Here is a 115343-nt window from a genome sequence, read left to right on the forward strand (position 1 = left end):
TGCGTATCGATGCGCTCGCCGGCCTCGGCCACGAACGAACCAATGTCGCGGCCACGCACGTTGGCGCTGACCACCACCAGGCGCTTGCCGTCTTCGCGGCTCACCTGGTTGGGCCCCTGCACCAGCGCCAGGCTGGCCACCTCGGCCAGGCTGATGAAGCCGATACCGCCGTCGCTGCCCGCACTAGCCGGTACCGGAATCAGCAGCTGCGACAAGCCTTCGATATCGGTACGCACGTCGTCCGAGAGGCGCACCACCATGTCGAAACGCCGGTCGCCCTCGTACAGCGTGCCGGCCTGGCGGCCGCCCACGGCCACGGCGATGGTGTCCTGCACATCGCCGACGTTGAGCCCGTAGCGTGCAGCCTTGTCGCGGTCGACCTCGATGGTCAGCACCGGCAGGCCCGAGGTCTGCTCGACCTTGACCTCCGATGCCCCCGGCACCGCCTGCAAGGTTGCGGCAATCTGTGCTGCCGTGCGGTTGAGCACCGTCATGTCGTCGCCGAAGACCTTGACCGCCACATCGCTGCGCACCCCGGAAATCAGCTCGTTGAAGCGCAGTTGAATCGGCTGCGACAGCTCGTAGTTGCTACCCGGCACCCGCGCCGCCGCGCGCTGGATATCGGCGATCAGTTGCTCGCGCGACTTGCCGGGGTCGGGCCACTGCGCCTGCGGCTTGAGCATCACGTAACTGTCGGAGATGTTCGGCGGCATCGGGTCGGCGGCGATCTCGGCGGTGCCGGTGCGCGCAAATACGCGCTGCACCTCCGGCACCTGGCTGACCACACTCTCCTCCAGGCGCTGCTGCAATTGCACCGACTGGCTCAGGCTGGTGCCCGGCACCCGCAGCGCCTGCAGGGCGAAATCGCCTTCGCTGAGGCTGGGCACGAACTCGCTGCCCATGCGCCCGGCCAGCACCGCGCACAGCAGCACCGACGCCCCGGCCAGGGAAAACGCCAGCCCACGGTGCCCCATCACCCAGCGCAATAGCGGCGCATAGCCGGCCTTGGCGCTGCGCATCAGCAGGTTTTCCTCTTCCTTGACCTTGCCGGTGACGAACAGCGCGATGGCCGCCGGCACGAAGGTCACCGAGAGCAGCATCGCTCCCAGCAGGGCGATCACCACGGTGAAGGCCATGGGGTGGAACATCTTGCCCTCCACCCCGCTCAGGGCAAAGATCGGCAGGTACACCACCATGATGATCAACTGGCCGAAGATCAGCGGGCGGCGCGCCTCGCGGGCGGCATTGAACACTTCGTGCAGGCGCTCGGAGCGGGTCAGCAGGCGGCCATGGTGCTGCTGGGCGTGGGCCAGGCGGCGGATCGCGTTCTCCACGATCACCACCGCGCCATCGACGATGATGCCGAAGTCCAGCGCACCCAGGCTCATCAGGTTGGCACTGACCTTGTTGCCGAACATGCCGGTGAAGGTGAACAGCATCGACAGCGGAATCACCATGGCGGTGATCAGCGCGGCGCGGATGTTGCCCAGAAACAGGAACAGCACCGCGATCACCAGGATCGCACCTTCCACCAGGTTCTTCTTCACCGTGGCGATGGCCTTGTCGACCAGGTCGGTGCGGTCGTACACCGTGACCGCGCTGACACCTGCCGGCAGCGTGCGGTTGATCTGCGCCAGCTTGTCGGCCACTGCCCGCGACACGGTGCGGCTGTTCTCGCCGACCAGCATGAACACGGTGCCCAGCACCACCTCACGGCCATTTTCGGTAGCCGCGCCGCTGCGCAGTTCGCGGCCGATGCCCACCTGGGCGACATCGCGTACGCGAATCGAGGTGCCGTCGACAGTGGCCAGCACGATGTTGGCAATGTCGTCGATGCCTGCCAGTTGCCCCGGCGCACGAATCAGCAGTTGCTCGCCACGGCGCTCGATGTAGCCGGCACCGACGTTGGCGTTGTTGCGCTCCAGGGCCGTCAGCAGGTCGCCCAGGGTCAGCTTGTAGGCGGCCAGGCGCCTGAGGTCGGGGGCAATCTGGTACTCCTTGGCGTAGCCGCCGATGCTGTTGATCTCGGCCACGCCGCGCACGTTGCGCAACTGCGGCTTGATGATCCAGTCCTGGATCTCGCGCAGGTCGGTGGGCGTGTAATCGCTGCCGTCGGCCTTGCGCGCATCCGGCGCGGCTTCCACGGTCCACAGGAAGATCTCGCCCAGGCCGGTGGAGATCGGCCCCATGGCCGCCTCGACGCCGTCGGGCAACTGCCCGCGCGCCTGTTGCAGGCGCTCGTTGACCAGTTGCCGGGCGAAGAACAGGTCGGTGCCCTCGTCGAAGATCACCGTCACCTGCGACAGCCCCGAGCGCGACAGCGAACGGGTCTGCTCCAGGCCCGGCAGGCCGGCCATGGCGGTCTCGATGGCGAAAGTGATGCGCTGCTCGGTTTCCAGCGGTGAAAAGCCCGCCGCCGAGGTGTTGATCTGCACCTGCACGTTGGTGATGTCGGGCACCGCATCGATCGGCAGCTTCTGGTAGCTGGCCAGCCCCAGCCCGGCCATCAGCAGCACCGCGAGCATCACGATCAGGCGCTGCTCGATGGCAAATTGAATGATCCGTTCGAACATGAGGAGTACTCGTGGGGGCTCAGTGGGAATGCTCGGCGCTGGCTTTGCCCAGCTCCGACTTGAGGATGAAGCTGCCCTGTGCCGCCACCTGCTGGCCGGCCTGCAGGCCCGCCTTGATCTGCACGAAGCCGTCGGCCACCACACCCGGGGTCACCGCCTGGGCGGTGAAGCCCTCTGCACTGCGCACGAACACGGTGGGCTGCTCTTCGAGGGTCTGCAGCGCGGCCTCCGGTACCGCCAGCGCCTCGTCCAGGCGTTCGGTAGCCACCCGCACTGCCACGAACAGGCCGGGGCGCCAGGCGCCGCGAGGGTTGTCCAGGGTGACCCGCACGGTGGCGGTGCGGGTCTGCTCGCCGAGCAGGCTGCCCACATGGCTGACCGTGCCGCTGGCCTGCTCGCCCAGTTCACTGGCCAGCACCGTCACCGGCATGCCGACGCGCAGCCTGGCCAGGTCACGCGGGGCCACGCCAAAGGTTGCCCACACCCGCGACAGGTCGGACAAGGTGAAGGCCGCACTGCTCTCGCTGACCACTTCGCCCGGCACCAGGTGCTTTTCCACCACCTGCCCGTCAAACGGTGCACGCAGCTCATAGCGGTTGCCGCCGGCCAGCACCACGCTGCCACTCAGCGCGCTGATCTTCTGCCGGGCATTGGTGGCGGCGATCTCGGCTTCCTGCAGGGCCTGGCGCGCCTGCAGGTAGTCCTGTTCGGCAGAGATGCCCTCCTGCCACAGGTCTTTCTCGCGGGCGAAGGTGCCGCGCGCCAGTTCCAGTCGCCGCTGGCTGGCCGCCAGCTCGCTGCGCTGCTCGGAGATCTGCGGGCTGGCGATCACCGCCAGCAGTTGCCCGGCCTTGACCTGCTGGCCGAGCACCACGGCCACCGATTCCACCACCCCGGCCGCACGCGGCACCAGGTGCGCGGTACGGTCCTCGTCGAAGCGGATCTCGCCCGGCAGGCCGAGGCTGCGGCTCAAGGTGCGCGGGGCCACGGTGGCCAGCTCGATACCGGCCACCTGGATCTGCTCGTCGCTCAGGGTCAGGTGGCCCTCCTGCTGTTCTTCGCCATGGCCTTCCTCGCCATGGGCGTCGTCGCCATGGCCCTTTTCCTGATCGCCATGGCCCGCCTCGGCATGCGCCGCGTGGGAGGCCTGCGGCGCATTCATCTGGTGACCCAGCACAACCCCCAGGCCAACGCCCAGGGTCAGGGTGACGGCCACCAGCGTGATGGTTTTGCTGTTCATGCACATTCCTCGGCAAATCGTCGGGGGTCAGCGGCTGGCGGTGGCCAGGTCGCCGAAAAGTCGTTCCAGGCGGACTCGCGCATCGCTGCCCTGGGCCTGCGCCGCCAGGTATTGGGTGCGCGCCGCCACCAGCGTGCGCTGGGCGTCGAGCACCTCGAGAAAGCTGAACTTGCCGCGCTCGAAACCCCGCGTGGCGGCGTCCACCGCCTGCTGCGCCGCCGGCAGTATCGAGCGGTCGAAGGCCTGTACCTCGCCCGCAGCCACCTGCCACTGCGCCAGCGCCTGCACCACTTCGCTGCGCACCCGCAGTTCGGCGCCGTTGCGCAGGTCGCGGGCCTGATCGGCACGCCGCGCCGCCGCCAGCACATTGCCCTGGTTGCGATCGAACAAGGGCAGCGGTATCGACACCCCGACCACATTGATGCGCTCGCGGTCGGCCTCGCTGTACTGGCTACCCAGGCTGACGGTGAGGTCGGGGATGCGCTGGCTGCGAGCCAGCCCCAGGTCAGCCTCGCGCTGCTCGATCTGCAGGCGGGCCAGGCGCAGCTCGGCCGTGCGCTCGAGGCGGGCAAGCAGCGTGTCGCCCTCGGCTGGGGTCAGGGCGTCGGACGGCATGCCTGCCACCCGCTCGAACCCCGCCTGCGGCGCCCCCGTCACGCTGGCCAGTTGCTGATAGGCCACGGCCACGGCCTGCTGGGCACGGCCTCGTTCCAGGCGCATCTCGGACACCTGCACCTGCGCGCGGGTGGTTTCGATGGGGGAAGCGCTGCCGGCCCGCACCCGCCCCTGCACCACCTGCAGGCCACGCTCAGTCAGGCGCAGCGACTGCTCGGCCAGTTGCAGCCGTTCCTGGGCCTGCACGGCGGCATGAAACGCAGCCAGCACCTCGGCGCGCAAGGCATTGCCCTGGCGTTCCAGTTCCAGCGCCGCCAGGGCCTGCTCGCGCTGGGCCACCTCCACCCGCGCACCGCGCTTGCCGCCCAGTTCCAGGCGCTGGCTGAGGCTGACGGTGGTGGTCTGCGAGCCGCGGCGGGTATCTTCCTGCTCCCAGCTCAACTCCGGGTTGGGCAGCAGGCCGGCCTGGTTGCGTTCGCCCAGGGCGATCTCGGTGCCCCAGCGCGCCGCGGCAAGCTCGGGGTTGTTGTCCTGCGCGGTGCGCAAGGCGGCATCAAGCGTCAGCACGCTCGCCTGCAGCGCTGTCGAAAGCCCCAGCAGCACCCCGGCCAGCGCCGCCAGCCGCGCCACGCGCTGTGGATGAAGCCTGTGCCTGCACGTCATGCGTGAATCCCCCGCGCCCATTTCGAAGCGGGCACTTTAGGGAGCGGGCTTTATCGTCAACATGACCCCAGGATTACAAATCTGTTATCCAGCGCCGCTCAGGACCGGCTTGGCTTACCATGCGCGACACGCCTTGACCCTGAAGTGACTCAAGGGTTGAGAATTGCCGTTTTGCACGCCGCGAGTACCCCATGCGCCTATTGATCATCGAAGACGAAGTCCGTACCGCCGAGTACCTGCAGCAGGGCCTGAGCGAGAACGGCTACATCGTCGACTGCGCCGCCACCGGCATTGACGGCCTGCACCTGGCCCGCCAGCACGCCTACGACCTGGTCATCCTCGACGTCAACCTGCCGCAGCTCGACGGCTGGAGCGTGCTGCAACGCCTGCGAGCGGAGTCCTCGACCCGCATCATGATGCTGACCGCCCACGGCCGGCTCTCGGATCGGGTCAAGGGCCTGGACCTGGGCGCCGACGACTACCTGCTCAAGCCGTTCGAATTTCCCGAACTGCTGGCACGCATTCGCAGCCTGTTGCGGCGCAGCGAGCAGAACCTGGCGCCGGCCACGCTCAGGGTCGCCGACCTTGAGCTGGACCCCAGCCGCCACCGCGCCTACCGGCGCAACCAGCGTATCGACCTGACGGCCAAGGAGTTCGCCCTGCTGCACCTGCTGATGCGCCAGAGCGGCGAGGTGCTGTCGCGCACGCAGATCATCTCGCTGGTGTGGGACATGAACTTCGATTGCGACACCAACGTGGTGGAGGTGTCGATCCGGCGCCTGCGGGCCAAGATCGACGACCCCTTCGAAGACAAGCTGATCCACACCCTGCGCGGCGTGGGCTATGTGCTGGAAGCGCGCGAATGAAACCGGCACGACTGTCGTTGCGCCTGGGCCTGAGCGTCAGCCTGATGGGCGCGGCGCTGGTGCTGCTGCTGGCGAGCCTGGCGGTACTGGCGCTGGACCACGAACTGGACAACCGCGCCCGCAAGGTGCTGGCACGCAAGATGGAGCAGATCGAGCACAGCCTGGGAGTGGACCTGAAGGCCAGCGACCTGGGCTCGCGCGCCCACCCCCTGCTCGACCTGGTGATGGGCCACGACGACCTGAGCCTGAACATCATCGCCCAGACCGGACGCCACCCGGCCCTGTTGAGCCTGGGGCCTGCAGTGGAGGCCGAGCCGCTGCGGCGTATCGCGGCCGGGACAGCGCTGGGCTACAGCGAATGGCAGGACAGCGCCGAGGCCCGCCTGATGACCGCCGCGCGCCTGATGACCCTGCGTGACGGCACCCCGGTGCGGGTACTGCTGACGCTGAACCGGGCCGACGACCTCGGCCTGCTGCAGGCCTACCTGCGTTCGACGTTGCTGGCGTTGCCACTGCTGTTGCTGCTGATCGGCATTGCCGCCTGGAAGCTGGTGCAGCGTGGTCTGCTGCCGCTGCGCAGGTTCCGGCGGATTGCCGCCCAGGTGTCGGCGCAGGAGCTGAGCCACCGCCTGCCCGAGGACAAGCTGCCCCAGGAACTGAGTGCCCTGGCGCGCGGCATCAACGTGATGCTCGACCGGCTGGATGGCGGCGTGCAGCGTCTGTCGCAGTTTTCCGATGACCTGGCGCACGAACTGCGCACGCCGATCAGCAACCTGATGGGCAGGGCCCAGGTGACCTTGTCACGGGTGCGCTCGGCGCAGGATTACCGGGTGGCGCTGGAGGACAGCATCGAGGAGCTGACGCGCCTGAACCGGATCATCACCGACATGCTGTTCCTGGCCCAGGTGGACGCGCCGCGTCAGCAACTGGCGTTGAAGCCGGTGGCGCTGGCCGACGAGGCGCAACGGGTGGTGGAGCTGTTCGCGCTGAGCGCCGAATGCAAGGCGATCACCCTGAAGGTCAGCGGCTGGGGCACGGTGCAGGGCGACCGGCTGATGCTGCAGCGGGCGCTGTCGAACCTGTTGAGCAATGCAATTCGCCACAGCCCCGAGGGCCGCCTGGTGGAAATCGGCATCGAGCAGAGCGCACGGGGCGTGCAATGCTGGGTGCGCAACGAGGGGCCGGGGATCGAGGCGGTGCACTGGCCGCACCTGTTCGAGCGGTTCTACCGGGTGGGCTGCGGGCGCTCGCGGGTAGAGGGCGGCACGGGGCTGGGGCTGGCCATCGTGCAGTCGATCATGCAGGTACATGGTGGGCAGGTGGAGGTGACCAGCGCGGCGCAGGGGCCTACGCGCTTCAGTCTGATATTTGGCTAGGCGGCTTCGCCGGCAAGGCCGGCTCCTACAGGAATCGCAGCGCCTGTTGGAGCCGGCCTTGCCGGCGAAGGTCACGACGCATTCAGCGGTTGCTGGCTGCCAGAATCAGCTGTTTCATCTCGCTGACCGCACCCTTGAAGCCCACGAACAACGCATGGGCCACCAGTGCATGGCCGATGTTCAGTTCGTTGATGCCCTTGATCGCCGCCACCGGCTCGACGTTGTGGTAGTGCAGGCCATGCCCGGCATTCACGATCAGCCCCTGGGCCAGGCCGAAGGCCACGCCATCGGCCACGCGCTGGAGCTCTTCGGCCACCTCGGCCGGGGTCTGCGCATCGGCGTAACGCCCGGTGTGCAGTTCGATCGCCGGCGCGCCGACGCGGCGCGAGGCCTCGATCTGGCGCTCGTCGGCATCGATGAACAACGACACCTCCGACCCCAGGCGCGACAGGCGCTCCACCGCCGCCTTGATCCGCGCCTCCTGCCCCGCCACGTCCAGGCCACCTTCGGTGGTCAGTTCCTGGCGTGTCTCGGGCACCAGGCAGATGTGCGCCGGGCGAATGCGCTCGGCAAACTGCATCATCTCTTCGGTGACGCCCATCTCGAAGTTCATGCGCGTCTGCAGCACCTCGCTCAGTACCAGCACGTCACGGTCCTGGATATGCCGGCGGTCTTCGCGCAAGTGCACGGTGATGCCGTCGGCACCCGCCTCTTCGGCGTCCAGCGCGGCCTTGACCGGGTCCGGATATCGCGTGCCACGGGCCTGGCGCAGGGTCGCCACGTGGTCGATGTTCACGCCAAGGAGGATGCGGTTGCTGGTGGTCACGAAGAGACTCTCCTGAAAATTGAGCCTCACAGCATACGTCGTGATCAAGGCTTGCGAAACAGTTCCCGGCTGACCAGCGGGCGCCCGCCCAGGTGCACCGCCAGCGCCTGGCGCATCAGGCGCTTGGCCGCGCCCAGCGCGCCCGGCATCGACCACTCGGCCTCGGCCATGGCCAGCAGGTGCGCGCCACTGAACAAGCCTGGCTGCACCAGGTACACCCGCTCCAGGCCCGCGTCCACCTGCAGGCGGTACAGGCCATCGGCCACCAGCGGATCGCCATTGATGTCGTGCTCAAGCGCAAAGCCATACCCCAGCTCGTCCAGCAGGCGCCATTCGAAGGCACGCAGCAACGGCTCCAGCGGGCGCCCCGCGCCCAGTGCCTGCAAGGTGGCAGCGTATTGCTCGAACATCACCGGGTGCGGGTCTTCGGCCTGAAGCAGGCGAATCAGCAGCTCATTGAGGTACAGCCCGCTGAACAGCGCGTCGCCGTTGAGCCAGACCGCCACGCCTGCGCTGTCCATGCGACCGACATTCTTGAGCTCGCCGCGCCCATGGAACTGCACCTCCAGCGGCACGAACGGACGCGCCAGGCTGCCGGCCTTGCCGCGCGCACGACGCAGCACGGCGCGCAGGCGCCCCTGGGGGGTAAGGAAGTCGACCAGCGCACTGGTTTCACGGTACGCCCGGCTGTGCAGCACGAAGGCCGGTTGGCCGTCTGGCATGTCCATGATTCAGCGCTTCACGAAGAGGTGGGCCCGACACCGGCCGGTGTCGGGCCAGGGCAATCAGAGGTCGCCGTAGCCCAGCGAACGCAGGGCGCGCTCGTCGTCGGACCAGCCACCCTTGACCTTGACCCACAGGTTCAGCATGACCTTGGCGTCGAACAGCAGCTCCATGTCCTTGCGCGCCTCGGTGCCGATGCGCTTGATGCGCTCGCCCTTGTCGCCAATGATGATCTTCTTCTGGCCGTCACGCTCGACCAGGATCAGTGCATGGATATGCAGCACGTTGCCCTGCTGCTTGAATTCCTCGATCTCGACGGTGATCTGGTACGGCAGCTCGGCGCCGAGCTGGCGCATGATCTTCTCGCGTACCAGTTCGGCAGCCAGGAAGCGGCTGCTGCGGTCGGTGATCTGGTCTTCGGGGAAGAAGTGCTCGTTTTCCGGCAGGTGCTTGGCAATCAGTGCTTCGAGGGCATCGAGGTTGTGCCCGTGCTGCGCCGAGACCGGCACGATCTCGGCGTTGGGCAGTTGCTCCTGCAGCCATTGCAGGTGCGGCATCAGCTCGGCCTTGTCCTCGATGCGGTCGGTCTTGTTGATGGCCAGGATCACCGGGCCCTGCACGTACTGCACGCGCTCGAGCACCAGTTGGTCCTCGTCGGTCCACTTGGTGCGATCGACCACGAAGATCACCACGTCGACGTCTTTCAACGCCGCCGAGGCGGTACGGTTCATGTAACGGTTGAGCGCCTTCTCGTTGCCCTTGTGCATGCCGGGGGTATCGACGTACACCGCCTGCACATCACCTTCGGTCTTGATACCGAGCATGTTGTGGCGGGTGGTCTGCGGCTTGCGCGAGGTGATCGCGAGCTTCTGCCCGAGGATGTGGTTGAGCAGCGTCGACTTGCCCACGTTGGGGCGGCCGACGATGGCCACGTAGCCGCAACGGGTAGTGTTCTGTTCAGTCATTGCCATTCTCCACGCCCAGGGCGATCAGTGCTGCGGCGGCCGCGACCTGCTCGGCGATACGCCGGCTCACGCCCTGCCCTCGGCTTTTTTCAGTCAACAGGGTCACTTCGCATTCGACGAAAAACGTCCGGCAATGGGGTTCACCCTGGATATCCACCACTTCGTAGCGGGGCAGTTCGCAGGCCCGCGACTGCAGAAACTCCTGCAGGCGGGTTTTCGGGTCCTTGTTGGTGTCGACCAGGGTCAGGCTCTCGAACTCACCGGCCAGCCATGCCAGCACGCGATCGCGTGCGGTGTGCATGTCCGAGTCCAGGTAGATCGCACCGATCAGCGCCTCGAGGGCATCGGCCAGGATCGACTCGCGCCGGAACCCGCCGCTTTTCAGCTCGCCCGAGCCCAGGCGCAGGTACTCGCCCAGGTCGAAACCGCGGGCCAGCACGGCCAGGGTTTCACCCTTGACCAGGCGGGCGCGCAGGCGCGACAGCTGGCCCTCGCGGGCCTGGGGGAAGCGCTCGAACAGGGCCTCGCCGGCGACGAAGTTGAGGATCGCATCACCAAGGAACTCCAGCCGTTCGTTGTTGCGGCCGGCAAAGCTGCGATGCGTGAGGGCCAGCAGCATCAGCTCCTGGTTCTTGAAGGTGTAGCCGAGCTGGCGCTCGAGGCGGCTCAAGGAAACGCTCACAGTGTACCCACGCGCTGTTCGTGGTCGATTTTCAGCAGCGGCGCCAGGGCGCCGGGCTCACACAGTTCTGTCCGGCTCGAAGCCGACGGGGTTAACGCGTTGTTCAAATGCAAATCCTGAAAGACGGTTTTGTTCATGCCTGACGTCCGGCCGGGGCGCGTCTTGTGGACGCCCTTGTACAGCCTATGCCAGAAAAGCATTCGGCGCTGTCGAAGGACAGCGCCGTTAGGGTGTTACTTGATCAGGCCAACCCGCGAAAGGCTCGGGAAGTGGCTGAGCTTGGGCTCTGGCCAGCTCATCCAGATGGCGAAGGCCTTGCCGACGATGTTCTTGTCGGGAACCATGCCCAGCAGTTCCTTGGGAATGTTGGGGTCATCCCAGTAGCGACTGTCGTTGGAGTTGTCGCGGTTGTCGCCCATCATGAAGTAGTGCCCGGCAGGCACCACCCACTGCTGGTCCGGCGGCATGCGATAGCGGCTCATCTCCTTGCGGATCAGGTGCTCGGCCTCGCCCAGCTTCTCCTTGTACAGCTCGGCGCTGCCCAGGGTGCCCGGCTCGCTGCCGACCAGTTGCTCGGCAATCGGCTGGCCGTTGACGAACAGACGCTTGTCGCTGGTGTAGCGCACCTGGTCGCCCGGCAGGCCGACCACTCGCTTGATGTAGTTGACGTTCGGGTCGCTCGGGTAGCGGAACACCATCACATCGCCACGCTGCGGGTCACCGACCTCGATGACCTTCTTGTCGATCACCGGCAGGCGGATGCCGTAGGAGAACTTGTTCACCAGGATGAAGTCGCCCACTTCCAGGGTCGGCTTCATCGACCCCGAAGGGATCTGGAACGGCTCGACCAGAAACGAGCGCAGCACCAGCACGATGAACAGCACCGGGAAGAACGATTTGCCGTACTCGACCAGCAACGGCTCCTTGTTCAACTGCTCGACCACCGCCATCTCGGGCTGGCTGACGCTGCCCTGATAGGTGTTGATCGCCGTGCGCCGGCGCGGGGCCAGGAACAGCAGATCGATCAGGGCCAGCAGTCCACACACGGCAACGGCGATGACTAGCAACAGCGGGAAATTTAGTGACATAGGACCTAGCTATCCAACCTGAGCACGGCGAGGAAGGCTTCCTGTGGAATTTCCACGTTGCCCACCTGTTTCATGCGTTTCTTACCGGCTTTCTGCTTTTCCAACAGCTTGCGCTTACGGCTAACGTCGCCACCGTAGCATTTGGCCAGTACGTTCTTTCTGAGCGCCTTGACAGTGGTACGCGCCACAATCTGCCCGCCAATGGCGGCCTGGATTGCCACATCGAACATCTGCCGCGGGATCAGTTCCTTCATCTTCTCGGTCAACGCGCGGCCTTTGTAGTGCGCATTGTCACGGTGCACGATCAATGCCAGGGCATCGACCTTGTCGCCGTTGATCAGTACATCGAGCTTGACCAGGTTGGCCGACTGATACCGGTCGAAATGGTAGTCCAGCGAAGCATAGCCGCGGCTGGTGGATTTGAGGCGGTCGAAGAAGTCCAGTACCACTTCGTTCATCGGCAGGTCGTAGCGCACCTGCACCTGGGAACCGAGGAACTGCATGTCGCGCTGTACGCCACGCTTCTCGATGCACAGGGTGATGACGTTGCCCAGGTGCTCCTGCGGCACGAGGATGGTGGCGGCCACGATCGGCTCGCGGAAGTCTTCCACCGACGACACGTCCGGCAGCTTGGACGGGTTGTCGACGTAGATGGTTTCACCGGTCTTGAGCTTGACCTCGAAGATCACGCTCGGCGCGGTGGTGATCAGGTCCAGGTCGTACTCGCGCTCCAGGCGCTCCTGGATGATCTCCATGTGCAGCATGCCGAGGAAGCCGCAACGGAAGCCGAAGCCCAGTGCGTCGGAGCTCTCAGGCAGGTACTGCAGCGACGAGTCGTTCAGGGTCAGCTTTTGCAGCGCGTCACGAAAATCTTCGAAATCTTCGGAACTGACCGGGAACAGGCCGGCATATACCTGGGGCTGGATACGTTTGAAGCCTGGCAGCACTTCCACGTCGGGCGTGGAGCTGAGGGTCAGGGTGTCACCGACCGGTGCACCGTGAATGTCCTTGATGCTGGCGATGATGAAGCCCACTTCGCCGGCCTTGAGGTCGGCGGTGGCGGTGTGCTTGGGGTTGAACACGCCCACGCTGTCGACCAGGTGCACCTTGCCGGTGGACTTGACCAGAATCTTGTCGCCCTTCTTGACCCGGCCATGGCGCACGCGCACCAGGGACACGACGCCCAGGTAGTTGTCGAACCAGGAGTCGATGATCAGCGCCTGCAGCGGTGCATCGATGTCGCCGGTAGGGGCCGGAATGGTCTGCACCAGGCGCTCGAGCACCTCGTCCACGCCCATGCCGCTCTTGGCACTGCAGGCCACGGCGTCGGTGGCGTCGATGCCGATGATCTTCTCGATCTCGTCCTTGACGCGGTCCGGATCGGCCTGGGGCAGGTCCATCTTGTTCAGTACCGGCATGACCTCCAGGCCCTGCTCGATGGCGGTGTAGCAGTTGGCGACCGACTGGGCCTCCACGCCCTGGCCGGCATCGACCACCAGCAGCGCGCCTTCGCAGGCGGCCAGCGAACGGCTGACTTCATAGGTGAAGTCGACGTGGCCGGGGGTGTCGATGAAGTTCAGCTGGTAGGTGATGCCGTCGTTCGCCTTGTAATACAGGGTAACGCTATGGGCTTTGATGGTGATCCCGCGCTCGCGCTCGAGGTCCATGGAGTCAAGTACCTGCGCTTCCATCTCGCGCGCGGTGAGGCCACCGCACATCTGGATGAAACGGTCGGCCAGGGTCGACTTGCCATGGTCAATGTGGGCGATGATGGAGAAATTGCGGATATGACTCAAATCACTCACGGGTCAACACTCAAAAAGGCTGCGGGGCGAACGCCCGCCGAAAAATAGCCGGGAATTGTACCTTATGAAGGGGCCAGCCGCCACGCCCGCCCCTCCAGTTTCATGGTGCCTGATATTTCTGTCAGTAGATGGCCGCTCGCGCAGACCCGAATATAGGGCACCAGACGGAGAAATGGCCATGGCACATGTTCAACCAGCAGTCCCCGGAAGCCCCGATACGAGCTTTGGTGACAACGGCGAGCGCTCCCTACCGCAAATTGCGGACACCGATCGTTTCATCACTGATGTGGCAATACACGATGACACAATCACCGTGTGTGGCCTGACCGGGGACCACGAGCAGTCCCGCTATACCTTGCTTCGCTTCGATGATAAAGGTGATCTGGACCCGACGTTCGGCAACAAAGGGATAGTGTTCGGAACATTCGACCCGGTGGCCGAATCGGGCGCGGAAGCCATCGTCGTCGATGCCAACGCGAAGATATGGATGCTGGGATGGGTGAACAGCGCCGGCAAGCCCCACAGACTGGTGGTGGCACGTTTCGACGCGCAGGGCGCGCTGGACACCAGCTATGCCTCCCCCCACGGTTACCTTGCCCTGGATCAGGACAACAGCCTTCATCTGAAGCTGCATTCCACGTCACTCCAGCTGCGGGCCGGACACCTGCTCGCCAGTGCTACGCTGGAGTCGGATTGGCTGGCTACCCATGCTTGCGTCTATCGACTGGATCTTGCCGGCAATGCCGGTTTCCCGAGCGGTCAGTTCATCGAGATCACGCATCCTTCCGGGACGGTGCAGATCGCCAATGTCATTGCGCAGGAAAGTACATTTCTCGTTGCCGGAACCTTGCGCAACGGGCCTGAGACCCGAGGCTTCATCGCACGCTTCAGAAACGACGGCACACCCGACCCGTCCTTTGGCGACCGATACGGTTTCAAGCTGTATGAATCCCCGCTGTCGCGCTGGCTGCGCTGGTTGCCGCGCTGGCTCCGCTGGCTTGCTCCGCGTCGAAACGCCAACATCCGCTTCAACACGCTGATTCAACGCCCCGATGGCCACCTGATCGTCGCGGGGAACCTGCCCGGCGAGCGCCCCGAAGACACCAACGCCATGACTTGGCAATTCGATGCCGAAGGTGTGAGGGACGCGACCTATAACCACGGCAACCCGACGGTGCTGACCTTCAACACGCACACCGAAGACGAATGGGAAGCCGCAGCGCTGCACCAGGACGGCAAGCTGGTGGTGTTTGGCCTGGGCGGTCAGCGCATCTACCGTGCCCGCTATACAGTCCATGGCCGACTGGATACTGCCTTTGGCAACCAAGGTATCGCCTTCCAGGACTACCCCAAGGACAGAAAGATGATCGCCGTCGCAATGACGCCCGCCGCCACACTGATTGGCTTGAACAGCCAGCACGCATGGGGTTTCTCCGGTCTTCTGGCACGCTTTCGCAATTGACTGCGCGCCCATGAAAAAGCCCGACGCATCGGCGTCGGGCTTTTTCTTACCGCGACCTTCTCGGTCAGGCCTTACTCGGCCAGCTTGAAGGTGATGAAACTGGCACGGCCCTGACGCAGCACGCGCATCGACACCGAACGGTTCTTCGGCAGTTCCTTGGCGATTTCGGTGAAGTTCTTCGCCGAAAGGATGGCCTGGTTGTTCAAGTGGCTGATGACGTCACCGGGACGCAGGCCGATCATCGCGGCCGGACCATCCTGCACTTCCTTGATGACCACGCCGCCCTTGAGCTCCAGAGTCTTTTTCTGCTCTGCGGTCAGGTCGGCTACCGATACGCCCAGGCGGTTGCTGCTGCGCTCGACGCCGCCATTGGCACCGGTGGTCACGTCCTGATCTTCATCGGGCAGTGCACCGATGGTCACGTCCAGGTTCTGGCGCTTGCCGTTGCGGATGATCTCCAGCTTGGCCTTGGCGCCATCTTTCAGGCCACCGACCAGGTGCGGCAGGTCAGCCGACATGACGATCGGCTGACCGTTCATGCTCAGGATCACGTCGCCCACCTGCAGGCCGCCCTTGGCTGCCGGACCATCTTCCAGCACCTGGGCCACCAGCGCGCCGGCCGGTTTGTCCAGGCCGAAGGATTCGGCCAGGTCCTTGTTGACCTCCTGGATCACCACGCCCAGCCAGCCACGGCTGACCTTGCCGTCCTTTTTCAGCTGGTTGGAAACATCCAGTGCAACATCGATCGGGATAGCGAACGACAGGCCCATGAAGCCACCCGAGCGGGTGAAGATCTGCGAGTTGATGCCGACCACTTCGCCATTCATGTTGAACAGCGGGCCACCGGAGTTACCCGGGTTGATCGCAACGTCGGTCTGGATGAACGGCACGTAGGTGTCGTTGGGCAGGGTGCGGCCCTTGGCGCTGACGATACCTTTGGTCACCGAGTGATCGAAGCCGAACGGCGAACCGATGGCCAGTACCCACTCACCCACCTTGAGCTTTTCGGAGTCGCCCAGCTTGACCGTGGGCAGGTTCTTGCCATCGACCTTCAGCAATGCCACGTCGGTACGCGGGTCGGTGCCGACCAGCTTGGCCTGCAGTTCGCTGCGGTCGGACAGGCGCACGATGATTTCATCGGCATCGGCCACCACGTGGTTGTTGGTGAGGATGTAGCCGTCGGCCGAAATGATGAAGCCCGAACCCAGCGACTGGGCCTCGCGCTGACGATCGCCACGGGGTGAGCGCGGGGCTTGCGGCATGTTGCGCTCGAAGAACTCGCGGAACATCGGCGGCAGGCCTTCGAGGTCTGGCATCTGACCCGCAGCATACTTGCGATCAGGCAGCTTCTGCTTGGTACTGATGTTGACCACCGCCGGCGAGGCCTGCTCGACCAGGGTGGTGAAATCAGGCAGGGCTTCGGCCTGGGCGTTGAGCACCTGCCCGAGCATGAGCACGGCGGCGAACAGCGACAGATAGGATTTCAAGCGAGGTATTGACATACGGCTCCCGTCACAACGAGCGTGGTTAAGCAGTAGGGACCAGCCAACGCACAAAGCCCGGCAACATCCTCGAAAGGCTGCGACCAGGCTCGGTGGATCGGCATTGTTGATGCTGCAACAGCAGTAAAGGCCAGCCCCCGAAAGAACTGACCTATAGATAAATCTGGAGAATTTTGCAAATTCGAAGGCTTACGAATCATGTCAACGCCTTGGCGGCCCATCGATCATCAACGCATTACCTGTGGCTCGTCATTGGCTGGCGTGGGCGTCTTGGGCACGCATCGACAAGGCGACCCGCTCGGCAGTACCGATGGGGATCTCACCTACCACAGTGACCACCACATCCCCCTTGGGCGTGGTCAGCCGGCGCGAAACCGCGACCGTCGGGCCAAGCTGGGTACGGGCGTCGATGCCCGAATTGCCTGCAACCGGCTCCAGGAACACCGAGAAGCGTGCCAGGCCATCATCGTACATCAGGCTGCTGACGGTGCTCTTGTGCTCCGGATCCTTGCGTACCGCGCTGTTGACCAGCTCGAAGCCGGGTGGCAACCAGTCGGAACGCCATCCCGATGCGGCCTCGGCAACCTGCTGAGTGGCCTGGGCCACCGCCTTGCAGTTGCTGCTGGGCTGCAGTTGGGCATCGTCCGGCGCCTTGTCGGTCTCCAACCGGGTGAACTGGAAGCGCTCCAGCAGTTGCTCCTTGTCGTTGAGCAGCAACGACTTGAGGGGCAAACCCGACTGTCGATCCAGGTGCAGCTCGAAGGCATAACGATGCTGATCGCGCGGCCTGAGGGTGATGATCTCGACCTCGCGACCGGCCACCCGGGAGCGCCCTGCCACACTCAGGTCGTACCAGTTCATCAGCTTCAAGGGGTCCAGTACACGGGGCGAAGACTGCGCCGCATTGCCCACTCCGCGGGCCAGGGCGCCGCTCACGCACTGGGTACGTCCATCTACCCGCACAACCTCAAGGGCTGGGCCATCGAGTTGCAACAAGCGTTCACGAACCTTGCCCTCCTGCACCCGATGCCAGATGTCATGGGTGGAAAAGCTGCCGTTACGCTCGTAGACGAAAGTACCCTGATAACTCTGCTGCTGCTCGGCCTTGGCCAGACGGTTGAGCCAGTCTGCGGCATCAGTGGAGGAGTTGGCGGCCAGGGCCGGCACCGACAGACATCCTCCGAGCAAGAGCGGTAGTAGAGTTGGCGCGCGCATGATCCTCCTTACTCAGCGATTTTCCAGGCTGGCCGCACGGGCATAAGGCAGAGCACTTTCAGTCCCTTCCACGGCGGCTTCCTGAGCATGCTGGCGCAGGTAGCCCGGCAGACGTTCGTCCTGCCAGCCGCTTTGACCTTGCAGCACGCCATTTGCCATTGGGCCGGTCGGCTGTTCGGCACTCTCGGTGTAGCCTGCCAGTACTGCCGGGCCTTGCACCTGAGGTACAGTCACGCCTTGCTGCACAGGCTGCTGGGCAGCCAGTTGGGCACCGCTGATGTCGTCCTGGTTGTACAGGCGCACACCTGCCAGTACTGCAACGGTCACCGAAGCTGCAACAGCCAGACGACCCAGGCTGCGCCATGGACCACGGGCAACCTTGAACGGCGTGGCTTCGTAAGCCAGTGCGGCACTGACCGCGGCGGCGATATCCAGTTTTGGCAGCAGCAGTTCCTTGTGCATCGCTGCTCGGGCAACCTGGTAACGCGACCAGGTGGCACGGGTTTCATTGTCGTCGACGGCATTCAATACCCGACGCAACTCCAGTTCGTCCGCTTCGTTATCCATCACCGCGGACAGCGATTCCTGCAAAGCTTCACGACTCATGGCGGTTCCTCTCTTGGCTGTCGCCGCTGTCTCAGGTTTCCTGCAACAACGGCTGCAGGGCTTTATCTATGGCCTCCCGAGCGCGGAAAATTCGAGAGCGCACGGTACCCACCGGACACTGCATGACGCTCGCAATGTCCTCGTAACTCAGACCATCGAATTCACGTAAAGTTAACGCCGTACGCAAATCTTCTGGCAGCTGCTGGATGGTTCGGTGGACGGTGCCCTCGATTTCATCTCGTAACAGCGCGCGCTCTGGTGACTCGAGATCCTTGAGGCCATGATCGCCATCGTAAAATTCCGCATCCTCGGAACTGACATCACTGTCTGGCGGCCGTCGACCGCGGGATACCAGATAGTTTTTCGCCGTGTTGATCGCAATGCGGTACAGCCAGGTATAAAACGCACTGTCGCCACGGAAATTGCCAAGCGCACGGTAAGCCTTGATGAACGCTTCCTGTGCCACATCCTGGGCTTCATGGGTGTCGTGCACAAAACGCACGATCAACCCGAGAATCTTGTGCTGATACTTCAGCACCAACAGATCAAACGCTCGCCTGTCGCCACGCTGCACGCGCTCGACAAGCTGCTGATCCTCTTCCTGGGTTAGCATGAACACTCCTCGGTGGACCTGGAGGAGTGCTGCAGCGGCCATCGTTCAGGCTTGCAACCATAGACTCGGGCTTTTCGCAAAAGTTCTCCCCTCCAAGCAAGTTTCCTGCGGCCCTTGAACGGCTCGCACGAAAAACGCAGCACGGTCACGGCCGGCTGCGTCAATATTCTGGTCTCGTGTACGCAGGCAGAGCCGATATCAGCCCCAGGCCTCCCGTCGCCGCCGCGTCCTGGCATGCAGGCAACCTTCTATGGATAGGCAGGGTTCCAGGAAAGTTCCCACATGCAAGCATCAGGTCGCACCGCACGTCATGGAAATCAGGCCCTCGAGGCTGTTATAAAGGCAACCCAGCCCGTTTCACGATAGTTTCACAATGCCATAAACACCTGACTATTGTGCCGATACCCCCGTCCTTATACTAGTGGTCGCCTCGCTCGGATATCCCTGACATGAGCCAACAATTCCAACATGACGTTCTGGTGATCGGCAGCGGTGCCGCCGGCCTGAGCCTGGCCCTGAACCTGCCGGCGCACCTGCGCATCGCCGTACTGAGCAAAGGCGAGCTGGCCAACGGCTCGACCTTCTGGGCACAGGGCGGTGTTGCCGCCGTGCTCGACGACACCGACACGGTACAGTCCCACGTGGAGGATACGCTCAATGCCGGCGGCGGGCTGTGTCATGAAGACGCGGTGCGCTATACGGTCGAGCACAGTCGCGAGGCGATCCAGTGGCTGATCGACCAGGGCGTGCCGTTTACCCGTGACGAACAGGCCGGCGTCGATGAACGCGGCTTCGAGTTCCACCTGACCCGCGAGGGCGGCCACAGCCACCGGCGCATCATCCACGCGGCCGACGCCACTGGCGCGGCGATTTTCACCACGTTGCTGGAGCAGGCCCGCCAGCGCCCGAACATCGAGCTTCTGGAACAGCGCGTGGCGGTCGACCTGATCACCGAACGGCGCCTGGGCCAGGCCGGCGAGCGCTGCCTGGGAGCCTATGTGCTCAACCGTGCCAGCGGCGAGGTCGACACCTTTGGCGCCCGCTTCACCGCGCTGGCCACCGGCGGGGCGGCCAAGGTCTACCTCTATACCAGCAACCCGGACGGCGCCTGCGGCGACGGGATCGCCATGGCCTGGCGCGCCGGCTGCCGGGTGGCGAACCTGGAGTTCAACCAGTTCCACCCCACCTGCCTGTACCACCCGCAGGCCAAGAGCTTCCTGATCACAGAAGCACTGCGCGGTGAAGGCGCCCTGCTCAAGCTGCCCAACGGCGAGCGCTTCATGCCGCGCTTCGACCCGCGCGCCGAACTCGCCCCGCGCGACATCGTGGCCCGCGCCATCGACCATGAGATGAAGCGCCTGGGCGTCGACTGCGTGTACCTGGACATCAGCCACAAGCCTGCGGAGTTCGTCAAAAGCCACTTCCCGACCGTGTACGAACGCTGCCTCACCTTCGGTATCGACATCACCACCCAGCCGATCCCGGTGGTACCGGCGGCGCACTACACCTGTGGCGGCGTGATGGTCGACGACCACGGCCAGACCGACGTACCGGGGCTCTATGCCATTGGCGAAACCAGCTTCACCGGCCTGCACGGTGCCAACCGCATGGCCAGCAACTCGCTGCTCGAATGTTTCGTCTACGGCCGCTCGGCGGCAGCCGACATCCTCGCCAGGCTCGACAGCGTGGCCATGCCCCAGGCCCTGCCCTGCTGGGATGCCAGCCAGGTCACCGATTCGGACGAAGATGTGATCATTGCGCACAACTGGGACGAGCTGCGCCGGTTCATGTGGGACTACGTCGGCATCGTGCGCACCAGCAAGCGCCTGCAGCGCGCCCAGCACCGGGTACGTCTGCTGCTGGACGAAATCGACGAGTTCTACAGCAACTACAAGGTCAGCCGCGACCTGATCGAGCTGAGGAACCTTGCCCAGGTAGCGGAGCTGATGATCCGCTCGGCCATGCAGCGCAAGGAAAGCCGGGGCCTGCACTACACCCTGGACTACCCGGACATGCTGCCCGAAGCTCTGGACACTATTCTACGGCCGCCCACCTACGCCGACTGAACTTCAACCGCAAGCGCAGGCGCCGGTGCAGCACCGGTTCCAGCGCATCGGGGGCGATGCACTGGCTCTGGCTGAACAGCCGCCCCGGCCGGCGATAACGCAGCACTACCAGGGCGGGCAAGGCGAGGCTGTCGCGGCGCAGTTGCACCTGCTGCCAGCCCGTGGCCGCGCTGAACAGGTGCCAGCCAGAAGGATCACGGCGCAGGCCGGTGACGGCACGCGGGTGGGTAAGCAGGATATGCCGGGGCACGACCCAGGCTGCGTGTGCCAGGCAAAGCGCCAGGCCAAGCAGGGTCATGTATAGCGAAATGGCCAGCAGGCACAGCGCGATCAGCGCCAGCAACTGGCATGCGAGGTAGGCCGCCAGCAGGACCCGCGAGCCCTGCCAGCGACACTCGAAGCGGTCACTTGGGCTGGACACGGTCCAGGATCATGCGCACCATGCGCTGCAGCTCAGGGTCGTCGGACTCGCTGCGTTCCATGAACCAGCCGAACATGTCCTGGTCTTCACAGGTCAGCAGCCGGACATAGAGCGCGCGGTCGACGTCGTTCAAGGTGCTGTAGACCTCCTGGGTAAACGGCACCAGCAGCACGTCCAGCTCCAGCATGCCGCGGCGGCTATGCCAGAAGAGCCGGTTGAGTTCAGATTGTTCGACGACCATGGAGCCCTCCTCAAATTGGCCGCCAGTATACAGGCCGAGCCTGTGAACGGCACAAGGCGTTGGTCTAGGTCGGCTACCTATTTTGCCGACAGCACTCTATGATGACCCCCAGTCCTGATTACCTGCGAAGACCCATGGCCGACTCCGCTTTTTTCTGCCCCCTGTCCCACGAGGGCGTCCTCGCCGTCCGCGGCTCTGACGCCGGCAAGTTTCTGCAAGGTCAACTGACCTGCAACATCAATTACCTCGACGAGCACACCTCCAGCCTCGGCGCGCGCTGCATGGTCAAGGGGCGCATGCAGTCGAGCTTTCGCATCGTGCCCCACGCCGACGGCTTCGTGCTGGCAATGACCCACGAACTGCTCGAGCCGCAACTGGCCGACCTGAAGAAGTACGCCGTGTTCTCCAAGGCCAGGCTCACCGACGAGAGCAGTGCCTGGGCGCGCTTCGGCCTGCAGCATGGCGACAAGGCGTTGCAGGCGCTGGGCATCGAGCCGCCGACGCAAGATGGCGCCATCAGCCGGCACGACCCCCTGTTCGCAATTGCCGTATCGCCGGGCCGCACCGAACTGTGGGTACCGGCCGAACAGGCCGCAGCCGTACGCGAGCAACTGGCCGAGCACCTCGACGAAGGCCCGCTGGACGCCTGGCTGCTGGGGCAGATCCGCGCCGGTATCGGCCAGGTGATGGCCCAGACCCGCGAACTGTTCATCCCGCAGATGATCAACCTGCAGGCCGTGGGTGGCGTCAGCTTCAAGAAGGGTTGCTATACCGGGCAGGAAATCGTCGCGCGCATGCAGTACCTGGGCAAACTCAAGCGTCGCCTGTATCGCCTGGCCCTGGCCGAGGGTACTGCTCCGCCCCCTGGCACCGAGGTGTTCTCCCCTACCCATGCCTCATCGGTGGGTGAGGTGGTGCTGGCCGCCACGAGCGCGCAGGGCAGCGAGCTGCTGGCGGTGCTGACTGCCGATGCGGTAGCAGACGACAACCTGCACCTGGGCAGCCCCGAGGGCCCGCGCCTGGAACTGCTGAGCCTGCCTTACGAACTGGACCGCGATCGCGAAATCCAGCGCTGAGCCCACCTGCCCCGCCGCGTGTGGCGGTGGGGCCCCTGAATGCGCTAGAGAATCCACGATGAACACGCTGGCCCAGATCGTTGAAGCACAATTGCTCAGCGCCATCGACAACGATGACCTGGTGCTGCCGACCTTGCCGGAAGTGGCCCTGAGCATCCGCGAAGCGGCTGAAGACAGCGAGATCAGCGTCAGCACCCTGAGCAAGGTGATCGGCCGCGACGCCGCGTTGTCGGCACGCCTGATCAAGGTGGTCAACAGCCCCTTGCTGCGTGCGGCCACCGAAGTCACCGACCTGCAGACCGCCATCACCCGCATGGGTATCAACTACAGCTGCAACCTGGCCATCGGCCTGGTGATCGAGCAGATCTTCCATGCGCGCTCACCGGTGGTCGAACAGAAAATGCGTGAAATATGGGCCAAGAGCCTGGAAGTGGCCGGCATCAGCTATGAGCTGTGCCTGCGCTTCACCCAGCTCAAGCCCGACCAGGGCGCCCTCGCCGGGCTGGTCCACCAGATCGGCGCATTGCCGATCCTGACCTATGCCGAAGAACACAACGAACTGCTCTCCGACCCGGTCTGCCTGAACCATGTGATCGACCTGATCCACCCGGTACTGGGCGACAAGATCCTCAGCGTGTGGGAATTTCCCGAGCAACTGGCCGGGCTGCCGAGCCTGTCGCAGAACCTGGAGCGCAGCACCGACAAGCTCGACTATGTCGACATCGTGCAGATCGCGCGCACCCTCAGCGATGGCAACGAACATGCCCTGGCGCGCCTGCCGGCGATGCGTCACCTGAAGCTGCCACCCAACAGCCACCTGCAGGTCAGCGAGCTGATCGGCGCCAAGCACATGTTTCGCGCCTGATCAGTCGCCCGGGTTGAAGCTGACCCGAACCTTGAGCCCGCCGCGCTCGCCATCGTGCAGGCTGATCTGCGCCAGGTGTGCGCGGCAGATCTCACCGACGATGGCCAGCCCCAGGCCGGTGCCCTGCGCACTGCGCCGATAGAAGCGTTCGAATACCCGCTCGCGCTCCTGCGGGGGAATCCCCGGCCCGTCGTCCTCCACCTCCAGCACCGCCGGGGCCGTCACCCGCAGAATCACGTTGCCATTGGCCGGGGTGTGCGCCAGGGCGTTGTCCACCAGGTTGCTCAGCAATTCGTTGAGCAGCGTCGGCTCGCCGCGTATCCACACCGGCGCCTGTGCTTCCAGTGCCAATGCCACACCCCGTGCATGCGCCAGCGGCGCCATGGCCATGCCCAGCTCGCGGGCCAGCTGGCTGAGGTCGAGCAACTGTGCACCACCCTCGGCAATGGCGCGCGCACCGTTCTCCACCCGTGCCAGCGACAGCAGCTGGTTGGCCAGGTGGGTCAGCTTGTCGGTGCCCTGGGCCGCCAGTTCGAGCGTGGTGCGCCATTCCTGCGGGTCCTTGGCGCGCAGGCCCAGTTCCACCCGCGCCTTGAGCGCCGCCAGGGGGGTGCGCAACTCGTGCGCGGCGTCGGCGATGAACTGCGCCTGGCGCTCGAACTGGCCCCGCAGGCGCTCGGTGAAGTGATTCAGTGCACGCACCAGCGGCCCCAGTTCGCGCTGAACCTGAACCACCGGCAGGGCGCGCAGGTCGTCGGGCTGGCGTTCTTCCACGGCGCTGCGCAGGCGCTCCAGCGGGCGCAATGCGGCGCTGACCGCAAACCACACCAGCAGCAACGCCCCCATCGCCAGCATGCCCAGGCGCAGCAGGGTATCGGCCATCAGGCTGCGGGCCATGCTCACGCGCGCCTCTTCGGTTTCGGCCACGCGGATCTCCGCCATGCCGTTCATGTTCGGCTCGCTCACCGCCTTGAGCAGGCTGACTACCCGCACGTCCTGGCCCAGGTAGCGCGCATCGTAGAAGCGCGCCAGGGCCGGATAGTCATCGGTACGCGGGGTATCGGGCGGCGGTGCGGGCAGGTTTTCGTAGCCGGAAATCAGGCGTTGATGGATGTCGTTGACCTGGTAGTAGATCCGCCCCGCGCTGTCGTAGGCAAAGGTGTCCAATGCCACGTAGGGCACATCGGCGCTGAGGGTGCCGTCGCGTTGCGAGAGCCCTGCGGCGATGGTGCGCGCCGAGGCCAGCAGGGTACGGTCATAGGCGGTGTCGGCGGCCTCGCGACCGTTCCAGTAGGCACTCAGCCCGCTGGCCACCATCAGCACCACCAGCAGCAGGGCGAGGTTCCACAGCAGGCGCCCGCGCAGGCTGCCGGCGTCACGCATCACGGTGCTCGAGCAGATAGCCCAGCCCACGGAAGGTGACGATCGCCACGGCATGACCGTCGAGCTTCTTGCGCAGGCGGTGCACGTAGATCTCGATGGCGTCGGGGCTGGCCTCCTCGTCCAGGCCGAACACCTGCGCCGCCAGTTGCTCCTTGCTCATCACCCTGCCGGGGCGGGCGATCAGCGCCTCGAGCACGGCCTGTTCGCGGGAGGTCAGGGCCAACAGCTCGCCCCCCAGGGTGAAGCGCCGGGTATCCAGGTCGTAGACCAGCGGGCCGCAGGTCTGCTGGCGCTCGCCACCGAGCACGCTGCGGCGCAGCAGGGCCTTGACTCGCGCCTCCAGCTCGGTCAGTTCGAACGGCTTGGCCAGGTAGTCGTCAGCCCCCAGGTTCAGGCCGTGCACCCGGTCCTTGACGTCGCTGCGGGCGGTCAGCATCAGCACCGGCACGGTCTTGCCGCGGGCCCGCAGGCGCGCCAGCACCTCGAAGCCGTCCATGCGCGGCAGGCCCACATCGAGCACCGCCACGGCATATTCCTCGCTGGCAAGGGCCAGGTCGGCAGCAACCCCATCGTGCAGCACATCCACCGTCAGGCCGGTGCTCTTGAGGGCCTGGGCCACGCTCTCAGCCAGTTGCAGATGGTCTTCGACGAGCAGTACACGCATCGATTTCTCCTGGTCGTGTCGCGTTCAATGGCGCGGAGTTTACAGCGCGGCGGGCGCCTGTGAAGCCATCGAAACATTGAAAGGCCACTGAAAGGTTAGCGAAAGGTTGAGCCCCTAGCATCGCCTGACGGCCCGTTGTACAGGCCGTAGATCGAACCGAAGCGTTCGACCCGAATAAGAACAATAACGGAGTCACCCCACGATGCTGTCCACCCAGCCTCAGGCGCCTGCGCCTGCCCGTCGCCTGCACCCTCGTCCCTCTGCCATCGCCAGTGCCCTCGCCTTTGTCGGCGTCGCCCCGCTGAGCCAGGCCGCGTTCGTCGAAGACAGCACCGCCACCTTCGAAACACGCACCATGTACTTCAACCGCGATTTCCACAACGAGCCCAGCACCACACAATCCAAGCGCGAGGAATGGGCCCAGGGCTTCATGCTCAACCTGGAATCGGGCTACACCGAAGGCACCGTCGGCTTCGGCGTCGACGCCCTGGGCATGCTCGGGGTCAAGCTCGACTCCGGCAAGGGCCGCACCGGCACCGGCCTGCTGCCAACCCATGACAACGGGCGCGCCGCCGACGAGTACTCCAAGCTCGGCCTGACCGGCAAGGTCAAGGTGTCGGCCACCGAGCTGAAGGTCGGTACGCTGATCCCGCAAACGCCCACCCTGCGCCCCAACGACGGGCGTATCCTGCCGCAGACGTTCGAGGGCGGGCTGCTGACCTCCCAGGAAATCAGGCACCTGACCTTCACCGGTGGCCGCCTTGAAAAGGTCAAGGACCGCAACGACACCAACAAGGAAGACATCGCCCTCAACAACAAGAACGGTCGCTTCCTGGGCACGGCCGAAGGCAAGCATTTCGACATGGCCGGAGTGGACTACAAGCTCACCGACCGCATCACCGGCAGCTATCACTTCGCCCAGCTCGACGACGTGTACCGCCAGCACTTCGTCGGCCTGCTCGCGACCCAGCCGTTCGGCCCGGGCACCTTCGGCGCCGATGTGCGTGTGGCGTTCAGCGGCGACCAGGGCCAGGCCCGCGGCGGCAGGATCGACAACACCGCCTTCGGCAGCCTGTTCAGCTATGCCCTCGGCGGCCACAAGCTGAGCACCGGCTACCAGCACCTGTCGGGCGACAGCGCCTTCCCCTACGTCGATGGCGCCGACCCCTACCTGGTCAACTTCGTGCAGATCAACGACTTCGCCCAGGCCGACGAGCGCTCCTGGCAAGTGCGCTACGACTACGACTTCGCCAAGCTCGGCGTACCCGGCCTGAGCTTCATGAGCCGCTACCTCAGTGGCGACAACGTCAGCCGCGCCGGCGGTGGCGAAGGCAAGGAGTGGGAGCGCAATACCGAATTCAAGTACGTGGTACAGAGCGGCGCCCTGAAGAACGTCGCCGTGCGCCTGCGTAACGCCACCTTCCGTTCCAACTTCTCCCGCGACGCCGACGAAGTGCGGCTGCTGGTGAGCTACAGCGTGGCGCTTTGGTAATCCGCCCATAACAACAATGTTCACGGAGACTGACGATGACTTTTTCACTGCGCAAGATCGCCCTGGCCACCGGCTGCCTGCTGCTGGCCGGCAACGTGCTGGCCGCCGAACCCAAACGCCCCGAGTGCATTGCCCCGGCCTCGCCCGGCGGCGGCTTTGACCTGACCTGCAAGCTGGTGCAGAGCGCGCTGCTCAACGAGAAGATCCTGAGCAAGCCGATGCGCGTCACCTACATGCCCGGCGGAGTCGGCGCGGTGGCCTACAACGCGGTGGTGGCCCAGCGCCCGGCCGACGCCGGCACGCTGGTGGCGTGGTCCAGCGGTTCGCTGCTGAACCTGGCCCAGGGCAAGTTCGGCCGCTTCGACGAGAACGCAGTGCGCTGGCTGGCAGCGGTAGGCACCAGCTACGGCGCCATCGCGGTGAAAAAGGACTCGCCCTACAAGACCCTCGATGACCTGGTGGCGGCACTGAAAAAAGACCCTGGCAAGGTGGTGATCGGCTCGGGCGGCACCGTTGGCAGCCAGGACTGGATGCAGACCGCACTGATTGCCAAGGCCGCCGGCATCAACCCGCGCGACCTGCGCTATGTGGCACTGGAAGGCGGTGGCGAGATTGCCACCGCATTGCTGGGCGGGCACATCCAGGTGGGCAGCACGGACATCTCCGACTCGATGCCGCACATCCAGAGCGGCGACATGCGCCTGCTGGCGGTGTTCTCCCCCGAACGCCTGGACGAGCCCGAGATGAAGGACATCCCTACCGCCAAGGAACAGGGCTACGACATCGTCTGGCCAGTGGTACGCGGGTTCTACCTGGGGCCGAAGGTGAGCGACGAGGACTACGCCTGGTGGAAGGCATCGTTCGACACGCTGCTGGCCTCGGATGAATTCGACAAGCTGCGTGACCAGCGCGAGCTGTTCCCGTTCGCCATGACCGGTGAAGCGCTGGACGTGTATGTGAAGCAGCAGGTAGCGGACTACAAGGCACTGGCCCAGGAATTCGGACTGATCCAGTAACCCATCGCTTCACCTGTAGGAGCCGGCCTTGCCGGTGAATCACCGCGGTCCCGCCAGGTCGGTGGCGCGTCATTCGCCGGCAAGGCCGGCTCCTACGGGTGCAGGTTTGCCCTTCGAGGATTCCCCCATGATCCTGCAACGACTTTTCGCCCTGACCCTGCTGGCCGCCTGCGCCGCACTGGCCGTCATGGCCTGGCCCTACCAGGCCGCCTTCTCCTACGAACCGGTCGGCCCGCGCGCCTATCCGTTGCTGATGCTCGGCCTGATGGCCATCGCTCTGCTCTACCTGGCGATCCGTCCCACGCCCATCGTGCGCAAGGACGACGAACCAGAGCTGGACCGCGCCAGCCTGATCAAGATCGGCCTGTGCACCGGCCTGCTGCTGGTGTTCGCCGCCACCTTCGAATCCCTGGGCTTCATTCTCAGCAGCACGCTGATCGGCATCCCCATGGCGCGCCTGTACGGAGGACGCTGGCTGCCCAGTGCGGTCATCGTCGGATTGATGAGCATCGCCCTGTACCTGCTGTTCGACCGTGCCATGGATGTGCCCCTGCCCCTGGGCCTGCTCGACGTTCTGGAGAATTGACATGGATACTTTCAGCTACCTCGGCCAGGGCTTCGGCGTCGCCCTGAGCCCCTACAACCTGGTGACTGCACTGTGCGGCACCCTGATCGGTACGGTGGTCGGCCTGCTGCCGGGCCTGGGCCCGATCAACGGCGTGGCGCTGCTGATCCCCATCGCGTTCGCCCTGGGCCTGCCGCCGGAATCGGCGCTGATCCTGCTGGCCGCGGTGTACCTGGGCTGCGAATACGGCGGGCGCATCAGCTCGATCCTGCTCAATATCCCCGGTGAAGCCTCCACCGTGATGACCACCCTGGACGGCTACCCCATGGCTCGCCAGGGCCTGGCCGGGGTGGCGCTGTCGCTGTCGGCCTGGAGCTCGTTCATCGGTGCGTTCATCGCCACCTGCGGCATGGTGCTGTTCGCCCCGCTGCTGGCCAAGTGGGCGATCGCCTTCGGTCCGGCGGAGTATTTCGTGCTGATGGTGTTCGCCATCGTGGCACTGGGCGGCATGGCCGGCGACAAGCCGCTCAAGACCTTCATCGCCGCCCTGATCGGGCTGTTCCTTTCGGCCGTGGGCATCGACGCCAACAGCGGTGTGTACCGCTTCACCGGCGACAGCATCCACCTCACCGACGGCATCCAGTTCGTGGTGCTGGTGCTGGGCCTGTTCTCCATCAGCGAGATCCTGTTGCTGCTGGAAAAGACCCACCACGGGCACAAGGCCGTGGAAGCCACCGGACGCATGCTGTTCAACCTCAAGGAAGCCGCCTCGGTGTTCGTGGTGAACATCCGCTGCGGCCTGCTCGGCTTCTTCATGGGCGTGCTGCCCGGGGCCGGTGCGACCCTGGCCAGTGCCGTGGCGTACATGACCGAAAAACGCCTGGCCGGTGCCAGCGGCACCTTCGGCAAGGGTGACAAGCGCGGCCTGGCCGCTCCGGAAACCGCCATCGGCGCCTCCTGCTGCGGCGCCCTGGTGCCGATGCTGACCCTGGGCGTACCGGGCTCGGGTACCACGGCGGTGATGATCGGTGCCTTGAGCCTGTACAACATCACCCCCGGCCCGCTGCTGTTCGAACAGCAACCGGATATCGTCTGGGGCCTGATCGCCTCGCTGTTCATCGCCAACATCATGCTGGTGATCCTCAACATCCCCATGGTGCGCCTGTTCACCCGCATCCTGTCGGTGCCCAACTGGGCGCTGGTGCCGGTGATCGCGATCATCACCGCGATCGGCGTGTATGCGGTGCATGCCACCACCTTCGACCTGTTCCTGATGATCGGCATCGGCATCTTCGGCTACATCCTGCGCAAGCTGGACTTCCCGCTGTCGCCGCTGCTGCTGGGCTTCATTCTCGGCGGGCTGATGGAGCAGAACCTGCGCCGGGCGCTGTCGATCTCCAACGGTGAACTGGAGATTCTGTGGGCCAGCCCGATCAGCCTGGGGGTGTGGGCGATGGTCGCGTTGATGCTGACCCTGCCGTTGCTGCGTATCTGGCGCCGCCGCAGCGCCCAGCGTCGTGCCCTGGCCGATGTCTGAATCCACCTTGCGCACCTGGTGGGCCACTCCACTGGTCGGCCTGGCCGGCGGGTACCTCGCCAGCCTGGTCGGCTGGCCGCTGCCATGGATGGTCGGCTCGCTGCTGGCGGTGATTCTGGTGCGCTGCCTGACGCCCTGGCAGATCGGTGAAATACCCAACGGGCGCAAGTGCGGCCAGTGGGTCATCGGCGTCGGCATCGGCCTGCACTTCACCCCCCAGGTGGTCGAACAGGTGGCCAGCCATTTCGGCTTGATCTTCTTCGGCGCGCTGATCACCAGCGTATCCAGCCTGATCGGCGTATGGCTGTTGCTGCGCACCGGTGAAGACCGGGCCACGGCGTTCTTTTCCAGCATGCCGGGCGGCTCGGGCGAGATGGTCAACCTGGGTGCACGCAACGGCGCAGTGCTCAGCCGCGTCGCCGCCGGGCAGAGCCTGCGGGTACTGGCGGTCGTGCTGTGCGTGCCCGCAGCGTTCAAGTTCCTGCTCGGCGACGGCGTACCGTTGAGCCATGCCGGTACGGTGGATGGTTACTGGCTGGCGTTGATCGCGCCGCTCGGGGTGCTGGCCGCACTGCTCTGGCAGCGCCTGCGCCAGCCCAACCCGTGGCTGTTCGGCCCGCTGCTGGTGGCCTCGAGCATCAGCATCGGCGCCAACCTGCACACCGGCCTGCCCGACGGCGCCAGCCAGCTCGGCCAGTGGCTGATCGGCAGCGGCCTGGGCTGTCACTTCAACCGCGCGTTCTTTCGTCGCGCGCCGTCGTTTCTGGGCCGTACCCTGGTCGCCACGGCGCTGACCATGCTGCTGGCGGGCCTCGCGGCCTGGGCCTTGAGCGCGTTGACGGCGCTGGACCTGCGCTCGCTGACCCTGGGCATGATGCCCGGCGGTATCGCCGAAATGAGCCTGACCGCCGAAACCCTGCAACTGTCGGTACCGCTGGTGACCGCGCTGCAGGTGATGCGCCTGCTGTTCGTGCTGTTTCTGGCCGAGCCGTTGTTCCGGCACTGGGCGGGCGAACGAACATCCGCCAACCCCTGAAACGAGAAAAGGAAGCCGAGGCTTCCTTTTCTTTTCTACTGCTCGCCTGATCAGAAGCGATAGCTTGCGCCGAGGCTGAAGCTGTACGGCATCTCGATGTTCTTGCCGTTCATGTAGCCAGCCTCGCCGTACACCTGGAAGTCCTTGGCGACGGTCCAGGCAACCCCTGCGCCCAGCTCGGCGCGCGAACCGGACAGGTCGTTGTTGAACACGTTGTTGTTCACCTGCACCTGGTTGCGCTGTGCGAACTCATGGGCAAACGCGGCCTTCACATAGGGCTGGATCATGCTGTCGCCGCCCAGCGAGATGGTCTTGCCGAGCGTGGTACCGACCTTGCCCAGCAGCGAGCGGCTGACATCGCCATTGGCGTCGAAGCCGTTGTCCAGGGTGAAGTCCTTGCCGGCCACCGCCGCAGCGGCCACCTGGGCGAAGGGTTCGATGAAGTAGCCATCGTCGAGCTTGATATGCTTGCCGACTTCGACCGAGGCGCTCATGCCGTGGGTGTCGTAGTCGCCCTTGGTGCGGGTGCCATCGCTCAGGCCGACCTTGGCGTCATTCTGGTAGCGGTTGTACTTGAGCACGCTGTCGACGTAATAGCCGCTCTCAGGGTCCATCCAGGTGGCGTAGCCGCCCACATAGTAGCTGTCGATGCTGCCCGAACTGCCGTAGCTCAGGTTCAGGTCCGAGCGGCTGTGGCCGGCCAGCAGGCCCAGGGTCCAGTTGCTTTCGCCCAGTTGCGCATCGGCCCCGAAGGTCAGCCCGCGCTGGTTCTGCTGGTACCCTACGCCCGACGAGGCGTCGGCAATGTTGTGCTGGTTGCCGTAGGCACGCATCCACACCCCGGCGTTCTTGCCCTGGTTGTAACGCAGTTCCCCCATGCGGCTGCGCAGCGAGGTCATTTCGCCGTAGGCGATGGTGATCGGGGTGTTGAACAGGGCCATGACCGTGCGGGTCATCGGGCTGATGGTGCGGGTTTCCCTGTCCAGGTACCAATCCTGGCCGTCCTTCACCAGCTTGTAGGAGTAGGCACCCAAGTCTACTTCCTGGCGATCGTTGAGCAGGCTGAACTGCGCATCGCCCGAGCCCGTATGAACCAGCTGCAGGCGTTCCACGCTGGCGGGGTCGGTACCGCTGGTGCCGACCATCAGCCCATGGGTGCCGCTGGCGTTGCCGGTGACGTTCAGGAAATCGGTGGCGCCGCTGGCGAAGTTGGACGCCATGTAGAACTCGCCATTGCCCGACAGGCTCTGCACATTCAGTTCATAGAACGAGTTTTCGTCGCCGAAGGTGATGCGGCCCCCGGTCATGGCCAGGTCGCCGATGGTGTTGTTGGCGTTCAGGGTCCAGTTGGAGTTGCTGTTGATGTTTACCTGCTGCACACCGTTCAAGTTGCCGGTGAGTTGCGAGCGGTTGTCAAGCGCCAACGACGCGTTGGCACCAGGTGTAACAACTACATCCCCCACCAGAGACGCCTGATCAAGTTTCAGGTTAGCGGTGGCGGTATCAGCAATTTGCACATTGCCGCGCAACGAAGAAGCTGCCACGTTCAGGTTGGCCGTGGCAGGGCCCTGGACCTCAAGAATGACGCCGTTACCACCGTTCAAGGTCGAACCATTTCTAACATTGATTTCAGCGACCGTATCAGTGCGCACCAGAACTGCAGGGCCCGTACCGCCAGTGGCACTGGAGTTATCCAAGGTGAGTGTCGGCGCTTGCGAATTGATGGCTGACTCGCGCCCGATGCGAACTCCGGCCGCTGTACCGTTGAATTGCGTACCGGAAGTAGCGGTGACAGTGCCGCCAAGGATCGCTAGGCCGATGCCGTCGGCATTGCTGCCAGTGACCGTGGTCCCGCTGATGTTCAATGTGCTCCTGGCGGACACCTGGGCCCCCAGCCTAGCGCCGGTAATAGTGCTGTTGCTGACAGTGGCGGTGGACGGTGCGGCCCCTACCCGTGCTATGGCCATCCCGACAGCGCCCGTTGAGGAAACAACTGCCCCATTCACGGTCGCGTTGCTGCCAAACAGGTGCAAGCCGTTGGAACTGCCGCCCGAGATAGTGCCGCCATTGAGCTGCACGGTCGACGCGGTAACACGAATGGACAACGTGGAAGCATCCTGGGTAGTCAGCACTGCACCATTGACGAGATCATAAGTATCCGGTGCATCTGCAGCGGTAAGTGTCAGCGTCTGGTTATCAACTAGAATGGCCAATGCCTGCTCACTTGCAAGCGCCCATGGCAATAGCATCAACATATTCATAAATACAAATAGCGGCTTTTTTGCGCTTGTTTTATCGATTGTAGTTCGCATGCATGGACCCCTTGAAAAATAATCAGTTGAATTGAGGCGACTGCCTCGACTCGTAACTTCAAAGGTACATAGCCTAGGGGTATTGAATAGTGAGATATGTAGGAAATTTCCTAGGTAGCTTGCATTTAATTCCTCACCAACGCAGCGTGCTGGGGTTTCCCCCAGCACGCGACTGTCAGCTCTGAGGCAGACACAAACCGCCACCTGGCTTACGCAGGGCATAACGCACGGCCGATGCCTGAGAGCTACCCGGAATATTACCGGCCTTTACGATCCGCCAACTGGCGCGGAACGACCCCAATTCATAGTACTTGCCAGGCTGGTCAGCGATTTCGAAGTAAGACTTGAGCAGTGGCAACACACGCTCGATTCGATTTGAAGTAGCCTCTTGATCACTGACAACCACCGGTATTTCCCGCGTCCTGTCAGTGACAACTATTGAACCGGCCTTATCGCTGCACACGCTGAGTGTAATAAATACAAGATCATCTTTGGATAACACTCCCGCACGCTCTGCGATCGCCAACCTGATACCGTCTGGCAAAGGACGAGGACGTTCACAATTCAATATACCCAAAGCGGTCACTGGCGTTGTACCCGGTACATCGCTGCTACCGCCAATGCGATCCGGGAATGTCACTTTTGCAGTTACCGTCACGGTGGCAATACTGACCTCTACGCTGCCATCGACCGCCTGTTGCGGGTTGCCGGTGGTTTCGGTTTCCTGGATTTCGTAACCGATCGCGATGGTGCCATTGCCCAGGCTCTCGACGAAATTCCAGGGAATCGGGATAGAGATGACAGTCCCCGGTGTTTCGCCTGCGGCGATGGTGTGTGTAACTGCATTGTCTTTTCGACCATAGAACAACCGGACGAACTCACCCACTTTCGCATTCTCGTACACGGTAAAGAGCAGAACCGCACCTGAGCCGACATCCGCTGGGCGAATAAAACCAGGTTGTTTCGAACTGTTGCCTTGAGCGCGAACCGGTACCAGCGTGGCGTTGATCGGTCCAGGCCCGACAGGGTCGGGGCCTATGGTGGTCAAGTCAACCGCCACCTCGGTGTCGGGCGATGTCCAGGTGTTCTTGCCACGAATGACGTCATACCATACCCGTACCGCTGGGTCTTTCACCTGGTCATTGGGCAAAGCAATCTCATCCCAGTTAAAGGTGACCCGATCATTCGGCCAGATAATGACTTTTACAGTGTCCTCATCACGGTAATACACCCGAATTTCATCGCCTGCCTGAGCGTTTTTAAAAGCCGGCACGATAGCTTCCACGCCAGTGCGGGCGTCCTCCCGACTAATCGGTGCAGCGGGTACCAGCGGCTTCAGCAGGTCCTCGGGTTCGGGGGTCAGACGCACCGTCAGGTGAACCGGGATGGAAAAGTCCGAGCGATTCCCAGCCCGGTCCTCAAGCTTGTACTGGAGCACCGAAACACCTTCGCCAATCGCTTTGATAGTGTCCTCATCGAGTTCGATGTCGAAGCCATCGTCCTCTGCCTCTGGGGGAACGTCGCCACTGCGAACAGGTACCGGGTTACCAGCGATGTACAACTGATATTTGTCGCCCGGGTAATAATCAAAATAAGGAGGAACATGAAGCGTCAATGTACCGCTGTGCTCAGCAAGGTATTTCAGGGTAACGACGCCATCAGTCACGTCGGCAGGGTACTCGATTGGCGCGGGGTTATCGTTCAACGCGGGGTCCAGCAAATCCAGTGTCAGCAGTTGAATTTCAGATTCTTCTTTGTTGCCCGTCTCATTACTATACACCGAGTAACCAATCAATTTGATACCATCCCCGCCCACTTTCAAACTGTTGAAAGGGATGACAAAACGACCAGGAAGATCGGTGGCAGCAACAGGCACTTCAAACTTGTAGGTATACTGCACACCGTCTTCTACGCCGTTGACAACCGGAACACCATTTACATGCAGAGTTACATAATCGAAACTGCCATCATCCCCCCCCGAAGGCACCCACAATGGAATCTCCAACATTAGCCCCGACTTGAACTGGTCTCGGTGAAAAAGATTGACCTTACCATCATCTGCAGCAGGCAATACATTATCCATCACAAAATCTTCAACTGCATTCACCCCGCCGACGCTCATCACCCCGAACCCCGTGGGCGCCTTGGCGGCTTTAAGTTCATTACTGTGCGTAACAACTGCTTGAAGACCCTCTTCCAATGCAGTTTTATTATCCTGATCACGCTTGGCCCGGTACTCTGCAATCGCGGGATTTTTTGCCTTGGCGGCTTCACCGGTATTTGCCTTTTCTAAAATAGTCATCTTGACTCTCCATTTCAGGTAGATTTGCTAAACACACAACAGGCACGTGACGTTTCCTCAATCAGCCTGTGCGCCGCTGATTGCTTCATACGTTCGATACTTGCTAATGCCGCTACCACGTTCCTACGTCAGGTGCGAAGTACCTGGCCGATTTAACCGCGGCTAAACGTTGCTACCATCACATACCGAGCCATTCGGAAGTTGTAGCGATATGAAAGTCATCTCCCGATCGGATTCACCACCCTGTCCATCCGCTCTGGCCACTCTGTAATTCACTACTGCAACCCCCTCGACATCCTTGCCATCTGCCTCATTGGCACGCTTAAGGGGTTGCAGGACCAAATCGGCAAAGCGTGTCATCGTAAACATAAAGCCGTTATTAACCTGCGCCGGGGTAGACAGCTTGATGGGATCGAAATAAACAACATCAGTCAGTGATCCCGTGGGGGGCGTTGATGAAGCCCCCTCAAGAGTGCGAAACAGTTGCCAGGACACTTCGACGTTGTCCCCTACGCCCCACAATCCAGGGTTGCCTGGCACGCTGATACGTATACCGTTCCAGGGTTTTTTCTGGCAGTTGATCCACCCCCAGAGCGTGACATCAGGAAATTTTACCGGTTTGAAGCCAACGATTGGCTGGACAGCAACCCGCACATGCGTATCACGGGCACGATGGCGGTTGACGCCATTGAACGTCCAGTAGAACACCGCAATCGCGGGCCCATCTCCCGCAGCCAGCACTGCGGCATAGGGCACGGGGGAAAACCTGACGACGCTGCCTGCGGTATCGCCTGCCTTCACGGTGTAGGTAGCGACCACGTCGGCGTTATTACCCCAATACAATTCAAGTATTTCGCCTGGCTCAGGCACTGCATACAGCGTCACCTCGACAGTGACTGGCAGGTTCATGTCCTGGCGGGTCAGGATGTTGTCACCTGTTCTGCCTTTCACCACTACCGGCTTTAGCAATCGGTGAATAGGATCGGGGCCTTCAGGGTCGGGGCCTGCGACACTCAGGTCTATCTCGAATGCAACTGTTGAGGAGGTTGAGGTGATTTCCCGAGTCAGCGTGTAGTACACCTTGCAAGCAGTGCGCCCCGAAAAGCCATCGGCGGCCAGGATTTCCCACGCCACAGGCAACCTAACGGGCCAGGTGGCGGTGGACGGTACGGTGTAAGGTGCCAATGTGCGTCCATTCCAATAGGCTTGCAGGGTGTCCCCAGTACGCGCGTCTACGATACGTGGAATATGCACCTGCACACCGCGACGGGCGTCCTCAAGGTCGACCAAACCATCTTCAGCCAGCGGCACCTGAGGCGCAGGCAGCACAATTGGCTGCGCCACATTCACGGTCAGGGGCAAGGACAAGGAGATGGCTCCCCGATTGCTAGCGCGATCCATCAGCCAGTAGTAGAGCACTCGCGAACCGTTGGCTTTCCTGCGAACATCGTCGCCCCTGATCGTCAACTCGACAAAGCCCTGATCCTTGTGCGACTGCTGGATCTGCAGCCTCGCCAGGGGGTCGAACAGGGGGCCTTTCGACGGTTCAAGGAAGACTTCGATCACATCCTCCAACCGCACGTCCGGCCACAGCTCGACCCTGACGATAACCCTGTCGTTGTTGCGTACCAGGTAAGCTTGATCGATGGTGCGCGTGTTTTCATTCAATGCGGGGGGATTACCGGCTTGGCCGTTGTTGGGGGCGGTCTTGTCAAGAAACACTGCGGCGGGCTGGGAGGTCTCCGGGTTGAGTACCTCTGTGATCCATACCCGGTAGGAAACGTAGAAGATTCCTTGAGTGCGCAGGTAGGGCTCAGGTATAGCCGCATCCAGCGGAAAAAGGTCTGCGGGATCGGCCGTCATTGGCACTTCCCAGCTTCCAACCACTACACCGTTTTCAGCCCCACTCGATACGGCGCTGCCCCATATCAGATCAAAATGCAGTATTGCGCCATCAAAATAGTCTTGTTCGTAACCTGGCCAGGCACTCTCGATGAGAACTGCCAGCGGCCGGGTCTGATTGGCCAGTGGAATTGTATACACCCCTGCCTCGTCGGCCAGCAGAGGCAGTGCAGCAGGAACCCGCAATGTAGGCAGAATCAAAATACCGATCGATTGGCCGCTGCGGCCTGACCCCATCATGCTCAGTTTGGTCATCTGCGTATTCCTCGGGCCTGGTGGTCAAAACCATTTCAGGGCGCTGCTCGACTCTCACCTCTCACAGCCATGGCGCAAATGTAATGGCGGAATACGCTTCGCGAAACTGACAGAAATACCAGGTAGGTGCGCTTACAACGCCGGTAGCGCCCACTCCACCGGCGCCAGCCCGTGCTGTTCCAGAAACTTGTTGGCCCGGCTGAAATGCCCGCAGCCGATGAAGCCACGGTAGGCCGACAACGGTGAAGGATGCACCGACTTGAGCACCAGATGCTTGGTACCGTCGATCAGCACAGACTTGCTCTGGGCATGCTTGCCCCACAACAGGAACACGGTGGCGGGCTGGCGCTCACTGACCAGCTGGATGATGCGGTCGGTGAACGACTCCCAGCCTTTTTTGGCATGCGACGCGGCAATCGAGCGCTCCACGGTCATGGTGGTATTGAGCAGCAGCACGCCCTGTTCGGCCCAGCTCTGCAGGTAGCCGTGGTTCGGGATCGGGATGTTCAGGTCGCGCTGCAACTCCTTGTAGATGTTCACCAGCGACGGCGGCGCGGGCACCCCAGGCTGCACCGAGAAGCACAGGCCGTGTGCCTGGCCCGGGCCGTGGTAGGGGTCCTGCCCCAGAATCACCACTTTGACCTGGTCCAGCGGTGTGGAGTTGAGCGCATTGAAGATCAGCGGCCCCGGGGGATAGATCTCCTTGCCGGCCGCATATTCCTGACGCAGGAACTCACGCAGTTGCTGCATGTAGGGCTGTTCGAATTCGCCGCGCAGAGCGTCTTTCCAGCTCGGTTCGAGTTTGATGCGGTCATCGTTGGTCATGGGCACTCCCGTAGGCAATGGGGGCGGACACTAGGAAAGCTGCCAGCGCTTGTCAATCGATCCGACCGGCGACCGGCATGATCGCTGACAGTAGCCATACTTGTCGGGATAACCGCAGTGAGGTGGCCCATGGCCGTAGCGTTCGAAGTACTCACCGGCGTCGATGGCGCCCGCATCGGCGTTGCCAGCCTGGATGCGCCCCAGTCGCTCAACGCCCTGTCGTTGCCGATGATCGAGCAGTTGAGCACCCACCTGCAAAGCTGGGCCAAGGATGACGGCATCGTCTGCGTGCTGCTGCGCGGGCTGGGTGACCGGGCGTTCTGCGCGGGGGGCGATGTGCGCAGTCTTGTGGAGGCGTGCCGCGCACAGCCTGGTGAAGTGCCGCCGCTGGCGGCGCGTTTCTTCGCCGCCGAGTACCGGCTCGACTATGACCTGCACCATTACCCCAAGCCTCTGCTGTGCTGGGGGCACGGGCATGTGCTGGGCGGCGGCATGGGCCTGCTGCAGGCCAGCACGGTACGCATCGTGACCCCGAGCAGCCGCCTGGCGATGCCGGAAATCAGTATCGGCCTGTACCCGGACGTGGGCGCCAGCTGGTTCCTGAACCGGCTGCCAGGGCGTCTTGGCCTGTTCCTTGGGCTGACCGGCGCGCCGATCAATGCACGCGATGCACTGGACCTGGGCCTGGCGGACCGCTTCATGGGCGAAAACCAGCAGGACGAGCTGATTGAAGGGCTGTTGCAACTGAACTGGCAGGAGCAGACCGCGATGCAGCTCAACAGCCTGCTCAAGGCGTTGCAGCAGCAGGCGCTGGCCGAGTTGCCGCCGGCCCGATGGCTGCCACGCCGGGCGCAGATCGACGCGCTGCTCGATGTCAGCGACCCGGCCTGTGCCTGGCGGGCGATCGCACAGTGGCGCATGCACGACGACGAGGTCCTGGCCAAGGCGGCACGCACCCTCACCGAAGGCTGCCCGCTGACCGCGCACCTGGTGTGGCAGCAGATCGCGCGGGCGCGCTACCTGTCGCTGGGGCAGGTGCTGCAGATGGAATATGCGATGAGCCTGAACTGCTGCCGGCATCCGGAGTTCAGCGAAGGGGTACGCGCGCGCCTGGTGGACAAGGACCAGACGCCGCATTGGCATTGGCAGGAAGTTGCTCAGGTCCCCCAGGCAGTGGTACAGGCGCACTTCAGCAAGGCATGGGAGGGGCGGCATCCGCTGGCTGACCTTGTGTGAAGCCAGCGAATGCGATGTTCACCGGTGCGAGTTGCGATCGCCCCAGCCGTTGTCGCTGCGACCCCGGTCACGCCCATGATCGCGCCCACGGTCATTGTCCCGCCCCTGATGCCACTGCTGCCCCTGACCATAGCGCGGGTTCTGGTAGTAACGCCCTGGGGCGGGGCGCACATTGTAGTAGCCATGCCCCGGTACCGGGCGGTACTGAGGCACGGGCGCCGGGCGGTTGTAACGCGGCGCGGGGGCGTAATAGCGAGGCTGCGGCACCACGTAGTACCCCCTGTTATAGGGATAACCACGGTCGTAACCACGGTATTCATAGCGGTCCACGGTGTACACATCACTGCGGTAGTAGCCCTGGCCACCGTAATACGGAGCACAGGCGGTGGTCAGCACACCCAGCACAACAATCAGCAAAAGTCGGCGATACATGGCGGCCTCCCGGACCGCTGAACTGCACATCCCAGCGGCGCTGGTCGGCGTCGATCGGCAAGCGTTCATCGACATAGGCTAAGACCACCGAATCGACGTGCCGTGCGTTTTTCGAAATAAATTGTGACAAGGCCGATACCCCTGAAAATCGTCCAGTTATTTTCTGCGCGCCCCTCTAGAATAAGACGCATCGGTACCCGCCACGGATCTGCCATGCCGCTTCGTTACGCCCTGTTCTCGCAACGCTCGTTGATGCTGGCATTGCTTTTGTTGCTTGGCTGCGGCTTTCTGGCCACGTCGCTGCTCAGCTACTTTGCCTCGCGCAGCGAGATCCGCGACAACATCATCAACACCGAGCTGCCGCTGACCTCCGATACCGTCTACTCCGAAATCCAGCGGGACCTGGTGCGCCCGGTGGTGATCGCCTCGATGATGGCCCAGAACACCTTCCTGCGTGACTGGGCCCTGGCCGGCGAACAGGACCCGATGCCCATCACCCGCTACCTCAATGAAGTGATGGCGCATCAGAATGCCTACACGGCGTTTTTTGTCTCCGAGGCCAGCGGCATCTACTACCAGGCCAAGGGCGTACTCAAGCATGTCGACCCGCGCACCGAGCGTGACCGCTGGTACGCACGCGTCAAGGCGATGGACACGCCCTACGAGATCAACGTCGACCTGGACATGGCCAACCAGGACAAGCCCACCGTCTTCATCAACTACAAGGTGTTCGACTACCAGGGCAGGTTCATCGGCGCGGCTGGCGTCGGGCTGACGGTCGAAGCGGTGATCAGGCGCCTGAGCGACTACCAGTTGCGCTATCAGCGTACGGTGTATTTCGTCGATGCCAGCGGTCGCATCGTGCTCACCGGGTCTGCCGGCGGCCCCGAAGGCGTACACAGCGGGCTCACGCTGCGCGAGGTGCCAGCGCTGGCCGACCTGCAGCAGAAAATGCCCGTGCCGGTGGAGGGCAACCGCGAATACAACCATGATGGGCACAGCCACTTTCTCAATGTGCGCCTGATCCCCGAGCTCGACTGGTACCTGTTCGTCGACAAGCGCGACGGCACGGCCCTGGACAGTGCACGCCAGTCGCTGTACATGAACCTGGTGATCTGCGCGATGATCACCCTGGTGGTGCTGTCGCTGCTCAATGCGATGATCCGTCGCCATCAGGACAACATCCAGACCCTGGCAACAATCGACAGCCTGACCGGCCTGCCCAACCGACGCGCCTTCGACCTGCTGGCGGCACAGGCCCTGCTCGACACCGAGCGCGAGCCCATGCCACTGGTGGCACTGCTGCTCGACCTGGACCACTTCAAGGTCCTCAACGATACCCACGGCCATCTGGCCGGCGACGAAGTGCTGCGTCAGTTCGCGCGCATCCTGGAAAGCTGCCTGCGCCATACCGACATCATCTGTCGTTGGGGCGGCGAGGAGTTTCTCGTGCTGCTCAAGAACACCGACGCCGACGCCGCACGGGCGGTTGCCGAAAAGATTCGCCTGCGCACCGAGCAACTGGCCTTCGGCTATGCCGACAAGGTGCTCGACCTGACCGTGAGCATCGGCTTGAGCGCCCATCGGTCCGACGATACCTTGCACACCCTGATCGCCCGCGCCGATGATGCGCTGTACCGCGCCAAACAGGGTGGACGCAATCGCGTCTGCTCGGAACTGTAAAACGTCGCCCCCGGTAGCCACCACCATGAACGATACCCGCCTGTGCCCCGCCTGCGGCGCCAGCAACCAGTGCAGCCTCGCCGACCCGCGCAGCGCCACCCAGGCCTGCTGGTGCTACAGCGTGCAGATCGATCCCCGCGTGCTCGAAGCGCTGCCGGCGCATTTGCGCAACAGTGCCTGCCTGTGCCCGCGATGCGCCCAGGTCGATGCCCGATTGCAGGCAGCCAAGCCTGCGCCGAACCGTTAGACTGCGCGCCCACCTCTGTACGCCCAACCGCCATGCGCCTCGACCGTTTTCTCAGCAACCTGCCATGTTTCAACCGCCAGCAGGTGCGCCTGCTGCTGGTGCAACGACGGGTGCGGGTGGATGGCGTGGCCATCGCCGACCCGCACCATGAGGTACGCGAGTTCAGCCGCGTCGAGGTCGACCAGCAGGTGCTGCAAGCCGGGCGTGCACCGCGCTACCTGATGCTGCACAAGCCGATGGGTTGCGTCAGCGCCACCGTCGACCCGCAGCACCGCACCGTGCTCGACCTGCTCGACGAACCTGACCGGAACGACCTGCACATCGCCGGGCGCCTGGACTTCAACACCACCGGGTTGCTGCTGCTGACCAACGATGGCCAGTGGTCACGTCGCCTGACCCAGCCCAAGACAGGGCTGGCGAAAACCTACTACGTCGAGACCGAGCAGCCGATCACCGACGCCTATGCGCCAACCTTTGGCCAGGGCATCTACTTCGCCTTCGAAAACCTCACCACCCTCCCCGCCGAGCTCACCCTGCTGGGCAGCCACAGCGCGCGCCTGAGCATCGTCGAGGGGCGCTATCACCAGGTCAAACGCATGTTCGGCTTCTTCGACAACAAGGTCACGCGCCTGCACCGCGAGCGCATGGGCCCGCTGCACCTGGACCCGCAGCTGGCCCCGGGGCAATACCGTGCGCTGAGCCAGGATGAAATCCTGGCCATCTGACGCCACGACCGCTCGGCAAAAAAATCATCGATTGCGCCAACGGCACTTGCGGGTTGGCCGGGCGCCTGCTTGAATCCAACCGTCAGTCTGCATGTGACCAATCGGTCACGAACGCAGTCCAAGGCACCTTTTTGCAGGTGACCGGCGCCCCGAAGCGCTGGCGTCCGGCAGATTGCCCACCTAACAACAATACCCGTCGACCAGCCGGCAACGGATCGACACAGGGCCCCTCGTTTCATTTCAAGGCGTATGCCTACCTGTCATGAAGACCGGGCAAGCTTGCTTGCACGGATACCCTTTTTGCGCCAGGAGTCGATGACATGAGGCCAGAAATTGCTGTGCTGGATATACAGGGTCAGTACCGGGTTTACACGGAGTTCTATCGCGCGGACGCCGCAGAGAAGACGATCATCCTGATCAACGGCTCGCTCGCCACCACAGCTTCTTTCGCCCAGACGGTGCGCAACCTGCATCCGCAGTTCAACGTCGTGCTGTACGACCAGCCCTACTCGGGCAAGTCCCGGGCACACAACCGCAACGACCACCTGCTGACCAAGGAAACCGAAGGCCGGATCCTGCTGGAGCTGATCGACCACTTCGCCGCCGACCACCTGATGTCGTTTTCATGGGGCGGTGCCTGCACCCTGCTGGCACTGGCCAGCAAGCCGCGGCGCATTCGCAAGGCCGTGGTCAGCTCGTTCTCGCCGGTGATCAACGAACCGATGCGCGACTACCTGGAGCGCGGCTCGCACTACCTGCGCACCTGCGACCGCCAGCAGATGGGCAAACTGGTCAACGACACCATCGGCAAGCACCTGCCCTCGCTGTTCAAGCGTTTCAATCATCGCCACGTCAGCAGCCTGGCCGAGCATGAGTATGCGCAGATGCACTTCCACATCCATCAGGTGCTGGATCACGACCTTGGGCGGGCCCTGCGGGCCGCACAGGCCATCGACATTCCGGTGCTGTTCATGAACGGTGAATGGGACGAATACACCACTGCCCACGATGCCCGGCAGTTTTCCCGGCACGTGCGCCACAGCCACTTCAGGCCGATTCGCAGCGCCGGCCATTTCCTGGACATGGAACACAAGGCGGCCTGCCGCGACACCCGCGAGGTGCTGCTGGAGTTTCTAGGCCCGCAACCGCGTGAAACGCGCTCCCCGTATCACTTCGTGCACGGCCAGCATGCGCAGGCCATCTGAGTGGTCGCGGCCAGTGTAGCGCCGGTCTGCGGCAGACCGGCGCTACGGCTCGCGAGCCGCCGATTGCAATAAGGGCTTCAAATCGTCTCGCAGTTCTGGTACAAAGTGCGCCTGAAAGCGGGTGTCGTATAATGGCATTACTCCAGCTTCCCAAGCTGATAACGAGGGTTCGATTCCCTTCACCCGCTCCAGTCACTTCCCCCCTCCCCGTTACAAGCTCCCTCAGCACTCGAACCATCCAACTGAATATGCTCGCAGCCTCATATGACAGTGGCTTGCTTACAGGCAGTTCTGGATAATGCCCTTAATCGATACCCCGCATCCAAGACGGATAGCAAGAGGGTGAAAATTTCAGTTGGGTAAATCCATGGGGGATGAGTTGTCCAAGCAAAAGGATCTTAGCCAGTTGCAGATCGACGGAGTTTTCTGCATCAGCCTGCGGGAGCGGACTGACCGTCGAGACCTTTTGACCCGGGAGTTCGAAGGCAGCGGGTTGAACATCGAATTTCTCATCGTGGACCGCGATAGCGAGAATCCCGAGCGGGGCTGCTTCGACTCCCACGTGACCTGCGCAAAAATGGCTCTGGAGCGTAAATATCGGCGGGTACTGGTGCTCGAGGATGACGCCACCCTGCTGACCTTCGACCCACGCCAGGTGCACCAGATCAACACCTTCCTGAACGGGAAGGAACCCGAACTGTTTTATCTTGGAGCGAATCTGGGGAGGGTATGGCTCACCTGGCACAGGGGAATAGCCCGTGTACGGGCCAAAGGTACCCATGCTTACATTCTGTCCAGCAAAGGCTGCGAGCGCCTGGTCAGCCATTCACCCTATACGGGTACGGCGATCGACAAGGTCTATTCAAAGCGATTCCGGGCGTACATGGCCTTCCCCATGCTGAGCCAGCAACAACCCGAGGAGGTCGTTGCAAGCGACGTGCTGGCCGCTCGCTCCACGGACGGCACCTTCCCTGACGCCGCGTACTGGCGCGCAAACTGGCGCAGGCAATATGCAGAGGCGCTCAGAAACATCGGTAAGACGATGCTGTGCAGAGACCTCTAACAGCCGGTCCTGCGCCTCACCCTAAACCCGCCATATGGCGGGTTTTTTGTGGTCACTCCAGCCCCGGCAAGCAATTTGCTGCCCATGCACTCGGTAGGCGGGCAACGCAGGGCACGGTATTCTGCGATAAATCTGCGCCCGCCTGATTCAGATCAACACCGCCCCCAAAGACCTTGGTAAAACCCACCGCTGCTCCGAAACATCACAAGGATCGGTCCATGTTTCTCTCCCGCTGGCTCCCCGGCCTCGCCAACCTGCTGCGTTACCGTGCCGAATGGTTTCGCCCTGACCTCCAGGCCGGCCTGTCGGTTGCCGCCATCCAGATCCCCATCGCCATCGCTTACGCGCAGATCGTCGGCCTGCCGCCGCAGGTCGGGCTGTACGCGTGCATCCTGCCCATGATGGTGTACGCCCTGGTGGGCAGCTCGCGCCAGTTGATGGTCGGGCCCGACGCTGCCACCTGCGCCATGGTCGCCGGTGCCGTGGCGCCGCTGGCCATGGGCGACCCGGCGCGCGTGGCACAGTTGTCGGTGATCGTCACGGTGCTGGTGGGGCTGATGCTGATCGCCGCAGGCCTGGCACGGGCCGGCTTCATTGCCAGTTTCTTCTCCCGACCGATTCTGATCGGCTACCTCAACGGTATCGGCCTGAGCCTGCTGGCCGGCCAGCTGGGCAAGGTGCTGGGGTTCAAGATCGAGGGCAACGGCTTCGTGCTCAGCCTGATCAACCTGCTCGAACGCCTGAACGAAATCCATTGGCTGACGCTGTTCATCGGCCTGGCCGGCCTGGCTCTGCTGATCTGGCTGCCTCGGCGCTACCCCAAGCTGCCGGCAGCGCTGGTGACCGTGGCCATCGCCACCCTGGTGGCCGGCCTGTTCGGCCTGGACCGCTTCGGCGTGGCAGTCCTCGGTCACGTGCCCTCGGGCATGCCCACCCTCGCCTGGCCGCAGACCAACCTCGAAGAGATGAAAAGCCTGCTGCGTGACGCCCTGGGTATCGCTACGGTCAGTTTCTGCAGCGCCATGCTGACCGCACGCAGCTTTGCCGCACGCCATGGCTATGCGATCAACGCCAACCATGAATTCCTCGCCCTGGGCGTGTCGAACCTGGCCGCCGGCGCCTCGCAGGGGTTTGCCATCAGCGGCGCCGACTCGCGTACCGCAGTCAACGACATGGTGGGTGGCAAGAGCCAGCTGGTGGGCATCATCGCGGCGCTGGTGATCGCGCTGTGCCTGCTGCTGTTCACCGTGCCCATGGCGTGGATCCCGCAGGCAGCCCTGGGCGCCGTGCTGCTGATGGCCGGCTGGGGCCTGATCGACGTCAAGTCGCTGAGCAAGATCTACACCCTCAGCCGCTTCGAGTTCTGGCTGTGCATCCTGACCACGGTCGGCGTGCTGGGCGTGGGCGTGCTGCCGGGCATCATCATCGCGGTGACCCTGGCGATCCTGCGCCTGCTCTACACCATCTACCAGCCCACCGATGCAGTGCTGGGCTGGGCGCCCGGCATCGAGGGCCAGGTGGACATCCGCCGCCACAAGGACGCGCGCACGGTGCCAGGGCTGGTGGTGTACCGCTTCGACGACGCGATCCTGTTCTTCAACGCCGACTACTTCAAGATGCGCCTGCTCGACGCGGTGCAGAAGGAGGTGGAAGCCCGCGCCGTGCTGTTCGACGCCGAGGCGGTCAGCTCGATCGACGTGAGCGGCATCGCGGCGCTGCGCGAAGTGCGTGAAACCCTGATGGCCCAGGGCATCGTGATGGGCATCGCCCGGGCCCGCGGCAGCTTCCTGCGGATGCTGGTGCGCTCGGGGCTGGCGCGGGAGATGGGCAGCGAGCTGCTGTACGGCTCGGTGCGGGCAGGCATTCGCGCCTACCGACTGTGGCGCAACAAGGTCAGGCGCGAGGCGGCTGTCGCGCAGTAAACCTTTCGCCGGCAAGGCCGGCTCCTGGCGATGTTGCAGGAGCCCGCCTTGCCGGCGAAGCGGCCAGCAGGGTCAACGCGGCTCACAGGCCTGCGGCGTCCCCTGCCCGCTACCGATCAGGGCGATCAACCCACACGGCAATGACCCACGCCATTGCAGGTAGTCATGCCCGGCCGGGTATTCCACCTGCACCACCGGATACCCCTTGGCCTGCAGCACGTCGCGCAACTGGCGATTGGTGTCGAGAATCTTCGGCCCCTCGAACAACCCCGACTGCAGGTAGAAGCGCAGCGGCGCACGCGGTGCACGCACGTACTCGCGGGTCAGCCAGCCAGGCTCCATTCCTTCCGGCGCCCACCAGTACGACCCCGACAGGCTCAGCACATTGCCGAACAGCTCCGGATGCTGCAGCCCCAGGTAGGCCGAGGCCAGCCCGCCGTAGCTGGAACCTGCCACCACCGTGCGGTCGGCCGGGGCCGACAGCCCGCGCGCCTTCGCCCAGGGCATCAGTTCCTCGGCCATGAACCGCGCAAACTGCGGGTTGGGTGGCAACTCGACCTGGCGCGACAGGTCGGTGGGGTTGGCGATGATCAGCGCAGCAGTGGGGCCGATCAGGCCATCGGCGAGCAGGTTGTCGAGCAGCGTCGGGGTGGGCACCTGCCGGGTGTAGGCATGCGCATCGAACAGCACCAGCAGCCCCTGCCCCGCCGCCCCCGGTGTCCAGCCCGGCGGCCGGTACAGGTACACGTCACGCTGGTTGCCCAGCACCTTGCTGGTCAGCACCTGGCGCTCCAGCGTGCCCCGGGCTACCCCGGGGCGCTGCGCCACCCAGGGCTGCGCAGGCGCGTCGGCAAGCTCCAGGCGCGAGCGCGACAGCCAGCGATCGCCACTGCCATCGGCAAAGCCGTTGGGGTTGAGCGGGTCTTGCCGGGAGCTGGCCAGAATCACCCGGCGGTCAGTGGAGGGCGGTACGTCCGGTGCCATCTGGTAGCTCATCCGGGTGCTGGAAGGCACCACATAGCTACGAAACCACACATCGCTGTCGCCCAGGCGCTGCAGCTCATCATGGTTGCCCGACGGCGCGCCGAATACCCGAACGTTGTGCCGGGCACCTCGCCACAGGAAGGTCACCAGCGATTGCCCGGGCTGCTCCGCCAGCGCTTCGACCAGGGGCGTACCCTGCTGCTCGCGGGCCTTCCAGAAGGCCTGGGTATCGCCCCCCTTGGCCACATGCGCCGCCAGCTCGCGCATCACCGGGCTTTGCAGGCGCGTCTGCTGGGCCTGCTGCTCGGCCACGCTGGTGACACCGGTCAGCTTGAGCGAATAGGCAGCCTGCGGGCGGGTGGAGATGGCTTCTGCGCGCACGCCATACAGGCCGTCATGGGGGGCGATGAACATGAAGTCGCGCACCATGTCCAGCCCGTCCACCAGCAACCGCACCGGCTGACCGTCGGCATCGAGCAGGCGCACGCTGACGTCGCCCTCCACGCGCCCCTGCACGAAGTCACCGGCCTTGAGCGGCACGGTCCATACCGGCTGCCGGCCCTGGCCGATGGCGCCGCTGACGCTGTGCCCGGGCACCAGCGAGGCCGCCATTGCGGCGCCGCCGGTCAGGCTGGCCAGCGCAAGGCCGGCGCAAAATGTCTTGAGTCGTTGCATGTACACCTCAGAAGTCGATGCTGGCCGAAAGTTTCAGCGTGCGCGGCTCGCTGACCGTGGCGTAGCCGTCGTTGAACACACCGGCCCAGTAGGCACGGTTTTCGACGTTCTCCAGGCTGGCGCGCAGCACCACGTCCTTGCTCAGGATGCGCGTGCTGTAGCGACCGCCCAGGTCATAGCGGGTCCACTGCGGAATCTTCAGCTCGTTGGCCGAATCCAGGTACTGCGAGCTGCTGTGGATGGCCAGCGCGGTCAGGGTCAGGCCCTCGACCCAGGACGTGTCCCACTCGCCGCCCAGGTTGGCCGACCACTGCGGCACCCCGCGCGCGGCGTTGCCATCGAGCTTGCCGCCAGCGGTCTTGGTCAGCTCGGCACGGGTATAGGTCACCCCACCCAGCAGGCGTACGCTCGGCGTCAGCGAACCGAACAGGTTCCACTCCACCCCGCGATTGCGCTGCTGACCATCGTCGGTGTAACGGTTGCTGGCGGTGTCGAGCATCATGCTCGGCTTCTCGATCTGGAACACGCTGACGGTGTGGGTGAAGTCGCCCAGGTCCCACTTGACCCCGGCTTCCACCTGCTTGGACTTGTACGGGGCGAACTGCTCGCCATAGTTGGCAGCCGACAGGTCGCTGACCATGCCGCCCTGGGTCAGGCCCTCGATGTAGTTGGCGTACAGCGAGACATCCGCCTCCCACGGCCTGAGCACCACGCCCAGTGCCGGGGTCAGCGCATGCTCGTCATACGAAGGCGAACTCATCTTCTGGCGCACCCGCTGCGAGCGCACGCCCAGGGTCAGCAACAGCTTGTCGTCGACGAAGCCCAGGGTATCGGCCACGGCAAAGCTCGACAGAGTGTTGTCGCCGGTCTTGTCGCTGGAGCCGATGTTGCCGGCAATGATCGGCTTGCCGGGGTGATAGATGTTGGTCGTGTACTTTGCCCCGGTTACGGTGGCGGCGCGACCGATGTCCTGGTGCAGCAAGGTGGTGCTGAGCACCAGCTGGTGGGTCACCGGACCGGTACTGAAGTTGCCGCGCACACCCGCTTCGGTGGACAGGCTATGGGTATAGCCGCCCTGGTTGTAGGTTTCGGCGGTTGCGTCGCCGTTGCCGGAGGTGATGATCGAGCGCGTGCCGTTGAGGAAGCCCTTGTAGCGGGTACGCGCACCGCCGACGCTGGCGTAGGCCGTCCAGTCGTCCGACAGCTCGTATTCGCCGCGCAGGATCACCGCCTTGCTGATCTGCTTGGCCGAAATACCGTCGAGGATGTTGGAATCCGGCTTGGGCGCCTTGGTCACGTAGCCCAGTTTGCTGAAGCCGGCCATCATCGGGCTGCCGTTCTGCATCTTTTCGTGGCTTTCGTAGGCATCGAGTTCCAGCTTCCAGCCATCGCCACGGTAATCCATGCCCAGGGACGCCAGGGTGCGGTCCTTGGACTGGTCGTCGACCCCGGTGTCACCGCTGCCGTACACGCCGTTGAAGCGGATGCCCAGGCGGTTCTCCTCGCCCAGGCGCCGGCTCAGGTCCAGGTGCTCGGCCCAGTAGCCGTCGGATACGTAGCTGGTGGTCAGGCGCGTCAGTGGCGCATCCCCGGCCCGCTTGGGCACCAGGTTGATCACCCCGCCCACACCGCCGTTGGGGGCCATGCCGGTGAGCAGTGCGCCAGGGCCCTTGAGCACCTCGACGCGCTCCAGGAACTCGGTGGGCACATGCCCATCGGGCGCCAGGCCATACAGACCGTTGACCGCAAGCTCGGTGGAGTCGATGGAGTAGCCGCGGATCATGAAGTTTTCGTAGGTGTGGCCTTCACCGGTGCTGAAGCGCACCGACGGGTCGTTGCGCAGAACCGCGCCCACCGTGCCGCTCTGCTGGTTTTCCATGTGCTGGGCGGTGTAGGCGGTGATGTTGAAAGGGGTTTCCATGATGTCGCGATTGCCCAGCATGCCCACCTTCGCACCGCGTGCCACCTGGCCACCGCTGTAGAGCTCGGGCGGGTTGCTGCTGTTGCCCACCTGCGCATTGACCGTGGTGGCACCCAGGGTCAGCGCGCCGTCGCTCTCGGGGCGACGCAGGATGATCACGCCGTTTTCTTCGCTGGCCACCAGGCCGCTGTTGTCCAGCAGGCGTTGCAGCGCCTGTTGCAGGGTGAAGCGGCCCTGCAGCGCCGGGGCATCGCGCCCGGCCAGCCACTGGCTGTCGGCGGCAATCGCCACCCCCGCCTCGCGGGACAGCGCCTGCACCGCGCTATCCAGCGGCTGGCTGGGCAGGTCGAGCGCCAGCACGCGGGTGCCTGCGCTCAGCTCGGCCGACACGGCCGACAGGCTGGCCGCGCCAAGGGCACAGGCCAGCACCAGGTGGCGAAGGGTGCTGGGGATAACCGAAGAAGGCGACGAACGCGTGGTCCGGGCGAGGAAAAACGACATGATCTGTCCTTTGAGCTAGGGAGTTGCCAGGAAGACGCGCTAGCTGGCCACTACCCCTCAAAAAAATTTCAACGTAGCTGCAGCCAGGTGTACTCACCCTTCTGCATCAGGCTCAGCGGCAGCACCCTGGGCAAGGCGTTCAGCAATATGTCGGGGCGGTCGCTGGGGAAGCTGCCGGTCAGGCGCAGCCCGGCCGCTCCCTCGCCAAGCCGCACCTGACGGTTGCTGTAGGCATTGAATTCGTCGATCACCTCGGCCAGCGGTGCATCGGTGAACGACCACCAGCCCTGGCGCCAGTGCTCGGCGTTCGGGGCCGCCTGCGGGTGATGCTCCACCGGCCCCGGCACACCGGGTTCGCCCAGGCGCACCCGGTCGCCGGCCAGCAGTTCGCGGGTCTCGCCATCCAGGCCGCGCACCTTCACATGACCGCGGGTCACCGCCACCTGGATATCGCCGCCACGGTCGCTGACGCTGAAGGCGGTGCCCAGCACCTGCACCTGCCCCAGCCGGGTGCTGACCAGGAAGCTGCGCAGGCGCTCGTGGGCCACGTCGAAAAACACATTGCCGTGGGCCAGCATGACCTCGCGCTGGCCGTTGCTGTACTTCACCTGCACGTTGCTTTCGGCCGCCAGCACCATCTGGCTGCCGTCGGGCAGCAGTACATTGCGTGCGGGCGCTGCATGTTCGGTCAGCAGTACCTGGTCGAACTGTGGCCGGCGCTGCCACAGCCAACCCAGCCATGCACTGCACCCGACCACCGCCAGCAGGCCGGCACCCTGGCGCAGCAGGCGACGCCGGCCGAGGTTGACCGGCTCGGGGGCCAGCGAGCCGCGCAACTGCGGGGTCAGTCGATGGATCATCTGCCAACGCTGCTCGGCCTCCAGCCAGGCACGCTCATGCTCGCTGCTTTTGTTGCGCCAGCGCTGCAACTGCCCGCTCACCTCGCGCACACGGGAGGGGTCGTCACTGTGCAGCCCCGCCATGTAGCCCAGCGCCTGCTGTACCTTGCGTGGCGAAACCGGCCGCGCCTCAGACATGACGGCAGGCCTGGCTCAGTTCAGACAGGTCGAACACCGCGCGGCCGATGTGCAGCTCCACGGCCTTGGCCGACAGCTGCAACTCGTCACACACCTGGCGATGGCTCTGGCCATGCAGGCGCACGCGCACGAACACCTCGCGGCGCAGGCGCGGCATGCGCTCGATACGCGCAATCAGTTGCTGCAACTGCTCGCGGGCAATCAGGATCTCTTCCACGCTGGGGGTGAGCCCATCGGCCCGTGTCAGCCAGTCCTCCAGCGCCGCCAGCTCGCGACTGCGCCGGCGAAACTGGTCGATGCACAGGTTGCGCGCCGCCTGGAACAGCAGCGCACGGGCATTGATCACCGGGGCATTGAGGGCATGCGCGTAGGCCTGGGCAAAGCTCGACTGGGCAATATCGGCCGCATCATCGGGGTTGCGCAGTCGGCTGCCGAGGTAGCGACGCAGGTCGGTGTAGTGCGCGAGCAGCTCGTCGGCGACAGCCGCAAACGACGGCGCGCCGGCCGTCCAGGGGGTTGAAAGCGAGGTCATGGGCGTCCGGCGCGTGATAAGGCAGACAAAACATTAATGGGAATTCGTATCATTCTCACACACTCCCTCTGCCTTCGGCCAGCCCTCAGTACCCGGTGGCAGACACCGCAGGTTCCGGAGCGCTGATGACAACGCGCCGGCGTGCTACAGTCGCGCCCTGCCAACGTGCAACAAATCCCTACGAGATCCACATGCCCCTCGCCGAAGTCGACGCAACCCTGGCGGCCTGGCCGCACCTCAATACCGCCCACCCGTGCACCAGCCTGCTGCTGGGCAACGGTGCCAGCCGCGCCATCTGGCGCCCGTTCGCCTACTTTTCGTTGTTCGAGCTGGCCCAGCGCGTGCGCCACAAGCCCCTCGGCCTCACCGACCAGGCACTGTTCAAATCGATGAACAGCGAGCTGTTCGCGCCGGTGCTCAGTGCCCTGAACACCACCGTGCAGGTCAATGCCGCGCTGGCGATCAGTTCGTCGGCACCGCTCAACCGCTACTACGCGATCAAGGAAGCGCTGATCCACGCCGTGCGCAGCGTGCACATTCCCTGGAAGCTGCTGCCCACTGCCCACCTGGCCGCGATCAACGCCGAGCTGCGCACCTACCAGCGCGTGTTTTCCAGCAACTACGACCTGCTCTGTCACTGGGCCGTGAACCAGGCGCCGCACGGCTTTGCCGAGCTGTTCGACGAGGAAGGCGATTTCGACGTCAGCCGGGCTCAGGGGCCGGGCACGCGGATGCACTACCTGCATGGCGGCCTGCACCTGCTGCGCACCCAGCACGGCACCACGCGCCAGCGGGCGGCCAGCGGCAGCCAGTTGCTCGACGGCTTTGCCATCAACACCCCGGGCGATGTGCCGCTGTTCGTCAATGAAGACAGCAGCGACAACAAGCTGCGGGCGATTCGCGGGTCCGATTACCTGACCTGGTGCTACGCCGCGCTGGCGACGCAGCGCGAGGGGCTGTGCGTGTTCGGGCATCACCTGGACCGTGCCGACCGGCACCTGGTGGAGGCGATCAGCCAGGCGCAGCCGACACACCTGGCCATTTCGATCCTGCCGGTGAACGAGGCGGCCATCGTGAGCCAGAAGCAGCATTACGCGCGGGTGTTCGAAGCGTGCCCGGGCATCGAACTGCATTTTTTCGATGCCACCACGCACCCGCTGGGCGCGCTGGCGAATGTGCCCGCGCCGCCGCCCAAGGCAGTGGGGCGGCGTCGGCGCTAGGCCGGCCCCCACAGGAGGGCGCGAAGCCTGTAGGAGCCGGCCTTGCCGGCGAAAAGGCCGGCGCGACGCCCAACTGTACGGACACCTTTGTTGCCAACTGTAACCAGATTCCCCACCCCACCTGTGGCTCAATGAGCGGCCCCTCCAGCCCTCAGGCGCGCTCATGTCTACCCGCGAAAACACCGGCCTGGCCCTCGGCCTGCTCGGCGTCATCATCTTCAGCCTGACCCTGCCCATGACCCGCATCGTGGTGCAGGAGATGCACCCGCTGCTCAACGGCCTGGGCCGGGCCCTGGTGGCCGCGATCCCGGCAGCGGCGCTGTTGCTGTGGCGCCGTGAAAAGTGGCCCACCTGGCAGCAGGTCAAGGGCCTGAGCCTGGTGGCGCTGGGGGTGATTCTCGGTTTCCCGGTGCTGTCGGCCTGGGCCATGCAGAGCGTGCCGGCCTCCCACGGCGCACTGGTCAACGGCCTGCAACCCTTGTGCGTGGTGGTGTATGCGGCGTGGCTGTCCCACGAGCGACCTTCCACGGCGTTCTGGGCATGGGCGGCGCTGGGCAGCGCACTGGTGGTGGCCTACGCGATGATCATGGGCGCCGGACACATCCAGGCCGGTGACCTGCTGATGCTGGCGGCGATTGCTGTGGGCGGGCTGGGCTATGCCGAAGGCGGCCGCCTGGCGCGGGAGATGGGCGGTTGGCAGGTGATCTGCTGGGCGCTGGTGCTGTCCAGCCCGCTGCTGCTGGGGCCGGTGGTGTACCTGGCGCTGCAGCATGAGGGCGCGATCAGCCCGCGGGCCTGGTGGGCGTTCGGCTATGTGTCGCTGTTTTCGCAGTTCATCGGCTTTTTTGCCTGGTACGCCGGGCTGGCGCTGGGCGGAATCTCACGGGTGAGCCAGGTGCAGCTGCTGCAGATCTTCTTCACCATCGCGCTGTCGGCGCTGTTCTTTGGCGAGCAGGTGGCGCCGATCACCTGGGTGTTTGCCGGCGGGGTGATTCTGACGGTGGTGCTGGGGCGCAAGGCGCGGGTGCATCCGGCACCGGTCAAGGCCTGAGGTGCCGCCATCGCGGGTCAAGCCCGCTCCCACAGGTAAGGGTGATCCTTGTGGGAGCGGGCTTGACCCGCGATGACGGTGGTGAGGTTCAGACAGGAATCAAGCCATCTGCCCGCAGCAGCGTCTCCAGACAATGCTCCTTGACCCCATAGAACGCCTTGAGCGCCTGGATCTTCTCCAGCAACGCCTGCGCCGCCACCGGCTCGCGCCGCCGGGTGGCCAGGATCATCTTGTTCTTGTTGGTGTGCTCCAGCGAGATGAACTCGAACACCTTGGTCTCGTAGCCACAGGCCTCCAGGTACAACGCACGCAGGCTGTCGGTGAGCATCTCGGCCTGCTGCCCCAGGTGCAGGCCGTACTGCAGCATCGGCTTGAGCAACCCCGGGCTGTGCATCTGCGGGCGAATCTGCTTGTGGCAGCACGGCGAGCACATGATGATCGCCGCGCCACAGCGAATACCGGTATGAATCGCGTAGTCGGTGGCAATGTCACAGGCATGCAGGGCGATCATCACCTCGATGGCGCTGGGCACCACGCTGCGCACATCGCCACACTCGAACTTCAGCCCCGGATGCTCCAGGCGCGCGGCGGCGGCATTGCACAGCTCGACCATGTCCGGGCGCAACTCCACGCCCGTCACCTGCGCCTCGCGCTGCAGGGTGTTGCGCAGGTAGTCGTGGATCGCGAAGGTCAGGTAGCCCTTGCCCGAGCCGAAGTCCGCCACCCGCACCGGCTGCTCTGCCGCCAGTGGCGCGCTGCTCAGCGCATGGGAGAACACCTCGATGAACTTGTTGATCTGCTTCCATTTGCGCGACATCGCCGGAATCAGCGCCTGCTGCTTGTCGGTCACGCCCAGATCGTGCAGAAACGGCCGGCTCAGCTCCAGGTAGCGCTTCTTCTCGCGATCATGCTCGCCGGTCACCACCTCGCGCGCCTGTTGCACGGCGTTGCGATGCAGCATCGGCTTGCCCTTCTTGGTGAACTCCAGCTGCACCTCGTCGTTCAGGCTGAGCAGGTGCGCGTTGCGAAACGAAGCCGGCAACAGTTCACCGATCAACGTCAGCGCCTCGTCCAGCGCCAGGTTGCGGGTGATGTCGCGGGTCTTGTAGCGGTACACGAACGACAGGCTGGCCTGCCCCTTGATCGTCAGCGGCTTGGCCGTTACCCGCTGCAGGTCGACCTCGGCGCCGACATGGCGCGCCAGCACCAGTTTGATGAAGGTGTGCTGGTGCAGGCTGGTGGCGAGCAGCGCCAGAAACTGCGCACGCGCATCCGGCGCGGCCTGGGCGGTGGGGGTTGCGGACATGGGGAGTGGGTGCCTCGGGTTGCGGGGGGCGCCCGCAGGCGCGCAATGGCGCGCATTTTACGTGGATGACCGCCCCAGGCACAGCATTTGTCGATCAGCGCGCATGCCTCAGCCCAGCAGCACCAGCCGGTTGGGCAGCTCGTTGCGCGCCTGGGTCACCGGCACATGGGCCGCCAGCAGCTCGCCACAGGCCTCGATGCAGGTGACAAAGCCCTGCAGGGTCTGGCCCTGCTGCACCTGGGCGGTGAAGGTGCGCACGATGGCGTTCCAGGCCTGGTTGTCGAGGCGACTGGAGATGCCCTCGTCCACCAGGATCTCCACATACCGCTCGGCCTCGCTGACGAAGATCAGCACCCCGGTGCGGCCCACGGTGTGATGCAGGTTCTGCTCCAGAAACTGGCGCCGCGCCAGGTTCGACGCACGCCAGTGGCGCACCCTGCGCGGCACCAGCCAACTGGTCAGGCGCGGCAGGCGGAACACCAGGCACAGCACGATGAAGGTCAGCCACTGCGCCAGCAGCAGGCCATGCACGCTCAGCCAGCCGCTCAGGTAATAGAGGACGCCCGGCACCACCAGCGCCAGCAGGCTGGCCCACAGCAACGGGATATAGGCATAGTCGTCGGCACGCGCCGCCAGCACCGTCACCAGCTCGGCATCGGTACGCTGTTCTACCTGGGCGATGGCCTGGGCCACCTGACGCTGTTCGTATTCACTGAGCAATGCCATTTACGTGTGTGTCTCTTGTCGTGTAGTTACCAGCCGCCGGAGGACCCGCCCCCGCCGAAACTGCCGCCGCCGCCACTGAAGCCACCGCCGCCACCGCCCAGGCCGCCCCCGAAACCGCCGCCAAGACCACCGCCAAAGCCCCCGCGCCCACCGCGGCCACCCCCGCCAAGACCCTGCAGGGCGAACACGATGATGATCATCAGGATGAACAGGCCCACCGCCCAGACCGGCGCACCTTGCTGCTGCGCCTCGTCTGCCAGAGGCCGCGCCGGCTCGTCCAGCGGTGCGCCGCCCAGCACCTGAAGGATGGCCGCCGTGCCAAGCACGATGCCCTGGCTGAAGTCGCCACGGCGAAACGCCGGGGTGATCACGCTGTTGATGATGACCGAGGCCTGGGCATCGGTCAGGCGGCCCTCCAGGCCATAGCCGACTTCGATGCGCAGCTTGCGCTCCTGGGGGGCGACGATCAACAGCGCACCGTTGTCCTTGCCCTGCTGGCCGATGCCCCAGTGGCGCCCCAGCTGGTAGCCATAGTCCTCGATGGCCTGCCCGTGCAGGCTGGCCAGGGTCACCACCACGACCTGCTCGCCGGTGGCCTGCTCGTGGGCCTTGAGCATCTGCTCAAGCTGGCTGCGGGTGGCGCCGTCGAGCAGCCCGGCCTGGTCCACCACCCGTGCACTGAGCGCCGGGAACTGGGGCGCGGCCCACAGCCAGCCGCTCGCCGCCAGCAGCACCAGCAGCAGCGCCGCCTTGAGCGCACGCATCAGAATTTCACTTCAGGCGCTTTGTCGGCATCGGCGCTGGTGGCCTCGAAGTTCTCGCGCAGCGGCATGTCGCTGTACATCACGCTGTGCCACAGGCGCCCGGGGAAGGTACGGATCTCGGTGTTGTAGCGCTGCACGGCGGCGATGAAGTCCTTGCGCGCCACCGCGATACGGTTTTCCGTACCCTCGAGCTGGGACTGCAGGGCCAGGAAGTTCTGGTTCGACTTCAGGTCCGGGTAACGCTCCGAGACCACCATCAGGCGCCCCAGCGCACCGCCCAGCTGGGCCTGTGCGGCCTGGAACTGGCGCAGTTTTTCAGGATCGTCCAGGGTGCTGGCATCGACCTTGATCGAGGTGGCCTTGGCCCGCGCTTCGATGACCGCGGTCAAGGTGGCCTGCTCCTGCCTGGCGTAGCCTTTGACCGTTTCGACCAGGTTGGGAATCAGGTCGGCACGGCGCTGGTACTGGTTCTGCACCTGGGCCCAGGCCGCCTTGACCTGTTCGTCGTATTGGGGAATGTTGTTGATGCCGCAACCGGCCAGCAGGCTGGCCAGTGCCAGCACCAGCCACAACCGTGCTCTGTTCGATACCTGCATTGTCGCTACGCTCCGTGAGTGCTCGAAATGCGCCGGACTTGAGGCATAATCCGACGCCGCCGCTGGATCGTGATGGCCCAATCGGCTAAAAGATGCCCCAGCAAACTACAACAATAGCCGCTTCCCCAACTTCGGCTTGCCAGTCTGCACCGTGACGACTGCCGCAGCCTTGAGAACAGAATTCATGAACAAGCTGTGTTTGCTGGGCCTGCTCGTCAGCCTGGCCAGCCAGTCGGCCTTCGCTGACTCGCCTGCCGCCGCGCCATTGCAAGACAAACAGGCGTTCATCGCCAACCTGCTCAAGCAGATGAGCGTCGAGGAAAAGATCGGCCAGTTGCGCCTGATCAGCATCGGCCCGGAAATGCCGCGCGAGAAAATCCGCGAGGAAATCGCCGCCGGGCGCATCGGCGGTACCTTCAACTCGATCACCCGTGACGAGAACCGGCCCATGCAGGACGCCGCCATGCGCGGGCGCCTGAAGATCCCGATGTTCTTCGCCTATGACGTGATCCACGGCCACCGCACCATCTTCCCGATCAGCCTGGGCCTGGCCGCCAGCTGGGACATGCAGGCCATCGCCCAGGTCGGCCGTACCTCGGCCCTGGAAGCGGCCGCCGACGGCATCGACATGACCTTCGCGCCCATGGTCGACATTGCCCGCGACCCGCGCTGGGGCCGTACCAGCGAAGGCTTTGGCGAAGACACCTACCTGGTGTCGCGTATCTCCAGGGTGATGGTCGAATCGTTCCAGGGCCGCAGCCCGGCCAACGCCGACAGCATCATGGCCAGCGTCAAGCACTTTGCCCTGTACGGCGCGGTGGAAGGCGGGCGCGACTACAACACGGTCGATATGAGCCCCACGCGCATGTACAACGAGTACCTGCCGCCCTACCGCGCCGCCATCGATGCCGGTGCCGGCGGCGTGATGGTGGCGCTGAACTCGATCAACGGCGTGCCCGCTACCTCCAACACCTGGCTGATGAACGACCTGCTGCGCCGCGACTGGGGCTTCAAGGGCGTGACCGTCAGCGACCATGGGGCGATCACCGAGCTGGTGCGCCACGGCGTGGCCGCCGATGGCAAGCAGGCGGCGCAGCTGGCGATCAAGGCCGGCATCGACATGAGCATGAACGACACGCTGTATGGCCAGGAACTGCCGGGGCTGCTCAAGTCCGGCGCGGTCAGCCCGGCCGAGCTGGACAACGCGGTGCGCGAGATTCTCGGCGCCAAGTACGACATGGGCCTGTTCGCCGACCCGTACCGGCGCATCGGCCAGGCCAAGGACGACCCGGCCGACACCTATGCCGACAGCCGCCTGCACCGCGACATCGCACGGGACGTGGCGCGTCGCAGCCTGGTGCTGCTGGAGAACCGCCAGCAGACCCTGCCGCTGAAAAAGTCCGGCACCATCGCCCTGGTCGGCCCGCTGGCCGATGCCCCGATCGACATGATGGGCAGCTGGGCCGCCGCCGGTCGCCCGCACCAGTCGGTGACCGTGCGCGAGGGCCTGCGCCGTGCCCTGGGCGACAAGGCCAGGGTGCTCTACGCCAAAGGCTCGAACGTGACCGGCGACAAGGCCGTGCTCGACTACCTCAACTTCCTCAACTTCGACGCCCCGGAAATCGTCGATGACCCGCGCCCGGCTGCCGTGCTGATCGACGAAGCGGTCAAGGCCGCCAGGCAGTCGGACGTGGTGGTGGCCGTGGTCGGCGAATCGCGGGGCATGTCCCACGAATCGTCCAGCCGCACCACCCTGGAGATCCCGGCGGTGCAGCGCGAGCTGATCAAGGCCCTCAAGGCCACCGGCAAACCGCTGGTGCTGGTGCTGATGAACGGTCGCCCGCTGTCGCTGGCGTGGGAGCGCGAGCAGGCCGACGCCATCCTGGAAACCTGGTTCAGCGGCACCGAGGGCGGCAACGCCATCGCCGACGTGCTGCTGGGCGACTACAACCCCTCGGGCAAGCTGGCCATCACCTTCCCGCGCTCGGTGGGGCAGATCCCGATGTACTACAACCACCTGCGCATCGGCCGCCCGTTCACCCCCGGCAAGCCCGGCAACTACACCTCGCAGTACTTCGAGGAGCCCAACGGCCCGCTGTACCCCTTCGGCTACGGCCTGAGCTACAGCACCTTCAGTGTGTCGGCGCCGAGCCTGTCGAGCACCACACTGAAACAGGGCCAGAGCCTGGAGGTCAGTGTGCGCGTGAAGAACACCGGCCAGCGTGACGGCGAAACCGTGGTGCAACTGTACCTGCAGGATGTGGCCGCCTCGATGAGCCGCCCGGTCAAGGAACTGAAGAACTTCCAGAAGCTCATGCTCAAGGCCGGCGAGGAGCGCACCCTGCACTTCACCGTGCAGCCGGACGACCTGAAGTTCTACAACAGCCAGTTGCAGTGGGTTGCCGAACCTGGCGAGTTCAACGTCCAGGTCGGCCTGGACTCCGAAACCGTGCAACAGCAACGCTTCGAGCTGCTGTAAGTCGCTGTGACGTTCACGGGGAAGTGCCTGGCAGCCTTCCCCCCTGCCAGGGTACTGCTTGCCATGCCGTTCACTTACCGCGCCGTGCGACTGGGCCTGATTCTGCTGCTGATCACCGCCGGCACCCTGCTGGCCGCCGGCTGGGCGATGAATCAGGCCAAGCGTCAAGCCATGCTCGACGATACCCAGCGGGCCAGCCAGCAACTGGCGCTGTACGCCAACTCGCTGCACACCCTGATCGAACGCTACCGCGCCCTGCCCGCTGTGCTGGCGCTGGACTCCGAACTCATCGCAGCCCTCGGCGGCCCGGTGGGCGAAGCGACCCAGGACGCGTTGAACCGCAAGCTCGAACGCATCAACGGCGCCGCCAGGTCGTCCACCCTCGAACTGCTCGACCACACCGGCCTGGCCGTGGCGGCCAGCAACTGGCGCCTGCCTACCACCTACGTGGGGCAGAACTACGGCTTTCGACCGTACTTCAAGCAGACCCGCACCCAGGGCAGCGGGCGCTTCTATGCGGTGGGGGTGACCAGCGGCATTCCCGGCTACTTTCTGTCCAGCGCGGTGCTGGGCGACCAGGGGCGGTTTCTCGGGGCCATGGTGGTCAAGCTGGAGTTTCCCGAGCTTGAGCGCGAATGGCGCCAGGGCAGCGACGTGCTGCTGGTCAGCGACGCCCGCGGGATCATCTTCCTGGCCAACCAGGACGGCTGGCGCTACCGCGAGCTGAACCCGCTATCGGCGGCCGATTTCAATGAGCTGGACGCCACCCGCCAGTACGACAAGAAGTCGCTCTTGCCCCTGCAGCGCCAGGTGCTGACCCGCTTTGACGACAACAGCCACCTGGTGCGCGTGCAGCGCCCCGAAGGCGACACCGACTACCTGTGGGAAAGCCTGCCGCTGGAAGCCGAGGGTTGGACCCTGCACCTGCTGCGCACACCGCGCACCGGGGATGACGAGCGCAACGCCGGGCTGACGGCCGCCGCCGTCTGGCTGACCCTGGTGTTCGCGGTGCTGTTCATCAGCCAGCGCCTGCGCCTGGCCCGCCTGCGCCAGCGCAGCCGCGACGAGCTCAAGCGCCTGGTGGAGGAACGCACCCATGAACTGCGTATGGCTCAGGAGGGCCTGGTGCAGTCGACCAAGCTGGCGGCGCTGGGGCAGATGTCCGCCGCGCTGGCCCACGAGCTCAACCAGCCGCTGACCACCCAGCGCATGCAGCTGGCCACCCTGCGCCTGCTGCTCGACAGCGAGCGCCTGGACGAAGCACGCCAGGCCCTGCAGCCGCTGGACCAGATGCTCACGCGCATGGCGGCCCTTACCGGACACCTGAAAACCTTTGCCCGCAACAGCCCCAGCGGCCTGCGCGAACGTCTGGACCTGGCCACCGTGGTCGACCAGGCGCTACAGTTGCTCGACCCGCGCATCCGCGCCGAGGGCGTCAGCACCGCGCTGTACCTGGCGCGTCCGGCCTGGGTACGCGGCGACGCCATCCGCCTGGAACAGGTGCTGATCAACCTGTTGCGCAACGCCCTGGACGCCATGGCCGACAAAACCTGGAAACACCTGGAGATCCGTATCGAAAAGCAGCATGACCACTGGCACCTGAGCGTGCTCGACAGCGGCGGCGGCATCAAGCAGGAGCACCTGGGCTGCGTGTTCGACCCATTCTTCACCACCAAACCGGTGGGCGAAGGGCTGGGCCTTGGGCTGGCGATTTCCTACGGCATCATCCATGAAGCCGGCGGACGCCTGCAGGTCGACAACCAGCCCGGCGGTGCGCGTTTCAGCCTGACCCTGCCCTGCGACCCGGAGCCTGCATGCTGAATGCGGTGATTGTCGTCGACGACGAGGCCAGCATCCGTACCGCGGTGCAGCAGTGGCTGAGCCTGGCCGGCTTCGAGGTGCAGCTGTTCGAACGTGCCGAGGCGTGTCTGGCACAGCTGCCCGAGCATTTTCCCGGGGTGATCCTGAGCGATGTGCGCATGCCCGGCATGGGTGGCCTGCAACTGCTGGAGCAACTGCAGGGGCGTGATGCCGACCTGCCGGTGATTCTGCTTACCGGGCATGGCGACGTGCCGATGGCGGTCGAAGCCATGCGCAATGGCGCCTACGATTTTCTGGAAAAGCCCTTCAGCCCCGACAGCCTGCTCGGCAGCCTGCGCCGCGCCCTGGAGAAACGCCAGCTGGTGCTGGAGAACCGCCGACTGCATGAACAGGCCGACCTCAAGGTGCGCCTGGAAAACACCCTGCTGGGCATGTCGCCTGGCCTGCAGCAACTGCGTCGCCAGGTGCTGGACCTGGCCGGGCTGCCGGTCAATGTGCTGATACGCGGCGAAACCGGCAGCGGCAAGGAGCGCGTCGCGCGGTGCCTGCATGATTTCGGCCCGCGGGCCGACAAGCCGTTCGTGGCGCTCAACTGTGCGGCGATCCCCGAGCAATTGTTCGAGGCCGAGCTGTTCGGACACGAGAGCGGCGCCTTCACCGGCGCCCAGGGCAAGCGCATCGGCAAGCTCGAATATGCCAACGGTGGCACGCTGTTCCTCGACGAGATCGAGAGCATGCCGCTGGCCCAGCAGGCCAAGCTGCTGCGGGTGATCCAGGAGCACAAGCTCGAGCGCCTGGGCGCCAACCAGAGCATCAGCGTGGACCTGCGCATCATTGCCGCCACCAAGCCCGACCTGCTGCTCGAAGCCCGCGCCGGGCGTTTTCGCGAAGACCTGGCGTACCGTCTGAACGTGGCCGAACTGCGCCTGGCGCCGTTGCGCGAGCGGCGCGAAGACATCCCCCTGCTGTTTGCCCATTTTGCCCGCGCCGCCGCCGAGCGCCTGGGCCGCAGCGCCGCCGACCCCAGTGGCGCACAACTGGGCCGGCTACTCAGCCACGACTGGCCGGGCAACGTGCGCGAACTGGCCAACGCCGCCGAGCGCCACGCCCTGGGCCTGGACGATGCGCAATCGGCGGCAGTGGCGCATACCGGGCAATCGCTGGCTGCCCAGCAGGAAGCCTTCGAGGCCCAGTGCCTGCGCGCCGCCCTGAGCCGTCATCAGGGCGACATCAAGGCGGTGCTCGAGGAGCTGCAACTGCCCCGACGCACCCTGAACGAGAAGATGCAACGCCACGCACTGGTGCGCGAAGACTTCCTCGAACGCCCCGGCTCATAGGCGGATTCTTGCCTATCGCTGCGCCGCCAATGAGCGGATTTCCGCTCATTCGACCTGCCAAACCCTTCTAAACCGGGCATTCGCTGGCTGGCACGGGTCCTGCTATGGCCCTGTCAGGCCGCGTTTACACGTGCACCACAAAAACAACTAGAAGGTTGCTTCAATGGATAACTCCACCTCTCTGCCTGCTGGGGCAGCGGCCGCACCCGCTGAAAAAACCACCTCCAGCCGCCTCAAGTCGATTTTCTCCGGCTCCATCGGCAACATGGTCGAATGGTACGACTGGTACGTCTACGCGGCGTTCTCGCTGTATTTCGCCAAGGCCTTCTTCCCGGCCGGCAACACCACCACCCAACTGCTCAACACCGCCGCGATCTTCGCCGTGGGCTTCCTGATGCGCCCGATCGGTGGCTGGCTGATGGGTATCTATGCCGACCGCAAGGGCCGCAAGGCCGCGCTGATGGCCTCGGTACTGCTGATGTGCGCCGGCTCCCTGGTCATCGCCCTGACACCCAGCTACGAAACCATCGGCGTCGCCGCGCCGGTGCTGCTGGTGATCGCACGCCTGATGCAGGGCCTGTCGGTGGGGGGTGAATACGGCACCTCGGCCACCTACCTCAGCGAGATGGCAACCAAGGAGCGTCGCGGTTTCTTCTCCAGCTTCCAGTACGTCACGCTGATCTCCGGCCAGCTCATCGCGCTGGCGGTGCTGATCATCCTGCAGCAGACCCTGACCACCGAGCAGCTGTACTCGTGGGGCTGGCGCGTACCCTTCGTGATCGGCGCGCTGTGCGCGGTGGTGGCGTTGTACCTGCGTCGCGGCATGGAAGAGACGGCCTCGTTCACCAAGAAGGAAAAGGCCAAGGAAAGCTCGATGCGCACCCTGCTGCGCCACCCCAAGGAACTGGCGACCGTGGTCGGCCTGACCATGGGCGGCACCCTGGCGTTCTACACCTACACCACCTACATGCAGAAGTACCTGGTGAACACGGTGGGCATGAGCATCAGTGACTCGACCATGATCTCGGCGGCCACCCTGTTCCTGTTCATGTGCCTGCAGCCGGTGATCGGCGGCCTGTCGGACAAGATCGGCCGTCGCCCGATCCTGATCGCCTTCGGTGTGTTGGGCACCCTTTTCACCGTGCCGATCCTGACCACGCTGCACACCATCGAGACCTGGTGGGGTGCGTTCTTCCTGATCATGGCAGCACTGATCATCGTCAGCGGCTACACCTCGATCAACGCGGTGGTCAAGGCAGAGCTGTTCCCCACCGAGATCCGTGCGCTGGGCGTGGGCCTGCCGTATGCGCTGACCGTGTCGATCTTCGGTGGCACGGCCGAGTACGTGGCACTGTGGTTCAAGAGCATCAACATGGAGACCGGCTACTACTGGTACGTCACGGCGTGCATTGCCGTCTCGCTGCTGGTGTACGTGTTCATGAAGGACACCCGCAACAACTCGCGGATCGAGACCGACTGATCGGTTTACTGCGGTAGACAAGGGGCCTCCAGCGATGGAGGCCCCTTTTTTGTGGGCTTAATTCGGCATTAATGCGGGTGCGCGATGCTGGGCCCACTCAGAACCGAGTCGTCCTCCTGGCTGGCAAGCCAGCGCCCCTGGGTGCGTCGGCGCTCGCAAAACACTGTGGGCACTGGCTTGCCAGCAGAGGCCAACCGCTTTCTGATGCATCGATTTAATAGATTCATATAGGCAATATTTTGCGCTTTTTAATCAAATTAACGGGCGTAAAATCAAACCCATAGCAACAGACAACCCCTCACCACCGGAGTTACCCCCATGAAAACCAAACTGATGCTGGCCCTCACCTTCTCTGTCCTGGCCGCCAACGCTTTCGCCGAAGACGGCTTCGACCGCACCAACGCGCACAACTTCGCCGTGGAACACGCCCAGCCCGCCACCGTGGCAGAAGACGGTTTCGATCACACCAACGCGCATCGCTTCGTCGAAGATGGCTTCGACCGCACCCAGGCCCACCGCATCAGCTGACAGCCGATGCAGCGCCACAGCCCGGCTTCGGCCGGGCTTAGTCATTTTCAGGGCCGGCAACTGTTGGCACACTAGGCGCACCCTCCGCCCACAAGGCCCGATGATGTACTACTACGAACCCGCAAAAGGCCACGGCCTGCCCCACGACCCGTTCAACGCCATCGTCGGCCCGCGCCCGATCGGCTGGATCTCCTCCCAGGACCGCGACGGCCGCCTAAACCTTGCGCCCTACAGTTTTTTCAACGCCTTCAACTACATTCCGCCGATCATCGGGTTCTGCAGCGTCGGGCGCAAAGACAGCCTGAACAACATCGAACAGACTGGCGAGTTCGCCTGGAACCTGGCCACACGCCCGCTGGCCGAGGCCATGAACCAGAGCTGCGCCGCCGTGGCGCCAGAGGTCGACGAGTTCGCCCTGAGCCAGCTGACCCCGGCAGCCTCCAGGGTGATTGCGGTACCCCGGGTGCAGGAAAGCCCGGTGTCGTTCGAATGCAAGGTGACCCAGATCGTGCAACTGCAACGTGCCGACCAGGCGCTGGTGCCAAGCTGGCTGATTCTGGGCGAAGTGGTAGCGGTGCACATTGCCGAGCACCTGCTCAAGGAAGGGATCTACGACACCGCAGCCGCCGAGCCGATTCTGCGCGGCGGCGGCCCGGCGGATTACTTCGAGCTGGGCAACCTGTTCAAGATGGCCCGCCCGCAGGCCTGATCACCAGATCAGTTCGGCGTCGTCACTGACGCCGTTCAGGCGCTCCAGTTCGACCATTGCAGCGTCATCGGCCTCCAGTGCGGTCTTGAATACCTGCCCTGGCAGCACCTTGTGAAAACGCGGTGCGCCGCCAGCGCCCAGGGCCTTGACCGCGATCGCGGCACTGTAGCCACCCTCGCCCGGCACCACCGCCGATACTGCCTCGAATACGTCGAATTCTTTACGTGCCATTGCCTCTCACATCCACATCGGTTGCCGGAAAGGCGCCATTCTAACTCGCCGGCTGCTCGGTGAACGTCTGCAGGTCGAGGCTGTCCACCACCCGCGCCTGCACCAGTTCACCAAACAGCTGCAGGCTGGGCGAGGCAAAGTAGTCGTGCAACGCCGAAGTATCGGCCCACACCCCGTTGAGCAACCACAGGTCGGCATCGCAGGTGGAACGCTGCACGCTGAAATGCAGACACCCCGGGGTTTGCCGCGACGGTTCGAGCAGTTGCTGCAGGCGCACGCCCAGCTCGGCCGAACGGCCGACGCTGGCGCGCACGAAGGAAAGATGGCTGACCGGTTGTGATGACGTCATGTGCGGTGCTCCTTGAAGCGGCCAGGGAAGAAAACCCAGGCTGCCAAGGCTACGGCCCAGGCCACGCGCGGCGTTAGGCGATTCCTGTCGACGGCTTGCCTGATTCTGCACCCGTCGCAGGATCAGGCAAGAACCGCGCAGCATTCGGCTAGCGCCCCGGCGTGCGCGAACCTATGCTGCGCCCATCGGCAGAGGAACCCGCACATGTCAGCCCCAGACCCCACCCCACCGTTGCTGGACCCGGCCCTGGAGCTTCTGCGCCAGGAACTGGCCGGGCTGGTCGTTCGCCACTGCCCCAGCGGCACGGTGCCTTCGGCCATCGCCGACCTGCACCTGAGCCGCTACGAGCAGAGCACCCGCTCGATGCCGACCCTGGCGCAGCCGGCGCTGTGCATCCTGGCCCAGGGCCGCAAGGAGATCTGCCTGGGCGACGAGACCTATGTTTACGACCCGCTGCACTACATGGTGGTGTCGGTGGCGATGCCGATCAGCGGTGCACTGCTGGAGGCCAGCCCGCAGAACCCCAGCCTGGGCATTCGCCTGGACATCGACCCGGCCGAGATCAACAGCCTGATCGCCGAGGCCGGGCCGATGGGCGTGCCGTCGCAGCCGTCGTCGCGGGGGGTGTTCATCGAACGCCTGGACACCCAGATGCTCGATGCATTGCTGCGCCTGATCCGCCTGCTGGATACGCCCAAGGACATTGCCGTGCTGGCGCCGCTGATCCGTCGCGAGATTCTCTATCGGCTGCTGCGTGGGCAGCAGGGTGCGCGGCTGTACGAGATCGCCATGGCCAACACCCAGACCCACCGCGTGTGCCAGGCAATCCAGTGGCTCAATGATCATTTTCAGCGCCCGCTGCGCATCGACGACCTGGCACGGGAGGTAAACCTGAGTGCCTCGACGCTGCACCACCGGTTCAAGGCGGTGACCTCGATGAGCCCGTTGCAGTATCAGAAGCAACTGCGCTTGCAGGAAGCGCGGCGGCTGATGCTCAACGATGGGTTGGAGGCGTCGGTGGCGGGGTATCGGGTGGGCTATGAGAGCCCGTCGCAGTTCAGCCGCGAGTACAGCCGGCTGTATGGCGCGCCACCGCTGCGGGACATGGCAAGGTTGCGTAGCGCGCTCTAGATCGCTTTCGCCGGCAAGGCCGGCTCCTACAGGCAGTACGCGGTCGCCTGTAGGATCCGGCCTTGCCGGCGAAGAACGCTACACCGCCCTCACCACATGCTTGACCTCCTGAAAAGCCGCCAGCCCCCAGGGCCCCAGCTCGCGCCCCAGGCTGCTCTGCTTGTAGCCACCCCACGCTGCCTGCGGGAAGATCACCTGCGGTGCGTTGATCCACACCAGCCCGGCCTGCAGTTGGTCGGCCACCCGTTCGGCGGCCGCCGGGTCTGCACCTACCACGCTGGCCACCAGCCCGAACTCGCTGTCGTTGGCCAACGCCACCGCTTCGGCTTCGCTGGCCACCCGACGCACGCACAGCACCGGGCCGAAGATTTCCTCGCGCCACAGCGCACTGTCCAGCGGTACCTCGGCAAACACCGTGGGCTCGATGAAGTACCCAGCGGCGTGTTCGAGCGGCTTGCCACCGCACAGCAAGCGCGCGCCGCTGTGCACGCCACGCTCGATGTGCCCCAGCACGCGCTGGTACTGGGCCTGGTTGACCAGCGGCCCCATGTCGCTGTCGCCGGCAAACGGGTCACCCACCCGGATCGCCGCAGCCCGTGCCTTCACCCCGTCGACAAAGGCGTCGTACAGCGCATCGGCCACCAGCACGCGGCTGGTGGCCGAGCACATCTGCCCGGCATTGAAGAAGCCGCCGGCACAGGCCAGCTCGAGCGCCAGCTCCAGCTCGGCCGACTCCAGCACCAGCAATGACGACTTGCCGCCCAGCTCCAGGCTCACCCCCTTGACCGTCTCGGCCGCGCGCTGCATCACCTGCACGCCGACCGCATTGCTGCCGGTGAACGACACCTTGGCGATACGCGGGTCGCTCGTCAGCGGCGCCCCCACCGCCAGCCCGGTGCCGCACACCAGATTGAACACCCCCTCCGGCAGGCCGCATTCGGCGATGATCCGGGCCAGTTCCAGCTCGGCCAGGGGCGTGACCTCCGACGGCTTGAGCACCACGCAGCACCCTGCCGCCAACGCCGGGGCCAGCTTCCAGGCGGTGGTCACCATCGGGAAGTTCCACGGCACGATCAGGCCGACCACACCGCACGGCTCGCGACGCAGGCGGGCGCTGAAATCCTCGCTGGGCAAGGCCAGCGGCTGGTCCTGCTGCCTGTCAAGCGCCTGCGCCAGGCCCGCGTAGTACTCGAACGTCGCCACCACATCGTCGACGTCCATCGCCGACTCGGCCAGGGGCTTGCCGTTGTTGCGCGATTGCAGTTCGATCAGTCGCTCGCGGCGGGCCTCCACACCCCGCGCGATCCTGTGCAGCAGCTCGCCACGGTGCGCCCCGGTGGTACGCGACCAGCCGGCAAAAGCGGCCTGCGCCGCCGTGGCGGCACAGGCGACTGCATCGCCATCGCCCCCGGCCACCTCGGCCAGGGACTGCCCGGTGCTCGGGTTGATTACCGTGAGCGGCTGCGCGCCGTGATGCCACGCGCCCTCGATGTAGATACCGGGCAGGTTCAGCATGGTTGCACCGCCTGCATCCACGCTGCCTGGTCGACCTCGATCAGGCTCGGGCCACTGCGTTGACGGGCACGCAACAACGCCTCGCGCAGTTGCGCCACCCCGCTCGCCGCTTCGGCGGCGCAACCGAGGGCCTTGGCCACGCCAATGAAATCGGGGGTGTGGATATCCACGCCCACCGGTTCGATGGCGCGGTTGAGCATGTACTTCTTGATCTCCTCGTACCCCTGGTTGTTCCACAGCAACACGATCAGCGGCACCTGCGCCTCCACCGCACTGGCCAGCTCCGGCAGGGTGAACTGCAAGCCGCCGTCGCCGATCAGGCACACCGCAGGCAAGCGTCGATCCGCCTGCTCCGCACTGCCCAGCCACGCGCCCATGGCCGCCGGCAAGGCGTAGCCGAGGGTGCCGTAGCCGGTCGAGGCGTTGAACCAGCGGCGCGGCTGGTCGAGGTCCAGGGTCAGGTTGCCGGTGTACACCGGCTGGGTCGAATCACCGACCAGCACGGCATCGGGCAACGTCTGCAGCACGCTGTCGAGGAACAGCGTCTGCGCCCGCGTGGCCGCATCCCATTCGCTGGCCAGAGTATCGCGCAGGCGCGCTGCCCGCGCCGCGCCCCACTCGCCTTCGCGCAGTGGCGCCGGCTGCTCGGCCAGGGCCAGCAACAGGGCCTGCGCCGCCTGCTCTGCATCGGCCACCAGTGCCACCCTGGGCGGGTAGTTGCGCACGCACTGGTCCGGGTCGATGTCGATGCGCAGCAGGGTGCCGGGGATCTCGAAGCCGCCCTTGAAGGTGACGTCATAGTCGGTTTCGGCCAGCTCGGTGCCGATCGCCAGCACCACGTCGGCCTCGCGCACCAGTGCACGGGTCGCCACCAGCGACTGGGTCGAGCCGATCAGCAGCGGGTGCCCGGAGGCCAGCACGCCCTTGGCATTGATGGTGAGTGCAACGGGCGCCTGCAGGTGCTCGGCCAACCGGGCGAGTGCGGCGCCTGCGTCGATGGCACCGCCACCGGCCAGGATCAACGGGCGGCGGGCAGCGGCCAGCAGCGCCGCCATGCTCGCCACCGGCCCTGGCGCGGCACCGGCGCGGGCGATGTGTACCGGCTCGCAGCCAAGCAGGTGATCGGCGTCTTCGACCAGCACGTCCAGCGGGATCTCGATATGCACCGGGCGCGGGCGCGCGCCCTCGAATACCGCAAAGGCACGGGCCAGCACGGCCGGCAGGTCATCGGCGCTCATCAGTGTGTGCGAGAACGCCGCCACACCGCTGACCAGCGCGCCCTGGTTGGGCAGCTCGTGCAGCTTGCCGCGACCGCCGCCCAGGGCATTGCGCGACTGCACGCTGGAGATCACCAGCATCGGGATCGAGTCGGCATAGGCCTGGCCCATGGCGGTGGTGATGTTGGTCATGCCCGGGCCGGTGATGATGAAGCACACCCCAGGCTTGCCACGGGTACGGGCAAAGCCGTCAGCCATGAAGCCTGCGCCTTGCTCGTGGCGCGGGGTGATATGACGGATGGTCGAGCCGGCAAGGCCGCGGTACAGCTCGACCGTGTGCACGCCGGGAATGCCGAAAACATGGTCAACGCCATAGTTTTCGAGGAGTTTTACCAATACTTCGCCGCAAGTCGCCATGGTGGTCTGCCTGGAATCATTCTGGAACAAGGCCTGATTGGACCCGCCAGGCGCTACCGGCACAATGCAAAAATCCTCATACTAGCCATGTCTACAGCTCATGGCTTACCCCGATGAAACGCCTGCCTCCCTTGCCTGCCCTGCACACCTTCCTGATCACTGCGCAATGCTGCAACTTCACCCGTGCGGCGCAGCAACTGCACCTGACCCAGGGCGCGGTGAGCCGCCAGATCGCCGGCCTGGAAGCACACCTGGGCTACGCGCTGTTCGTGCGCCAGGCACGCGGCCTGAGCCTGACCCGCGAGGGCCAGGACTGGCTGCCGCGGGTGCAGCAGGTATTCGGGCTGATCGAGGAAGGCGTGCAGCAGGTGGGCGCGCAGCGCACCACCTTGCAACTGAAGGCGCCGACCTGCGTGATGCGCTGGTTGCTGCCGCGCCTGATGGAATGGCAGGCGCTGCACCCGGAAGTGCCGGTGGAGCTGACCACCACCGTGCAGCACGGGGTGGATTTTCGCCGGGAAGCGTTCGATGCGGCGGTGGTGTATGGCGCCGAGCCTGATCCGGCCCTGCAGGTGCTGAAGCTGTTCGATGAACAACTGACACCGGTGTGCGCGCCGCAGTTGCCGTTGCGCACGCTGGATGATCTGCAGCAGCACATGCTGCTGCATCCGGCGCGGGACGAGAAGGACTGGGCGACCTGGCTTGGCGCAGCCGGCGTGCCACTGCCCAGGCAAGGCCGGCGCCAGCATTTCGAAACGTTGGACATGGCCATGTCGATGGCGTCCCAGGGCACCGGGGTGGCGATAGGGGATTGGGCGTTGATCGGCGATGACCTGGCCAGCGGACGGCTGGTGATGCCGTTCGACCTGCGGGTCAAGACCGGCAAGGGCTATTACCTGGTGCGGCCCGCGCAGGTGGCGGCGCCGGAGTTGATGGCCTTGCTGGAGTGGTTGGGCGGGCAGGCAGGGGCACCGCGTTGATGCATTCGCCGGCAAGGCCGGCTCCTATACCTGTAGGAGCCGGCCTTGCCGGCGAATGCTTTCTAGGCTCTGTACGAAAAGCCTTGATACTCGGTGATGCTGCGTTGAAAACAGCCTCGGAATGCTCATTTACAACCCGTAAACTCCGCTTCCTCGGCTGTTTTCGCCTTGCCTGACCTTCGTCTCAAGACTTTTCATACAGCCCCTAGTACCCCACAGTAAAGCGCTGACGCGAATGCGCTGGCTTCTCTACCTCATCGAGCAACGCAATCGCATAGTCGGCAAAGGTGATCCAGCTCCTGCCCTTCGCGTCGACCAGCAGGTGATCCTTGCCCACCCTGTAGCTACCGGTGCGCTCGCCTTCGACGAACTCCGCCGACGGCGACAGGAAAGTCCAGTCCAGTTGCTGCTCCTGACGCAAGGCCTGCAGAAAATCGCCACCTGCGCTCGCCTCGGCCTTGTAGGCCTCGGGGAAGTCCGGCGCGTCGATCACGCGCTCCCCTGACGGCAGCAGCAGGCTGCCCGCCCCGCCCACCACCAGCAGGCGCTTGACCCCGGCCTTCTTGACCGGCCCGATGATCGCCTGCGCCGGCACCGTGGCAAAGTGCGCGGCGCTGAGCACCACGTCATGCCCGGCAACGGCCTGCTCCAGCCCCTCGCCCCGGGTCACGTCCAGGGCTACCGTGCTCACCCCTTCGCGCCCCTGCAGGCGCGACGGGTCGCGGGCAATGGCGGTGACGCTGTGGCCACGGCGCAGGGCCTCTTCCAGCAACTGGCTGCCGGCACGTCCGGTAGCACCGATGATTGCGATCTTGCTCATGGAAACCTCCGATCAGGATTGAACGACACTTACCACTTCATTTCGCCCTTGGCGACCTTGGCGCCGAGCTCCAGCGAGCTCTCCTCGCCCAGGCCGGGGTAACGTTTTTTCATTGCAGCGACCAGCTCGGCCGAGTTGGCCGCCCTGGCGGTTTCGGCATCGAAGGCGCGGATGTAATCGGCGGTGAAGCGCACCGCCTCGAGCGACCCCTTGCTCTGCCCCAGGTAATGCCCCGGCACCACCGTCTGCGGCGCCAGCTGCTCGATGCGCGCCAGGGTCGCGAGCCAGTCCTTGTGCGACTGCGCCGACTGGGTGTCGGCCATCCACACGTGCAGGTTCTCGGCCACCACTACCCCGCCGACCACCGCCTTGATCGACGGGACCCATACAAAGCTGCGGTCGGGCTGCGGGCCGTCCAGGCCGATCACTTCAAGACGCTGCCCTTCAATGGTGAGCACGTTGCCGGGCAGCACGTCAGGCACGATGAGCCGGGCTGGCTTGTCGGCCCCCATCTGCGGGCCCCAGTAGGCAAGCTTGGCAGCCATGGTCTGCTTGATGTGCGCGACCGTCGCCTGCGACGCCAGCACCTTGGCCTTGGGGTAGGCACGGGTCAGGGTGTCGAGGCCGAAGTAATAGTCCGGGTCGCCATGGCTGATGTAGATGGTGGTGAGTTGCTTGCCGCTATCGCGAAGCTTCTTCAGCACCTGCTCGGCCTGGCCCTTGCCGAACTGTGCATCCACCAGAATCGCCTCGTGCTGGCCACTGACGATCACCGAGCTGACCGGAAACAGCGCCTCGCTGCCGGGGTTGTACACGTCCAGTTTCAGCGGTGCGTCGCCGGCAACGGCCTGGGTGATCGCACCGAAAGCGGCACACGCCAGCAGCAGGCGACGCAGGGAAAAGAAAGCAGCCATCAAGCAATACCTGTTCAAGTCATCGATGAGGCACAGCTTAGTTGCACAAACCATCACAAAAAATGCGATGCTCCAACATAGTTTGTTTCTGAAATCGGGCAGATCATGGACCGTCTCACCGCAATGAAGGTGTTCGTCAGCGTAGTCGACCTGGGCAGCCAGTCGGCCGCCGCCGACCAACTGGACCTGTCACGCCCTGTGGTTTCGCGTTACCTGGCCGAGCTGGAGGACTGGGCGGGGGCGCGCCTGATGCAGCGCACCACGCGCAAGCTGAGCCTGACTGCCGCCGGCCTGGAAACCCTGCCGCGCTGCCGGCAGATGCTGGAACTGGTGGGCGACCTGCACGCGGCAGTGGGCGCCCCGGATGACGCCCCGCGGGGTGAACTGCGCATCAGCGTCAGTACCTCGTTCGGGCATGCGCAACTGGTGGAAGCGGTAGCGGACTACGTCAAGCGCTACCCGCTGGTGAAGGTCGACCTGCAGATGCTCGACCGCACGGTCAACCTGGTGGACGAACGCATCGACCTGGCCATCCGCGTCAGCAACGACCTGGACCCCAACCTCATCGCCCGCCGCCTGAGTGTGTGCCGCTCGGTGGTGTGCGCCTCGCCAGCCTACCTGCGCGAGCACCCCGTACCGCGCCAGGTGCAGGACCTGAGCCAGCACAACTGCCTGACCCATTCGTACTTCGGCCACAGCCTCTGGCATTTCGAGGTCGACGGCGAACAGGTGTCGGTGCCGGTGCAAGGCAATATCAGCGCCAACGAGGCCCTGACCCTGGAGCGCGCCACCCTGGCCGGCACCGGTATCGCCATGCTGCCCACCTACCTGGTGTGGCAAGCCCTGCGCAGCGGCACGCTGGTACGCCTGCTGCCCGAGGCCAGGCCCCGCGAACTGGGCCTGAACGCGGTGTACACCTCGCGCAAGCACATGCCCGCAACCCTGCGCAGCATGCTCGACTTTCTGGCGGCACGCTTCACCGACCCGCCCCACTGGGACCACGGCCTGGACTGACCGGCAGGCACCTGGCGCAATGCTGGCCTATGCTTGTAGAAGCATCTGTGTGCGGGATACAGGAGGTTGGTGCCATGACCCTGAAATCCAGAAAGTGCGCTGCCCTGTTGGCCATCACTGCCGTGCTCGGGGTGTACGGGGCAGCGGCGTATCGGGTCGAGCTGCTGCGCCAGCAACCCTATGCGGCGTCCAGCTGCAGCTCCGCCCACTGCCTGCCCCATGCCGGCACGCTGAGCGTGGTCAGGTAGCCAGCGAAGGTTCACGACGACGAAAGTCGCGGGGCGAGAGGCCGGTCATGCGCCGGAAGAAGCGCGAGAAGTACGCCGGGTCGGCAAAACCCAGGCTGTCGGCCAGCTGGTTGATCGTGAGGCTGGTGTAGATCAGGTCGCGCTTGGCTTCCAGCACGATGCGCTGGTGCACGATCTGCAGCGCCGACTGCCCGGCCAATGCCCGGCACAAGGTATTGAGCGTTGCCACCGACACCCCCACCTGATGCGCCAGTTGCTCCACGCTCGGCTGCTGGCGAAACTGCTGCTCCACCAGCCCGTTGAAACGCTGCAGGTACTCGCGCCCACGTTCCGGCACCTGGGCACCGGCACTGCGGCGCAACTGTTGGCGGCTGATCCACACCACCATCAGGTTGATCAGCGAATGCAGCTGCAACTCGCGCCCGGGCAGGTCCTGCTGGTACTCGGCCTGCAGGGTGCTGAACAGGCTGTTGAGGTAATCGGCGTCGGCCCCGGCCAGGTAACTGGCGCCGCGCTGCAGGGCGGCTGGCACACCCGTCAGTTGCCGCTGCAGCACCTCCACCAGCGGCGCCGCCAGAGTCACCACATAACCATCGACGTCTTCGGAAAAGCGAAAGCCGTGCACGCACAGCGCCGGCACCACCTGGATCGCCGCCTGCTCCAGGCGACACACCTGCCCCTCCAGCTCGATCTCGGCCTGGCCCCTGTACAGGAACAGCAACTGCCACAGGTCGGCATGCCGGTGCGGCTCGATCTCCCACTGGTGCAGGCGGCTGCGCGCCGGGATCGACTCGCTGTGCAGCAGGTCGGGCGTCGGCCAGCCCAGCGTCTCGCCGTACAGCTTGAATACCGGAATCGACACCCTGCTCATCACACCCTCGCTTCCCGACCACTGTCCGATAAACGCACCCATTAGCGAAAAGTACCGCTTTGTGCTCGGTTTGTCCCTTCAGAAGGCCATCCGGCAAGCGAAAAATGCAGGTACTCCAATCATAAAAAGTCCAACAACCATGAAAACCCAAGTCGCGATCATCGGTGCGGGCCCGTCCGGCCTGCTGCTCGGCCAGTTGCTTCACAACGCCGGCATCTCCAACGTCATCCTCGAACGCCAGGGCCCCGACTATGTACTGGGGCGTATCCGCGCCGGCGTGCTCGAACAGGGCATGGTCGAGCTGCTGCGCGAAGCCGGGGTCGGTCAGCGCATGGACGCCGAAGGGCTGCCCCATGCAGGCTTCGAGCTGGCCTTCGACGGGCGCCGCGAGCACATCGACCTCAAGGGCCTGACCGGCGGCCAGGGCGTGATGATCTACGGCCAGACCGAAGTCACCCGCGACCTGATGGCCGCGCGCGCCGACAGCGGTGCGACCACGGTCTACCACGCCGAGAACGTGCGCCCGCACGACATGAAGACTGGGCAGCCCTACGTCACCTATGAAAAGGACGGCCAGCAGCATCGCCTGGACTGCGACTACATTGCCGGCTGCGACGGTTATCACGGGGTGGCACGCCAGTCGATTCCAAGCGAGGCGCTGCAGGTGTTCGAGCGGGTCTACCCGTTCGGCTGGCTGGGCATCCTGGCCGATACCCCGCCGGTCAGCGACGAGCTGGTGTACGCGCGCCACGAACGCGGCTTCGCCCTGTGCAGCATGCGCTCGCCTACCCGCACCCGCTACTACGTGCAGGTGCCGGCCGAAGAGAAGGTCGAGGACTGGTCGGATGAGCGCTTCTGGGAGGAACTCAAGTCGCGCCTGCCCGACGAGTTGGCCGAGCGCCTGGTCACCGGCCCGTCGATCGAGAAAAGCATCGCCCCGCTGCGCAGCTTCGTGGTGGAGCCGATGCAGTACGGGCGCCTGTTCCTGGTCGGCGACGCCGCGCACATCGTGCCGCCCACCGGCGCCAAGGGCCTGAACCTGGCCGCCAGCGACGTCAGCACGCTGTACAACATCCTGCGCAAGGTCTACGCCGAAGGCCGCACCGACCTGCTGGACCGCTACTCGGCGATCTGCCTGCGGCGCATCTGGAAGGCCGAACGCTTCTCGTGGTGGATGACCTCGATGCTGCACCGCTTCCCCGACAGCGACGCCTTCAGCCAACGTATCCAGCACACCGAGCTGGACTACTTCGTGGGCTCCGAGGCCGGGCGCAGGACACTGGCAGAAAACTACGTGGGCCTGCCCTACGAGCCCATCGAAGACGCTTAGCAGGCTATCGAGTACACTGGGCAGCACCCCGGTCCACTTGCCCAGAGCTGCCCCGTGACGCAATTGAACACTCCGCAACCCGCCCTGCGCAGCGTGCTCGTCGCGCTGATGCTGGCGATCTTCCTCGGCGCGCTGGACCAGACCATCGTCGCGGTCTCGATGCCGGCGATCTCCGCGCAATTCAACGACGTGACCCTGCTGGCCTGGGTGATTTCCGGCTACATGGTGGCCATGACCGTGGCGGTGCCGATCTACGGCAAGCTCGGCGACCTGTACGGCCGACGGCGCATGATCCTGACCGGTACCGGGCTTTTCACCCTGGCCTCGCTGTTCTGCGCGCTGGCACAGAACATGGAGCAACTGGTGCTGGCGCGGGTACTGCAGGGCATCGGCGCGGGCGGCATGGTGTCGGTCAGCCAGGCGATCATCGGCGACTTCGTGCCGCCCCGCGAGCGCGGTCGCTACCAGGGTTATTTCAGCAGCATGTATGCCCTGGCCAGCGTCGCCGGCCCGGTGTTGGGCGGGCTGCTGACCGAGTACCTGTCGTGGCGCTGGGTGTTCTGGCTGAACCTGCCGCTGGGGCTAACCGCCTGGTGGGTCACCGAGCGTACCCTGCGCGGGCTGGCCACGCCGCAACGCAAGGCGCAGGTGGACTACCCCGGCGCGGTGCTGTTGATCTTGGGCCTGACGGCCCTGCTGCTGGGCATCACCCTGATCGGCCAGGGCCAGCCCATCGGGTCCGGCCCGGTTGCCGGCCTGCTGCTGGCAGCCCTGTTCGGGCTGGGCGTATTCGTGCTGCACGAACGCCGCGCCGTCGAGCCACTGCTGCCGTTGCAGCTGTTCGGCAACCGGGTGGCAGTGCTGTGCTGGTGCACGATCTTCTTCACCAGTTTCCAGGCCATCTCGCTGACCATGCTGATGCCGCTGCGCTTTCAGAGCATCACCGGGGCGGGGGCCGACAGCGCCGCCCTGCACCTGCTGCCCCTGGCCATGGGCCTGCCGATCGGCGCCTATTGCGGCGGCCGCCTGACCAGCCTGACCGGGCGCTACAAGCCGCAGATTCTGGGCGGTGCACTGTTGATGCCGGTGGCGATCATCGGCATGGCCCTGAGCCCGATCGACGGCGTGCTGCTCAGTGGCGCGTTCATGCTGCTGACCGGCATCGCCTCGGGCCTGCAGTTCCCCACCTCGCTGGTGGCAACCCAGAGCGCAGTGGAGCCACGGGACATCGGCGTGGCGACCAGCACCACCAACCTGTTCCGCTCGCTGGGCGGGGCGATGGGCGTGGCCTGCATGTCGGCACTGCTGCTCAGCCTGCTGAACGACAGCGGCTTCAGCCTGGCCGGTGAGGCGTTGATCGGCAGCCTCAAGGACGGCCAGGCCAGTGCGGCGGTGCAGGCGCAGTTGCTGCAGACCTTTCGCAACCTGTTGCTGGGTAGCGCCGCCGTCTCCCTGCTGGGGCTGTCGGCGGCACTGGCATTGCCCAACCGCGAGCTGCGCGGCCGGCAGTAGTCAGTTGCGCCGCTGCGCCCAGGCCACAGCCAGGCCGCTCAGGCAAATGACCGCAATGCCAACCACGCCGTAGGCGTCCGGGGTGTGATTGAAAATGAGGTAGCCGTACAGGCCGGCGAACAGGATCTGCCCGTAGCTGAAGGGCGCCAGCATGGCCGGCGCGGCGTGCCGGAAGGCCTGGGTCAGCAGCATGTGCCCGAGCATCCCGCAGGTGCCCAGGCCGATCATGAACAGGCCATGCCCCAGGGTCGGCATGCTCCAGAAGAATGGCACCAGCGCGGTCATGATCAGGCTGTTGAAGATGCCGGTGAGAAAGTTGCTGGTGGTCGGGCTGTCGATGCCGCTGAGCTTGCGCGTGAGCAACTGGTAGCAGCCAAAGCAGAAGGCCGAACACAACGGCAGCAGGATTGCGGGGGTGAACAGCGCCCCGCCCGGGCGCACCACGATCAGCACGCCGACAAACCCGGCCAGTACCGCCAGCCACTGGGCGCGGCTGACCCGTTCACCCAGCAGCGGTACCGACAATGCGGTTACCAGCAGAGGCGCAAGGAAGTTCACGGCGGTGGCTTCGGCCAGGGGGATGTAACGCAGGCCGGTGGTGAAGAACAGGCTGGTGCCGATCAGGCACAGCGCCCTGGCCAGTTGCAGGCCGGGGCGGCGTGTACGCACCACCGCCGAGAAGCCGCTGCGCGGCACGAACACCACCAGCATCAGCAGGGTGTGCACCACATAGCGCGCCCACACCACCATGACGATGGCATAGAAACCGGAAAGGTATTTGGACAGGGCATCGTGGCTGGCGAACAACAGCACCGCCATGCACATCAGGGCGATTGCCTTGAGCGGCTGCTCGGCACCTTTGAGGGTCGGGTTGTGCGCACTCATGCCAGGGCTCTATGAAAAGTTGATGGTCCTTGGGGGCAGACTACCCGGTCACCGACTACCGTTCCAAGCAGCGCCGGTGTTTTTTGTTGACCGGGCACAGGGCACGACAGGGAAACGTCCTATGCCAACCTTCACAAATGCTCACAAATGCTCAATTGCGCAGCGACGGGCTCAAGCGCAGCATATCCAGCCCGGTATCCACCCACCGCTCGGCATCCCCGGCAATATCGAAACTGTCCGGCAGCAGCAGCCAGCTGCCAATGATGCCGTCGATGTAAGCGAATATTGCAATAGCGGCACGCTGCGGGTCCATGTCCGCAGGCAATTGCCCACGCCTGACTGCATTGGTCAACGTCAGCGCTATACGCTCGTAGCAGTCGCGGGTCGTGGCCTGGCGCTGCTGACGGATCTCACACATGTCATCGGTGAATTCACACTTATGATGCAGGATCTCATTGATGCGCCGGGTACGCGGCTCGTGCAGCATCTGCTGCATCAGTTGAATCAGCAACTTGCGCATGCAGCCCAGCGGATCCGGCTCGTCTTCGCTCTCGCCGGCCTGGGCCAGCGCCTCGATCGGCTCACGCAAGCTGTCGAGCAGGGCCTGCACCAGTTCGCCCTTGTCCTGAAAGTGCCAGTAGATGGCACCCCGGGTCACCCCGGCCAGCTTGGCGATATCCGCCAGGGTGGTACGCGCCACCCCACGGGCATGGAAAGCTTTTTCGGCGGCCTCGAGTATCTGTTGGCGGGTTTCCTGAGCTTCCTCTTTGGTGCGACGGACCATGGCAGTACAACCTCATCAAGGAGCCGGACGCGCGCTGCGGGCGTCCGGGTTCTGAGCCGGTATGGCCACTGTCGGGCCCTCTACCGGGTGTCTTAATCAAGCCTGTGGTCACCTCGACAAGGTGCGCCACGGGTATTTACAAACAAGCATGAATGTAAGTATATTCCTTAGCATCCTACTTATCCACCCGGAATTAATTTTCCCTTCATCCCGTTTCCATTACTCTTGAGCGTCTTCAGCTCTTTCGACCCGAGGATCTTCATGCAATTCAAGCCAGCTGTTTCCGCTCTGGTTTCCGCCGTCGCCCTGGCAACACTGCTCAGCGGCTGTAAAAAGGAAGAAGCGGCGCCTGCGGCGCAAGCTCCTCAGGTCGGCGTCGTGACCCTTCAATCCCAGGCCTATACCCTGACTTCCGACCTGCCGGGGCGCACCATCGCCTACCGCGTGGCCGAAGTGCGTCCACAGGTCAACGGCATCATTCTCAAGCGTCTGTTCAAGGAAGGCAGCGAGGTCAAGGAAGGCCAGCAGCTGTACCAGATCGACCCGTCGGTGTACGAGGCGACCCTGGCCAGCGCCCAGGCCAACCTGCAATCGACCCGCTCGCTGTCGGACCGCTACAAGCAACTGGTGGCCGAGCAGGCCGTGAGCCGTCAGGAATACGACGACGCACAAGCCAAACGTTTGCAGGCTGAAGCCTCGCTGCGCAGCGCACAGATCGACCTGCGCTACACCAAGGTGCTGGCGCCACTGAGCGGCCGTATCGGACGCTCGATGTTCACCGAAGGTGCGCTGGTCAACAACGGCCAGGCCGATGCCATGGCGGTGATCCAGCAGCTGGACCCGATCTACGTCGACGTCACCCAGTCTTCGGCCGAGCTGCTCAAGCTGCGCCGCGAGCTCGAAAGCGGTCAACTGCAGAAGGCCGGCGCCAACGCCGCCAAGGTCTCGCTGAACCTGGAAGACGGCACCACCTACACCCACGAAGGCCGCCTGGAGTTCTCCGAAGTCTCGGTCGACCAGACCACCGGCTCGGTAACCCTGCGCGCCGTGTTCCCCAACCCCGAGCACAACCTGCTGCCAGGGATGTTCGTGCATGCACGCCTGGCCGCCGGCGTGAACGCCAACGCGATCCTCGCCCCGCAACAAGGCGTGACCCGTGACCTCAAGGGCCAGCCCACCGCGTTGATCGTGGACAAGGACAACAAGGTCGAACTGCGCCAGCTCAAGGCCAGCCGTACCGTTGGCAGCGACTGGCTGATCGAGGAAGGCCTGAAGCCGGGCGACCGCCTGATCACCGAAGGCCTGCAGTTCGTCAAGCCGGGCGTCGAGGTCAAGGTCAGCGAAGCCACCAACGTCAAGCCTGCCCAACCGTCCCAGGCCAATGCAGCGTCAGCAGGGGCCAAAGGGGAATAAACCATGTCGAGATTCTTTATCGATCGCCCCATCTTTGCCTGGGTAATCGCCCTGGTGATCATGCTGGTCGGGGCCTTGTCGATCGTCAAGTTGCCGATCAACCAGTACCCGAGCATCGCGCCGCCGGCCATCGCCATCGCCGTGACCTACCCGGGCGCCTCGGCGCAGACCGTGCAGGACACCGTGGTCCAGGTGATCGAGCAGCAGCTCAACGGTATCGACAACCTGCGTTATGTGCAGTCCGAGAGCAACTCGGACGGCAGCATGACCATTACCGCCACCTTCGAGCAGGGTACCAACCCTGACACCGCGCAGGTCCAGGTGCAGAACAAGCTGAACCTGGCCACCCCGCTGTTGCCGCAAGAAGTGCAGCAGCAGGGTATCCGCGTGACCAAGGCAGTGAAGAACTTCCTGCTGGTGATCGGCCTGGTGTCCGAAGACGGCAGCATGACCAAGGACGACCTGTCGAACTACATCGTCTCCAACATGCAGGACCCGATCTCGCGTACCGCCGGTGTGGGTGACTTCCAGGTGTTCGGTGCCCAGTACGCCATGCGTATCTGGCTCGATCCGGCCAAGCTGAACAAGTTCCAGCTGACCCCGGTGGACGTCAAGACCGCCGTGGCCGCGCAGAACGTGCAGGTGTCCTCCGGTCAGCTGGGCGGCCTGCCTGCCCTGCCCGGCACGCAGCTCAACGCCACCATCATCGGCAAGACCCGCCTGCAGACCGCCGAGCAGTTCGAGAAGATCCTGCTCAAGGTCAACCGTGACGGTTCCCAGGTCCGCCTGGGCGATGTCGCCGACGTCAGCCTGGGGGGCGAGAACTACAGCGTCAGCGCACAGTTCAATGGCAAGCCGGCTTCCGGCCTTGCGATCAAGCTGGCAACCGGGGCCAACGCACTGGACACCGCCAAGGCACTGCGCAACACCATCGCCGAGCTGGAGCCGTTCTTCCCGCCTGGCATGAAGGCGGTGTTCCCGTATGACACCACGCCTGTGGTCACCGAATCGATCAGTGGGGTGATCCACACCCTGATCGAGGCGATCGTGCTGGTGTTCCTGGTGATGTACCTGTTCCTGCAGAACTTCCGCGCCACCGTGATCACCACCATGACCGTACCGGTGGTATTGCTCGGCACCTTCGGCATCCTTGCCGCAGCAGGCTTCAGCATCAACACCCTGACCATGTTCGCCATGGTCCTGGCCATCGGCCTGCTGGTGGACGACGCCATCGTGGTGGTGGAAAACGTCGAGCGGGTGATGTCCGAAGAGGGGTTGTCACCCAAGGAGGCGACCAAGAAGTCCATGGGCCAGATCCAGGGTGCCCTGGTCGGTATCGCCCTGGTACTGTCGGCGGTACTGCTGCCGATGGCGTTCTTCGGCGGCTCCACGGGCGTGATCTACCGGCAGTTCTCGATCACCATCGTGTCGGCCATGGGCCTGTCGGTGCTGGTCGCGCTGATCTTCACCCCGGCGCTGTGCGCCACCATGCTCAAGCCGGTCAAGAAAGGCGAGCACCATACCGCCAAGCGTGGCTTCTTCGGCTGGTTCAACCGCAACTTCGACCGCAGCGTGCAGAGCTACGAGCGCGGCGTGGGCAACATCCTGCGTCACAAGGCCCCGTACTTCCTGGCCTACATCCTGATCGTGGTGGGCATGGTGTGGCTGTTCATGCGTATCCCTACCGCGTTCCTGCCCGAGGAAGACCAGGGCGTACTGTTCGCCCAGGTGCAGACCCCGGCCGGTTCCAGTGCCGAGCGCACCCAGGCGGTGGTCGACGAAATGCGCGCCTACCTGCTGGACAAGGAGTCCGACACAGTGGCCTCGGTGTTCACCGTGAACGGCTTCAACTTCGCCGGCCGCGGCCAGAGCTCGGGCATGGCCTTCATCATGCTCAAGCCGTGGGGTGAACGTTCTGCCGAAAACAGCGTGTTCAACCTGGCAACCCGTGCCCAACAGCACTTCTTCAGCTTCCGCGACGCGATGGTGTTCGCCTTCGCCCCGCCGGCCGTACTGGAGCTGGGTAACGCCACCGGTTTCGACGTGTTCCTGCAGGACCGCGCCGGCGTCGGCCACGACAAGCTGATGGAAGCGCGCAACCAGTTCCTGGGCATGGCCGCGCAGAGCAAGATCCTCACCCAGGTACGTCCGAACGGCCTGAACGATGAGCCGCAATACCAGCTGACCATCGACGACGAACGCGCCAGTGCCCTGGGCGTGACCATCGCCGATATCAACAACACCCTGTCGATCGCCCTGGGTGCCAGCTATGTGAACGACTTCATCGACCGTGGTCGGGTCAAGAAGGTCTACCTGCAAGGCACTGCCGATTCGCGCATGAGCCCTGAAGACCTGCAGAAGTGGTACGTGCGCAACGCCGCCGGCGAGATGGTGCCGTTCTCTTCCTTCGCCAGCGGCGAGTGGAGCTACGGTGCACCCAAGCTGTCGCGTTACAACGGTGTCGAGGCAATGGAAGTACTCGGTGCGCCAGCCCCTGGCTACAGTACCGGTGAGGCCATGGCCGAGGTCGAACGCCTGGCTGCACAACTGCCAGCCGGTGTCGGCTTCGCCTGGACCGGCATGTCGTACGAAGAGAAGCTGTCGGGCTCGCAGATGCCGGCACTGTTCGCGCTGTCGCTGCTGATGGTGTTCCTGTGCCTGGCGGCACTGTACGAGAGCTGGTCGATCCCGATCGCGGTGGTGCTGGTGGTGCCGCTGGGTATCATCGGTGCGCTGATGGCGGCCAGCATGCGCGGGCTGTCCAACGACGTGTACTTCCTGGTGGGGCTGCTGACCACCATCGGCCTGGCGGCGAAGAACGCGATCCTGATCGTCGAGTTCGCCAAGGAACTGCACGAGCAGGGCCGCAGCCTGGTCGATGCGGCGATCGAGGCGTGCCGCATGCGTCTGCGTCCGATCATCATGACCTCGCTGGCGTTCATCCTGGGCGTGGTGCCGCTGACCATCGCCACGGGTGCAGGCTCCGGCAGCCAGCACGCCATCGGTACCGGTGTGATCGGCGGCATGATCACCGCAACGGTACTGGCGATCTTCTGGGTACCACTGTTCTTCGTAAGCGTGTCGTCGCTGTTCGGTAGCAAGAAGCCCGAAGAAGAGGACGCCAAACCTGAAACCCCACGCTATGAGGCCGGGCAATGAGTAAGTCCCTGTTGTCCCTGGCAGTCACCGCCTTCATTCTCGGTGGCTGCTCGCTGATCCCTGATTACCAGACCCCCGAGTCGCCGGTGGCGGCCCAGTGGCCGCAAGGGCCGGCCTACTCGCCGACCCAGTCGGCCGACGTGGCTGCGGCCGAACAGGGCTGGCGCCAGTTCTTCCATGACCCGGCGCTGCAGCAACTGATCCAGACCTCGCTGGTCAACAACCGCGACCTGCGGGTCGCCGCGCTGAACATCGATGCCTACCGGGCGCAGTACCGCATCCAGCGGGCCGACCTGTTCCCGGCGGTCTCGGCCACCGGCAGCGGCAGCCGCCAGCGGGTGCCGGCCAACGTTTCGCAGACCGGCGAGTCGAGCATCAACAGCCAGTACTCGGCCACCCTGGGCGTGAGTGCCTACGAACTCGACCTGTTCGGTCGGGTGCGCAGCCTCAGCGAGCAGGCCCTGGAAACCTACCTGTCGAGTGAACAGGCGCGTCGTTCCACGCAGATCAGCCTGGTGGCCAGCGTGGCCAACGCCTACTTCACCTGGCAGGCCGACAAGGAGCTGCTGACGCTCACCGAAGACACGCTCAAGACCTACGAGCAGAGCTATGCCCTGACCCGTCGCAGCAGCGAAGTCGGCGTGGCCTCGGCCCTGGACCTGAGCCAGGCGCGTACCTCGGTCGAGGGCGCACGGGTCAAGCTGGCCCAGTACCAGCGCCTGGTGGCGCAGGACCTGAACAGCCTGGCCGTGCTGGTCGGCACCGGCGTGCCGGCGAACCTGCCCAACGGCATGAAACTCGACAGCGACCTGCTGGCCGACGTGCCGGCCGGCCTGCCGTCGGACGTGCTGCAGCGTCGTCCCGACATCCAGGAGGCCGAGCACCTGCTCAAGGCCGCCAACGCCAACATCGGCGCGGCGCGCGCAGCGTTCTTCCCGAGCATCAGCCTGACCGCCAACGCCGGGACCCTGAGCCCCGACATGGGCGGGCTGTTCAAGGGCGGCTCGGGCACCTGGCTGTTCCAGCCGCAGATCAACCTGCCGATCTTCAACGCCGGCAGCCTGCGTGCAAGCCTGGACTACTCGAAGATCCAGAAGGACATCAACGTCGCCAAGTACGAAAAGACCATCCAGACTGCCTTCCAGGAAGTCTCCGATGGGCTGGCGGCGCGTCAGACCTTCAACGAGCAGTTGCAGGCCCAGCGTGATCTGGTCGAAGCCAACCAGGACTACTACCGCCTGGCCGAGCGTCGCTACCGTATCGGTATCGACAGCAACCTGACGTTCCTGGATGCCCAGCGCAACCTGTTCAGTGCCCAACAGGCCCTGATCAGCGACCGGCTGTCGCAGCTGGTCAGCGAGGTCAACCTGTACAAGGCCCTGGGTGGCGGCTGGTACGAGCGCACCGGTGATGCCCGCCAGCAAGCGTCGATCGAGTCGCCCAAGGGTTGATTCGATAGCGTGGCGACACAACAGCCCACCCTTCGCGGTGGGCTTTTTTGTGCCTGCAAGCCTGCCCCTACCAAAAGTAACCAGACAGTTAGTGTTCGGTTATCGCCCAATTCCGCCTGTAACGAATTGATTCCCTCCTGCCTGCCACAGCACCATCCATCCGCCATCGCCCCAACATAAAAACAAGAGACGCCCTAACGATGAACACTTTCCAGCCCGCACGTCACCTGTTCCCCGGCCTGCTTGCCATGAGCTGCGCCCTGCCCGCCCTGGCCGACGAAGGGGGCTTTGTCGAAGACGCCAAGGTTGGCCTCAACCTGCGCAACTTCTACATCAACCGCAACTTCGTCGACCCGGCCAACCCCCAGGGCAAGGGCGAGGAATGGACCCAGAGTTTCATCCTCGACGCCAAGTCCGGCTTCACCCAGGGCACCGTCGGCTTCGGCGTCGACGTGCTGGGCCTGTACTCGGTCAAGCTCGACGGCGGCAAGGGTACCGCCGGCACGCACCTGTTGCCGGTACACGATGACGGCCGCCCGGCCGATGACTTCGGACGCCTGGGCGTGGCGCTCAAGGCCAAGGTCTCGAAGACCGAGCTGAAGGTCGGCGAATGGATGCCGGTACTGCCGATCCTGCGTTCGGACGACGGCCGCTCGCTGCCGCAGACCTTTCGCGGCGGCCAGCTGACCTCCCAGGAAATCGACGGCCTGACCCTGTATGCCGGGCAATTTCGCGGCAACAGCCCGCGCAACGACGCGAGCATGGACGACATGTCCATGAACGGCCGCGCCGGTATCACCTCCGACCGCTTCAACTTTGCCGGTGGCGAGTACACCTTCAACAACAAGCGCACCCTGGTCGGGGTGTGGAACGCCCAGCTCAAGGACATCTACAACCAGCAATACATCAACCTGGTGCACAGCCAGCCGCTGGGCGACTGGACCCTGGGCGCCAACCTGGGCTACTTCATCGGCAAGGAAGACGGCGCCGAGCGTGCCGGCAAGCTCGACAACCGCACCGCCTCGGCGCTGCTTTCGGCACGCTATGGCAGCAACACCTTCTACGTGGGGCTGCAGAAGGTCAGCGGCGACGACTTGTGGATGCGGGTCAACGGCACCAGTGGCGGCACCCTGGCCAACGACAGCTACAACGCCAGCTTCGACAATGCCAAGGAGCGCTCCTGGCAGCTGCGTCACGACTTCAACTTCGCCGGGCTTGGCGTGCCGGGGCTGACCCTGATGAACCGCTACATCAAGGGCGACAACGTGCACACCGCCGTGGTCAGCGACGGCAAGGAATGGGCGCGGGAATCGGAGCTGGCGTACGTGATCCAGTCCGGCAGCCTGAAGAACCTGTCGTTCAAATGGCGCAACTCGACCATGCGCCGCGACTTCAGCACCAATGCATTCGACGAGAACCGCCTGATCGTCAGCTACCCGATCAGCTTTCTCTGAACCCCTTCGCCGGCAAGGCCGGCTCCTACAGGCCCGCGCTACCCTTGTAGGAGCCGGCCTTGCCGGCGAATAGGTATGTTCAGACACTACAAACTCATTACCCCTTCAGCGTGCGGCTACGCTGCCCCTGCACCCCCACCGGCACATCCCCCTGCAGCGTCACCCGGCGCACCACGCGCCCCTGGGTACCGTAGTCATCCACCGCATAATGCTGGGTCGCGCGGTTGTCCCAGATCGCCACGTCCCCGGCCTGCCAGCGCCAGCGCACGGTGTTCTCCAGGCGCGTCACATGGCTCTGCAGCAGGTTGAACAGGTGATCCGAATCGGCCTTCGAATAGCCCTTGATGCGCTTCACGAAATGCCCCAGCAGCAGGTGCTTCTCACCGCTCACCGGGTGCACCCGCACCACCGGATGCTCGGTCTCGTACACCGTCGAAGTGAACACCTTGCGGTAGTTCTCCAACTGCTCCAGGCTCACGTTCGGCTTGGTCGCGGCATAGTCGTACTCGTTGCTGTGCACCGCCCACAACTGCTCGGCCAGCGCCTGCAAGGCCGGTGACAGGTCATCGTACGCGCTGGCGGTATTGGCCCACACCGTATCGCCCCCCGACGCCGGCGCCACCACCGAACGCAGGATCGACGCCTTGGGGTACGCCTCGACGAAGGTCACGTCGGTGTGCCAGGAGTTGGCCCGACGCCCTTGCCCGCCATCGAGTTCCAGCAGGTAGCGGGTGCCGTCGCGCACCGGCACGGTCGGGTGCGCGATGGGCTCGCCCAGCAGGTGCGCGAAGGCTTCCTGGGTCTGGTCGTCCAGCTGCGTCTGGCCCCTGAAGAAGATCACCTTGTGCTGCACCAGCGCGGCCTGGATCGCCTCCACCACCGCCGGGGCCAGGTCGGCGCCCAGTGTCACCCCACTAATTTCGGCACCGATGCGCCCGGCCACCGGATGAATCTCCAGCGCATGGCTGACAGGTGCTGCGGCAAATGCGGCGTTGCTCATGGTTCGTCCCTCATCGGTTGCGTCACGGTAAGTGCCGATGAAACTCTGGCGCTATCTATATGCAAATAAGCTCTAACAGATATGCAAGTGCTTCATTGACGGAATAAGAGCTTGCATTTAAAACCCAGACTCCCGGGGCGGCAAATACCTTCGCCCTATTTTTGGAATGCCGGAAAAGCATATGGATCTTCGCCAACTGCGCTACTTCATCGCCCTCACCGAACACCGCAGTTTCGTGCGCGCCGCCGACGCCATGGGCATCACCCAGCCCGCCTTCAGCCGCAGCATCCAGGGCCTGGAGCAGGAGTTCGGCTGTGTGCTGGTGGACCGCGCCAACAAGGATCTGCGCCCCACGCCCGAAGGCCAGGTGGTGCTGCAGCACGCCCTGCGCCTGGTGCAGGGCGCGGCGCAGCTGAGCAGCGAGGTGCAGCAGATGACCAAGCTCGATGCCGGCGAGCTGCGCTTTGGCTGCGGCCCCGCACCGGCGGTGAACCTGGTGCCGCAGGCGGTGGCGCAGTTCATCAACGCCCACCCCAAGGTGCGCACGCATTTCGAGGTTTCAAACTGGGAAACGCTCAGCCGGGCGCTGAGCCGCGAAGAGATCGAGTTCTTCGTCGCCGACATCCGCCACTTCGAAGCCGACCCCAACTTCCAGACCCTGGCCCTGACCCCGCGCCGCGGCCTGTTCTTCTGCCGCCCCGGGCACCCGCTGCTGGCCAAGGACAGCCTGTCGACCAACGACATGTTCGACTACCCGCTGGCCTGTTCGCTGATTCCGCCAGGGGTGCGCAAGCTGCTGGCCAACCTCAGCGGCAAGACCGACTTTTCGCCGCAGATCCAGAGCGAGCACCAACCCACCCTGCTCAAGATCGTGCTCGGCACCAATGCCATCGGCATCGGCAGCGAAGAGGCCTACGGCGCGGCGGTGCAGGCCGGCGAACTGGTGCGACTGCACTGGCGCAACCTGCCGGCCAACCTCGACAGCTTCAATGCCCGCTGCGGCATCGTCAGCCGCAGCGGCTACCGCCTGTCCCCTGCGGCGCGGGCGATGATCGAGACCCTGATCAACCTTGACCGCCAGCCTGCGCCACAGGCGCTGGTCGGGTAGCCTGCGGCGCCAGCCACTGGTCGACCTTGAACGGTTTGCGAATCAGGCGTTGCTGCGCGGCGAGGTCCACCGAGGCTTGCAGGCGGGCGAGAAAGTCGGGGTCCAGGGTCGAGTCGAACACCGCGCTCAGGCGCTCCTGGCTGAGGTCACGCTGCAGGATCGCCGGCGGGTAGCTGGCACGCTCCGACACCAGCTGGATGTAGGCGTCCTTGTTGGCATCGTCGGTCAGCCATTGCACCGCCGGCTGCTGCGCGGCGACGAACTTCTCGACCACTGCCGGGTACGCATCGACGAAGGCGCCGGCGGCCACCAGCACCGCCTGCACATTGCCCGCCCCGCCCAGATCGCGGGTATTGAGCGGCAGTTCGGCCAGGCCGCGATCGGCCAGCGCACTGATGCCGGTGGAACCCCAGGTGGCGTCGATCTGCCTGGCCGCCAGGGCGGCGATAGCCGCGCTGAAATCCAGGTTGATGACCTTGAGGTCCTTCTCGCTCAGGCCCTGGCTGGCCAGCGCGGCATCGAACGAAAGCTGCGTGGCGGTGCCACGGAACACGGCCACGCGCTTGCCCTTGAGGTCCTGCAGGGTCTTGATGCCGCTGCCCGGCACCACCCCAAGGTAGTGTTTGACCCCGCGCGCGGTGGCGGCCACCAGGCGGGTGTCGACGCCATTGGCCTTGCCGATGATCGCCGCCAGGTCGCCCAGGTAGGCGAAGTCCACCTGGCCATTGGCGAACGCCTCGTTGATGACCGGCCCCGCACCCTTGAAGTAGTTCCACTGGATGCTGATGCCGTCGGCGGCGAAGGCTTTCTCCAGCAGCTGTTGCTGTTGCAGCACGTCGGTGATGCCACCGCCCGAATGCTGGGTGCCGGCACTCAGGTCGGGCACCGCGATGCGGATCTGCTTGAGCTCGGCGCCCTGCGCCAGTGTCGGCATCCAGCCGATCACGGCGGCCAGTGCGGGGGTGGCGAACAGGCTGAAAACACGATTGATCGACAGGTTCATGGCACACAGCTCCTTGTAATGGTGCGGCCACGCTACCCATAGCGGATGCCAATCTTTAAATACTATTAAATTACATTTTAATAACCAGATTACATATAAGCCCTGTCAGGCCCGGCCCTGCGGGGTATGCATTGCACACAACCAAAATATGCTTCGAATGCATTGGCTGCGCGGCGAGTCAGCGGCTTTAAATGCAGTTCTTATCGCTCAATCGAATGTAATTTCTTCTGCATATACCCATAAGAAATATACAAATAGCGAGGCCTGCATGACCCGTACCGCCCTTTCCTCACTGGCCCCCGCCCCTGGCCTGCCGCGTCTGCGCAGCCTGCCCTGGCAGCGCCTGCAAGCCTGGTATCTGCCCGTGCTGCTGGCGGCGGTGTGGTGGCTGGCCAGCCGCAACCACTGGATGAGCGAGCAGATACTGCCACCACCTGCACTGGTATGGGACAGCGCCGTGGAACTGGGTCGCGGCGAGGTGTGGGCACACCTGGCCATCAGCCTGCAACGCCTGCTGCTGGGGCTGGTGGCCGGGGTCGGGGCCGGTGCGGTGCTCGGCGCCTGGCTGGGCTTCAGCCAGCGCGCCGAACGCCTGGTACTGCCGACTTTCAACGCCCTGGCGCAGATCCCCACGCTGGCCTGGGTGCCACTGTTCATGGTGCTGTTCGGCATCGGCGAAGTGCTCAAGCTGGTGGTGCTGGTCAAGGCGGTGATCGTGCCGGTGACCCTGCACACCCTGGTGGGCGTGCGCGATGCCCAACCGCGCCTGCGCGAAGCGGCGGCGGTACTGCGCCTGCCCACGCACCTGCTGGTTCGCCGGCTGATCCTGCCCGCTGCGCTGCCGGCGTTTCTGGCCGGTGTGCGCCTGGCCCTGGCGGCCGGCTGGACCTCGCTGCTGGCGGTCGAGCTGCTGGCCTCCAGCGAAGGCCTGGGCTACCTGATGGTGTGGGCACGGCAACTGTTCATGCTCGACATCGTGTTCGTGTGCATCGCCGTGATCGGCGTGCTCGGGCTGCTGATGGACCGCGGCCTGGGCTGGCTCGACCGCCGCCTGCTGCACTGGCCGCACCCGGCCACCGCACAACTGCGGGTGCGCCCGCTGCGTGGCTGGCAGCGCCTGCATGCCCTGGGCCTGCCGCTGGCGCTGCTGGTGCTGTGGCAACTGGCAAGCCAGTACGGTTGGGTCGATGCGAACATTCTGGTGGCGCCGCTGGAGGTGGTGCACAGCACCTGGGCCGGCGTGCTCGACGGCACCTTGAGCGGCGCGCTGGCCGTCAGCGTCGGGCGAGCGCTGGGCGGCCTGCTGCTGGGCGGCAGCCTGGGCTTTGCCTTCGGCCTGCTGCTGGGCCTGTCGCGCCGCGCCGAGCGCCTGCTGGGCCCGAGCCTGGCCGGGCTGCGCCAGATCGCGATCTTCGCCTGGGTGCCGCTGCTGACCGCCTGGTTCGGCCTGGGCGAACTGGCCAAATGGGTATTCGTCGGCCTGGCGGCATTCTTCCCGCTGTTCATCGCCACCCAGCGCGCGGTTGCCAGCCTGCCTGCACAGCTCGACGAAGCCGCCCGCGTGCTGCGCCTGAGCGGTGCCCAGCGCCTGCGCAGGCTGGTGCTGCCGGGCGCCGCGCCGGGCATCTTCGCCGGGTTGCGGGTCGGCCTGATCTACGCCTGGCTGGGCACCATCGGCGCCGAGTACTTCATGCCGTCCGGCGGCGGCATCGGCAGCCTGATGATCGGCGCCCAGCAACTGCTGCGCATGGACCTGATCACGGCCGGCATGCTGCTGGTCGGCCTCACCGGCGCCCTGCTCGGCGCCGTCGGACAACACATCGAACTGCGCGCCACGCGCTGGAGACGGGCATGAACGCACTCGCTCACCCACGGGTCAGCTTCAACCAGGTCGGCAAGCGCTTCAGCGTGGCCGACGGCGAACTGGAAGCGATCCGCGATTTCAACCTGCAGATCGCCGACGGCGAATTCGTCGCCATCGTCGGCGCCAGCGGCTGCGGCAAGTCCACCCTGCTGCGCCTGCTGGTGGGCCTGGACGCCGAGTACCAGGGGCAGATCCTGATCGACGGCCAGCCGGTGCACGGCATCGGCAGCGAGCGCGGCATCGTGTTCCAGGAGCACCGCCTGTTCCCCTGGCTGACGGTGGCCGAGAACATCGACCTGGGCCTGGTCAACGAGGGCCTGGAGCGCACCCGGCGCGCCCGGCGGGTGGCCGACTTCATCAGCCTGGTGGGCCTCGAAGACTTTGCCCAGGCCTACCCGCACCAGCTTTCGGGCGGCATGGCCCAGCGCGTGGCGATTGCCCGCGGGCTGGTGGCCAGCCCGCGCATACTGCTGCTGGACGAACCCTTCGGCGCCCTCGACGCCCTTACCCGCCAGCAGATGCAGGACGAACTGCTGGCCATTCGCGAACGGGCGCGCATCACCACCCTGCTGGTAACCCACGATGTCGAGGAAGCGATATTCCTGGCCGACCGCGTGGTGGTGCTCGAACCGCGCCCGGGGCGGATCAAGCGCATCGTCGAGGTCGACCTGCCGCACCCGCGCCAGCGCGCCAGCCTGGCGTTCCACCGCCTGCGCGAAACCCTGCTGCACGAACTGACCCACGATGAGCGCTACCTGCCGCCCGCCGTGGAGCAGATCCGCGACCTGCCCCTGACCTACCTTGCCTGCTGAGTGCCGACCATGAGCCAACGCCCCAACTTCCTGATCATCGTTGCCGACGACCTGGGCTTTTCCGACCTGGGTGCCTTCGGCGGCGAAATCGCCACGCCGCACCTGGACGCCCTGGCCACTGCCGGCCTGCGCCTGACCGACTTCCACACCGCGCCCACCTGCTCGCCGACCCGCTCGATGCTGCTGACCGGCACCGACCACCACATCGCCGGCATCGGCACCATGGCCGAGGCGCTGACCCCGGAGCTGATCGGCAAGCCGGGCTACGAGGGTTACCTCAATGACCGCGTGGTGGCGCTGCCCGAGCTGCTGCGCGAGGCCGGCTACCAGACACTGATGAGCGGCAAGTGGCACCTGGGCCTGAAGGCCGAGCTGGCGCCACATGCGCGAGGCTTCGAACGTTCGTTCGCGCTGCTGCCGGGCGCGGCCAACCACTATGGCTTCGAACCCACCTACGACGAACACACCCCCGGCCTGCTCAAATCGACCCCGGCGCTGTACATCGAGGACGACACCTTCGTCGAAGCGCTACCCGAAGGCTTCTATTCCTCCGACGCCTTCGGCGACAAGTTGCTGCAGTACCTCAAGGAGCGCGACCAGAGCCGGCCGTTCTTCGCCTACCTGCCGTTCTCCGCGCCGCACTGGCCGTTGCAGGCGCCGGCCGAGGTGGTGGCGCGCTACAAGGGGCGCTACGACGCCGGGCCCGAGGTGCTGCGCCAGGAGCGCCTGGAAAAACTGCGCGCCCTGGGCCTGATCGGCGCCGAGGTGCAGGCGCACCCGGTGGATGAACAATGGCAGGCGCTGAGCGACGAACAGCGCCAGCGCTCGGCACGCGCCATGGAGGTGTACGCGGCGATGGTCGAGCGCATGGACTGGAACATCGGCCGGGTGCTCGGCTACCTGCGCAACCAGGGCCTGCTGGACAACACCCTGGTGCTGTTCATGTCCGACAACGGTGCCGAGGGCGCGCTGCTCGAAGCCTTCCCCAAGTTCGGCCCGCACCTGGCCAGCTACCTGGACCAGCACTACGACAACAGCCTGGACAACATCGGCCGCGCCAACTCCTACGTGTGGTACGGCCCGCACTGGGCCCAGGCGGCCACCGCACCGTCGCGGCTGTTCAAGGCCTTCACCACCGAAGGCGGCATTCGCGTGCCGGCCCTGCTGCACTACCCGGCACTGGCGCGCCAGGGGCAGGTCAGCCATCAGTTCAGCACCGTGATGGACATCACCCCGACCCTGCTGGACCTGGCCGGCATCCGCCACCCGGGCAAACGCTGGCGCGGGCGCGACGTGGCGCCGCTGCGCGGCAAGTCGTGGCTGGGCTACCTGTCGGGCGAGACCGAGCAGGTACACGACGAGCACACCGTCACCGGCTGGGAGCTGTTCGGGCGCCGGGCTATTCGCCAGGGGCACTGGAAGGCGGTGTACATTCCAGGCCCGGTGGGGCCGGCCACCTGGCAGCTGTACGACCTGAGCATCGACCCCGGCGAGGTCCACGACCTGGCGCAGGCGCAGCCGGCAAAACTGCAGGCCCTGCTCGGCGAATGGCAGAAGTACGTCGAGGAAACCGGGGTGATCCTCAGCCAGTCGCCGTTCCAGCCGGATTAGCCATCAGTGCCAGGCGCGCGGGGTCGAGAATCTCGATCTCGCCGTAGCTCAGGCGCAGCACGCCATCCTGCTCCAGCGCCTTGAGAATCTGGTTGGTGGTCTGGCGCGACAGCGCGAGCATCAGCGCCAGTTGCTCCTGGGACAATTGCAACACCCTCCTGGCCCCCTCCACTTCGCCGTAACCGGCGGCGATCTGCAGCAGCCGGTAGGCCACCCGCGGCGCGGCACTCATCAGGCTCTGCTGCTCCAGCGCGACAAAGGCCAGGCGCAGCTTGTGGCTCATCAGCAAGGCGAATTCACGCCAGTAACGCGGTTGCGCATCCAGCAATTTCACCAGCGCGCCCTGGGGCACCCGCAGCAGGTGGGTGCCACCTTCGGCATAGGCGTCGTGGGTACGTGGCTGGTCGTCGAACAGGCAGATCTCGCCGAACCAGTGCGGGGCCTCGATCAGGGTCAGCACCGCCTCCTTGCCCTGGGCGCTGACCGCACCGATGCGGATGGCGCCATCGAGCACCGCGTACAGTCCGCAAGGCGGGTCGCCGCGCTGGAACAGGCAGGCGCCGGCCTCCAGGCTCACGGGCCGGGCCAGGTGCAGCAGGCTATCCTGCAGGGTAGCGGGCAACTGTTTGAACCAGTGACCCTGGCGCAAGGTTGAAGCGTTCATCGGGGGCCTCGTGGTGACACTGTCGGCTAGCCGACAGACGACGGTGCCTGCGCAGGGCAAGCTCGGGCAATCCTACAGGAGGAACAACAATGAAAAGCCTCGTCGAGCACCTGAGTCAATACGCGGCCTACCACCGCGACCCACGCAACATCGCCACGCACTTCGTGGGTATCCCGCTGATCGTGGTGGCGGTCACGGTGCTGCTGTCGCGTCCGGGCATGGCATTGGGCGGGGTGTGGCTGTCGCCTGCATTGCTGGTGGCGCTGTGGTCGGCGTGGTTCTACCTGCGCCTGGACACCCGCTTCGGGTTGCTGATGAGCGTGTTGCTGGGCTTGTGCCTGTGGGCCGGGCAGGTACTGGCGGTTCAGAGCACGCTGGTGTGGCTGGGTGCGGGGCTGGGGCTGTTCGTGGTGGGCTGGGTGATCCAGTTCGTCGGCCACTATTACGAGGGGCGCAAGCCGGCGTTTGTGGACGACATCAGCGGCCTGATCGTGGGGCCGTTGTTCGTGGTGGCGGAGATGGCGTTTGTGCTGGGGTTGCGCGGGGAGTTGAAGCGGTCGATCGAGGCGAATGCGGGGCCGGTGGGTAGTCGCTCGAAAAAGGCGGCGATCTGAAGGCCCGTTCGCCGGCAAGGCCGGCTCCTACAACGACACGCACACACTGTAGGAGCCAGCCTTGCTGGCGAAGAGGCCCTGAAGATCAGGCGCGGGATTCGACGCCCAGTTCATCCCACACCGACTCCGCCAGGTGGAACGTGGCATTGGCCGCCGGGATCCCGCAATAGATCGCGCTCTGCATCAGCACTTCCTTGATCTCTTCGCGGGTCACGCCGTTGTTCGCCGCCGCCCGCAAGTGCAGCTTCAGCTCTTCATTGCGGTTCATGCCGATCAGCATCGCGATGGTGATCAGGCTGCGGGTATGGCGTGGCAACCCCGGCCGCGTCCAGATATCGCCCCACGCGTGCCGGGTGATCATTTCCTGGAACTCGCCGTTGAACTCGGTGAGGTTGCTCAGGCTGCGGTCCACATGGGCATCGCCCAGTACCGCACGCCGCACCTGCATGCCGGCCTCGTAACGTTCTTTTTCGTCCACAACCTACTCCTCAGCGGGCCAGCAGAAAATCGATCACGCGGCGGCTGAACGGCGCGCCGACTTCAACGTTGGACAGGTGCGCCGCCTGGAACTCGGCATACTCGGCACCCACCACATGTTCCTGGATGAAGCGCCCGCCAGCCGGCGGCGTGACCGCATCGGCACTGCCGGAAATCACCAGCAGCGGCACCTTGATCTCACCCAGCTGGCCCCGGAAGTCCGCATCGCGCACCGCGCCGCAGTTGGCCGCATAGCCATCGGGCGAAGTACCCGCCAGCATGTCGGTGATGCGCTTGGCCTGGTCCGGGTTGGCCTGCGCATAGGCCTTGGTGAACCAGCGCTCGATGGAGGCGTCGCGCAGCCCCACCATCGCCGCCTCGCGGTCGCGCAGCACCATGTCGATGCGCGGGTTCCACACCTCGTCGTTGCCGATCTTGGCTGCGGTGTTGCACACGATCAGGCGGTTCAGGCGCTCGCCGGCATGGATGCCCAGCCACTGCCCGATCAGCCCGCCCATGGACAGGCCGCAGAAATGCGCCCGCTCGATCTTCAGCGCGTCCAGCAGTGCCAGCACGTCACGCCCCAGTTGCTCGATGCTGTACGGCCCCTCGGTCACCAGCGACTGGCCATGCCCGCGGGTGTCGTAGCGCAGTACCCGAAAATGCGCGGCAAATGCCGGCAGTTGCGGGTCCCACATGGTGTGGTCGGTGCCCAGCGAGTTGGACAGCACCAGCACCGGTGCGCCCTCGGGCCCGTCGAGCCGGTAGTTCAGTACGCCATCAGCGAGTTGTACGCTAGCCACAACGGCCTCCTTCAACGCTTGAATTGTTGGTGTTCAGCCACCGCCCGCGCCACCCACACGCGGGCCTGGCCCAGGTAATGAGCAGGGTCGAGCAGGCGGTCGAGTTCGTCCGCCGACAGCTCGGCAGTCACCTGCGGATCGTCGCCCAGCACGTCGCGCAGCTGACGCTGTTCGGCCACCGCACGCTTGCAGCAGGTTTCCAGCAGGTGGTGTGCGGTGTCCCGGCCCAGTCGCTGGGCCAGCACGATGCTGACCGCCTCGGCCAGCACCAGGCCCTGGGTCAGGTCGAGGTTGCGGCGCATGCGCGCAGCATCCACCTCCAGGCCCTCGGCAATCACCTGGGCCTGGCGCAGGGCGCCGGACACCAGGCAGCAGATCTCGGGCAGGGTTTCCCATTCGGCATGCCACAGGCCCAGGCTGCGCTCGTGCTCCTGGGGCATGGCCGCGAACAGCGTGGACACCAGCCCCGGTACACGGGTAGCGGCGCCGATCAGCACCGCCGCGCCCACCGGGTTGCGCTTGTGCGGCATGGTCGACGAGCCGCCCTTGCCCGGCGCAGCAGGCTCGAACACCTCCGCCGCCTCGGTCTGCATCAGCAGGCTCACATCGCGTCCCAGCTTGCCCAGGCTGCCGGCGATCATGCCCAGCACCGAGGCGAACTCCACCAGGCGGTCACGCTGGGTATGCCAGGGCTGCTCGGGCAGGCTCAGCCTGAGCTGCCCGGCCAGCGCCTCGGCCACCGGCAATGCCTTGTTGCCCAGCGCCGCCAGGGTGCCGGAGGCGCCGCCGAACTGCAGGCTCAGCAGGCGCGGCTTGAGCTCCTGCAGGCGCTGACGGTGACGGGTGAGTGCACCGAGCCAGCCGGCGATCTTCATGCCCAGGGTCACGGGCGTTGCATGTTGCAGCCAGGTGCGCCCGGCCAGCGGCGTGTCGGCATGCTGCAGCGCCTGGTGCGCCAGGCTGTCGGCCAGGCGCGCCAGGTCGGCTTCGATCAGGCCCAGGGCATCGCGCAATTGCAGCACCAGCCCGGTGTCCATCGCATCCTGGCTGGTAGCGCCCAGGTGCACGAAGCGCTCGGCTTCGGGCACGCCGCTGGCAATCACCTTGCCCAGCGCCTTGACCAGCGGGATGGCCGAGTTGCCGGCCACCGCGATGGCCTCGGCCAGGGCCGCGAAGTCATAGCGCTCGGCCTGGCAGGCCGCTTCGATCGGTGCCACCGCCACCTGCGGGATCAGCCCCACCGCCGCCTCGGCGCGGGCCAGCGCGGCTTCGAAATCGAGCATGCCCTGCACTCGGCCACGGTCGGAAAACACGGCGCGCATGGCCGGCGCGGTGAAGTAGGCATCGAACAGCTGATTGCCCGGACGTTGGTTCATCGGTGGTCCTTCTCAATGATCGTGGTGCAGGTACGCCGCCTGCTTGGGCAGGCGCAGGCTGAACAGGAAGGCAATCGCCATCATCACCGTAACGTACCAGTAAAAGGCGTTTTCCATGTTCAGCGACTTGAGCCCCAGTGCCACATATTCGGCCGAGCCGCCGAAGATCGCGTTGGCCACCGCGTAGGCCAGGCCCACGCCCAGCGCACGTACCTGCGGCGGGAACATCTCGGCTTTGACCAGCCCGCTGATCGAGGTGTAGAAGCTCACGATGGCCAGCGCCAGGGTGATCAGCACAAAGGCCAGGAACGGGCTGGTGACGGTTTTCAGGGTAAGCAGGATCGGCACCGTGCACAGGGTGCCCAGGGCGCCGAACCAGAGCATCGAGGTGCGCCGGCCGATGCGGTCCGAGAGCATGCCGAACAGCGGCTGCATGCACATGTACAGGAACAGTGCGCCGGTCATGATGAAGCTGGCGGTCTTGGCGCTCATGCCTGCAGTGTTCACCAGGTACTTCTGCATGTAGGTGGTGAAGGTGTAGAAGATCAGCGAGCCGCCGGCGGTGTAGCCAAGCACGGTGATGAACGCCGCCTTGTGGTTGCGGAACAGGCCGCCGAGGCTGCCGGCATCCTTGTCGTTGCGGGTTTCGGCGCTGCTGGTCTCTTCCAGCGAGCGACGCAGGAACAGCGAGATCACCGCCGCGATGGCACCCACCACGAACGGGATGCGCCAGCCCCAGGCGCGCAGCTCATCTTCGGTGAGCAGTTGCTGCAGGATCACCACCACCAGCACCGCCAGCAGTTGGCCGCCGATCAGGGTCACGTACTGGAACGAAGCAAAGAAACCGCGCTGACCGCGCAGGGCCACCTCGCTCATGTAGGTGGCGGTGGTGCCGTATTCGCCGCCCACCGACAGGCCCTGGAACAGCCGCGCCAGCAACAGCAGCGCCGGTGCCCAGGCACCGATGCTGGCGTAGGTCGGCAGGCAGGCGATCACCAGCGAGCCGGCGCACATCATCAGCACCGAGATCATCATCGAATTCTTGCGCCCGTGGCGGTCGGCCACACGGCCGAACAGCCAGCCGCCGATGGGCCGCATCAGGAACCCGGCGGCGAACACGCCGGCGGTGTTGAGCAGCTGCACCGTCGGGTCGTCGGAGGGGAAGAAAGCCGGGGCAAAGTAGATCGCGCAGAAGGCATAGACGTAGAAGTCGAACCATTCCACGAGGTTGCCCGAGGAGGCACCGACGATGGCGAAAATGCGTTTGCTGCGTTCTTCGCCGGTGTAATGGATTGAAGTCATGGCAATTCACTCTGGGAGGATGTCTGAAGTCTAGACACACTCGGTAACACTCACGTTCCACAGAACAATCACCCCGCTGCCCCGACCTTGCGTGGAGGTCGCAGCAGCGAGGTCATTGATTTACACGCGCTCGATGGCCAGGGCCAGGCCCTGCCCGACACCCACGCACATGGTCGCCAGGCCTTTGCGCCCGCCGGATTTCTCCAGCTGGTGCAGCGCTGTCAGCACCAGGCGTGCGCCGCTCATGCCCAACGGGTGACCCAGGGCAATGGCGCCGCCGTTGGGGTTGACCTGCGGCGCGTCGTCGGCAATGCCGAGTTCGCGCAGCACGGCCAGGCCTTGGCTGGCGAACGCTTCGTTGAGCTCGATCACGTCGAAATCGGTGACCGCCACGCCCAGGCGCTCGATCAGCTTGCGCACCGCCGGCACCGGGCCGATGCCCATTACCCGGAGGGCAACGCCGGCACTGGCCATGCCGAGCACGCGCGCGCGCGGGGTCAGGCCATGCTTTTGCACCGCCTCGGCCGACGCCAGTATCAGCGCCGCGGCGCCGTCGTTGACGCCCGAGGCGTTGCCGGCGGTGACCGTCTTGTCCGCGCCGTTGACCGGCTTGAGCCTGGCCAGGGCTTCGAGGGTGGTGTCGGCGCGCGGGTGTTCGTCGTGCTCGACCACGGTCTCGCCCTTCTTGTGCGCGATGCGCACCGGCACGATCTCTTCGGCGAAGTAGCCGGCGGCCTGGGCCTTGGCGGTGCGCTGCTGGCTGCGCAGGGCGAAGGCATCCTGGTCGGCGCGCGATACCTGATAGTCGTCGGCCACGTTGTCGGCGGTCTGCGGCATCGCGTCCACGCCGTACTGGGCCTTCATCAGCGGGTTGATGAAGCGCCAGCCGATGGTGGTGTCTTCCAGCTTCATGTTGCGCGAGTAGGCGCTTTCGGCCTTGCCCATCACGAACGGTGCACGGGACATCGACTCGACGCCGCCGGCAATCGCCAGCTCCATCTCGCCGCTGGCAATGGCGCGAAACGCCGTGCCGATGGCGTCCATGCCCGAGGCGCACAGGCGGTTGAGGGTCACACCCGGCACGCTGTCGGGCAGCCCGGCCAGCAGCAGGGCCATGCGCGCTACGTTGCGGTTGTCTTCACCGGCCTGGTTGGCGCAGCCGAAGAACACTTCGTCGAGCTGGTCCCATTGCACGGTGGGGTTGCGCTCGATCAGGGCCTTGAGCGGTACCGCCGCCAGGTCGTCGGCGCGCACGCCGGCCAGGGCGCCGCCGAAGCGGCCGATGGGGGTGCGAATCGCGTCGCAGATGAATACGTCACGCATCAGGCTTCTCCCGGCGCTTGGCCGTGGGCGGCCGCCGTGCGCGCTTCGAGGTCGCGCAGCGCAGTCAGCTCGACTTCGCTCGGCGCCACGGTGGTTTCGACGCTGTCGGCAAAGCGGATCGCCCAGCCGGTGGCGGCGACGATCTGCTCGCGGGTCACACCCGGGTGAATCGAGGTGACCACGAATTCGTTGCTGCCGGCTTCAGGTTCCATGATGCACAGGTCGGTGATGATGCCCACCGGGCCGGCACCGGGCAGGCCCAGGCGTTTGCGCGAGTCACCGCCTTCGCCGTGGCCGACCGAGGTGATGAAGTCGAGCTTGTCGACGAAGGCGCGCGAGGACTGCTTGAGGATGATCAGCACGGTCTTGGCGGAGCCGGCGATTTCCGGTGCGCCACCGGCACCCGGCAGGCGTACCTTGGGCTGGTGGTAGTCGCCGACCACGGTGGTGTTGATGTTGCCGAAACGGTCGACCTGGGCGGCGCCCAGAAAGCCCACGTCGATGCGCCCGCCCTGCAGCCAGTAGCGGAAGATCTCGCCGGTGGGCACCACGGTATCGGCGGTTTCGGCCAACTCGCCGTCACCGATGGACAGCGGCAGTACCGTTGGCTTGGCGCCGATAGGGCCCGATTCGTAGATCAGCACCACGTCGGGCGAAGAGGTCAGGCGTGCCAGGTTGGCGGCCTTGGACGGCAGGCCGATGCCGACGAAGCACACAGCGCCGTTGCGCAGGCGGCGGGCAGCGGCAACGGTCATCATTTCACTGGTGGAGTAGCTCATTGTGCAGCCTCCGAAGCGCTGGCCAGTTTTGCCTTGAAGGCAGGGAAGTCGGCGGTGCCGCGAATGTATTCGTCGATCCAGGCGGTGAAGGTCTCACGGCTGCGGGCAATCGGGTCCCAGGCCTGGTAGAAGCGGTTGTCACGCTCGGAGTAGCCGTGCGCGTAGGACGGGTGCGCCCCGCCCGGTACCAGGCACACTGCCGACAGTGCCCAGGTGGGCAGCACGCAGGCATTCATTGGCGCGTTGAGGTCGTCGACGATCTCTTCCACGGTGACGATGCAGCGCTTGGCGGCCAGGGCGGCCTCCTTCTGCACACCCAGGATGCCCCACAGCAGCACGTTGCCCTTGCGGTCGGCCTTCTGCGCGTGGATCACGGTGACATCCGGGCGAACCGACGGCACGGCGGCCAGCACCTCACCGGTGAACGGGCAGGTCACGCTCTTGATCAGCGGGTTGACCTTGGGCAGGTCGGAGCCGGCGTAGGCGCGCAGCACCGCGAACGGCAGGCCCGAGGCACCGGCAACGTAGGCGTTGGCGAGGTCGGCGTGGCTGTGTTCTTCGATTTCCATGGCGTGCGGCCACTGCTTCTCGACCGCGTCACGCAGGCGGTGCAGCGACCCGACACCCGGGTTGCCGCCCCACGAGAAGATCAGCTTGCGGGCGCAGCCGGCGCCGATCAGCTGGTCGTAGATCAGGTCTGGGGTCATGCGCACCAGGGTCAGATCCTTCTTGCCCTGACGAATGATTTCGTGCCCGGCGGCGGTCGGGATCAAATGCGTGAAGCCTTCGAGGGCGACGCTGTCGCCGTCGTTGACGAACTGCTTCACGGCGTCGTGGAGCGAGAGGATTTCAGCCATTGCAGACTCCTGGAGAGCGGTTTCAGAGGTGCCTCTGGGCGGCACCGGCATGAGCTCAGATTAAGGCGGCGCACTGGGCCGTACAATCCGATAATCGCCATAGCGTTCGATTACCGAACGTATTGTTGTTGTGCTAAGGATCCACAAACCATCGCGGGTCAAGCCCGCTCCCACAGGTACGGTGGAGATCCATGTGGGAGCGGGCTTGACCCGCGATAGGGGCGCTACTGCCAGCCGGTCAGGTCGCGTCAGCGTGGCTCACCACACCCTTGATCACCACCGCCACCGTCGCGATCGCGGCCGGGATCACCAGGGCCGTCAGCACCTGTTCGAAGTTCCAGCCCAGGCCCAGCAACGTGGCGCCCATCCAGGCCCCGAGAATCGCGCCAAACCGGCCGATGCCCAGCATCCACGACACGCCGGTGGCGCGGCCCTGGGTGGGGTAGAAGCGCGCCGCCAGCGACGGCATCGCCGACTGCGCCCCGTTCACGCACATGCCGGCAATCAGCACCAGGGTCGCCAGCAGCGTGATGTTGCCCAGGCTCTGGCCCACCGCGTAGGCGAACACCCCGGCCAGCAGGTAGAAGGTGCCGATCACCTTGTGCGGGTTGTAGCGGTCCATCGCCCAGCCTACCGCCACCGCGCTGAGCACGCCGCCGAACTGGAACAGCGCACCGATGAACGCCGCCTGCTCCATGCTCGCGCCGCTGTCACGCATCAGCGTGGGCAGCCAGCTGGTCAGCAGGTAGACGATCACCAGGCCCATGAAATAGGTCAGCCACAACAGCAGCGTGCCGACGCTGTAGGTGCCCGAGAAGATCACCGCGAACACGTTGCGCGCCTTGACCGTCTTCTGTTCCGGCACGCTGAAGCTCGCAGCCTGGTTGACGATGCCCGGCTCGATCGGCGCCAATGTGCGGCGTACCCGGTCGGTGCCCTTGTTGCGCACCACCAGGTAACGCGCCGACTCCGGCAGCCACACCATCAGTACCACCACCAGCAGCAGCGGCAGGATGCCGCCGATCAGCAGCAGGCTGTGCCAGCCGAACATCGGGATCAGCTTGGCGGAAATGAACCCGCCACCGGCCATGCCCAGGTTGAAGCCGCAGAACATGCTGGTGACCAGCAACGACTTGTGCCGCTCGGGGGTGTATTCGGACAGCAGCGTGGTGGCGTTCGGCATGCCGGCGCCCAGGCCCAGGCCGGTCAGAAAGCGCAGCACCAGCAACTGGTCGACGTTGGTGGCATAGGCCGAGGCCAGGCTGAACGCGCCGAACAGCAACACCGCGCCCACCAGCACCACCTTGCGCCCGAAACGGTCGGCCAGCGGCCCCGAGCCCAGCGCACCGAACACCATGCCGATCAGCGCGGCGCTCATCACCGGGCCCAGGCTGGCGCGGTCGATGCCCCAGTCCTGGGACAGTGCCGGGGCAATGAAGCCCATCGCGGCGGTGTCCAGGCCGTCGAGGAACACGATCAGAAAGCACAGGATGACCACCCGCCATTGGTAACGCGACAACGGCTGGGCATTGATGAACGACTGCACATCCAGGCAGTTTCCAACAGCAGCTTGGGGACTATTCATTGTTTTTATCCAGAAGATGCGCGCGAGTGTGCGGGTGCGCGCGTGAACGGCACAGACGGTCGGGTACGGGTCTTTTGGAAAGGGTCAGCTACCGTGCAGCCGGCAGGCGGGCAGGTACAGGCTGAAGCAGGACAGGGTGCAGGTCATGGGGTGTTCTCTCGCTCATTATTATTGGAGGCCGTCAGGGGCCACTTGATGCGAGGGACATTAATAAGGCGCGCGACGCGGCGCAATTCGATAAACGCAAGACTGTGCGTTTATCGAACAGGAACCGCTCGACGCATTCAACTGAACAGCTGGGTACTCAGGTCGCGGCTGGCCGCCACCATGATCGGCAGGAACTTCTGTTCCAGCTCGCTGCGACTCACCCGCCCGGCGTGGGTGCTGATGTTCAGCGCCGCCAGCACCTGGCCGGAGGCGTCGTACACCGGCACCGCGATCGAACGCAGGCCCTGCTCCAGCTCCTGGTCGACCACGCACCAGCCCTGCTCGCGCACCTGCTGGAGGATTTCCAGCAAGGCTGCCGGGTCGTGCACGGTACGGCTGGTCTTGGCCTGCAGGTCGGCGTGCTCCAGGTATTCGTGCAGGGTGGCGTCGTCCAGCGCCGCCAGCAGGATGCGCCCCATCGAGGTGCAATAGGCCGGCAGGCGCCCGCCCACCGACAGGTCCACCGAAATAAGGCGCTGCACCGTCGCCGAGCGGGCGATGTAGAGAATGTCGTCACCTTCGAGGGTGGCCATGTTGCAGGCCTCGTGCAGCTGGTCGCTCATGCGGTCCAGGTACGGCTGCGCCGATACCGCCAATGGCGTCGAGGACAGGTAGGCATGACCCAGGGTCAGCACCTTGGGCAGCAATGAATAGGTGCGCCCGTCGGTGGTGGCATAGCCGAGCTTGATCAGCGTGTGCAGGCAACGGCGAACCGCCGCCCGCGGGATCTCGGTGCGGTGGCTGATCTGGGCGATGGTCAGGTGCCGCTTGCGCTCCTGGAACGCCTGCACCACCGCCAGGCCCCGCGCCAGCGACGTCATGAAATCCGGGTCGCCGGTGAACGCCTGGATGCGCTTGGCCGGCGAGGCCACGATGGGCGGCGCCAACGAAGCGAAAGAGCTGCGCACGTTGTCGTTCAGGCCTGGGCCTTTGCCCCCTGTTTCTTCACTCATGACTCACCTCGGCAAACTTCACTTGGGCGATTATCGAACCATCGGCCGATAATCGCAATTGACCGATACCTACAATTGCTTATACCTTTCGCCTGCCACATGTGGCTTCTTGGAGAGACTGGTCAGGTACCCACCGTAGAAGTCCCAGGCACGGCCTTGCCCACCAGCAAGGCCGTTTTTGCTTCTGCCGGGCTGACAGGCCCCGACAGAAGGTGTAAAACAGCCATTCAACTGCAATCACCCTCGTCTTATATAGACGCTCGACACAATGGCCTGTGCCGCTGTCGTCGGGTTAAACGTGCTTGTGTTGAAATCGGCATCAACTCCAACTTCAGGAAACACTGTGACGAAAGATGAACTGCGCGCTGAACTCGAGCGCCAGGAACAACGTTACAAGGACGTTTATGGCGGAGAAGTCACCACATACGCCGCCCAACCAGACCCCGAACGCAAACCCTGGCGCAAACGTGCCAGCCTGCTGGACCAGGCATTTGCCGTGGAACTGCAAAAGATCGAAAAGGAGCTCAGCCCACAGGAGCCCTGACCCTCGGACAAAGCGCCCGCCCCTGGGCACGGCACCGGCACGAAGACGGTGCCTTGGGCGACCCTTGCGGCGTCGAAGATGAAACCGTTACGTAATCTCACAAATTTAATACGGTCGTTTGAATTATTCAGCCGTGGAAAACATCGGTTTTTTCTTGACCGTTCGCGTTATTTTTTCTGATTTTTGCCGATCTTTCTCGATTACCCTCCCCTCCTGCAGTGCCCTGCCCCCCCGCAAAAGCGCCCCGACCGGTCAGCACCTAGTGCATCGATTACCCAGGATTTCTGGCATAATCGCGCCCCCTTATGACCGGGTCAGAATTCCTTCATGATCGATTTATTCAGCGGACTTGATGCCTGGGTACTGGTGAGCCTGTTGCTCGCCTTGACCTTCGTGCTCGCCTTCGAGTTCATCAATGGCTTTCATGACACCGCCAATGCGGTAGCGACTGTCATCTATACCAAAGCCATGCCGCCGCACCTGGCCGTGTTCTTTTCCGGCGTGTTCAATTTCCTTGGCGTCCTGCTGGGCGGAGTCGGGGTGGCGTATGCCATCGTGCACCTGCTGCCGGTTGAGCTGCTGATCAATGTGAACACCGGGCATGGCCTGGCCATGGTCTTCTCGCTGCTGGCCGCGGCCATCGCGTGGAACCTGGGTACCTGGTACTTCGGCATCCCGGCGTCCAGCTCGCACACCCTGATCGGCTCGATCCTGGGCGTGGGCCTGGCCAACGCGCTGCTCAACGACATTCCACTGGGTGACGGGGTCAACTGGCAGAAGGCAATCGACATCGGCATGTCGCTGGTGCTCTCGCCCATGGCCGGCTTTGCCGTGGCCGCGCTGGTGCTGATCGGCCTGAAGTGGTGGCGCCCGCTGTCGAAGATGCACAAGACGCCTGAACAGCGCCGCAAGCTCGACGACAAGAAGCACCCGCCGTTCTGGAACCGCCTGGTACTGGTCATTTCGGCCATGGCCGTCAGCTTCGTACACGGTTCCAACGATGGTCAGAAAGGTATCGGCCTAATCATGCTGGTGCTGATCGGCATCGTACCGGCGCAGTTCGTGCTGGACCTGAACAGCACTACCTACCAGATCGAACGTACCCGTGACGCGACCCTGCACCTGAGCCAGTTCTACCAGCGCAACAGCGAAACCCTGGGCGAATTCCTGGCACTGGGCAAGGCCAAGGCCGGTGACCTGCCGGAGCAGTTCAGCTGCAATCCGCAACAGACCGAGCCGACCATCACCGCGCTGCAGCAGTCGCTCAACGGCGTGGCGGACTACCATTCGCTGACTGCCGAGAAGCGCGTGGAAGTGCGGCGTTACCTGCTGTGCCTGGATGACACGGCGAAAAAGGTCAGCAAGTTGCCAGGCCTGGAAGCACGTGAAAAGGCCGACCTGGACAAACTGCGTCGTGACCTGACCGCGACCACCGAGTACGCGCCGTTCTGGGTGATCCTGGCGGTGGCCCTGGCCCTGGGCCTGGGGACCATGGTGGGCTGGAAGCGTGTGGTACTGACCATTGGCGAGAAGATCGGCAAGCAGGGCATGACCTATGCCCAGGGCATGTCGGCGCAGATCACCGCAGCCTGCGCGATTGGCGCGGCCAACATCTTCAGCCTGCCGGTGTCGACCACCCACGTGCTGTCGTCGGGTGTGGCCGGGACCATGGTGGCGAACAAGAGCGGCCTGCAAGGCGGCACCGTGCGCACCATTCTGCTGGCCTGGGTGCTGACCCTGCCGGCGACCATCGCCTTGTCGGCGGGGTTGTTCTGGTTGGCGTCCAAAGCCATCGGTTGAAATAACGCAGTACCGCAGAAGGGTCAGCCATTCAGTTGGCTGGCCCTTTTTCATGGCCCTGCGCAAACGCACTGTCATTTATGTCAGTAGACGATGGGCCACCTGCAGCGCACCCTCCTTTTCACGCCGACAAGGAGAATGCACATGTCGAAGGACGGCCATATCCACGCTTGCGCTGGCGCCATGCTCATCGCCCGGGCCCTGCACAGCGCCATGCGTTTGCCCAATGGCGATGTACTGGTTGCCGGCGGCATCACCAATGGCGGGCTTGCCACCGACAGCGTGGAACGCTTCAGCTTTGAGCAGCGCGAATGGACGCATCAGCCCCCCAAGCAGAAGGCGGCATTCTCGCAACTCACGGTCACTCTCGACGACAGGTCCTTTCTGCTGGTGGGCGGCTCGCAAACCGGGGAAGCCAGCGACCACGTCGAGCGTTTCGACCCCATCCGCTCATGCTGGACAACGCTGCGCAGCCTCCAGGTTGCCCGCTTCAGCCACACCGCTACGTCATTGTGGGGCGGCACGAACAAGGTGCTTGTCATCGGCGGCAACCACCTCAAGGGCGATACCGGTAAAGTGCTCGACATCGTCGAGCTGTACGACGTCGCCAGCGACGAGTGGTATCAGCTCGGTGAGCGCAGTCAGGCACGCATGACCCACAGCGCCACGTTGCTCGATTCCGGCAAGGTGCTGATTATCGGCGGCTATGCCCCCGACCAGGCACTGACCCACTGTGAACTCTTCGACCCGCAGACCGGGCGGTTCGAGCCGACCAGGCCATTGCCTGCCCCCCGCATGCAGCATACGGCCACGCTGCTGAACAATGGCCAGGTGATGGTGGCGGGCGGCACCTGCATGCCGTTTGGTGAAAGTGCACTGGAATCGTTTTTGTACGATCCGCTAACCAATACCTGGCGAAGTGGCCCGCCCATGCAGCGTGGACACCAGGGGCACACCGCCACGTTGCTGCCCGATGGTCGGCTGCTGGTGGCCGGCCATACCAGACTGCCCTACCGCCCCAGCACCGAGCTGTACGACCCACGCAAGGATGCATGGGTGCTGGGCAGCGAGCTGAACGAACCGCGTTTCTCCCACAGCGCCACGTTGCTGCCCGACGGTCAGGGCGTGCTGCTGTGCGCAGGCCAACTGCTCACACCCGACACGGCCTATACACGAAGCTGCGAGCACTGCTGCGGCCCCTTGGCACAACCTGCCGAGCCTGCGCAGGGTACCGGCTCGGTGCCTTCGGGCCCGCTTGAGAACTTGCCGGCGAACCGGCAACTCCACTGCCTCGACGCCTTGTCAGCGGCGCTTGCTGCCCCCCAGCAGTGAGCCCATCAAGCCCCGCACCAGTTGCCGTCCGAACTGATTGGCCGCCTGGCGCACCGCCGACTTGATCGCCTGCCCCGCCGCGCTCTGCAAGAACTCCCCGGCCTTGTCGGCCAGGCTTTCCTCAGCCGGCGCCTGCTGCGCCGATGGCACCTGCCCCTTGCGCGCCATCAATATCTCGTACGCCGACTCCCGATCGATCGGCTTGTCATAGCGCCCCTGCAACGGCGACGCCGCAATCAGCGCCGCCCGCTCGGCCTCGCTCAACGGCCCGATGCGCGATTGCGGCGGCGCGATCAGTACCCGCTCGACCATGCCCGGCGTGCCCTTGTCCTGCAGGGTGCCCACCAACGCCTCGCCAATGCCAAGCTCGGTCAGCACCGCCAGGGTGTCGAACGCCGGGTTCGGCCGAAACCCATCGGCCACCGCCCGCAGCGACTTCTGCTCCTTGGCCGTGAACGCACGCAAGCCATGCTGGATACGCAGGCCGAGCTGGGCGAGCACATCGTCCGGCAGGTCGCCCGGCGACTGAGTCACGAAATACACCCCCACCCCCTTGGAACGAATCAACCGCACCACCTGTTCCAGACGATCCTGCAAGGCCTTGGGCGTGCCGCTGAACAACAGGTGCGCCTCATCGAAAAACAGCGCCAGCAGAGGCTTGTCCGCATCGCCACGCTCGGGCAACTGCTCGAACAGCTCCGCCAGCAACCACAGCAGGAAGGTCGCATACACCTTCGGCGCCTCGTGCACCAGGCGGCTGGCATCGAGCAGGTGGATGCGCCCGCGCCCGTCGGCAGCAGGCTGCAGCAGGTCTGGCAACTGCAACGCCGGCTCACCGAACAGAGCCTCGGCCCCTTGCTGCTCCAGGGTCGCCAGGCGCCGCAACAGGGCCTGGCTGGAACCGCTGGTCATCAGCGCACTGTCTTCGCCGAGCACCTGCGGGTTGTCCTTGAGGTGGCCGAGCAGCGCCTTGAGGTCCTTGATGTCCAGCAGCAACAGGCCCTCGCGATCGGCCACTTTGAACGCCGCATACAGCGCCGCCTGCTGGCTGTCGTTGAGTTCGAGCAGGTTGCCCAGCAGCAACGGGCCCATTTCGCTCAAGGTCGTGCGCAACGGGTGCCCGGACTTGCCGTGCACATCCCACAGGGTCACCGGATACGCCTGCGGCCGATGCTCGAGCCAGGGCATGCCGGCAATCCGCTCGGCCACCTTGCCCTGCGGGCTGCCCACCGCACCCAGGCCGCACAGGTCGCCTTTGACGTCGGCAGCGAACACCGCCACGCCGGCATCGCTGAAGGCCTCGGCCAGGTGCTGCAAGGTCACGGTCTTGCCGGTGCCGGTGGCCCCGGCAACCAGTCCGTGACGGTTGGCCAGGCGCATGGCCTGGCACACCGGCTGCCCCGCCAGGTCCGCACCGAGAATGAACTGCGAAGAGTCAGGCATGTTTTTTCACCCTCTGTTCAAGCTTTAGTAGTACTCGGCCGATACCAAGTGTTGATGTTTCACCCAGAAAGTCAGGAAAAGCCCGACAAGGACATGGGAACTGCACTGCTTTCAAGATGCCTTTGTGCGAATGACCCGGATATAAAGACCTTAGCGGACCCAATACGCCATGAATAAAAGCTTCCGTTTCAGCCATAAGATCTTGCTGGCTGCTTCCCTGATCGTCCTTGTGGCCTTCACCCTCTTTACTCTCTACAACGATTACCTGCAGCGTAATGCGATTCACGAAGATCTGGAAAACTATGTCGGCGAAATGGGCGATGCCGCCTCGACCAACATCAAGAACCTCTTCGAAGGACGCCTGCTGCTGGTAGAGAACCTGGCACAGAACATCGCGGCAGCTCCCGGCAACCTCGATTCGCTGCTGGACCAGAAGGTGCTGGCGTCGAGCTTCATCACGGTGTACATGGGCAAGACCGACGGCGGCTTCACCGTGCGCCCGGTGATCCAGATGCCTGACGGCTACGATCCGCGCATCCGCGACTGGTACAAGGACAGCATGGCGGCCAACGGCCCGACCCTGACCGAACCCTACCTGGACATCAGTACCGGCAAGATGGTGATCGGCATGAACGCCACAGTGTCGCGCGAACTGGGCGTGGTCGGTGGCGACATGGAGCTGGACGCCCTGGTCAAGATCATCAACTCCCTGAATTTCGGCGGCATGGGTTACGCGTTTCTGGTGAACGACCAAGGCAAGATCCTGGTGCACCCGGACAAGGACCTGGTGATGAAGTCGCTGTCGGACCTGTACCCGAACAACACCCCGCGCCTGACCAAGGAACTGACCGAGGTCGAGAACAACGGCCAGACCCGTATCCTCAGTTTCGCACCGGTCAAAGGCCTGCCATCGGCCAACTGGCACATCGGTCTCTCGATCGATAAAGAAAAAGCCTACGCGATGCTGAGCAAGTTCCGCACCTCGGCGGTGATCGTCACCGTGATTGCGGTGGCCATCATCATCGCCCTGCTCGGCATGCTCATCCGCGTGCTGCTGCAACCGCTGCACATCATGACCCGCGCCATGGAAGACATCGCCCAGGGCGAAGGCGACCTGACCAAGCGTCTGAGCATCCACAGCAACGACGAATTCGGCACCCTGGGCCGCGCCTTCAACCACTTCGTCGAGCGTATCCACAGCTCGATCCGCGAAGTGTCCTCGGCCACCCAGCAGGTCAACGAAGTGGCACTGCGCGTGGTCAGCGCCTCCAACTCCTCGATGGTCAACTCCGACGAGCAGGCCAACCGCACCAACAGCGTGGCCGCCGCGATCAACGAGCTGGGCGCCGCTGCCCAGGAAATCGCCCATAACGCCGCGCAAGCCTCGCAGCAGGCCAGCTCTGCACGCCACCTGGCCGAAGAGGGCCAGCAGGTGGTAGACCGCAGCATCCAGGCGATGAACCGTCTGTCGGACCTTATCTCCACCTCCAGCTCGCACATCGAGACGCTCAACAGCAAGACCGTGAACATCGGTCAGATCCTCGAAGTGATCACCAGCATCTCGCAACAGACCAACCTGCTGGCCCTCAACGCGGCCATCGAGGCGGCCCGTGCCGGTGAAGCCGGGCGCGGGTTTGCCGTGGTGGCCGATGAAGTGCGCAACCTGGCACACCGTACCCAGGAGTCGGCACAACAGGTGCAGAGCATGATCGAAGAGCTGCAGGTCGGCGCCCGCGAGTCGGTCGACACAATGAGCCAGAGCCAGCGCCACAGCCAGGACAGCGTCTCGATCGCCAACCAGGCCGGCGAACGCCTGGGCAGCGTGACCCTGCGTATCGGCGAGATCGACGGCATGAACCAGTCGGTGGCCACCGCCACCGAAGAGCAGACCTCGGTGGTCGAGTCGATCAACATGGACATCAACGAAATCAACATGCTCAACCAGGAAGGCGTGGAGAACCTGCAGGCCACCCTGCGTGCCTGTTCCGACCTGGAACAGCAGGCCGGCCGCCTCAAGCACCTGGTCGGTACCTTCCGCATCTGACCGCGCGCGCCCGGCGGCTTGCTCGCCGGGCGCGCAACATGATCGAACAAACTATCCTTCACTGAGGTCCACCCTAGGGCGCGTCATCCACCGCATATCCATGCGCGATGACAACCTGAAGACGGTCTCGGAGGGATGCTGATCGTGCACATCGCTGACATCACCATGTTCTACGCCCCCGCCAGTGGCGGTGTGCGTACCTATCTTGATGCCAAACACCGCCGCCTGGGCCTGAACCCCGGCGTTCGCCACAGCCTGCTGATCCCCGGCGCCAGCGCCAGCCATGCCAATGGCATCTATCAGGTGCCTGCCCCCGCCCTGCCCTTCGGCAACGGCTACCGCTTCCCGCTGCGTCTGGCGCCCTGGCGCAACGTGCTGCATGACCTGCAACCGGACCTGATCGAAGTGGGCGACCCCTACCTCACCGCCTGGGCCGCGCTCGATGCACGGCGCCAGCTCGATGTGCCGGTGATCGGGTTCTATCATTCCGACCTGCCGCTGCTGGTCGGCAACCGCATGGGCCACTGGTTCACGCCCAATGTCGAAGCCTATGTCAGCAAGCTGTACGGCAACTTCGACCGGGTGCTGGCGCCCAGCCAGGTGATGGCTGACAAGCTGCGCGGGCTGGGCATCGGCAATGTGCATGTACAGCGCCTCGGGGTGGACCTGCAGACCTTCCACCCCGATCATCGCGACCCCGGCCTGCGCGCCGAACTGGGGCTGGCCGACACCACGCGCCTGCTGGTGTTCGCCGGGCGCGGCTCCCGGGAGAAGAACCTGCCCGTGCTGCTGGACTGCATGAAACGCCTGGGCAAGCACTATCACCTGCTGCTGGTGGGTTCGCACATGCCCAGCAACGTGCCGGCCAACGTCACCATCATCAACCACTTCTGCCCGGCCACCCAGGTCGCCCGCCTGCTGGCCAGTGCCGATGCGCTGCTGCACGCCGGCGACCAGGAGACCTTCGGGCTGGTGATACTCGAGGCCATGGCCAGCGGCATCCCGGTGGTGGCGGTAGCGGCCGGGGCCTTTACCGAAATCGTCGAACCGAGCTACGGCCGGCTGTGCACGCCCAACGACGGCCAGGCGATGGCCGCCGCCGTGCGCGAGCTGTTCGAGGCCGGCGCACCGCAACTGGGGCAGCAGGCACGCCGGCATGCCGAACAGCACTACGCCTGGGACACGGTGG

General features: G+C 64.8%; 98 protein-coding genes, 1 tRNA gene and 1 pseudogene (2 of these 100 running past the window's edge). 47 read left to right on the forward strand and 53 right to left on the reverse strand.

Translation table 11 applies throughout. From position 1 onward, the window contains the following. The 3 genes in view from N0B28_RS20565 to N0B28_RS20575 are tightly spaced (at most 27 nt apart) and all read right to left on the reverse strand, a layout consistent with a single transcriptional unit that may run on beyond the window. A protein-coding gene (locus tag N0B28_RS20565) for a CusA/CzcA family heavy metal efflux RND transporter (RefSeq protein ID WP_100633589.1) crosses the window boundary here: on the reverse strand, positions 1–2573 show its 5' portion. It extends 580 nt beyond the left edge of the window; 2573 of the gene's 3153 nt are visible here — the first part of the coding sequence; the start codon lies at positions 2571–2573; the stop codon falls past the left edge of the window. Between the two features lie 19 nt (positions 2574–2592). Further along, the gene (locus N0B28_RS20570; RefSeq protein WP_275728418.1) at positions 2593–3813 is read right to left on the reverse strand and encodes an efflux RND transporter periplasmic adaptor subunit; all 1221 of its coding nucleotides are present in this window, start codon (positions 3811–3813) and stop codon (positions 2593–2595) included. A 27-nt stretch (positions 3814–3840) separates the two neighbouring features. Then, entirely contained in the window at positions 3841–5091 is a 1251-nt protein-coding gene (locus N0B28_RS20575; RefSeq protein WP_054914770.1) for a TolC family protein, read from the reverse strand. A gap of 191 nt (positions 5092–5282) precedes the next feature. Here N0B28_RS20575 and N0B28_RS20580 point away from each other — a divergent pair, with 191 nt between their 5' ends. Both N0B28_RS20580 and N0B28_RS20585 read left to right on the forward strand, forming a co-directional pair. After that, positions 5283–5957, forward strand: coding sequence for a heavy metal response regulator transcription factor (locus N0B28_RS20580; protein WP_043862020.1), 675 nt, complete (start codon positions 5283–5285; stop codon positions 5955–5957). After that, positions 5954–7333, forward strand: coding sequence for a heavy metal sensor histidine kinase (locus N0B28_RS20585; protein ID WP_043862021.1), 1380 nt, complete (start codon positions 5954–5956; stop codon positions 7331–7333). The genes N0B28_RS20580 and N0B28_RS20585 overlap by 4 nt, the downstream gene beginning before the upstream one ends. A gap of 82 nt (positions 7334–7415) precedes the next feature. Here the strand turns inward: N0B28_RS20585 and pdxJ are convergent, their stop codons facing one another. From pdxJ to lepA, 7 genes are all read right to left on the reverse strand, one after another. Beyond that, on the reverse strand, positions 7416–8159 hold the full coding sequence (gene pdxJ / locus N0B28_RS20590) for a pyridoxine 5'-phosphate synthase (protein WP_054914771.1): 744 nt from the start codon (positions 8157–8159) through the stop codon (positions 7416–7418). Positions 8160–8203: 44 nt separating this feature from the next. Continuing rightward, positions 8204–8887, reverse strand: a complete 684-nt coding sequence (gene recO / locus N0B28_RS20595) for a DNA repair protein RecO (RefSeq protein ID WP_043862023.1) — start codon at positions 8885–8887, stop codon at positions 8204–8206. 57 nt (positions 8888–8944) lie between these two features. After that, entirely contained in the window at positions 8945–9847 is a 903-nt protein-coding gene (gene era, locus N0B28_RS20600; protein WP_043862024.1) for a GTPase Era, read from the reverse strand. Continuing rightward, positions 9840–10529 (reverse strand): ribonuclease III, encoded by a 690-nt coding sequence (gene rnc / locus N0B28_RS20605; RefSeq protein ID WP_043862025.1) that lies wholly within the window; start codon positions 10527–10529, stop codon positions 9840–9842. Before rnc ends, era begins: the two co-directional genes overlap by 8 nt. After that, entirely contained in the window at positions 10526–10666 is a 141-nt protein-coding gene (locus tag N0B28_RS20610) for a hypothetical protein (protein WP_156326207.1), read from the reverse strand. Before N0B28_RS20610 ends, rnc begins: the two co-directional genes overlap by 4 nt. Positions 10667–10762: 96 nt before the next feature. Beyond that, a complete protein-coding gene (gene lepB, locus N0B28_RS20615) occupies positions 10763–11617 on the reverse strand; it encodes a signal peptidase I (protein ID WP_043862027.1) in 855 nt (284 codons plus the stop codon). Positions 11618–11622: 5 nt separating this feature from the next. Continuing rightward, positions 11623–13422 (reverse strand): translation elongation factor 4, encoded by a 1800-nt coding sequence (gene lepA, locus N0B28_RS20620; RefSeq protein WP_043862028.1) that lies wholly within the window; start codon positions 13420–13422, stop codon positions 11623–11625. 178 nt (positions 13423–13600) lie between these two features. On the opposite strand from lepA, the gene N0B28_RS20625 reads away from it, so the two are divergent. After that, on the forward strand, positions 13601–14884 hold the full coding sequence (locus N0B28_RS20625; protein ID WP_196933238.1) for a hypothetical protein: 1284 nt from the start codon (positions 13601–13603) through the stop codon (positions 14882–14884). Between the two features lie 71 nt (positions 14885–14955). On the opposite strand, the gene N0B28_RS20630 is transcribed toward N0B28_RS20625, so the two are convergent. The 4 genes from N0B28_RS20630 to rpoE form a co-directional block, all read right to left on the reverse strand. Beyond that, positions 14956–16386 carry a DegQ family serine endoprotease gene (locus N0B28_RS20630; protein WP_043862030.1) on the reverse strand — a complete coding sequence of 477 codons (1431 nt, stop codon included), beginning with the start codon at positions 16384–16386 and terminating at the stop codon, positions 14956–14958. A gap of 249 nt (positions 16387–16635) precedes the next feature. Next, on the reverse strand, positions 16636–17601 hold the full coding sequence (locus N0B28_RS20635; RefSeq protein ID WP_100633577.1) for a MucB/RseB C-terminal domain-containing protein: 966 nt from the start codon (positions 17599–17601) through the stop codon (positions 16636–16638). A 12-nt stretch (positions 17602–17613) separates the two neighbouring features. Next, entirely contained in the window at positions 17614–18207 is a 594-nt protein-coding gene (locus N0B28_RS20640; RefSeq protein ID WP_275728436.1) for an RseA family anti-sigma factor, read from the reverse strand. A 31-nt stretch (positions 18208–18238) separates the two neighbouring features. Beyond that, entirely contained in the window at positions 18239–18820 is a 582-nt protein-coding gene (gene rpoE / locus N0B28_RS20645; RefSeq protein WP_010220971.1) for an RNA polymerase sigma factor RpoE, read from the reverse strand. Between the two features lie 449 nt (positions 18821–19269). On the opposite strand from rpoE, the gene nadB reads away from it, so the two are divergent. Next, the gene (nadB, locus tag N0B28_RS20650; RefSeq protein WP_054914774.1) at positions 19270–20886 is read left to right on the forward strand and encodes an L-aspartate oxidase; all 1617 of its coding nucleotides are present in this window, start codon (positions 19270–19272) and stop codon (positions 20884–20886) included. On the opposite strand, the gene N0B28_RS20655 is transcribed toward nadB, so the two are convergent. Beyond that, the gene (locus N0B28_RS20655) at positions 20855–21307 is read right to left on the reverse strand and encodes a protein YgfX (protein ID WP_058540941.1); all 453 of its coding nucleotides are present in this window, start codon (positions 21305–21307) and stop codon (positions 20855–20857) included. The genes nadB and N0B28_RS20655 overlap by 32 nt on opposite strands. Continuing rightward, positions 21291–21548 (reverse strand): succinate dehydrogenase assembly factor 2, encoded by a 258-nt coding sequence (locus N0B28_RS20660; protein ID WP_043862035.1) that lies wholly within the window; start codon positions 21546–21548, stop codon positions 21291–21293. Before N0B28_RS20660 ends, N0B28_RS20655 begins: the two co-directional genes overlap by 17 nt. A 134-nt stretch (positions 21549–21682) precedes the next feature. On the opposite strand from N0B28_RS20660, the gene N0B28_RS20665 reads away from it, so the two are divergent. Both N0B28_RS20665 and N0B28_RS20670 read left to right on the forward strand, forming a co-directional pair. Then, positions 21683–22624: a folate-binding protein YgfZ gene (locus tag N0B28_RS20665; protein ID WP_254996570.1), complete on the forward strand. Its 942-nt coding sequence runs from the start codon at positions 21683–21685 to the stop codon at positions 22622–22624. Positions 22625–22682: 58 nt separating this feature from the next. Further along, positions 22683–23489, forward strand: coding sequence for an HDOD domain-containing protein (locus N0B28_RS20670; RefSeq protein ID WP_054914777.1), 807 nt, complete (start codon positions 22683–22685; stop codon positions 23487–23489). On the opposite strand, the gene N0B28_RS20675 is transcribed toward N0B28_RS20670, so the two are convergent. Together N0B28_RS20675 and N0B28_RS20680 are read right to left on the reverse strand one after the other, a co-directional pair. Further along, positions 23490–24872 carry a sensor histidine kinase gene (locus tag N0B28_RS20675; RefSeq protein ID WP_043860097.1) on the reverse strand — a complete coding sequence of 461 codons (1383 nt, stop codon included), beginning with the start codon at positions 24870–24872 and terminating at the stop codon, positions 23490–23492. Next, positions 24865–25536: a response regulator gene (locus N0B28_RS20680; protein WP_043860096.1), complete on the reverse strand. Its 672-nt coding sequence runs from the start codon at positions 25534–25536 to the stop codon at positions 24865–24867. Before N0B28_RS20680 ends, N0B28_RS20675 begins: the two co-directional genes overlap by 8 nt. 202 nt (positions 25537–25738) lie before the next feature. Here N0B28_RS20680 and N0B28_RS20685 point away from each other — a divergent pair, with 202 nt between their 5' ends. The 5 genes from N0B28_RS20685 to N0B28_RS20705 all read left to right on the forward strand — a co-directional run bounded on the left by N0B28_RS20685 (position 25739) and on the right by N0B28_RS20705 (position 31182). After that, positions 25739–27028: an OprD family porin gene (locus tag N0B28_RS20685; protein WP_078480610.1), complete on the forward strand. Its 1290-nt coding sequence runs from the start codon at positions 25739–25741 to the stop codon at positions 27026–27028. A gap of 35 nt (positions 27029–27063) precedes the next feature. Continuing rightward, positions 27064–28044 (forward strand): tripartite tricarboxylate transporter substrate binding protein, encoded by a 981-nt coding sequence (locus N0B28_RS20690; RefSeq protein ID WP_043860094.1) that lies wholly within the window; start codon positions 27064–27066, stop codon positions 28042–28044. A gap of 127 nt (positions 28045–28171) precedes the next feature. Continuing rightward, positions 28172–28630 carry a tripartite tricarboxylate transporter TctB family protein gene (locus N0B28_RS20695; protein WP_043860093.1) on the forward strand — a complete coding sequence of 153 codons (459 nt, stop codon included), beginning with the start codon at positions 28172–28174 and terminating at the stop codon, positions 28628–28630. A gap of 1 nt (position 28631) precedes the next feature. Next, positions 28632–30146, forward strand: a complete 1515-nt coding sequence (locus tag N0B28_RS20700; RefSeq protein WP_043860092.1) for a tripartite tricarboxylate transporter permease — start codon at positions 28632–28634, stop codon at positions 30144–30146. Then, positions 30139–31182: an AbrB family transcriptional regulator gene (locus N0B28_RS20705; protein WP_078480612.1), complete on the forward strand. Its 1044-nt coding sequence runs from the start codon at positions 30139–30141 to the stop codon at positions 31180–31182. The genes N0B28_RS20700 and N0B28_RS20705 overlap by 8 nt, the downstream gene beginning before the upstream one ends. A 50-nt stretch (positions 31183–31232) precedes the next feature. On the opposite strand, the gene N0B28_RS20710 is transcribed toward N0B28_RS20705, so the two are convergent. The 4 genes from N0B28_RS20710 to ung form a co-directional block, all read right to left on the reverse strand. Further along, a complete protein-coding gene (locus tag N0B28_RS20710; protein WP_058540937.1) occupies positions 31233–32606 on the reverse strand; it encodes an autotransporter outer membrane beta-barrel domain-containing protein in 1374 nt (457 codons plus the stop codon). A 1063-nt stretch (positions 32607–33669) separates the two neighbouring features. Beyond that, positions 33670–35796, reverse strand: a complete 2127-nt coding sequence (locus N0B28_RS20715; protein WP_058540935.1) for a hypothetical protein — start codon at positions 35794–35796, stop codon at positions 33670–33672. A 162-nt stretch (positions 35797–35958) separates the two neighbouring features. Then, positions 35959–37953, reverse strand: coding sequence for a hypothetical protein (locus N0B28_RS20720; protein WP_100633574.1), 1995 nt, complete (start codon positions 37951–37953; stop codon positions 35959–35961). Positions 37954–38085: 132 nt separating this feature from the next. Further along, entirely contained in the window at positions 38086–38778 is a 693-nt protein-coding gene (gene ung, locus N0B28_RS20725) for a uracil-DNA glycosylase (protein ID WP_058540933.1), read from the reverse strand. Positions 38779–38907: 129 nt separating this feature from the next. Between ung and N0B28_RS20730 the strand changes: the two genes are divergently transcribed. Beyond that, entirely contained in the window at positions 38908–40014 is a 1107-nt protein-coding gene (locus tag N0B28_RS20730; RefSeq protein ID WP_043860088.1) for an enoyl-CoA hydratase/isomerase family protein, read from the forward strand. Between the two features lie 18 nt (positions 40015–40032). Here the strand turns inward: N0B28_RS20730 and N0B28_RS20735 are convergent, their stop codons facing one another. Then, the gene (locus tag N0B28_RS20735; protein ID WP_275728456.1) at positions 40033–40446 is read right to left on the reverse strand and encodes a hypothetical protein; all 414 of its coding nucleotides are present in this window, start codon (positions 40444–40446) and stop codon (positions 40033–40035) included. A gap of 213 nt (positions 40447–40659) precedes the next feature. On the opposite strand from N0B28_RS20735, the gene N0B28_RS20740 reads away from it, so the two are divergent. From N0B28_RS20740 to N0B28_RS20770, 7 genes are all read left to right on the forward strand, one after another. Continuing rightward, entirely contained in the window at positions 40660–42129 is a 1470-nt protein-coding gene (locus N0B28_RS20740) for a sensor domain-containing diguanylate cyclase (protein WP_043860086.1), read from the forward strand. A 25-nt stretch (positions 42130–42154) separates the two neighbouring features. After that, positions 42155–42376, forward strand: coding sequence for a cysteine-rich CWC family protein (locus tag N0B28_RS20745; protein WP_078480620.1), 222 nt, complete (start codon positions 42155–42157; stop codon positions 42374–42376). 32 nt (positions 42377–42408) lie between these two features. After that, complete coding sequence (locus tag N0B28_RS20750) at positions 42409–43101, forward strand: 16S rRNA pseudouridine(516) synthase (protein WP_043860084.1); 693 nt, start codon at positions 42409–42411, stop codon at positions 43099–43101. A 320-nt stretch (positions 43102–43421) separates the two neighbouring features. Continuing rightward, on the forward strand, positions 43422–44306 hold the full coding sequence (locus N0B28_RS20755; protein WP_043860083.1) for an alpha/beta hydrolase: 885 nt from the start codon (positions 43422–43424) through the stop codon (positions 44304–44306). Between the two features lie 117 nt (positions 44307–44423). Beyond that, positions 44424–44497: transfer RNA gene (locus tag N0B28_RS20760), tRNA-Gly, on the forward strand. 188 nt (positions 44498–44685) lie between these two features. Further along, complete coding sequence (locus N0B28_RS20765; RefSeq protein WP_146094981.1) at positions 44686–45369, forward strand: hypothetical protein; 684 nt, start codon at positions 44686–44688, stop codon at positions 45367–45369. Positions 45370–45587: 218 nt separating this feature from the next. After that, positions 45588–47291 carry a SulP family inorganic anion transporter gene (locus tag N0B28_RS20770; protein ID WP_043860081.1) on the forward strand — a complete coding sequence of 568 codons (1704 nt, stop codon included), beginning with the start codon at positions 45588–45590 and terminating at the stop codon, positions 47289–47291. Positions 47292–47363: 72 nt separating this feature from the next. On the opposite strand, the gene N0B28_RS20775 is transcribed toward N0B28_RS20770, so the two are convergent. From N0B28_RS20775 to N0B28_RS20790, 4 genes are all read right to left on the reverse strand, one after another. Beyond that, positions 47364–48950, reverse strand: a complete 1587-nt coding sequence (locus tag N0B28_RS20775; protein ID WP_236066239.1) for an alpha/beta hydrolase-fold protein — start codon at positions 48948–48950, stop codon at positions 47364–47366. A gap of 7 nt (positions 48951–48957) precedes the next feature. Next, a complete protein-coding gene (locus tag N0B28_RS20780; RefSeq protein ID WP_275728459.1) occupies positions 48958–51372 on the reverse strand; it encodes a TonB-dependent receptor in 2415 nt (804 codons plus the stop codon). A 68-nt stretch (positions 51373–51440) separates the two neighbouring features. Beyond that, a complete protein-coding gene (locus N0B28_RS20785) occupies positions 51441–52409 on the reverse strand; it encodes a FecR domain-containing protein (RefSeq protein ID WP_275728460.1) in 969 nt (322 codons plus the stop codon). Then, on the reverse strand, positions 52402–52941 hold the full coding sequence (locus N0B28_RS20790; RefSeq protein WP_043859744.1) for an RNA polymerase sigma factor: 540 nt from the start codon (positions 52939–52941) through the stop codon (positions 52402–52404). Before N0B28_RS20790 ends, N0B28_RS20785 begins: the two co-directional genes overlap by 8 nt. A gap of 191 nt (positions 52942–53132) precedes the next feature. On the opposite strand from N0B28_RS20790, the gene N0B28_RS20795 reads away from it, so the two are divergent. Together N0B28_RS20795 and N0B28_RS20800 are read left to right on the forward strand one after the other, a co-directional pair. After that, positions 53133–54161 (forward strand): DUF4917 family protein, encoded by a 1029-nt coding sequence (locus N0B28_RS20795; RefSeq protein WP_275728464.1) that lies wholly within the window; start codon positions 53133–53135, stop codon positions 54159–54161. A 163-nt stretch (positions 54162–54324) separates the two neighbouring features. Then, entirely contained in the window at positions 54325–55212 is an 888-nt protein-coding gene (locus N0B28_RS20800) for a DMT family transporter (protein ID WP_253086613.1), read from the forward strand. A gap of 88 nt (positions 55213–55300) precedes the next feature. Here N0B28_RS20800 and N0B28_RS20805 read toward each other — a convergent pair whose 3' ends face one another. The 4 genes from N0B28_RS20805 to N0B28_RS20820 form a co-directional block, all read right to left on the reverse strand. Beyond that, positions 55301–56518: an SAM-dependent methyltransferase gene (locus N0B28_RS20805; RefSeq protein WP_275728468.1), complete on the reverse strand. Its 1218-nt coding sequence runs from the start codon at positions 56516–56518 to the stop codon at positions 55301–55303. Between the two features lie 108 nt (positions 56519–56626). Beyond that, on the reverse strand, positions 56627–57244 hold the full coding sequence (locus N0B28_RS20810) for a TPM domain-containing protein (protein WP_275728470.1): 618 nt from the start codon (positions 57242–57244) through the stop codon (positions 56627–56629). 26 nt (positions 57245–57270) lie between these two features. After that, the gene (locus N0B28_RS20815; protein ID WP_058540923.1) at positions 57271–58008 is read right to left on the reverse strand and encodes a TPM domain-containing protein; all 738 of its coding nucleotides are present in this window, start codon (positions 58006–58008) and stop codon (positions 57271–57273) included. Then, complete coding sequence (locus N0B28_RS20820) at positions 58008–58604, reverse strand: LemA family protein (protein ID WP_043860787.1); 597 nt, start codon at positions 58602–58604, stop codon at positions 58008–58010. The genes N0B28_RS20815 and N0B28_RS20820 overlap by 1 nt, the downstream gene beginning before the upstream one ends. A gap of 184 nt (positions 58605–58788) precedes the next feature. On the opposite strand from N0B28_RS20820, the gene bglX reads away from it, so the two are divergent. From bglX to N0B28_RS20850, 6 genes and pseudogenes are all read left to right on the forward strand, one after another. Continuing rightward, on the forward strand, positions 58789–61083 hold the full coding sequence (gene bglX / locus N0B28_RS20825; RefSeq protein ID WP_088515508.1) for a beta-glucosidase BglX: 2295 nt from the start codon (positions 58789–58791) through the stop codon (positions 61081–61083). 63 nt (positions 61084–61146) lie between these two features. Beyond that, a complete protein-coding gene (locus N0B28_RS20830) occupies positions 61147–62904 on the forward strand; it encodes an ATP-binding protein (RefSeq protein ID WP_043860785.1) in 1758 nt (585 codons plus the stop codon). Next, positions 62898–64241 carry a sigma-54 dependent transcriptional regulator gene (locus N0B28_RS20835; protein WP_078479560.1) on the forward strand — a complete coding sequence of 448 codons (1344 nt, stop codon included), beginning with the start codon at positions 62898–62900 and terminating at the stop codon, positions 64239–64241. The genes N0B28_RS20830 and N0B28_RS20835 overlap by 7 nt, the downstream gene beginning before the upstream one ends. 163 nt (positions 64242–64404) lie before the next feature. Then, entirely contained in the window at positions 64405–65721 is a 1317-nt protein-coding gene (locus N0B28_RS20840) for an MFS transporter (RefSeq protein ID WP_043860783.1), read from the forward strand. A gap of 318 nt (positions 65722–66039) precedes the next feature. Further along, positions 66040–66228, forward strand: a pseudogene (locus N0B28_RS20845) (heme utilization protein); the annotation flags it as partial. 124 nt (positions 66229–66352) lie between these two features. Further along, positions 66353–66958 (forward strand): flavin reductase family protein, encoded by a 606-nt coding sequence (locus N0B28_RS20850; protein WP_043860781.1) that lies wholly within the window; start codon positions 66353–66355, stop codon positions 66956–66958. Here N0B28_RS20850 and N0B28_RS20855 read toward each other — a convergent pair whose 3' ends face one another. Next, the gene (locus N0B28_RS20855) at positions 66959–67189 is read right to left on the reverse strand and encodes a hypothetical protein (protein ID WP_275728482.1); all 231 of its coding nucleotides are present in this window, start codon (positions 67187–67189) and stop codon (positions 66959–66961) included. Positions 67190–67229: 40 nt separating this feature from the next. After that, entirely contained in the window at positions 67230–67538 is a 309-nt protein-coding gene (locus N0B28_RS20860; RefSeq protein WP_043860779.1) for an antibiotic biosynthesis monooxygenase, read from the reverse strand. A gap of 204 nt (positions 67539–67742) precedes the next feature. Between N0B28_RS20860 and N0B28_RS20865 the strand changes: the two genes are divergently transcribed. Further along, complete coding sequence (locus tag N0B28_RS20865; RefSeq protein ID WP_054914792.1) at positions 67743–68669, forward strand: AraC family transcriptional regulator; 927 nt, start codon at positions 67743–67745, stop codon at positions 68667–68669. A gap of 78 nt (positions 68670–68747) precedes the next feature. Here N0B28_RS20865 and N0B28_RS20870 read toward each other — a convergent pair whose 3' ends face one another. After that, entirely contained in the window at positions 68748–70184 is a 1437-nt protein-coding gene (locus N0B28_RS20870) for an aldehyde dehydrogenase family protein (protein WP_275728487.1), read from the reverse strand. Continuing rightward, the gene (locus tag N0B28_RS20875; RefSeq protein ID WP_275728490.1) at positions 70178–71818 is read right to left on the reverse strand and encodes a 5-guanidino-2-oxopentanoate decarboxylase; all 1641 of its coding nucleotides are present in this window, start codon (positions 71816–71818) and stop codon (positions 70178–70180) included. Before N0B28_RS20875 ends, N0B28_RS20870 begins: the two co-directional genes overlap by 7 nt. A gap of 113 nt (positions 71819–71931) precedes the next feature. On the opposite strand from N0B28_RS20875, the gene N0B28_RS20880 reads away from it, so the two are divergent. Continuing rightward, positions 71932–72798, forward strand: coding sequence for a LysR substrate-binding domain-containing protein (locus N0B28_RS20880; protein WP_275728493.1), 867 nt, complete (start codon positions 71932–71934; stop codon positions 72796–72798). 205 nt (positions 72799–73003) lie between these two features. Here the strand turns inward: N0B28_RS20880 and N0B28_RS20885 are convergent, their stop codons facing one another. Beyond that, the gene (locus N0B28_RS20885) at positions 73004–73618 is read right to left on the reverse strand and encodes an NAD(P)-dependent oxidoreductase (RefSeq protein WP_043860774.1); all 615 of its coding nucleotides are present in this window, start codon (positions 73616–73618) and stop codon (positions 73004–73006) included. Positions 73619–73647: 29 nt separating this feature from the next. After that, entirely contained in the window at positions 73648–74532 is an 885-nt protein-coding gene (locus tag N0B28_RS20890; protein ID WP_078479555.1) for an MBL fold metallo-hydrolase, read from the reverse strand. Between the two features lie 105 nt (positions 74533–74637). Here N0B28_RS20890 and N0B28_RS20895 point away from each other — a divergent pair, with 105 nt between their 5' ends. Both N0B28_RS20895 and N0B28_RS20900 read left to right on the forward strand, forming a co-directional pair. Further along, positions 74638–75546 carry a LysR family transcriptional regulator gene (locus tag N0B28_RS20895; protein WP_275728498.1) on the forward strand — a complete coding sequence of 303 codons (909 nt, stop codon included), beginning with the start codon at positions 74638–74640 and terminating at the stop codon, positions 75544–75546. Positions 75547–75620: 74 nt separating this feature from the next. Continuing rightward, positions 75621–75794 (forward strand): hypothetical protein, encoded by a 174-nt coding sequence (locus N0B28_RS20900; protein WP_167400210.1) that lies wholly within the window; start codon positions 75621–75623, stop codon positions 75792–75794. On the opposite strand, the gene N0B28_RS20905 is transcribed toward N0B28_RS20900, so the two are convergent. Then, positions 75787–76665: a helix-turn-helix domain-containing protein gene (locus N0B28_RS20905; protein WP_078479554.1), complete on the reverse strand. Its 879-nt coding sequence runs from the start codon at positions 76663–76665 to the stop codon at positions 75787–75789. The two genes, N0B28_RS20900 and N0B28_RS20905, sit on opposite strands and share 8 nt — an antisense overlap. A gap of 139 nt (positions 76666–76804) precedes the next feature. Between N0B28_RS20905 and pobA the strand changes: the two genes are divergently transcribed. Further along, positions 76805–77995, forward strand: a complete 1191-nt coding sequence (gene pobA / locus N0B28_RS20910) for a 4-hydroxybenzoate 3-monooxygenase (RefSeq protein ID WP_196932605.1) — start codon at positions 76805–76807, stop codon at positions 77993–77995. A 108-nt stretch (positions 77996–78103) separates the two neighbouring features. Further along, a complete protein-coding gene (locus N0B28_RS20915; RefSeq protein ID WP_196932635.1) occupies positions 78104–79507 on the forward strand; it encodes an MDR family MFS transporter in 1404 nt (467 codons plus the stop codon). Here the strand turns inward: N0B28_RS20915 and N0B28_RS20920 are convergent, their stop codons facing one another. Both N0B28_RS20920 and N0B28_RS20925 read right to left on the reverse strand, forming a co-directional pair. Continuing rightward, positions 79508–80392, reverse strand: a complete 885-nt coding sequence (locus N0B28_RS20920) for a DMT family transporter (protein ID WP_043860769.1) — start codon at positions 80390–80392, stop codon at positions 79508–79510. Positions 80393–80543: 151 nt separating this feature from the next. After that, the gene (locus N0B28_RS20925; protein ID WP_043860768.1) at positions 80544–81176 is read right to left on the reverse strand and encodes a TetR family transcriptional regulator; all 633 of its coding nucleotides are present in this window, start codon (positions 81174–81176) and stop codon (positions 80544–80546) included. A 261-nt stretch (positions 81177–81437) separates the two neighbouring features. Here N0B28_RS20925 and N0B28_RS20930 point away from each other — a divergent pair, with 261 nt between their 5' ends. The 4 genes from N0B28_RS20930 to N0B28_RS20945 all read left to right on the forward strand — a co-directional run bounded on the left by N0B28_RS20930 (position 81438) and on the right by N0B28_RS20945 (position 88653). After that, positions 81438–82589 (forward strand): efflux RND transporter periplasmic adaptor subunit, encoded by a 1152-nt coding sequence (locus N0B28_RS20930; protein WP_054914799.1) that lies wholly within the window; start codon positions 81438–81440, stop codon positions 82587–82589. 3 nt (positions 82590–82592) lie between these two features. Next, complete coding sequence (gene ttgB, locus N0B28_RS20935) at positions 82593–85748, forward strand: multidrug efflux RND transporter permease subunit TtgB (protein ID WP_043860766.1); 3156 nt, start codon at positions 82593–82595, stop codon at positions 85746–85748. Continuing rightward, positions 85745–87199 carry an AdeC/AdeK/OprM family multidrug efflux complex outer membrane factor gene (locus tag N0B28_RS20940; protein ID WP_043860765.1) on the forward strand — a complete coding sequence of 485 codons (1455 nt, stop codon included), beginning with the start codon at positions 85745–85747 and terminating at the stop codon, positions 87197–87199. The genes ttgB and N0B28_RS20940 overlap by 4 nt, the downstream gene beginning before the upstream one ends. A 200-nt stretch (positions 87200–87399) precedes the next feature. Further along, entirely contained in the window at positions 87400–88653 is a 1254-nt protein-coding gene (locus N0B28_RS20945) for an OprD family porin (protein WP_058540912.1), read from the forward strand. Positions 88654–88750: 97 nt separating this feature from the next. Here N0B28_RS20945 and N0B28_RS20950 read toward each other — a convergent pair whose 3' ends face one another. Continuing rightward, the gene (locus tag N0B28_RS20950) at positions 88751–89653 is read right to left on the reverse strand and encodes a TauD/TfdA family dioxygenase (protein WP_275728510.1); all 903 of its coding nucleotides are present in this window, start codon (positions 89651–89653) and stop codon (positions 88751–88753) included. 181 nt (positions 89654–89834) lie between these two features. Between N0B28_RS20950 and N0B28_RS20955 the strand changes: the two genes are divergently transcribed. Next, entirely contained in the window at positions 89835–90761 is a 927-nt protein-coding gene (locus tag N0B28_RS20955; RefSeq protein ID WP_088515518.1) for a LysR family transcriptional regulator, read from the forward strand. On the opposite strand, the gene N0B28_RS20960 is transcribed toward N0B28_RS20955, so the two are convergent. Continuing rightward, positions 90718–91764, reverse strand: coding sequence for an ABC transporter substrate-binding protein (locus N0B28_RS20960; RefSeq protein ID WP_043860761.1), 1047 nt, complete (start codon positions 91762–91764; stop codon positions 90718–90720). The genes N0B28_RS20955 and N0B28_RS20960 overlap by 44 nt on opposite strands. Positions 91765–92032: 268 nt before the next feature. On the opposite strand from N0B28_RS20960, the gene N0B28_RS20965 reads away from it, so the two are divergent. The 3 genes from N0B28_RS20965 to N0B28_RS20975 are packed head-to-tail and all read left to right on the forward strand — an operon-like array spanning position 92033 to position 96051. Next, positions 92033–93619 (forward strand): ABC transporter permease, encoded by a 1587-nt coding sequence (locus tag N0B28_RS20965; protein WP_275728516.1) that lies wholly within the window; start codon positions 92033–92035, stop codon positions 93617–93619. Next, positions 93616–94440, forward strand: coding sequence for an ABC transporter ATP-binding protein (locus N0B28_RS20970; protein WP_043860759.1), 825 nt, complete (start codon positions 93616–93618; stop codon positions 94438–94440). The genes N0B28_RS20965 and N0B28_RS20970 overlap by 4 nt, the downstream gene beginning before the upstream one ends. Positions 94441–94449: 9 nt before the next feature. Continuing rightward, on the forward strand, positions 94450–96051 hold the full coding sequence (locus N0B28_RS20975; protein ID WP_104571991.1) for an arylsulfatase: 1602 nt from the start codon (positions 94450–94452) through the stop codon (positions 96049–96051). Here the strand turns inward: N0B28_RS20975 and N0B28_RS20980 are convergent. Further along, a complete protein-coding gene (locus N0B28_RS20980; RefSeq protein WP_275728520.1) occupies positions 96023–96715 on the reverse strand; it encodes a Crp/Fnr family transcriptional regulator in 693 nt (230 codons plus the stop codon). The two genes, N0B28_RS20975 and N0B28_RS20980, sit on opposite strands and share 29 nt — an antisense overlap. Before the next feature lie 89 nt (positions 96716–96804). Between N0B28_RS20980 and N0B28_RS20985 the strand changes: the two genes are divergently transcribed. Continuing rightward, positions 96805–97329, forward strand: a complete 525-nt coding sequence (locus N0B28_RS20985; RefSeq protein WP_196932600.1) for an Mpo1-like protein — start codon at positions 96805–96807, stop codon at positions 97327–97329. Positions 97330–97414: 85 nt separating this feature from the next. Here N0B28_RS20985 and pcaC read toward each other — a convergent pair whose 3' ends face one another. The 9 genes from pcaC to pcaR form a co-directional block, all read right to left on the reverse strand. Continuing rightward, a complete protein-coding gene (gene pcaC, locus N0B28_RS20990; protein ID WP_043860755.1) occupies positions 97415–97807 on the reverse strand; it encodes a 4-carboxymuconolactone decarboxylase in 393 nt (130 codons plus the stop codon). A gap of 10 nt (positions 97808–97817) precedes the next feature. After that, positions 97818–98609 (reverse strand): 3-oxoadipate enol-lactonase, encoded by a 792-nt coding sequence (pcaD, locus tag N0B28_RS20995; protein ID WP_078479548.1) that lies wholly within the window; start codon positions 98607–98609, stop codon positions 97818–97820. 11 nt (positions 98610–98620) lie between these two features. Next, a complete protein-coding gene (locus N0B28_RS21000) occupies positions 98621–99985 on the reverse strand; it encodes a 3-carboxy-cis,cis-muconate cycloisomerase (RefSeq protein ID WP_043860753.1) in 1365 nt (454 codons plus the stop codon). A gap of 12 nt (positions 99986–99997) precedes the next feature. Further along, positions 99998–101287, reverse strand: a complete 1290-nt coding sequence (locus tag N0B28_RS21005; protein WP_054914806.1) for an MFS family transporter — start codon at positions 101285–101287, stop codon at positions 99998–100000. A 120-nt stretch (positions 101288–101407) separates the two neighbouring features. Further along, entirely contained in the window at positions 101408–102613 is a 1206-nt protein-coding gene (gene pcaF / locus N0B28_RS21010) for a 3-oxoadipyl-CoA thiolase (RefSeq protein ID WP_275732091.1), read from the reverse strand. Continuing rightward, a complete protein-coding gene (locus tag N0B28_RS21015; RefSeq protein WP_275728528.1) occupies positions 102610–103389 on the reverse strand; it encodes a CoA-transferase subunit beta in 780 nt (259 codons plus the stop codon). The genes pcaF and N0B28_RS21015 overlap by 4 nt, the downstream gene beginning before the upstream one ends. Continuing rightward, positions 103386–104246, reverse strand: a complete 861-nt coding sequence (locus N0B28_RS21020) for a CoA transferase subunit A (RefSeq protein WP_043860749.1) — start codon at positions 104244–104246, stop codon at positions 103386–103388. The genes N0B28_RS21015 and N0B28_RS21020 overlap by 4 nt, the downstream gene beginning before the upstream one ends. A gap of 238 nt (positions 104247–104484) precedes the next feature. After that, a complete protein-coding gene (locus N0B28_RS21025; RefSeq protein ID WP_043860748.1) occupies positions 104485–105831 on the reverse strand; it encodes an MFS transporter in 1347 nt (448 codons plus the stop codon). A gap of 284 nt (positions 105832–106115) precedes the next feature. Continuing rightward, on the reverse strand, positions 106116–106991 hold the full coding sequence (pcaR, locus tag N0B28_RS21030; RefSeq protein WP_173925037.1) for a pca regulon transcriptional regulator PcaR: 876 nt from the start codon (positions 106989–106991) through the stop codon (positions 106116–106118). Between the two features lie 343 nt (positions 106992–107334). On the opposite strand from pcaR, the gene N0B28_RS21035 reads away from it, so the two are divergent. From N0B28_RS21035 to N0B28_RS21045, 3 genes are all read left to right on the forward strand, one after another. Continuing rightward, positions 107335–107535, forward strand: a complete 201-nt coding sequence (locus N0B28_RS21035) for a hypothetical protein (RefSeq protein ID WP_043860747.1) — start codon at positions 107335–107337, stop codon at positions 107533–107535. A 327-nt stretch (positions 107536–107862) separates the two neighbouring features. Beyond that, entirely contained in the window at positions 107863–109335 is a 1473-nt protein-coding gene (locus N0B28_RS21040) for an inorganic phosphate transporter (RefSeq protein ID WP_043862134.1), read from the forward strand. A 144-nt stretch (positions 109336–109479) separates the two neighbouring features. After that, positions 109480–110667 (forward strand): kelch repeat-containing protein, encoded by a 1188-nt coding sequence (locus N0B28_RS21045; protein WP_275728535.1) that lies wholly within the window; start codon positions 109480–109482, stop codon positions 110665–110667. Here N0B28_RS21045 and N0B28_RS21050 read toward each other — a convergent pair. After that, positions 110638–112110 (reverse strand): helicase HerA-like domain-containing protein, encoded by a 1473-nt coding sequence (locus N0B28_RS21050; protein WP_058540901.1) that lies wholly within the window; start codon positions 112108–112110, stop codon positions 110638–110640. The two genes, N0B28_RS21045 and N0B28_RS21050, sit on opposite strands and share 30 nt — an antisense overlap. Before the next feature lie 169 nt (positions 112111–112279). Between N0B28_RS21050 and N0B28_RS21055 the strand changes: the two genes are divergently transcribed. Then, on the forward strand, positions 112280–114154 hold the full coding sequence (locus N0B28_RS21055; RefSeq protein ID WP_043862131.1) for a methyl-accepting chemotaxis protein: 1875 nt from the start codon (positions 112280–112282) through the stop codon (positions 114152–114154). Positions 114155–114289: 135 nt separating this feature from the next. Next, a protein-coding gene (locus N0B28_RS21060) for a glycosyltransferase family 1 protein (protein ID WP_116052210.1) crosses the window boundary here: on the forward strand, positions 114290–115343 show its 5' portion. Its footprint extends 71 nt past the window's final position; only the first 1054 of its 1125 coding nucleotides appear in the window; the start codon lies at positions 114290–114292; the stop codon falls past the right edge of the window.

Origin of the sequence: Pseudomonas sp. SD17-1 (genome assembly GCF_029201585.1) — a bacterium.
GTDB classification, from domain to species: domain Bacteria; phylum Pseudomonadota; class Gammaproteobacteria; order Pseudomonadales; family Pseudomonadaceae; genus Aquipseudomonas; species Aquipseudomonas palmensis.

What these genes read in the sequence shown, in the direction of transcription:
- N0B28_RS20880 (WP_275728493.1), top strand. Translation starts at nt 71,932, where the DNA reads ATGAAACGCCTGCCTCCCTTGCCTGCCCTGCACACCTTCCTGATCACT.
- N0B28_RS20870 (WP_275728487.1), bottom strand. Translation starts at nt 70,184, where the DNA reads ATGCTGAACCTGCCCGGTATCTACATCGAGGGCGCGTGGCATCACGGC.
- N0B28_RS20635 (WP_100633577.1), bottom strand. Translation starts at nt 17,601, where the DNA reads ATGCGCGCGCCAACTCTACTACCGCTCTTGCTCGGAGGATGTCTGTCG.
- N0B28_RS20815 (WP_058540923.1), bottom strand. Translation starts at nt 58,008, where the DNA reads ATGCGTGCGCTCAAGGCGGCGCTGCTGCTGGTGCTGCTGGCGGCGAGC.
- N0B28_RS20850 (WP_043860781.1), top strand. Translation starts at nt 66,353, where the DNA reads ATGTACTACTACGAACCCGCAAAAGGCCACGGCCTGCCCCACGACCCG.
- N0B28_RS20790 (WP_043859744.1), bottom strand. Translation starts at nt 52,941, where the DNA reads ATGACCTCGCTTTCAACCCCCTGGACGGCCGGCGCGCCGTCGTTTGCG.
- N0B28_RS20905 (WP_078479554.1), bottom strand. Translation starts at nt 76,665, where the DNA reads ATGAGCAGGGTGTCGATTCCGGTATTCAAGCTGTACGGCGAGACGCTG.
- N0B28_RS21045 (WP_275728535.1), top strand. Translation starts at nt 109,480, where the DNA reads ATGTCGAAGGACGGCCATATCCACGCTTGCGCTGGCGCCATGCTCATC.
- N0B28_RS20795 (WP_275728464.1), top strand. Translation starts at nt 53,133, where the DNA reads ATGCCCCTCGCCGAAGTCGACGCAACCCTGGCGGCCTGGCCGCACCTC.
- N0B28_RS20865 (WP_054914792.1), top strand. Translation starts at nt 67,743, where the DNA reads ATGTCAGCCCCAGACCCCACCCCACCGTTGCTGGACCCGGCCCTGGAG.
- N0B28_RS20805 (WP_275728468.1), bottom strand. Translation starts at nt 56,518, where the DNA reads ATGTCCGCAACCCCCACCGCCCAGGCCGCGCCGGATGCGCGTGCGCAG.
- N0B28_RS21025 (WP_043860748.1), bottom strand. Translation starts at nt 105,831, where the DNA reads ATGAATAGTCCCCAAGCTGCTGTTGGAAACTGCCTGGATGTGCAGTCG.
- N0B28_RS20740 (WP_043860086.1), top strand. Translation starts at nt 40,660, where the DNA reads ATGCCGCTTCGTTACGCCCTGTTCTCGCAACGCTCGTTGATGCTGGCA.
- N0B28_RS20970 (WP_043860759.1), top strand. Translation starts at nt 93,616, where the DNA reads ATGAACGCACTCGCTCACCCACGGGTCAGCTTCAACCAGGTCGGCAAG.
- pcaR (WP_173925037.1), bottom strand. Translation starts at nt 106,991, where the DNA reads ATGAGTGAAGAAACAGGGGGCAAAGGCCCAGGCCTGAACGACAACGTG.
- N0B28_RS20955 (WP_088515518.1), top strand. Translation starts at nt 89,835, where the DNA reads ATGGATCTTCGCCAACTGCGCTACTTCATCGCCCTCACCGAACACCGC.
- N0B28_RS20690 (WP_043860094.1), top strand. Translation starts at nt 27,064, where the DNA reads ATGACTTTTTCACTGCGCAAGATCGCCCTGGCCACCGGCTGCCTGCTG.
- N0B28_RS20965 (WP_275728516.1), top strand. Translation starts at nt 92,033, where the DNA reads ATGACCCGTACCGCCCTTTCCTCACTGGCCCCCGCCCCTGGCCTGCCG.
- N0B28_RS20695 (WP_043860093.1), top strand. Translation starts at nt 28,172, where the DNA reads ATGATCCTGCAACGACTTTTCGCCCTGACCCTGCTGGCCGCCTGCGCC.
- N0B28_RS20820 (WP_043860787.1), bottom strand. Translation starts at nt 58,604, where the DNA reads ATGCAGGTATCGAACAGAGCACGGTTGTGGCTGGTGCTGGCACTGGCC.
- rpoE (WP_010220971.1), bottom strand. Translation starts at nt 18,820, where the DNA reads ATGCTAACCCAGGAAGAGGATCAGCAGCTTGTCGAGCGCGTGCAGCGT.
- N0B28_RS20745 (WP_078480620.1), top strand. Translation starts at nt 42,155, where the DNA reads ATGAACGATACCCGCCTGTGCCCCGCCTGCGGCGCCAGCAACCAGTGC.
- N0B28_RS20720 (WP_100633574.1), bottom strand. Translation starts at nt 37,953, where the DNA reads ATGACCAAACTGAGCATGATGGGGTCAGGCCGCAGCGGCCAATCGATC.
- N0B28_RS20640 (WP_275728436.1), bottom strand. Translation starts at nt 18,207, where the DNA reads ATGAGTCGTGAAGCTTTGCAGGAATCGCTGTCCGCGGTGATGGATAAC.
- lepB (WP_043862027.1), bottom strand. Translation starts at nt 11,617, where the DNA reads ATGTCACTAAATTTCCCGCTGTTGCTAGTCATCGCCGTTGCCGTGTGT.
- N0B28_RS20715 (WP_058540935.1), bottom strand. Translation starts at nt 35,796, where the DNA reads ATGACTATTTTAGAAAAGGCAAATACCGGTGAAGCCGCCAAGGCAAAA.
- N0B28_RS20890 (WP_078479555.1), bottom strand. Translation starts at nt 74,532, where the DNA reads ATGGCTGCTTTCTTTTCCCTGCGTCGCCTGCTGCTGGCGTGTGCCGCT.
- N0B28_RS21000 (WP_043860753.1), bottom strand. Translation starts at nt 99,985, where the DNA reads ATGAACCAACGTCCGGGCAATCAGCTGTTCGATGCCTACTTCACCGCG.
- N0B28_RS21015 (WP_275728528.1), bottom strand. Translation starts at nt 103,389, where the DNA reads ATGAGCTACTCCACCAGTGAAATGATGACCGTTGCCGCTGCCCGCCGC.
- N0B28_RS20750 (WP_043860084.1), top strand. Translation starts at nt 42,409, where the DNA reads ATGCGCCTCGACCGTTTTCTCAGCAACCTGCCATGTTTCAACCGCCAG.
- pobA (WP_196932605.1), top strand. Translation starts at nt 76,805, where the DNA reads ATGAAAACCCAAGTCGCGATCATCGGTGCGGGCCCGTCCGGCCTGCTG.
- N0B28_RS20585 (WP_043862021.1), top strand. Translation starts at nt 5,954, where the DNA reads ATGAAACCGGCACGACTGTCGTTGCGCCTGGGCCTGAGCGTCAGCCTG.
- N0B28_RS20755 (WP_043860083.1), top strand. Translation starts at nt 43,422, where the DNA reads ATGAGGCCAGAAATTGCTGTGCTGGATATACAGGGTCAGTACCGGGTT.
- N0B28_RS20885 (WP_043860774.1), bottom strand. Translation starts at nt 73,618, where the DNA reads ATGAGCAAGATCGCAATCATCGGTGCTACCGGACGTGCCGGCAGCCAG.
- N0B28_RS20670 (WP_054914777.1), top strand. Translation starts at nt 22,683, where the DNA reads ATGAACACGCTGGCCCAGATCGTTGAAGCACAATTGCTCAGCGCCATC.
- nadB (WP_054914774.1), top strand. Translation starts at nt 19,270, where the DNA reads ATGAGCCAACAATTCCAACATGACGTTCTGGTGATCGGCAGCGGTGCC.
- N0B28_RS20830 (WP_043860785.1), top strand. Translation starts at nt 61,147, where the DNA reads ATGCCGTTCACTTACCGCGCCGTGCGACTGGGCCTGATTCTGCTGCTG.
- N0B28_RS20610 (WP_156326207.1), bottom strand. Translation starts at nt 10,666, where the DNA reads ATGAACAAAACCGTCTTTCAGGATTTGCATTTGAACAACGCGTTAACC.
- N0B28_RS20800 (WP_253086613.1), top strand. Translation starts at nt 54,325, where the DNA reads ATGTCTACCCGCGAAAACACCGGCCTGGCCCTCGGCCTGCTCGGCGTC.
- recO (WP_043862023.1), bottom strand. Translation starts at nt 8,887, where the DNA reads ATGGACATGCCAGACGGCCAACCGGCCTTCGTGCTGCACAGCCGGGCG.
- N0B28_RS20580 (WP_043862020.1), top strand. Translation starts at nt 5,283, where the DNA reads ATGCGCCTATTGATCATCGAAGACGAAGTCCGTACCGCCGAGTACCTG.
- N0B28_RS20770 (WP_043860081.1), top strand. Translation starts at nt 45,588, where the DNA reads ATGTTTCTCTCCCGCTGGCTCCCCGGCCTCGCCAACCTGCTGCGTTAC.
- N0B28_RS20895 (WP_275728498.1), top strand. Translation starts at nt 74,638, where the DNA reads ATGGACCGTCTCACCGCAATGAAGGTGTTCGTCAGCGTAGTCGACCTG.
- N0B28_RS21050 (WP_058540901.1), bottom strand. Translation starts at nt 112,110, where the DNA reads ATGCCTGACTCTTCGCAGTTCATTCTCGGTGCGGACCTGGCGGGGCAG.
- N0B28_RS20705 (WP_078480612.1), top strand. Translation starts at nt 30,139, where the DNA reads ATGTCTGAATCCACCTTGCGCACCTGGTGGGCCACTCCACTGGTCGGC.
- N0B28_RS20785 (WP_275728460.1), bottom strand. Translation starts at nt 52,409, where the DNA reads ATGTCTGAGGCGCGGCCGGTTTCGCCACGCAAGGTACAGCAGGCGCTG.
- N0B28_RS20925 (WP_043860768.1), bottom strand. Translation starts at nt 81,176, where the DNA reads ATGGTCCGTCGCACCAAAGAGGAAGCTCAGGAAACCCGCCAACAGATA.
- N0B28_RS20675 (WP_043860097.1), bottom strand. Translation starts at nt 24,872, where the DNA reads ATGCGTGACGCCGGCAGCCTGCGCGGGCGCCTGCTGTGGAACCTCGCC.
- N0B28_RS20930 (WP_054914799.1), top strand. Translation starts at nt 81,438, where the DNA reads ATGCAATTCAAGCCAGCTGTTTCCGCTCTGGTTTCCGCCGTCGCCCTG.
- N0B28_RS20950 (WP_275728510.1), bottom strand. Translation starts at nt 89,653, where the DNA reads ATGAGCAACGCCGCATTTGCCGCAGCACCTGTCAGCCATGCGCTGGAG.
- N0B28_RS20775 (WP_236066239.1), bottom strand. Translation starts at nt 48,950, where the DNA reads ATGCAACGACTCAAGACATTTTGCGCCGGCCTTGCGCTGGCCAGCCTG.
- N0B28_RS20840 (WP_043860783.1), top strand. Translation starts at nt 64,405, where the DNA reads ATGGATAACTCCACCTCTCTGCCTGCTGGGGCAGCGGCCGCACCCGCT.
- N0B28_RS20665 (WP_254996570.1), top strand. Translation starts at nt 21,683, where the DNA reads ATGGCCGACTCCGCTTTTTTCTGCCCCCTGTCCCACGAGGGCGTCCTC.
- N0B28_RS20660 (WP_043862035.1), bottom strand. Translation starts at nt 21,548, where the DNA reads ATGGTCGTCGAACAATCTGAACTCAACCGGCTCTTCTGGCATAGCCGC.
- N0B28_RS20980 (WP_275728520.1), bottom strand. Translation starts at nt 96,715, where the DNA reads ATGAACGCTTCAACCTTGCGCCAGGGTCACTGGTTCAAACAGTTGCCC.
- N0B28_RS20625 (WP_196933238.1), top strand. Translation starts at nt 13,601, where the DNA reads ATGGCACATGTTCAACCAGCAGTCCCCGGAAGCCCCGATACGAGCTTT.
- N0B28_RS20900 (WP_167400210.1), top strand. Translation starts at nt 75,621, where the DNA reads ATGACCCTGAAATCCAGAAAGTGCGCTGCCCTGTTGGCCATCACTGCC.
- N0B28_RS20810 (WP_275728470.1), bottom strand. Translation starts at nt 57,244, where the DNA reads ATGGCATTGCTCAGTGAATACGAACAGCGTCAGGTGGCCCAGGCCATC.
- N0B28_RS20915 (WP_196932635.1), top strand. Translation starts at nt 78,104, where the DNA reads ATGCTGGCGATCTTCCTCGGCGCGCTGGACCAGACCATCGTCGCGGTC.
- N0B28_RS20735 (WP_275728456.1), bottom strand. Translation starts at nt 40,446, where the DNA reads ATGTATCGCCGACTTTTGCTGATTGTTGTGCTGGGTGTGCTGACCACC.
- N0B28_RS20855 (WP_275728482.1), bottom strand. Translation starts at nt 67,189, where the DNA reads ATGGCACGTAAAGAATTCGACGTATTCGAGGCAGTATCGGCGGTGGTG.
- N0B28_RS20630 (WP_043862030.1), bottom strand. Translation starts at nt 16,386, where the DNA reads ATGTCAATACCTCGCTTGAAATCCTATCTGTCGCTGTTCGCCGCCGTG.
- N0B28_RS20835 (WP_078479560.1), top strand. Translation starts at nt 62,898, where the DNA reads ATGCTGAATGCGGTGATTGTCGTCGACGACGAGGCCAGCATCCGTACC.
- N0B28_RS20945 (WP_058540912.1), top strand. Translation starts at nt 87,400, where the DNA reads ATGAACACTTTCCAGCCCGCACGTCACCTGTTCCCCGGCCTGCTTGCC.
- N0B28_RS21040 (WP_043862134.1), top strand. Translation starts at nt 107,863, where the DNA reads ATGATCGATTTATTCAGCGGACTTGATGCCTGGGTACTGGTGAGCCTG.
- N0B28_RS21005 (WP_054914806.1), bottom strand. Translation starts at nt 101,287, where the DNA reads ATGACTTCAATCCATTACACCGGCGAAGAACGCAGCAAACGCATTTTC.
- N0B28_RS20780 (WP_275728459.1), bottom strand. Translation starts at nt 51,372, where the DNA reads ATGTCGTTTTTCCTCGCCCGGACCACGCGTTCGTCGCCTTCTTCGGTT.
- ttgB (WP_043860766.1), top strand. Translation starts at nt 82,593, where the DNA reads ATGTCGAGATTCTTTATCGATCGCCCCATCTTTGCCTGGGTAATCGCC.
- N0B28_RS20700 (WP_043860092.1), top strand. Translation starts at nt 28,632, where the DNA reads ATGGATACTTTCAGCTACCTCGGCCAGGGCTTCGGCGTCGCCCTGAGC.
- N0B28_RS20975 (WP_104571991.1), top strand. Translation starts at nt 94,450, where the DNA reads ATGAGCCAACGCCCCAACTTCCTGATCATCGTTGCCGACGACCTGGGC.
- N0B28_RS20985 (WP_196932600.1), top strand. Translation starts at nt 96,805, where the DNA reads ATGAAAAGCCTCGTCGAGCACCTGAGTCAATACGCGGCCTACCACCGC.
- N0B28_RS21055 (WP_043862131.1), top strand. Translation starts at nt 112,280, where the DNA reads ATGAATAAAAGCTTCCGTTTCAGCCATAAGATCTTGCTGGCTGCTTCC.
- N0B28_RS20860 (WP_043860779.1), bottom strand. Translation starts at nt 67,538, where the DNA reads ATGACGTCATCACAACCGGTCAGCCATCTTTCCTTCGTGCGCGCCAGC.
- N0B28_RS20730 (WP_043860088.1), top strand. Translation starts at nt 38,908, where the DNA reads ATGGCCGTAGCGTTCGAAGTACTCACCGGCGTCGATGGCGCCCGCATC.
- N0B28_RS21020 (WP_043860749.1), bottom strand. Translation starts at nt 104,246, where the DNA reads ATGGCTGAAATCCTCTCGCTCCACGACGCCGTGAAGCAGTTCGTCAAC.
- N0B28_RS20875 (WP_275728490.1), bottom strand. Translation starts at nt 71,818, where the DNA reads ATGGCGACTTGCGGCGAAGTATTGGTAAAACTCCTCGAAAACTATGGC.
- bglX (WP_088515508.1), top strand. Translation starts at nt 58,789, where the DNA reads ATGAACAAGCTGTGTTTGCTGGGCCTGCTCGTCAGCCTGGCCAGCCAG.
- N0B28_RS20960 (WP_043860761.1), bottom strand. Translation starts at nt 91,764, where the DNA reads ATGAACCTGTCGATCAATCGTGTTTTCAGCCTGTTCGCCACCCCCGCA.
- N0B28_RS20685 (WP_078480610.1), top strand. Translation starts at nt 25,739, where the DNA reads ATGCTGTCCACCCAGCCTCAGGCGCCTGCGCCTGCCCGTCGCCTGCAC.
- N0B28_RS20940 (WP_043860765.1), top strand. Translation starts at nt 85,745, where the DNA reads ATGAGTAAGTCCCTGTTGTCCCTGGCAGTCACCGCCTTCATTCTCGGT.
- N0B28_RS20575 (WP_054914770.1), bottom strand. Translation starts at nt 5,091, where the DNA reads ATGACGTGCAGGCACAGGCTTCATCCACAGCGCGTGGCGCGGCTGGCG.
- era (WP_043862024.1), bottom strand. Translation starts at nt 9,847, where the DNA reads ATGACTGAACAGAACACTACCCGTTGCGGCTACGTGGCCATCGTCGGC.
- N0B28_RS20570 (WP_275728418.1), bottom strand. Translation starts at nt 3,813, where the DNA reads ATGAACAGCAAAACCATCACGCTGGTGGCCGTCACCCTGACCCTGGGC.
- N0B28_RS20680 (WP_043860096.1), bottom strand. Translation starts at nt 25,536, where the DNA reads ATGCGTGTACTGCTCGTCGAAGACCATCTGCAACTGGCTGAGAGCGTG.
- ung (WP_058540933.1), bottom strand. Translation starts at nt 38,778, where the DNA reads ATGACCAACGATGACCGCATCAAACTCGAACCGAGCTGGAAAGACGCT.
- N0B28_RS20920 (WP_043860769.1), bottom strand. Translation starts at nt 80,392, where the DNA reads ATGAGTGCGCACAACCCGACCCTCAAAGGTGCCGAGCAGCCGCTCAAG.